Below are 110,896 nucleotides of genomic sequence, written 5' to 3'. Positions count from 1 at the left end.
GCTGTCGGTGAAGATCTCCAGCAGTACCGCGTTCGGCACCCGGCCATCGATGATGTGCGAGCTGTTGACGCCGCCTTGCACCGCTTCCAGGGCACAGCGGATCTTCGGCAGCATGCCGCCGTAGATAGTGCCATCAGCGATCAGTTCGTTGACCTGTTCGGTGGTCAGGCCGGTGAGCACGGTGCCTTGCTTGTCCATCAGGCCGGCGATGTTGGTCAGCAGCATCAGCTTTTCAGCCTTCAGTGCTTCAGCCACCTTGCCTGCCACCAGGTCAGCGTTGATGTTGTACGACTCGCCGTTGGCGCCCACGCCGATTGGCGCGATTACTGGGATGAAGTCACCTTTGACCAGCATGTTGAGCAGGTCGGTGTTAACCCCGACCACTTCGCCGACATGGCCGATGTCGATGATTTCCGGGGTGGTCATTTCTGGTGTCTGGCGGGTGACGGTGAGCTTTTTCGCGCGAATCAGCTCGGCGTCCTTGCCGGTCAGGCCGATGGCGCTGCCGCCGTGACGGTTGATCAGGTTGACGATGTCTTTGTTGACCTGGCCGCCGAGGACCATTTCTACCACGTCCATGGTTTGCGCGTCGGTAACGCGCATACCATCGACGAAGCGGCTTTCGATCGACAGACGCTTGAGCAGGTCACCGATCTGCGGGCCGCCACCGTGCACCACCACCGGGTTGATACCCACGGCTTTCATCAGCACCACATCGCGGGCAAAACCGGTTTTGAGCTCTTCGCTCTCCATCGCGTTGCCGCCGTATTTGATCACCAGGGTCTTGCCGACAAAGCGGCGAATGTAAGGCAGCGCTTCGGACAAAACCTGGGCGACATGGGTGGCGGCATCGCGATCGAGGGTCATGCAGGGCTCCAATTGGAACAGATAGTCGGTCAGAACTTGGGTTGCAGGTCAGGGGCAACGCGCTTCAGCTGGGCGCGGAATACCTCTTGGATACGCTGCAGTTCGGCGTCATTGTCGGCCTCGAAGCGCAATACCAGCACCGGCGTGGTGTTGGAGGCGCGAACCAGGCCCCAGCCGTGGGGGTAGTCGACCCGTACACCATCGATGGTGGTCAGGTTGGCGTTGTCGCCCCAGTCGGCGTCGCGTTGCAGTGCATCAATGATGCTGAATTTACCCTCGTCGGTCACATCAATATTGATTTCCGGCGTGGAAATATCGTTTGGGAACGCAGCAAACAGCTGTTCAGCATCGGTTTTGGCCTTGCTGAGGATCTCCAGCAGGCGCGCAGCGCTGTAGATACCGTCATCAAAACCATACCAGCGTTCCTTGATGAAGATGTGGCCGCTCATCTCTCCGGCGAGCAAGGCGCCGGTCTGCTTCATCTTCTTCTTGATCAACGAATGACCGGTCTTCCACATTAGCGCGCGGCCGCCGTATTGCTCGATCAGCGGGGTCAGGCGGCGGGTGCATTTGACGTCGAAGATGATCTCGGCACCCGGATTGCGCTCCAGCACGTCCTGGGCGAACAGCATCAGCAGGCGGTCGGGGTAAACGATGTTGCCGGTGTTGGTGACCACGCCGACGCGGTCACCATCGCCATCGAAGGCCAGGCCCAGGTCGGCGCCGGTTGCCTTGACCTTGGCGATCAGGTCGACCAGGTTCTCAGGCTTGCCCGGGTCCGGGTGGTGGTTGGGGAAGTTGCCATCGACCTCGCAGAACAGCGGGATCATTTCGCAGCCCAGGGCTTCGATCAGCTGCGGAGCAATCACACCAGCCGCGCCGTTGCCGCAGTCCACCACCACCTTGAGCTTCTTCGCCAGCTTGATATCGCCGGTGATCTGCTTGAAATAGCGCTCGAGGATTTCGACTTTCTCGACGCTGCCTTCGCCGCGGCTCAGGTCGTTGGTTTGCAGGCGGGTCAACAGTGCCTGGATCTGCTCGTTGGCCAGGGTGTCGCCGGCGATGACGATCTTGAAGCCGTTGTAGTTCGGCGGGTTGTGGCTGCCGGTGAGCATCACCCCGGACTTGCCGGCCAGTACGTTGGCGGCGTAGTACAGGGCGGGGGTCGGTACCAGGCCAACGTCACTGACCTTGCAGCCGGCTTCGACCAGGCCCTTGATCAGTTGCTCGACCAGCATTGGCCCTGACAGGCGCCCGTCGCGGCCGACCGAAATGTTCGGCTCGCCTTGGGCGAGGGTCTGTGCGCCAATGGCGCGACCAATCCAGTAGGCGGTTTCGGCAGTGAGGGTTTCGCCGACCACGCCACGGATGTCATAAGCGCGGAAGATACTGGCGGGAAGGTTCGGGGTCACTCGTTCCATGCTGGTCACCTGGGAAACTCCAATCTGAAAGGGTTGCTGAATGCGTCAGCGGCAGCCACTGCGCGAGTCAATATGTCCGCCTTTGACGGCATTTTCGCGACAGAGTTCGCGGATACAGTTTGTTCTGTCTGCATTCAGCTGTTGTTTACCGCTCCATTCTTGGACCGTCTGGCGGTTAACCATAAGCCGCCGACCAGGCCGGTTAACGCCAGAAAGGCGGCGAGCAGCAACCAGGGGTTGAGCCTGAATGCCGAGGCGTTCTCGATCAAGGGGCCGGGCTGAAACCCCAAGGCCCAGGTGGCGTTGGCAGTACCCAGCTGGTGCAGTGCCGGCGCCTGGCTGTGGCCGTGGCTGAAAAGCTCGACGGGTGGGTCGTTGAACACCAATTGTGTCAGTCGCATCTGACCAAGCGTACCCGCATCGCGCTGCAGTGGGTCAGTGAAGCGTGAGAGCGCGAATGTGAGCACCAGAATGGCTTGTACGGGGGCGTCAGCGGACTCACGCAGTGCGGTGACGCTGTAAACCCGTTGCTGTCCAGCCTTAGGATAGGCTTCAAGGGCAGGCGCTACGCCGCGCTCGGCGCGCCGGACCATGTCGAGCACGGGCTCGCTCATGGGTGGGCTCGAGGCGGCCTGTCCAGGTTTGAGCAACTGTGCCGCCACCAGGCCGTCGAGGTGGGCGAATGCGCCGAGCAGCTTTTGTGGGTCAGGTGACTGTACCAATGCCAGTACCATCGGGCTTCTGATCAGGGCGTCCACCTCGCGGGTGACGCCAATGATCGAGGCGTCCAGGTGCGATACGAGTGCACCGGCCTGGGCGTAAGCCAGGTTGTTACGGTGGTCACGCTGGCCAGGCAGCACTGCGGTGAACCAAGTCAGTAATACGCCCGCAAGCAGGCCAGCCAGGGCAATCAGTAGCCCCGGCAGCACCTGCTGGAAGTGCCTCAATGGCTACCGGAATGACCGAAGCCGCCAGCGCCACGCTGGCTTTCGTCGAAGGTTTCGACGATATCGAAGTGCGCCTGTACCACTGGTACCAGCACCAGCTGCGCGATGCGCTCGCCGATGGCGATGGTGAATGGGGTCTGGCCGCGGTTCCAGCACGAGACCATCAGCTCGCCTTGGTAGTCGGAGTCGATCAGGCCGACCAGGTTGCCGAGGACGATGCCATGTTTATGGCCAAGGCCCGAGCGCGGCAGGATCAGTGCCGCCAGGCCCGGATCGCCGATGTACACCGACAGGCCGGTAGGGATCAGCAGGGTCTGGCCTGGCTCGAGGACGGTGTCTTGCTTGAGCATGGCGCGCAGGTCGAGACCGGCCGAGCCTGGGGTGGCGTACTGCGGCAGCGGGAACTCGCTGCCGATGCGTGGATCGAGAATCTTGGCTTGTAGAGCGTGCATGCGAAGTTAAACCTGGTTAAGACGTTCGGCAATGAAGGCTACCAGCTGGCGGGCAATCTTGCCCTTGCTGGTCTGCGCGAAAACTGTTGCGTGAAGTTGACGGTCGATGACGCTGCAGGCGTTCTCCTCGCTGTTGAAGCCGATGCTGGGGTTGGCCACATCGTTGGCGACAATCAGGTCGAGGTTCTTGTCCTTGAGCTTGCGCGCGGCGTAATCGAGCAAGTGTTCGGTCTCGGCGGCAAAGCCGACGCTGAACGGGCGGTCAGGACGGGTGGAGATGCTGGCGAGAATGTCCGGGTTGCGGACCATCTGCAGCAGCAGGCCGTCACCTGTCGTAGGGTCTTTCTTGAGTTTTTGCGGGGCCACCACTTCTGGGCGGTAGTCTGCGACTGCTGCCGAGGCGATGAACACATCGCAGGGGATGGCGGCTTCACAGGCGGCGAGCATGTCGCGGGCGCTGACCACGTCGATGCGGGTGACGCGATCGGGTGTCGGCAGGTTCACCGGGCCGGTCACCAGCGTCACCTTGGCGCCAGCTTCCACGGCGGCTTCAGCCAGGGCAAAGCCCATTTTCCCCGAGCTGTGGTTGGTGATGTAGCGCACCGGGTCGATGTTTTCCTGGGTCGGGCCGGCAGTGATCAGCACGTGTTTGCCGGTCAGCGACTCGCGCTTGAAGGTCTCGGCGGCGCACCAGGCCAGGTCAGTGGCTTCGAGCATGCGGCCCAGGCCCACATCGCCACAGGCCTGGCTGCCGGAGGCCGGGCCGAACACCTGGATATCACGACTTTGCAGCAGCTCAAGGTTGGCCTGGGTGGCCGGGTCGCGCCACATCGCCTGGTTCATCGCCGGGGCCACGGCCACGGTGGCATCGGTAGCCAGCACCAGGGTGGTCAGCAGATCGTCGGCGACACCCTGGGCCAGGCGCGCGAGCAGGTCGGCGGTGGCTGGGGCAATCAGCACCAGGTCGGCCCACTTGGCCAGCTCGATATGGCCCATCGCCGCTTCGGCAGCAGGGTCCAATAGGTCCATGTGCACCGGGTGGCCGGACAGGGCCTGCATGGTCAGCGGGGTGATGAATTCGGCCCCGCCACGGGTCATGACGACGCGCACTTGGGCGCCGTGTTCCAAGAGTCGGCGAACCAGCTCGGCACTCTTGTAGGCGGCGATGCCGCCGCCGACGCCGAGAACGATGCGCTTCCGATACAGCCGCTGCATAGGCTTGCCTTTTGCTCAGTGATTACACGCGGCGACGACGCCTCCCCAGGCCGGTTCGTCGCGTAAAAATGAGCGGCTAATGTAGCACAGGGCTCAAACCGGGAGCAGTAACCGAAAGACAGAGGGAATTGTCATGAGTATCAGGGATTGGCCTGCGGCGGAGCGGCCGCGGGAAAAACTGCTGGAGTCGGGGGCGGGCAACCTGTCGGATGCCGAGCTGCTGGCGATTTTTTTGCGCACCGGAGTGCGTGGGCGTAGCGCGGTCGACCTTGCCAGGCATCTGCTCGGGCGCTTCGGCAGCCTGCGCGGGCTGCTGGAGGCAGACAGCCGCAGCTTCAATGGCGAGCTCGGCCTGGGCCCGGCAAAGTTCGCCCAATTGCAGGCCGTGCTGGAAATGTCCCGGCGCCACCTGGCCGAGGGCCTGCGGCGCGATTCAGCCCTGCAGAGCCCCCAGGCGGTCAAGGACTACCTCAAGGCGCGCCTGCGCCACGAGCCGCATGAGGTTTTCGGTTGCCTGTTTCTCGACAGCAAGCACCGGGTGCTGGCCTTCGAGGCGTTGTTTCAGGGCTCGATCAACAGCGCCAGCGTCTATCCCCGGCAGGTGATCAAGCGCGCCCTGGCACATAACGCCGCGGCGTTGATCCTCTGCCACAACCATCCTTCAGGCGTGAGCGAGCCTAGCGATGCCGACCTGGTCCTGACCCGGCGCCTAACCAAGGCGCTGGACATGATCGAAGTGCGCGTGCTCGACCACTTCGTCATCGGCGACGGCGAGCCGCTGTCGATGGCCGAGCACGGCTGGCTCTAGCGCGAGGTGCTGACCCCGGCGAAGTCCTGGCGACCGAACGGGCTGACCTGGTAACCCTGGACATCCTTGCGCGCCAGCACGGCGGCGGTCGGGTGGGCCAGGGGCAGCCACAAGGCCTGTTGCTGAATCAGCGTCTGCGCCTGTTGGTACAGGCGGCTGCGCACGCTCTGGTCGTTGGTGGTCTTGCCGGCGCTGATCAACTGATCGAGGCGCTGGTCGCAAAAGCGTGCGAAGTTGGTGCCGGACTTGACCGCCGCGCAGGAAAACTGCGGGCTGAGGAAGTTGTCCGGGTCGCCGTTATCCCCGGCCCAGCCCATGAACAGCAAGTCATGCTCACCCGCCTTGGCCCGGCGAATAAGCTCACCCCATTCAATCACGCGGATCTCGGCCTTGATGCCGATCTTGCCCAGGTCCGCCTGCAGCAATTGTGCGCCCAGGCTCGGGTTGGGATTGAGCAGGCTGCCTTGCGGGCGGGTCCAGATGGTGGTGCTGAAGCCGTCCTTGAGGCCGGCCTTGGCCAACAGTGCCCGGGCTTTGTCGAGGTTGGCCGGATAGCCGGGCAGGTCCTTGGCGTAGCTCCAGGTATTGGGCGGGTAGGGGCCATTGGCAGCCACCGCGGTGTCTTCGAACACCGCCTTGAGGTAGCTGGTCTTGTCGAACGCGAGGTTGATGGCCTGGCGTACCTCCGGCTTGTCCAGTGGTGCATGCTGGCTATTGATGGCGACGAACGCGGTCATGAAGGCTTCGGTCTTTTCTACCTTCAGGGTCGGATCCTCGCTGGCCGCGGCGATATCCAGCGGTTTTGGCGACAGGGCGATCTGGCACTCGTTGCGCTTGAGTTTTTGCAGGCGCACGTTGGCGTCGGGGGTGATGGCGAAGATCAACGGGTCGACACCCGGTTTGCCGGCAAAGTAATCAGCGTTTGCCCGGTAGCGGATCACGGCATCCTTCTGAAAGCGATTGAAGACGAACGGCCCGGTGCCGATTGGCTGGCTGTTGAGCTTCTCCGGAGTGCCGGCCTTGAGCAGTTGGTCGGCGTACTCGGCGGAGTAGATCGAAGCAAAGCCCATGCTCAGCGTGGCCAGGAAAGTGGCGTCGGGGTGGTCGAGGGTAAAGCGCACGGTCAGCGGGTCTGGGGCCTCGATCTGCTTGATCAGGCTTGGCAGTTGCAACGATTGGGCGTGCGGGTAACCGTTCTGGGCGATCTTGTGCCAGGAATGGGCGGGGTAGAGCATGCGCTGGAAGCTGAACAGCACGTCGTCGGCGTCCAGCGTGCGATTGGGCTTGAAGTAGCCGGTACTGTGGAATTTCACCCCCGGACGCAGCTTGAACTCGTAGATAAGGCCGTCCGGCGATACCGTCCAGCTTTCGGCCAGGCTCGGCACTACCTGGCCCTGGCGCGCGTCGAACTCGACCAGGCGGTTCATCAGCACGTCGGCCGAGGCATTGGTGGTACTCAGCGAGTTGTACTGGACCACGTCAAAGCCTTCGGGGCTGGCTTCGGTGCACACGCTCAGCGCAGCCGCCTGGGCGAAAGCCGGGCCGAGCAGGGTGGCGAACAACAGGGGTAGAACGGCAGCGCGCATGGGGATTCCTTGGCTGATCGGTGGCCCATCTGCCAGTGCAGTCTGGAAAAGTCCTACCCTAGTGCGCTGGGGCGCAAATGACCATATCCTTTTTTGCCGATCGAGCGACGAGCGGTCGACAGCTTGCCGGGCCAGTGGTTATGCTGCTCCGGCGTGTCGAACAGCAAGTCAAAGCACATCTTCTGTTGTTGTGCTCTGGTCTTTCTGGTATAAAGCAGCGCTCTTTTCTAGGGGCTCGGCTTGTCGCATCTGCTGACCGAGTCGATAAGACCCTGAAGAAACACGGCGCCTGGCGCCAAAGACTGAGAGATTAAGCGGCCAACCCATGCCGGGTTGGGCATGTGGTTTTAGAGGGCTGAGGCATGTCGAGAGTCTGTCAAGTTACCGGTAAGGGTCCGGTAACCGGGAATAACATTTCCCACGCAAACAACAAAACCCGTCGTCGTTTCCTGCCGAACCTGCAGCATCATCGCTTCTGGGTCGAGTCCGAGAAGCGTTTCGTGCGTCTGCGCGTATCTGCCAAAGGCATGCGCATCATCGACAAGCGCGGCATTGATGCCGTTCTGGTCGACATTCGCCGTAACGGCGCTAAGGTCTAAGGGAGAGAATCATGCGTGAATTGATCCGTCTGGTGTCGACCGCTAATACCGGCCACTTCTACACCACCGACAAGAACAAGCGCACCACTCCGGACAAAATCGAAATCAAAAAATTCGATCCGGTTGTTCGCAAGCACGTGATCTACAAGGAAGCCAAGATCAAGTAATTGATCCGGCTGACGAAAAAAGGGCCCGTATCTCTGGATACGGGCCCTTTTTTTATGCTGCTTTTTCTGCACCCGGGCCTAAACCCGGCCGTCGATCAGTTGAAGGCGAACGCTTTAATCCTGCCGTCCGCATCCCCCTCGATCTGAATCCGCTCTGGATCATACTCGCGAGTCGAGCGTTCATCGATGCCGACGACGCGGTCACGACCGGTCAGCTCGCTGACGTAGGCCTTGACGCTGGTCACATAGCGGCTACCGATAAGGTGATCGATCTGTTGCAGGGCTTCTTCATTGGTCATGACGTTGCTTCCTTCGTGATTGAATGCCCGGTTGGGCAACGCCATGCTCTGTTGGGCAAGCCCTGCTCGAGCGGTAGTTATCTATTTTTGCTCGAACATCACATAGATCTTGCGGCACGGCTCCAGCACTTCCCAGGTGCCCTTGAAGCCCGCCGGAATCACGAAGCGGTCGCCAGCGCGCAGGGTTTTCGCCTCGCCCGCCTCATCACGCAGCACCGATACCCCTTGTACGATTTCGCAATACTCGTGTTCGGTGTAATTGACGGTCCACTGCCCGACCGCCCCTTCCCAGACGCCTGCATGAAACTGTGCGCAGGGGCTGGAGTAATGGTTGAAGACCGCCTGCTCGGGGTCGCCCTTGAGTACCTTTTCCGCCGCAGGGCGGTAGCGTTCCGCCTCGGTCAGCACCTGGGCAAAGTCGATGATTTGGTTAATGCTCATGGTCGGGCCCCTTTTGTTGTTTAATAAAATGAACATCAGTAGGTGTTTGATGTGATTATGTCAAATATATTGAAAATTAGGGTGCCGGTGGTTTAGGGTGACAGGTGCCTGTGCGCCTGTGTCGCCCAGCCAGAATTTTCGCCAGTGCCCCCAAGCCCTCGTGCGGCACTGCACCTTAACAAGAGGAGGAGTTTCGTATGACCACCCTGACTCGTGCGGACTGGGAACAGCGTGCCCAGCAATTGAAGATCGAAGGCCGTGCCTTCATCAATGGTGAATACACCGCGGCCGTTTCCGGCGCCACGTTCGAGTGCCTCAGCCCGGTCGACGGACGCCTCCTGGCGCAGATCGCCAGCTGCGACGAGGCCGATGCCAAGCGCGCGGTAGAAAATGCCCGCGCCACGTTTGCCTCTGGCGTCTGGTCGCGCCTGGCTCCGGCCAAACGCAAGGCCACCATGATTCGTTTTGCCGGCCTGCTCAAGAAGAACGTCGAAGAGCTGGCCCTGCTGGAAACCCTGGACATGGGTAAGCCAATCAGCGACTCGCTGAACATCGACGTACCGGGTGCCGCCCAGGCCTTGAGCTGGAACGGTGAAGCGATCGACAAGATCTACGACGAAGTCGCCGCCACCCCGCACAATCAACTGGGTCTGGTGACGCGCGAGCCGGTGGGTGTAGTTGCCGCCATCGTGCCGTGGAACTTCCCGCTGCTGATGGCCTGCTGGAAACTCGGCCCGGCCCTGGCCACCGGTAACTCGGTGGTGCTCAAGCCTTCGGAAAAATCGCCACTGACCGCCATCCGCATCGCCCAGCTGGCGATCGAGGCCGGTATCCCGGCCGGTGTGCTCAACGTGCTGCCAGGTTATGGCCACACCGTCGGCAAGGCCCTGGCCCTGCACATGGATGTCGATACTCTGGTGTTCACCGGTTCGACCAAGATCGCCAAGCAGCTGATGATCTATGCCGGTGAGTCGAACATGAAGCGGGTCTGGCTTGAAGCCGGTGGCAAGAGCCCGAACATCGTCTTCGCCGACGCTCCGGACCTCAACGCCGCCGCCGAAGCTGCCGCCAGCGCCATCGCCTTCAACCAGGGCGAAGTCTGCACCGCAGGTTCGCGCCTGCTGGTCGAGCGCTCGATCAAGGACAAGTTCCTGCCGTTGGTGCTTGAAGCGCTCAAGGCCTGGAAGCCGGGCAACCCACTGGACCCAGCCACCACCGTGGGTGCCCTGGTCGATACCCAGCAGATGAACACTGTGCTGTCCTACATCGAAGCCGGCCACAGCGATGGCGCCAAGCTGCTGGTGGGCGGCAAGCGGATCCTCGAGGAAACCGGTGGCACCTACGTCGAGCCGACGATTTTCGACGGCGTCAGCAACGCCATGAAAATCGCCCAGGAAGAGATCTTCGGCCCGGTACTGTCGGTCATTACCTTCGACAGCGTCGAGGAGGCGATCAACATCGCCAACGACACCCCGTACGGCCTGGCTGCCGGTGTGTGGACCGCTGACATCTCCAAGGCGCACCTGACCGCCAAGGCCCTGCGCGCCGGCAGCGTGTGGGTCAACCAGTACGATGGCGGCGACATGACCGCACCGTTCGGCGGCTTCAAGCAGTCGGGCAACGGCCGCGACAAGTCGCTGCATGCGCTGGACAAGTACACCGAGCTGAAAGCCACCTGGATCAAACTGTAAGTCCTGGGTGCCCTTATCGCGGGACAAGCCCGCTCCCACAGTGTGGGAGCGGGCTTGTCCCGCGATTGTTTCTGGAGGAAGACAGCGTGCGCTGGGGAACCTATTTCGCCGTGCTGGCGGCCGTGCTCAGTGTCGGCCTGGCCTTGGGCGTCAGCATGCCGCTGGTGTCGTTGCGCCTGGAAGGCTGGGGCTACGGCAGTTTTGCCATTGGCGTGATGGCGGCGATGCCGGCCATCGGCGTGCTGGTCGGTGCCAGTCTGTCCAGCCGTCTGGCCGCACGCTTCGGTACGCCGGGGTTGATGCGCTTGTGCCTGTGGGCCGGGGCGTTTTCCATTGGTTTGCTGGCACTGCTGCCCAGCTATCCGTTGTGGCTGGCCCTGCGTTTGCTGATCGGGGTGATCCTCACCATCGTCTTCATCCTTGGTGAAAGCTGGATCAACCAACTGGTGGTCGAGCAGTGGCGCGGACGTCTGGTGGCGCTATACGGCAGCAGCTATGCCTTGAGTCAGCTGGCCGGGCCGTTGTTGCTCGGCGTGGTGGGCTCGGAAGATGACCTGGGTTTCTGGATCGGAGCCGGCCTGCTGATTGCCGCGCCGCTGGTGCTGCTCGGCCGCGATGGTGCACCCAGTGCCGAGTCCTGCAGCGTGACCTTTACTGATCTGTTCGGCTTCTGCCGGCGCCTGCCGGTGATTGCCTGGGCCATCGCGCTGTTTGCTGCCTTCGAGGCCATGATTCTGACCTTGCTGCCGGTCTACTGCCTGCAGCAAGGCTTCACCACGGAAATCGCCCTGTTCATGGTCAGCACCGTCGTGGTCGGTGATGCGCTGCTGCAGCTACCGATTGGCGCGCTGGCCGACCGTATGTCCAGGCGTACGCTGTTCAGCGGCTGTGCGGTGATGCTACTGGGCTCCAGCCTGGCGATACCGTTGCTGCTGCAAACGCCGTTGATCTGGCCGCTGTGGGTGCTGTTCGGCGCCAGTGCCGGTGGCCTGTTCACCTTGTCGCTGGTGCTGATCGGCGAGCGTTACCGCGATGATGCACTGGTACGCGCCAATGCCCACGTTGCGCAGCTGTGGGGCATCGGCTGCCTGATCGGGCCGCTGGCGGCAGGGGCGGGCAGCCAGTGGATCAGTGGCCATGCGCTGCCGCTGTTCATGGCGGCAGGGGCATTCGGTCTGGTGCTGCTGGCAAGGCGCCCCGACGCCTTCGAGCCGGCGCCGGTCTAGAGCATCTTCTCCAGGCCCACGGCCTTGCTGATCCAGGCGTTGAAGCGCCGCCACAGCCCGCCGGGCTCGGTGGTCAGGGTGTGCAGGCGATGATTGTCTTCGGTAACCCAGACCAATTGGCCGTCGATCAGTTGCAGCTGATAGCTGAGGGCCGGGGCCATGCCCTGGGCCGCCAGCTCGCGGGTGTACTCGGCCAGCTCCGGGCTGTCGACCAGCACCCCGACTTCGGTGTTCCACAGCAGCGAGCGGGGATCGAAGTTGAATGAACCGATGAAGGTCTTTTTGCGATCGAAGACGATAGCCTTGCTGTGCAGGCTGGAGTCGGAGCTGCTATGAAAGCGCATGGCCCGACGTGAGCTCGGCTCGCCAGGCTGGCGGCGCAATTCGTACAGATGGACACCGTGCTCGAGCAGCGCCTTGCGATACGGTGCGTAGCCACCATGCACGGCGGGCACATCGGTCGCTTCCAGGGAGTTGGTCAGCAGCTTGACCGAGACGCCGTTGTCGGCGCGGCTGGTCAGGTACAGCAGGCCTGACTCGCGGGGCACGAAGTAGGCCGAGACCAGGATCAACTCATGCTGCACATTGTTCAGGTCAGGCGCCAACTGTTGAGTCATCAGCAGCTGCGGGTCGGGCTCATCGCGGGCCAGGACCTTGCTTGGCGCGTCCCAGAGCGCCTGGTTGTGGGCCCAGATCAGCTCGTTGCGCCAGACATCCAGGCGCGGTCGAGTCTGATAGGCCATCAGCCGCTCGTACTGGGCCTTGCGTTTGATCCGCGCCTCGGCCAGTGAAGCCTCCAGGCGTTGGCGGCTGTCACGTAGGTCGCCAGCGTCGGGATGGCTGAGCAGGAAGTCGCCGATCGGCTTGCTCAGGGCACTGTTCCAGTACTGATCGAAGCTATGCCCCAGCTGTTCGGCCACTGGGCCGACGCCGAGCAGGTCGATGTCGGTGAAGTTCAGGTTGGGTTCGGCATCGAAATACTCATCGCCCAGGTTGCGCCCGCCGACGATGGCCATGCTGTTGTCCACCAGCCACAGCTTGTTGTGCATGCGCCGATGCTGCAACGACAGGTTGAACAGGCGGCCCATGGCCCGGGTTGCGCCAGTGCTGCGGCCCAGGTGCAAGGGGTTGAATACACGTATCTGGATGTTCGGATGTGCAGCCAGGGTGCCCATCAATTCGTCGAGGCCGTCACTGGTGGTGTCATCGAGCAGGATGCGCACCCGTACACCGCGGTCGGCCGCTTGTAGCAACTCATGCACCAGGGCACGCGTGCTGAGGCCGTCATGGACGATGTAGTACTGCAGGTCGATGCTCGATTGGGCGTTGCGGATCAGTTCGGCGCGGGCGCGGAAGGCTTCATTGCTGTTGGGCAGCAGGCGAAACCCGGAGCGCCCGTCGTAGGCCGAGGCCTGGCGCTGTACTGAGCGGCCGAATGCCGAGTCGCTGGCCGGTAGGGCCTGGCTGACTTCCCGTGGCTGGCTGACACTGGCGCAGCCATTCAGGCCGAGCAATAGCGACAGCAGTAGTGGCAGCACTCGCTGGCTTCTCAAGAAAATTCGTCCTGTTACAACTGGGCGTATGGATATGGACCGCGAGCGGCGGTGAAAAGTTACCCGTCACTGTGTTCCTGGGCCAGTAGACGAATGGCGGTCTCGCCAACCTTGCGCACTGCCGCTTCGATCTCGGTGCAGGGGCGTGCGGCAAAGTTCATGCGCAGGCAATTACGGTACTTGCCCGAGGCCGAGAAGATACTGCCGACGGCAATCTGCACTCCCTGCCCAAGTAAAGCCCGGTTCAGGCGCAGCGTGTCGAAACTTTCCGGCAATTCCACCCAGAGCATGAAGCCGCCCTGGGGCCGGCTGGCGCGGGTGCCTGGTGGAAAGTAACGGGCCACCCAGTCGCTCATCTGGTCGCGGCCACGCTGATACTGGCTGCGCATGCGCCGCAGGTGCGGCTGGTAGTGGCCGCCTTCGATGAAGTCGGCGATCGCCAGTTGTGGCTGGGTCGCCGTGCAGCCGGTGCTGATGTACTTCATGTGCAGCACCCGTTCCAGGTAGCGGCCGGGGGCTGCCCAGCCAATGCGCAGGCCCGGAGCGAGTGTCTTGGAGAAGGAGCTGCACAGCAGCACCCGGCCGTCCTCGTCGAAGGACTTGATGGTTCGCGGTCTGGGGTAGGTGTAGGCAAGGTCGCCATACACATCGTCTTCGAGGATCGCTACATCGAAGCGTTGCGCCAGGGTCAGCAACGCCTTCTTGCGCGCCTCGGGCATGATGTAGCCGAGCGGGTTGTTGCAGTTCGGGGTGATCTGGATGAGCTTGATCGGCCATTGTTCCAGGGCCAGTTCCAGGGCTTCGAGGCTGATCCCGGTGAGGGGGTCGGTGGGGATTTCCAGGGCTTTCATGCCCAGACCCTTGAGGGTTTGCATGGCGCCATGAAAGCTGGGCGAATCCACCGCCACGATATCGCCGGGTTGGCACACTGCGCGGATGCTGGTGGATAGCGCCTCATGGCAGCCGGTGGTGACCACGAGGTCGGCCGGGCTGACCGTGCAGCCGGAATCGAGCATCAGCCGGGCGATCTGCTCGCGCAGGGCCAGGGTGCCGCAGATGGTGTCGTAATACAGGCCGGGCATGTCCTGACGACGGCTAAGCTGGGCCAGGCTGCGTAGCAGCGGTTTGAGGGTCGGGCTGGTAATGTCGGGCATGCCACGGCCCAGTTGAACCACGTCCTTGCTCGGTACGCTGCGGATCAGCTCGATGACCTGCTCCCACTGGGAAATGTCCACCGGGCGCTGGGCTGGGCGGCTGACAGCGGGCAGGGCAGGCAGGCTGCGGTTATTGGGGACGAAGTAGCCAGACTTGGGCCGCGGCGCAGCGAGGCCGTTGTCTTCCAGGAGGCGGTAGGCCTGCTGCACGGTGCTCAGGCTGACCCCATGCTCGATGCTCAGGGCGCGCACCGACGGCAAGCGATCGCCGGGGCGGTACAGGCCTTGTTCGATGCGAGCGCCGAGCAGCTCGGCGAGGTTGATGTACAGCGTCATGGCATACTCCGGAAGACGGCTACAGCAAATGACCAATACAGATGAGGAAAAAATACAGCATTCAGTAGGAAATGTGCCAATTCTGTATGGAAGTAATAGTCAGTCTTTGGATCTGTAATGGTCTTGCACTGACGCGCATGCTTGTTCCACGGTTCACACACCCTGGAGGTAACAAGCAATGAGCGGCATGAGCGATGTGCGCCTGAAACTGTATGCCGAAGAACTGAGCCGTGAGCAGCGCGCCCAGCTGTTCAGTGCGCCCACCGGCCTCAGTCGCTGGGGCCTGATGATCCATCGCTGGCATACCCGCAGGGCGCTGCTGGAACTGGACGCAGCGCAACTGCGCGACGTCGGCCTGACCCCGGAGCAGGCGCGCGAAGAAGGTTTGAAACCTTTCTGGCGTGCCTAGACCAGCTCTTTCATGCGGTGCCAGAGCATGCCCAGGGCCAGCAGCGGCGAGCGCAGGTGCTTGCCGCCCGGGAAGGTGATGTGCGGTACCCGGGCGAACAGGTCGAAGCGCCCGCCATGCTGGCCGCTGATGGCTTCACCGAGCAGCCTGCCGGCCAGGTGAGTGGCATTCAAGCCATGACCGGAATAGGCCTGGGCGAAGTACACGTTGGGCTGGTCGGGCAGGCGGCCGATCTGTGGCAAGCGGTTGGCGCCGATGCCGATCATTCCGCCCCATTGATAGTCGATACGCACATCAGCGAGCTGTGGGAATACCTTGAGCATTTTCGGCCGCATGTAGGCGGCGATATCTTTCGGGTCGCGCCCGGAATAATGGCAGGCGCCACCGAACAACAGCCGCCGATCGGCGGACAAGCGGTAGTAGTCCAGGGCCACGCGCTGGTCGCACACGGCCATGTTTTGCGGCAGCAACTGGCTGGCCCGGGCCTCGCTCAGGGGTTCGGTGGCGATGATGTAGCTACCGGCGGGCAGCACCTTGCCGCCAAGCTCGGCATTCAGGTCGTTCAGGTAGGCATTGCAGCCGAGCACCAGGGTGCTGGCGAGCACCGAGCCTTGTGCAGTATGTACGCGTACCTGCGGGCCATAATCGATGCGGGTCACTGCGGATTGCTCGAACAGGCGCACGCCCAGCTTGCTGGCGACGACCGCTTCGCCCAGTGCCAGGTTGAGCGGGTGCAGATGCCCGGAGCCCATATCGATCAGGCCGCCGACGTAGCGGTCCGAGCCGACCACGCTGTGCATCTGCTCAGGCTGCACCAGGCGCAACTCGTGGCGATAGCCGAGACTGCGCAGCGCTTCGGCATCCTCGGCGAACCCCTCCAGGTCGCGGGGTTTGTTGGCCAGGTCGCAGTAACCCCAGGTCAGGTCGCAGTCGATGCTGTGGCGTTCGATTCGCTCGCGGACGATGTCCACGGCTTCCAGGCCCATCAGCTTGAGCTCGCGCACGCCATCACAACCGATGATCGGGGTGAACTGTTCAAGGCCGTGGCCGACGCCACGAATCAGTTGCCCGCCATTGCGCCCGCTGGCGCCCCAGCCGATCTTGCGAGCTTCCAGCAGGATCACGTTGAGGCCGCGCTCGGCCAGTTCGATCGCCGTGTTCAGCCCGGAAAAACCACCGCCCACCACGCAGATGTCACAGCTCAGTTCGCCCTGCAGCTGTGGATAATTCGCCTGTGGGGCGCTGCTGGCAGCGTAGTAGGAAGCGGTGTGCGAGGCGGGCTGCTGAACGCCGGCGTTCATGGCGATGTCCTGGTTCTGAGTGTTTGGAAAATTTTACGCAGGATAAGCTGCACTTTCAGGGGTGGGCAACCGTAGGGCAAAATAGTGCGCCACCCTTCTTTGCCGCAGGCCGCCATGAGTTGCAACAGCCACAAGATCCGCTTCCTGCGCGAGCAGATCCCATCCTTTGAATGCGTGCCGGGCTGTCACGACTGCTGCGGGCCGGTAACCACTTCGTCGGAAGAAATGGCCCGCCTGCCGCGCAAGAGCGCCGCCGAGCAGGAAGCCGCACTGGCGGAACTGAACTGCGTGCACCTGGGCCCCAACGGCTGCACCGTGTACGAAGAGCGGCCGCTGATCTGCCGCTTGTTCGGTACCACTCCCAAGCTGCCATGCCCCAATGGCCGGGCCCCGGCCGAGATGATCGACCCACACGCCGAAAAGCTGGTGCACCAGTACATCGCCAGCACCCGGCAGGTGCTGGTCTGAGCCTCAGTCCGGAATCGGCAGGTTGAGGCTTTCCTTCACCTCTTCCATGACGATGTAGCTCTTCGACTCGCGCACGTGCGGCAGCTTGAGCAGGATGTCGCCAAGCAGCTTGCGGTAGGAAGCCATCTCGGAAATCCGCGCCTTGACCAGGTAATCGAAGTCGCCGGAGACCAGGTGGCACTCGAGCACGTGCGGCAACTTCAGCACGGCACGTCGGAATTCCTCGAAGGTGTCGCCTGACTTGTAGTCGAGGCTGATTTCGACGAACACCAGCAGGCTGCCCTTCAGGTGCTGCGGGTTGAGCCGGGCGTTGTAGCCCATGATGATCCCTTCGCGCTCCAGGCGCCGGACCCGCTCGGTGCAGGGGGTGGTCGACAGGCCGACCTTTTCGCCCAGTTCAGTAAACGAGATGCGCCCATCTGCCTGCAGGATGCGCAGGATATTGCGGTCGATCTTGTCCAGTTCACGTTTGCTTTGGTGCTGGGTTCTCATAGTGGATGCCCCTCCGTAAAAGCCAACCTTGCCGAGAATTCTCGCCAAATATAGGCTTTTATATAGTGAAAAGCACTGGTCATACCTTCCTATACTGCGCGCATCTATGCCATTAACAACAAATGTCAGCGGTACGCTGCGTCGAGGGTATTAAACATGCGAGTTCTGGTGCTTGGTAGCGGTGTGATCGGAACCGCCAGTGCCTACTATCTGGCACGGCAAGGGTTTGAAGTCGTCGTGGTCGACCGCCAACCGGCAGTCGCCATGGAAACCAGCTTTGCCAATGCCGGCCAGGTCTCGCCTGGTTACGCTTCGCCCTGGGCGGCCCCGGGTGTGCCGCTCAAAGCCATCAAGTGGCTGCTGGAGCGTCACGCGCCCCTGGCCATCAAGGCCACCGCCGACATCGACCAGTACCTGTGGATGGCGCAAATGCTGCGCAACTGCACCGCCAGCCGTTATGCGGTGAACAAGGAGCGCATGGTGCGCCTGTCCGAGTACAGCCGTGACTGCCTCGACGAGTTGCGTGCCGAAACCGGCATTGCCTACGAAGGCCGTACCCTCGGTACCACGCAACTGTTCCGCACCCAGGCGCAACTGGACAACGCCGCCAAGGACATTGCCGTCCTCGAGCAGTCCGGCGTGCCGTACGAAGTGCTCGACCGCGAAGGCATCGCCCGCGTCGAACCGGCCCTGGCCAACGTCACCGACATTCTTGCCGGTGCCCTGCGCCTGCCCAACGACCAGACCGGCGACTGCCAGCTGTTCACCACCCGCCTGGCGGAAATGGCGATCAAGCTCGGTGTCGAATTCCGCTTTGGCCAGGACATTCAGCGCCTGGACTACGCCGGAGACCGCATCAACGGCGTGTGGATCGATGGCAAGCTGGAAACCGCCGACCGCTACGTGCTGGCCCTGGGCAGCTACTCGCCGCAGCTGCTCAAACCGCTGGGCATCAAGGCCCCGGTCTACCCGCTCAAGGGCTATTCGCTGACGGTACCGATCACCGACCCGGCGATGGCGCCGACTTCGACCATTCTCGACGAAACCTACAAGGTCGCGATCACCCGTTTCGACAACCGCATCCGCGTTGGCGGCATGGCCGAAATCGCCGGTTTTGACCTGTCGCTGAACCCGCGTCGACGCGAAACCCTGGAGATGATCGTCAACGACCTTTATCCTCATGGCGGCGACCTGAGCCAAGCCAGTTTCTGGACCGGCCTGCGCCCGACCACCCCGGACGGTACGCCGATTGTCGGAGCCACGCCGTTCCGCAACCTGTTCCTCAACACCGGTCACGGTACGTTGGGCTGGACCATGGCCTGCGGTTCCGGTCGCCTGTTGGCCGACCTGATTGCGCGCAAGAAGCCGCAAATCAGTGCCGAAGGCCTCGATATCTCTCGCTACGGAAAACACCAGGAGCCTGCCAAGCATGTCAGTCCAGCGCCAGCTCACCAATGAGCGCATGAGCCAGATCGTTACCCACAACGGCACCGTGTACCTCGCGGGCCAGGTGGGTGACGACATGAACGCCGGGATCGAGCAGCAGACCCGCGAGACCCTGGCCAACATCGAGCGCCTGCTGGACCTGGCCGGCACCGACAAGAGCCGCCTGCTCTCGGTGACCATCTACCTCAAGGACATCGACGCGCACTTTCAGGGCATGAACGCGGTGTGGGACAAGTGGCTGCCAAAAGGCGTCGCCCCGGCCCGTGCCACCGTCGAAGCCAAGCTGTGCGAACCGGAAATCCTCATCGAGCTGTCGGTGGTCGCCGCCCTGCCGTAACACCCGATCCCTCGCCCGGTGCCGCAGGCGGCCGACCAGTTGCCTTTTGAGCACCGGGTTTTTTACTTCTAACCAGACTGCCCAGAAGGCTGCCGTCATGCGTCCTGCCCGTGCCCTGATCGATCTTCAAGCCCTGCGTCACAACTATCAACTTGCCCGCGAACTGACCGGAGCCAAAGCCCTGGCCGTGATCAAGGCCGATGCCTATGGTCACGGTGCCGTGCGTTGCGCCCTGGCCCTGGAGCAGCAGGCCGATGGTTTTGCCGTGGCCTGTATCGAAGAGGCGCTGGAGTTGCGTGCAGCCGGGATCAAGCCGCCGATCTTGCTGCTTGAAGGCTTTTTCGAAGCCAGCGAACTGCAACTGATCGTCCAGCACGACCTGTGGTGCGTGGTGCATTCGCTGTGGCAGCTGGAAGCCATCGAGCAGGCGCACCTGAGCAAGCCGATCACTGTCTGGCTCAAGCTCGACTCGGGCATGCACCGCGTTGGCCTGCATGCCAAGGACTATCAGGCCGCGTACCAGCGCCTGCTGGCCAGCGGCAAGGTTGCGCGCATCGTGCTGATGAGCCACTTCGCCCGTGCCGACGAACTCGACAGCGATGCCAGCAACGAACAGCTGGCGGTGTTCCAGGCTGCGCGCCAGGGCCTGAGCGCCGAGATCAGCCTGCGCAACTCGCCGGCCGTGCTCGGTTGGCCGAACATGCCCAGCGACTGGGTGCGCCCGGGCCTGATGCTGTACGGTGCCACGCCGTTCGACGTACCCCAGGCAGAAGCTGCGCGCCTGCAGCCGGTGATGACCGTGCAATCGCGAGTGATCAGCGTCCGTGAGCTACCGGCCGGTGAGCCTGTAGGTTATGGCGCCAAGTTTGTCAGCCCGCGGCCGACCCGGGTTGGTGTGGTAGCCATGGGTTACGCCGACGGCTATCCGCGCCAGGCGCCAAACGGCACACCAGTGCTGGTGGCCGGCAAGCGCACCCAACTGATCGGTCGGGTGTCGATGGACATGCTCTGCATTGACCTGACCGACGTGCCGGAAGCGGGCCTCGGCAGTCCGGTGGAGCTGTGGGGCAAAAACGTGCTGGCCAGCGAAGTGGCCATGCATGCCGGCAACATTCCCTACCAGATTTTCTGCAACCTCAAGCGCGTACCGCTGGACTACAGCGGCGATTAAAGCGCCAAAGCGGACAGGCTGCGGGTCGAAGTGTTGTAAATACTGAACGCTGTTGCGATGATAACGTTCAATTTCGACCCCACTCGTTCGTTTAGGAGGGCTCCAGCATTGGACGTCGGTGAACGACTGCAAGCCATTCGCAAGCTCAAGGGCCTGTCACAGCGTGAACTCGCCAAACGTGCGGGCGTCACCAACAGCACCATCTCGATGATCGAGAAGAACAGCGTCAGCCCCTCCATCAGCTCGCTGCGCAAGGTGCTGAGCGGTATTCCGATGTCGATGGTCGAGTTCTTTTCCGAAGAGCTGCAACCGGAAAACCCTACCCAGATCGTCTATAAAGCCCACGAGCTGATCGACATTTCGGACGGTGCGGTGACCATGAAACTGGTCGGCAAGGCGCACCCGAGTCGGGCCATTGCCTTTCTCAACGAGGTCTACCCGCCGGGTGCCGATACCGGCGAAGAAATGCTCACCCATGATGGCGAAGAGACCGGCATCCTCCTCGAAGGCCGCCTTGAACTGGTGGTGGGCCTGGAAACTTTCATCCTCGAAGCGGGCGACAGCTACTATTTTGAAAGTACCAAGCCGCACCGTTTCCGCAATCCTTACGATGAGCCGGCCCGGCTTATCAGCGCGGCGACTCCGGCCAACTTCTAGCGGGTACTGCGCGGCGGATTGTCGCGGCTAAGACCCTTTGGACACTAGGGTTGTTTCGGTGAGGCAGGGTTCCCGTTATACTTGCGCCGCCTGCGAAACCGTGGCCGCAGGCGTGACTAGCCACCATGAGGGTGTACGCGTGAATCTAATCAAGAAAATGCTGGCCGTACCAGCTGCCGTATTGGCCCTTTGGGCAGTCAGCGCACAAGCTGCGACCAGCGACGACATCGCCAAGCGACTGGAACCGGTCGGCCAGGTGTGTGTACAGGGTCAGGAATGCAAGGGTATGGAAGTCGCAGCGGCTGCTGGCGGCGGCGGTGCCAAGACCCCGGATGAAATCATCGCCAAGCACTGCAACGCTTGCCACGGCAGTGGCCTGCTTGGCGCGCCGAAAATCGGCGACACCGCTGCCTGGAAAGCGCGCTCCGACCACCAGGGCGGTCTGGACGGCATCCTTGCCAAGGCCATTACCGGTATCAACGCCATGCCGCCGAAAGGCACCTGCGCCGATTGCTCGGATGACGACCTCAAGGGCGCCATCAAGAAGATGTCCGGCCTGTAAGCCCAGCGCTTGCCCAACAAAGCCCGCCACGTGCGGGCTTTGTGCTTTTTAGCGCTGGTCAGCGCAGCAATCTGGCGGCATGCTCGCTCCAACGTGGTCAAGGAATGCCGCAGGAGGCCGAGATGGCGCACCGCTGTTCGATCGACGATGCCGTAGACCAGGTGCTGGCGCGCCTGCCCGCGCACATTCACATGGGCCTGCCGCTGGGGCTGGGCAAGCCCAACCGCTTCGTCAATGCCCTGTATGCGCGCGTTCGCCAGTTGCCCGAGCGGCAACTGACTATCTACACCGCCTTGAGCCTGGGCCGCCCGGACCTGGGCGACGGCTTGCAGCGGCGCTTCCTTGAACCCTTCATCGAGCGGGTGTTCGCCGACTACCTCGAACTGGACTACCTGCACGACCTGCGCCGCGACCAGTTGCCGGCAAACATCCGTGTCGAGCAGTTCTTCCTGCAGCCGGGCAGCTTGCTGCACAGCGCCATGGCCCAGCAGGACTACGTCAGCAGCAACTACAGCCATGCCGCCCGCGATATCAACGCCAAGGGCTTGAACCTGGTGGCGCAACTGGTTGCCGAAGACCCGGCGCATCCCGGGCAATTGAGCTTGAGCTGCAACCCGGACATCACCCTTGACCTGCTGCCGATGATCGCCCGCCGCCGGGCAGCCGGTGAGACCATCCTGTTGCTCGGCCAGGTGCATGCGCAACTGCCGTACATGCCGGGCGCTTCGGAGCTGCCCAGGGACGATTTCGACCTGCTGATCGACAGCCCGGAATGCACCCGGTTGTTTTCCACGCCGAACATGCCGGTCACCACTCAAGACCATTTCATCGGCCTGCATGCCAGCACGTTGGTGCGCGATGGCGGCACCCTGCAGATCGGCATCGGTGCCATGGGTGATGCGCTGACCGCCGGGCTGCTGGCGCGTCAGGCGGACAGTGAGGCTTACCAGGCGTTGCTGGCTGAGCTTGACCTGACGCCTTGGCAAACCCTGGTCGAGCGTGAAGGTGGCATCCAGCCCTTCGCCCGCGGCCTGTATGGCTGTAGCGAAATGTTCGTCAACGGCTTGCTGGCACTGGTCGAAGCCGGGATCATCCGCCGTCCGGTCTACCCTGACGAGGCGCGCCAGCAGGCGGCCAACAACGGCGAGCTGGATGACCAGGGGGTACTGGTGCATGGCGGCTTCTTTCTTGGCCCTCAGGCGTTTTACCAGCGCTTGCGGGAAATGCCGCTAAGCCTGCGCAAACGCTTTGCCATGAGCGCCATCAGCTACATCAACGAGCTGTATGGCCAGGAGTCGCTCAAGCGTCTGCAGCGCCGGGATGCACGCTTTATCAACACGGTGTTCACCATGACCTTGATGGGCGCCGGGGTGGCCGATCAGTTGGAAGATGGCCGGGTACTCAGCGGGGTGGGCGGGCAGTACAACTTTGTCGCCCAGGGCCATGCACTCGAAGGCGCGCGCTCGATCCTGCTGCTGCGCAGCTGGCGCGAGGCGGGCGGCGAGGTTAGCTCCAACCTGGTCTGGGAGTACGGTCACTGCACCATCCCCCGGCACCTGCGCGATATCGTCGTTACCGAGTACGGTATTGCCGATCTGCGTGGGCAGACTGATGCCGAGGTGATTGCCCGGTTGCTGGCGATCACGGACTCACGCTTCCAGCCCGAGCTGATCGAGCGAGCCCAGCAGGCCGGCAAGTTGCCGAAGGATTTCCACCTTGATCAGCGCTTCACCGAGAACACCCCGCAGCGTTTGCAGGCACTGCGCGAAAGGCACCCACGGTTGTTCCCCGAGTATCCGCTGGGCAGTGACTTCACCGCTGAAGAGCGTGATTTATTGCGTGCGCTGAACTGGCTCAAGAGCAAGTTCAAGCTGAGCGAGGTGCTGGAGCTGGGCAAGGCGGCGCTGGATGCACCGGCACCCGAGGCGTTTCCTGCGCAGTTGGCACGGATGGGGTTGGCGCAGCCGCAGGGGCTGAAGGAGGACTTGTATCAGCGCTTGTTGCTGGCGGGGTTGCAGGCAACAGCGTTCCGTTGAGGACGCTATCGCTGGCAAGCCAGCTCCCACAAGGTCCGCGGTATGCAGTACCTGTGGGAGCTGGCTTGCCAGCGATGAGGCCAGCGCAAATTACTCGATGAAAGTAACCACGCCACCTTCCAGCGACTTCACCCGAGCCAGCGATTCAACGCGGTAGCCCTGGCTGTCCAGTTCGGCGCGGCCGCCCTGGAACGACTTCTCGATGACGATACCCAAGCCGGCAACGGTGGCACCGGCTTGCTTGATGATCGAGATCAGCGCCTGGGAGGCTTTGCCGTTGGCCAGGAAGTCGTCGATCACCAGCACGCGGTCGCTGCTGTTGAGGTGGCGCGGGGAGATCGCCACGGTGTTTTCAGTCTGCTTGGTGAAGGAATACACCGAAGCCACCAGCAGGTTTTCGGTCAGGGTCAGCGACTGGTGCTTGCGCGCGAAAATCACCGGAACGCCCAGCTTCAGGCCGGTCATCACCGCCGGGGCAATGCCCGAGGCTTCGATGGTGACGATCTTGGTGATACCCGAATCGGCGAACAGACGGGCGAACTCGTCGCCAATCAGTTGCATCAGCGCAGGGTCGATCTGATGGTTGAGAAACGCATCGACTTTGAGAACCTGATCGGAAAGCACGATGCCTTCTTCGCGAATCTTCTGGTGCAGTGCTTCCACTGTGGTATTTCCTCGATGTAGCAAGAGTGGCCACGGCAATACGCCGCAGCAAAGGTTGATTATCTAACGTTTGAGCATGGCACGGATATCGGCCAGTGCATTGTTGCCGCGAGCGGCCTTCACTTCGGTCGGCGCGTCGTCCAGGCCCTCCCAGGCCAGGTCGTCGTCGGGCAGCTCGTCCAGGAAGCGGCTCGGCGAACAATCGATGATCTCACCGTATTGCTTGCGCTTGGCGGCAAAGGTGAAGGCCAGGGTCTGACGGGCGCGGGTAATCCCGACGTAGGCCAGGCGCCGTTCTTCTTCAATGGTGTCGGCTTCGATACTGGAACGGTGGGGGAGGATTTCCTCCTCCATGCCCATGATGAACACGTAGGGGAATTCCAGGCCCTTGGAGGCGTGCAGGGTCATCATCTGCACACCTTCGGCGCCGTCTTCCTCTTCCTGCTGGCGCTCGAGCATGTCGCGCAGTACCAGCTTGCCGATGGCTTCTTCGATGGTCATGCCACCGTCTTCGTCTTTCTCGAGGGTGTTTTTCAACGCCTCGATCAGGAACCAGACGTTGCTCATGCGAAAATCCGCAGCCTTGTCGCTGGAGCTGTTGGTGCGAATCCAGTTCTCGTAGTCGATGTCCATGATCATGCTGCGCAGGGCAGCGATCGGGTCTTCCAGCGCGACCTGCTCGCGGACCTTGTCCATCCAGCGCTTGAAGCGCTGCAAGCGGTCGGTGTAGCGGCTGTCCAGGTGCTCGCCGAGGCCCAGCTCCTCGCTGGCGGCGTACATCGAGACCTTGCGTTCGGTGGCGTAGTTGCCGAGCTTTTCCAGGGTGGTCGAGCCGATTTCCCGGCGCGGTACGTTGATCACCCGCAGGTAGGCGTTGTCGTCGTCCGGGTTTACCAGCAAGCGGAAGTAGGCCATCAGGTCTTTGACTTCCTGGCGTCCGAAGAAGCTATTGCCGCCTGACAGACGATACGGCACCTGGTGGTGCTGCAGCTTCAGCTCGATCAGCTTGGCCTGGTAGTTGCCCCGGTAAAGAATGGCGAAGTCGCTGTAGGGCCGGTCGGTGCGCAGGTGCAGGCTGAGGATCTCCATGGCCACCCGTTCGGCCTCGGCTTCCTCGTTTTTGCAGCGAATCACGCGGATTTCGTCGCCATGGCCCATCTCGCTCCACAGCTGCTTTTCGAAGGCGTGCGGATTGTTCGAGATCAATACGTTGGCGCAGCGCAGGATACGGCTGGTGGAGCGGTAGTTCTGCTCGAGCATCACCACCTTCAGCGAAGGGTAGTCGTCCTTGAGCAACATCAGGTTCTCGGGCCGCGCGCCGCGCCAGGCGTAGATCGACTGGTCGTCGTCGCCGACCACGGTGAACTGGTTGCGCGTACCGATCAGCATTTTCACCAGCAGGTACTGGCTGGCGTTGGTGTCCTGGTATTCGTCGACCAGCAGGTAACGCACCTTGTTCTGCCACTTCTCCAGGACGTCGGGGTTGTCCTGGAACAGCTTGACCGGCAGCAGGATCAGGTCGTCGAAGTCCACCGCGTTGAACGCCCGCAAGGTGCGCTGGTAATGCGCATAGACCACTGCGGCGGTCTGCTCCTTGGGGTTGCGGGCCTTTTCCAGGGCCTCGGGTGGCAGGATCAGGTCGTTTTTCCAGGCGCCGATCATGTTCTTGATCTCGTCGACGCCGTCGTCGCCCGAGTATTCCTTCTGCATGATGTCGGTCATCAGGGCTTTGACGTCGGTCTCGTCGAAGATCGAGAAGCCCGGTTTGAAGCCCAGCCGTTCATGCTCCTTGCGGATGATGTTCAGGCCCAGGTTGTGGAAGGTCGATACGGTCAGGCCGCGGCCTTCGCCCTTGCGCAGCAGGGTGCCGACCCGCTCTTTCATCTCCCGCGCGGCCTTGTTGGTGAAGGTCATGGCCACGATGTACTGGGCGCGGATGCCGCAGTTCTGGATCAGGTGCGCGATCTTGCGGGTGATCACGCTGGTTTTGCCGGAGCCAGCACCGGCGAGCACCAAAAGAGGGCCGCCGACGTAGTTCACGGCTTCTTGTTGCCGAGGGTTGAGTCGGGACATGACGAAAACCGGGGACGCTAGAAAAATAGCCGGGCATTTTAGCAGGGGTAGAAAGTTTCTGCCGCGACCGTCTGACAGTGTGACGTACCACGCGATCTAAATTTGCCGCATTTGATACTTTCCCGCAGGATGCGTGGCGAAACCTGCGGGATGTCGGCAATGGAATGGCATGACTTTAAGTGAAAATCATTTTCATTAATGGTTTAGGATACGCATTCTCGCTGCCCATCGTCATTTGACTGTGTCTACGTCCTAAGGAGCCAGCTTGTCTACGCCCGTCGAACCCTTGCGTTTGCTCCTGCTGGCCGATGAGCCGGAATGGGCCACTGTCTTGCGCGAGTGTCTGCTGCCGATGGCGGGCCAGGCGGTACTGCTGACCGCTCCGAACTGGGAGGCGGTCGACAGCCTGTTTGCCAATGACCGCAATGCGCTGGTCCTGGCGACTCCGCCACTGCAACCGGCGCCCGGGCGCTGCATATTGCCAATGGTTCTGCTGCTCGAGCACGAGCCGCAGGTGCCGCCGCCGGGGGTCAGTGACTGGCTGATCCGTGACCAACTGACCAGCAATATCCTGCGCCGCAGCCTGCGCCACGTCCGCGAACGCGGCGTGCTGGAAGCGACCCTGCAGCGCCTGGCCGAACAGGACCCGCTGACCGGCATCGCCAACCGCCAGGGCTTCCAGACCCTGCTGGCGGCGCGCCTGGCCGACAATGACGGGCGCGGCGTTGCCCTCGGTCACCTGGACCTCGACAACTTTCGCCATGCCAACGATGCCCTCGGCCACCAGGCCGGCGACCGGCTGATCCTGCAAGTGGTGGGTCGGCTGAAAAGCCAGCTGGAAGCCGGTGACCAGGTCGCACGCCTGGGCAGCGACGAGTTCGCCCTGTTGATCGATACCCGCCGCGAGCCACAACGCGCCGAGTGGATGGCCGAGCGCATTACCGAAGCCCTGGCCGAACCCTACTGGATCGATGGCGAAAGCCTGCTGCTCGGCTGCAGCCTGGGTGTCGCCCACGCCCGCGCCCAGGGCGGCGCCGACCCGCTGATGTGGCATGCGCACATTGCCATGCAGCAGGCCAAGAGTACCCAGGGCTGTACCTTTCACGTCTTTAACGAACGCATCAACCGCAACGCCCGCAGCCTTGCCGACCTGGAAAGCGAACTGCGCCGGGCGCTGCGTCGCGACGAGCTGGAGCTGCACTACCAGCCGCGGCTGAACCTGGCCGACGGGCGCATCGTCGGCCTCGAAGCCCTGGTGCGCTGGCGCCATGCTGAGCGCGGGCTGCTGCCGCCCAGCGAGTTCGTGCCGCTGGCCGAGCAGAGCGGGTTGATCGTGCCCCTGGGCTACTGGGTGATTTCCCGCGCCCTGCGCGACATGCAGGCGCTGCGCGAGCGAGGCCTGGCGCCGCTGCACATGGCGGTGAACCTGTCGTTTCGCCAGTTTCAGGACAGCCAGTTGTTGGCGACCCTGAGCCGGCTGATCATCGAGCATGGTGTCGATGCCCGCTGGCTGGAGTTCGAGCTGACCGAAACCGCGGTGATGCGCCGCAATGACCTGGTCAAGCAGACCATGGATGCCCTCGGGCGCCTGGGTGTGCGCTTTTCCCTGGATGACTTCGGTACCGGCTTTTCGTCGTTCGTGCACCTCAACAGCCTGCCGATCACCTTGCTCAAGGTCGATCGCAGCTTTGTCGGCGGCATGGAGCAGCGCGAAGAGAACCGCAAGCTGGTGCACGCGATGATCAACCTGGCGCACAACCTCAATCTGGAGGTGGTCGCTGAAGGTGTGGAAACCCCTGAGCAAATGGGCCTGTTGCGCAGCTTTGATTGCGACCAGGTGCAGGGGTTTCTGATCAGCCGGCCGTTACCGATCGATGAGTTGATGGCGTATTTGCTGCACGGGCCGGCGCAGCAGTCGGTAGCTCTCTAGAGGCTGGGGCTGCTGTGCAGCCCATCGCTGGCAAGGCCAGCTCCCACAGGGGCCTCAAACCACCGAAGCAGTCGCCTTGTTCACCCCACCCGAACTGCCCAGCAAGCGCTTCACCCGCCATTCGAAGGCCAGGGTCAGGCTCACCGCTGCACACGCCAGGCCCAGCGCCAGCCCCCACCACACGCCCACCGCACCCAGGCCAAGGGTGAACGCCAGCAGCCAGGCGGCCGGCGCACCAATCACCCAGTAGCAGAACAGCCCGACCAGGAAGGTGGTCTTGGCGTCCTTGAGCCCGCGGATCGAACCCATGGCAATGGTTTGCACGCCATCGAACAGCTCGAACCAGGCGGCGACCATCAGCAGGCTTACGGCCAACTGGATGATCGCGGCAAAGGCCGGGTCATCGTGGTCGAGGAACAGCCCCACCAGCGGATCCGGCAGCAGCCAGAAGAGGATGGCGAACATCAGCATCATCGCCGCGCCAAAACCGATCCCGACGCGGCCGGCATGGCGAGCACCGAGAAGGTTATCGGCACCGTAATAGAGCCCTACACGCATGGTCACGGCGTACGACAAGCCTGCCGGGATCATGAATGCGGTAGAGACGATCTGCAGGGCGACCTGGTGTGCGGCCAGTTCGGTGCTGCCGAGTACGCCCATGCACAGCGCGGCGAAGGCGAACAGGCCCACTTCTACGGTGTAGGTGCCGCCAATCGGCAAGCCCAGGCGCCACAACTCGCGCAAGGCCGGCCACGAAGGGCGGCTCAGGCCCTGGCTAATCGGGTAGGGCGCATAGGCCGGGTGCCAGCGGATGTACAGGGCCATGGCCACGGCCATGCAGTTGGCAACGATGGCGGTCACCAGGCCGATGCCCACCAGGCCCAGTTTCGGCAGGCCGAACATGCCCTCGATCAACGCGTAGTTGAGCAGGAAGTTGGCCACTGTGCCGATCAGGCTGATCACCATTACCGGCGTCGAGCGGCCAATGGCGCTGGTAAAACCGCGCAAGGCCATGAAGCTCAGGTAGCCGGGCAGGGCGAAAGGCAGCAACAGCAGGAACTGCGCGGCAGCCTCGACATTGTTCGGGCTCTGGCCCAGCAGTAGCAGCACTGGCTCCAGGTTCCATAGCGCCAGCGCTGTCACCAGGGCCATGACCCAGGCCAGCCACAACCCGGCCTGGGTCAGGCGGGTGGCGCCGACGATATCACCGGCACCCTTGCGAATCGCCACCAGGGTACCGACCGCGGCGATCACGCCCAGGCAAAAGATCGACACGAACGAATAGCTCGCCGCACCCAGGCCGCCGCCGGCCAGTGCCTGCGGGCTGATGCGGGCCATCATCAGGGTGTCGGTGAGTACCATCAGCATGTGCGCCAACTGCGAGGCGATCAGCGGCCCGGCCAGGCGCAGCAAAGCCTTGAGTTCATGGGTAGGCGCAGCCTGCATGGAGTCGTCCTTTTCTTACGCGATAGATTCAAAGCGTGAAAGTCTGAGCCTTTGTACGGTTATCCACAAAAGGATAATAGCGATGGTTGGCATGATTAAAACTCATGGGAGTATGATCCTGACGATTGCTTGTGGATAACCCGGAGCCCGCCGTCATGTCTCGTCGTTTACCGCCTCTATACGCACTGCGGGCTTTCGAAGCGGCGGCCCGGCACAGTTCGTTTACCCGCGCCGCAGATGAGTTATCGATAACCCAGAGTGCGGTCAGCCGCCATATCCGCACGCTTGAGGAGCACTTTGCCTGTCGTTTGTTCGTGCGCAATGGCCGCAGCCTGCAGCTCAGCGAAGCGGCGCGCTTGCTGTTGCCAGGGGTGCGCGAAGGCTTTGCGGCGCTGGAGCGTGCCTGTAGCACCCTGCGCAGCGAAGACGATATTTTGCGCATGAAAGCGCCCTCGACCCTGACCATGCGCTGGCTGCTGGCGCGCCTCAGCCGCTTTCGTCACTTGCAGCCGGGCAACGAAGTGCAACTGACCAGTGCCTGGATGGATGTCGATCATGTCGATTTCAATCACGAGCCTTTCGACTGCGCGGTGTTGCTCAGTGATGGGCACTTTGCGCCGGACTGGGAGGTCAAGCGGCTGTTTTCCGAGCTGCTAATCCCGGTCGGGGCACCGGAACTGCTCAAGGAAGGGCCCTGGGACGAGCGGCGCCTGGCGGGCATCGAGTTGCTTCACCCGACCCCCGACAAGCGCGACTGGCGCAGTTGGCTGGCGCGCATGGACCTCACCGACAAGGTCTCGCTCAAGGGTGGCCAGGTGTTCGACACCTTGGAGCTGGGCATGATCGCCGCCGCCCGGGGCTATGGCGTGTCCATGGGCGACTTGCTGATGGTCGCCGAGGACGTCGCTCAGGGCCGGCTCAGCCTGCCCTGGCCGACGGCGGTTGCCAGCGGGCTGGACTACTACCTGGTCTGGCCGAAAACCCGTCCGGGTGGCGAGCGCTTGCGGCGCTTGAGCGACTTTCTGCAAGGCGAGGCCGATGCCATGGATTTGCCAAAAGTGGAAATTCTGCCGGCAACAGCTGCGATCACCTCGGTATAAAGGGGCTTAAAGCGCAGGAAGCCCCAACGCCTGCGCACACGCCTGCAACGACCGCCGCTGGCTTTCGGCATACAACGCCAACTCATCCTGCACCGGCTTGCCCAGCGCCTGCTCGAAGGCATCGCGGTTGGCATTGCTGCCGTACTCGCTCTGCGCATCATCGCCCAGGTTGGACTGGAAAATCCCAGCCGCACTGACCGGCAGAAAATCCTCGTACACCAGGGCTTCAAAGTGGATATGCCCGGCGTCGATCAAATCTTGCAATGAACTTGGCCGCTGAGTATCCCCGTGCGCCGCCAGGCCACGCTCGGTGGGGAAGTAGCGGAAGTACGCCAGGTCCTGTTCACGCATCTGTGCCAGGTCATCCGGGAAGGCCTTGAAGCTGTCGCTGAGCAAACCCATGTAGTGCGCGGCATTGGCCTCGGCGGGCACGCCACCCAGCGCCGCGCGGGCGCTATCGAGCAGTTGGTCGTACAGCTGGCGACCCTTCGGCGTCAGCGCGGCGCCCCGTTGCTCGATCTCGCCAAAGCGCGCGGTATGGCTGCCGCTGCCTTCACCGTGCTGATCGGTGAAGGCGACCTTTTCCTGCAGCGCCTTGAAACTGGTCTGACGCAGAAGGATCGGGCAGCGACGCGGTGGCGGGCCTTCGATCACGGCTTTGGGCGGAATACCTTTGGCCGGCATGCCCAGCTGGATGGCATCGATGTCCAGGGTGCGCGGGGTCAGGTGGTTGATGTGTGGGCCTTTGAAGGCCACCACATCGGCAATCAGGCGGTGCTGGTCATGCAGTTGCTGGTACTGCTCGGCGGTCACGGTGGCGTCCCGGTGCCAACGGAAGGTGTGCAGGGCTTCGTTGACAAAAACATGGGCATCGTCGGCATTCAAGCCGCCATCACGCTCGAACTGCTCGATCAGCTGTAGGGCGCGCGGGGTGAAGATCTGCCGCCGGGCGAGAATCTCGCCAGACAGTTCACGCAGCGCCGGGTTGTCGATCAGCTCCAGACGCAGCAGCGAGGTGAAGACCCGGAACGGGCTGATGTGCAGCGATTGCTCGTGCACCGCGCGAAAGGCAGTGGAATGCACCGGCACGCCGGCCGAGCTGAGGTCGTAGTAACCCACTGGCTGCATGCCCATCACCGCGAACAGGCGGCCGATGGTTGCCAGCTCTTCAGCCGTGCCGACGCGAATGGCGCCGTGGCGTTCCTGGTCGAGGCGTTCAATCTCGCCGGTCCAGCGCAGGGCCTGGGCAACCTCGGGCTGCTCGGCCATCACTTGCTGATTGATTTCGCTCACCAGCGACAGCAGCGTGCCGTACAGCGGCACCTCTTGCTTGTACATGAGCGACATGGCGGCCGAGAACTGCGCGCGAATGCTGTCCGGGCTGACGAAATCTTGAGCGGGCATCGAAAGCTTCCTGGTAAGTGGGCACCCTTACATGAAAGCGAGGAATGCAGTGCCTGCACAAGCGAAAAAAAGTCGATCTGTCATTCCAAAAATTATCAATCTTGCCCGGCCAGCTCTCCGCGAATCCAGTCAACCAAGGCGCGCACCTTTGGCACCTCTGCCGCATGCTCGGAAAACGCCAGAAAATGCGCACCATTGCTGCGCATGCTGTGCTGCCAGGGTACTACCAGTTTGCCTTCGGCCAGTTCCTGGGCCACCAGGTAACGCGGTACCAGGGCCACGCCGCAGCCGGACTGGGCAGCGCTGAGGCTCATATAGAAGGTGTCGAAGCGCGGCCCGTGATAGCTATGGGCCGAGTGCAGGCCTTGCTCCAGGAACCACTCATGCCAGGCCTCCGGGCGCGAGGTACTTTGCAGCAGCACCAGTTCGGCCAGTTCGCTGGCGTCCTTGAGGGTGCGCCCCTGCAACAGCTCTGGCGCACACACCGGCAGCACTTCCTCACCAAACAGCTCGATGCAGGTTGCGCCTGGCCAGGTGCCCTGGCCAAAGAAGAACACTACGTCGGCGGTCGCCTGCAACAGGGCGAAGGGTTCCATTTCGTTGCGGATGTCGAGGTGGATGTTCGGGTGCTGCTTGCCGAAGCCCTTGAGGTGCGGAATCAGCCAGCGCACGCCAAAGCTCGGCTGAGTGGCTACCTTGAGTACTTCGGTCTGTTCGCCATAGGACATGATGTAGCGGCTGGACATATCGACCTGGGTGAGAATCTTGTTGACCTCGGCCAGGTACAGCGCGCCTGCTGGTGTCAGTTGCAGGCGCCGGCGGATCCGCAGAAACAAATGATGGCGGAGCATCTCTTCAAGCTGAGCCACCTGCTTGCTCACTGCGCTCTGAGTCAGGTGCAGCTCTTCGGCGGCGCGGGTGAAGCTCAGGTGCCGGGCGGCAGCTTCGAAACACTGCAGGGCGGCCATCGATGGCACCAGACGTTTGGACATAGCGGTCTCTAAGCCAGTAGATCATTACCTGGCGGAATGATATGCAGAATAAAGGTCGTTTGTTGCGCCAGAGTGATCGGATTAATACTGATCCCTATCACTTTTTCAACCACTCATCGCATGCAGGAGAAGAAAATGGTTGATGGACTGCTTGACCGCCTCGGTGTCCCGGCTGCTGCCTACACCCACGGTAACCATCCCGTTCACACCCCTATCGATGGCAGCGCGATTGCCTCGGTGCACCTGGAAAGCAAAGTCCAGGTGACCGCCAAGATCGATCAGGCCGAAAAAGCCTTCCAGGCCTGGCGCAACGTCCCGGCCCCGCGCCGCGGTGAGTTGATCCGCCTGTTTGGCGAAGTGCTGCGTAAGTACAAGGCCGAGCTCGGTGAACTGGTGTCGATCGAAGCCGGCAAGATCACCCAGGAAGGCCTGGGCGAAGTGCAGGAAATGATCGATATCTGCGACTTCGCCGTCGGCCTGTCGCGACAGCTTTACGGCCTGACCATCGCCTCCGAGCGCCCGGGCCACCACATGCGTGAGACCTGGCACCCGCTGGGTGTGGTCGGGGTGATCAGCGCTTTCAACTTCCCGGTCGCGGTCTGGGCCTGGAACACCACCCTGGCGCTGGTGTGCGGCAACGCCGTGGTGTGGAAACCGTCGGAGAAAACCCCACTGACCGCGCTGGCCTGTCAGGCGCTGTTCGAAAAAGCCCTGAAGGCGTTCGGCGAGGCGCCAGAAGGCCTGAGCCAACTGGTCATCGGTGATCGCGACGCCGGCGAAGCGCTGGTCGACGACCCGCGCGTGCCGCTGGTCAGCGCCACTGGCAGCACCCGCATGGGCCGCGAGGTCGGCCCGCGGGTGGCCGCGCGTTTCGGCCGCAGCATCCTTGAGCTGGGCGGCAACAACGCGATGATTCTTGCGCCGAGTGCCGACCTCGACCTGGCCGTGCGCGGCATCCTCTTCAGCGCCGTCGGTACCGCCGGCCAACGCTGCACCACCTTGCGCCGGCTGATCGTCCATCGCTCGATCAAGGACGAAGTGGTTGCCCGGGTCAAAGCCGCCTATGCCAAGGTTCGTATCGGCGACCCGCGTAAAGACAACCTGGTCGGTCCGCTGATCGACAAGGCTTCGTTTGAAGGCATGCAGGACGCCCTGGCCCGTGCCCGTGATGAAGGCGGCCAGGTGTTCGGCGGTGAGCGTCAGCTTCAGGAGCAATACCCGAATGCCTATTACGTGGCGCCGGCGATCGTCGAGATGCCAGGCCAGAGCGCGGTGGTGCGTCATGAAACCTTCGCACCGATCCTCTACGTGTTGGCCTACGACGAATTCGACGAAGCCCTGCGCCTGAACAACGAAGTGCCGCAAGGTCTGTCGTCATGCATCTTCACCACCGACCTGCGCGAAGCCGAGCGCTTCCAGAGCGCGGCGGGCAGTGACTGCGGGATTGCCAACGTCAACATCGGCACCAGCGGTGCGGAGATTGGCGGGGCGTTTGGTGGCGAGAAGGAAACCGGCGGTGGCCGAGAGTCGGGTTCGGATTCGTGGAAGGCCTACATGCGTCGGCAGACCAATACCGTGAACTATTCCCGCGAGCTGCCGTTGGCGCAGGGGATTGTGTTCGACTGACGACTGCGTCGGCCCCATCGCCGGCAAGGCCGGCTCCCACAAGGACCGCTGCTCCCTGTGGGAGCTGGCTTGCCAGCGATAAGGGCACCACCGCACAAGAATAAAAGAGGAAGCCGGCCATGCCAGAACTGCGTCAACAATGCCTCTGGGAACACGTCACCCAGCCCGCCGCGCCATCCCGGGTGCTGAACGTCGAGCTCAAGGCCGATGTGTGCATCATCGGCGGCGGTATCACTGGCCTGTCGGCAGCCATCCACCTGCTCGAACAGGGCAAGACGGTGATCCTGCTCGAAGCCTGGAAAATCGGCCACGGTGGTTCCGGGCGCAACGTCGGCCTGGTCAACGCCGGCACCTGGATTCGCCCGGACGACGTTGAAGCGACCCTTGGCCAGAAGCAAGGCAGCCGCCTGAACAAGATATTGGGCGAGGCGCCGAGCGAAGTGTTCGCCACCATCGAACGTCTGGGTATCGACTGCCAGGCCCACAACACCGGCACCCTGCACATGGCCCACAACGCCACCGGCGTTGCCGATCTCGAAGCCCGTCACCAGCAATGGAGCCGGCGTGGCGCCGATGTCGAGCTGCTGACCGGGGCCAAGTGCGAAGAATATTGCGGTACCGACAAGATTTCCGCCGCGCTGCTTGATCGCCGCGCCGGCACCATCAACCCCATGGGTTATACACAGGGCCTGGCCGCTGCGGTCGAGCGTCTGGGTGGGCAGATCTTCCAGCAGTCCGCCGTGCAAGGTCTTGAGCGTGAAGGCAGCAGCTGGCGGGTGAAGACCGCCAAAGGTTCGGTCAGCGCCGACAAGGTAGTGATCTCCACCGGCGCCTACACCGAAGGCGACTGGACCAACCTGCAACGCCAGTTCTTCCGCGGCTACTACTACCAGGTCGCGTCGGTGCCGCTGCAAGGCGCCGCTGCCGACAACGTGCTCAAGCACGGCCAGGGTTCGTGGGATACGCGCACGGTGCTCAGCAGCATCCGTCGCGATGATCAAGGGCGGCTGTTGCTCGGCAGCCTTGGGCGGGTCGACAACAAACCGGCCTGGTTCATCCGCAGCTGGGCCGACCGCATCCAGAACCACTACTTCCCGCAACTGGGCAAGGTCGAGTGGGAAATGCACTGGACCGGCTGCATCGACTTCACCCCGGACCATCTGATGCGCCTGTTCGAGCCTGCGCCGGGTATCGTCGCCGTCACCGGCTATAACGGCCGTGGCAACACCACCGGCACGGTGATCGGCAAAGCCTTTGCCCAGTACCTGCTCTGTGACAACCCGGATGCCTTGCCGATCCCGTTCTCGGCAATGAAACCAGTGTCGGCACCAGCGCTGCGTACCGGCTTCTACGAAACCGGCTTCTCGCTGTATCACGCCGGGCAATGCTTGCGCGTGGTGCTCTGACGGCTACTTGTGCAGCCAGCTGAGAAAACCGCCTTTCTTGATGGCGGCAGGCTTTTGCTCCAGCAGTGACTGGCGGGTTTGCTGGCGGATGCGTTGCAACTTGATCAGTGCGGTCTTGACCTCGGTGCGTTGCTCCAGGCAGCTGCGCACTTCGTCCTTGTCGATGCGGTAGAGAATGCAGCTGGTCAGGGTGCGGAACTCGGCAGTGGAATCTTCCGCTTCCAGCAGGCCTTCCACTCCCAAAACCTCGCCCGGGCCCATGCGCCCGGCTTCGAGCTGCTTGTCGCCATCACGAATGCCGACAGACACCACCCCGGTGCCAATCACCAGCAGGTAATCCGAGCTGTCGCCGACGCCGAGGATCACCTGGTCGGCCAGGTATTCCACGGCGGTCATGCGCTGGCTGAGGTTGTCTTTTTCCTCGTTACTGAGCGAACGGAAGATTCGCACGTCTTCGAGCAGGGCGCGCTGGCGGTTCCACACCTGGCCTTGCTGGGTGTCGCTGTTCCACACCACGCCGGCGGCTTCCAGGTGGCGGTGGGCGAGGTCGAACATATGGTTGCGCACCTCGGTCTTCTGGCTCATGGAGCCGACAAAACCGCTGGCCTCGTACTCCACCGACTCCAGGCTTGAACTCTTGATCGTGGCTTTCGGTGCCGGGCTGGTCAGTAAAGTACGTGTGCCCTGCAGGGTTTTCTCCAGCGCATCGAGCACCCGTCGCGGGCGCACCTTGGCCGGCACCACGACGCTGATGGAGACGCCGTGTACATCGCTGGGCTGGCTGAAATTGAGCAGCTTGGCCTTGGCCGCCACCGAGTTGGGAATCACCGCCATGCTGCCGTTGCCGGTCAACAGGCGGGTGGCGCGCCAGTCGATCTCGATGACCTTGCCTTCGGTGCCGTCAATGCTAATCGAGTCGCCGATCTGGTAGGGGCGGGTGGTGTTCAGCACAATGCCGGAGAACACATCGCTCAGCGTGCTCTGTAGCGCCAGGCCGATGACGATCGCCATCACCCCCGAGGTTGCCAGCAGGCCCTTGACCGGCAGCTGCAGCACGTAGGCCGCTGCGGCGACAATGGCCACCAGGAAAATCACCGCCCCCAGCACATCCTGCAGCAAGCGCCCGGTGTGACCGCTACGGGCCACCAGCACCAAGCCAATCACCACCGTCGCGGTGCGCGCCGCAAACAGCCACCAGGCAATTCCCAGCACCGTAGCGAGCAGATTGCGCGGCACATCCTCGACCCAGGGCGCAGGTTGCAGCGGGCTGACCCCGGCGCTGATCAGCACCCAGGTGAACAGTGAAAACGCCAGCAAGCGCGCACCGATGCGCCAGGGCCGGCGATTGGCGGGTATCAGTTGCCAGAGCGTGAGGTCGAACACGATCAGGGTAATGCCGAGCAACAGCGGGTAACTCTGGACGAATGCGAACATACCGGTCTCGGTGCGGTGGGCTGTTGCCAAGTTAAGAGCAGAATGCGGGCAATTACTACTGGTTGCTGGGGCGATAGTGCAGCGCTTCAGCCAGATGCTCGCGGCCAATGCTTTCCACCTGTTCCAGGTCAGCCAAAGTGCGCGCCACCTTGAGCAGACGGTGGGCGGCGCGCAGCGACAGGGTCAGGCGTTCGCAGGCGCTTTCCAGCCAGGTCTGGTCGGCTGTGGATAACCCGCAGTACTGGCGCAGGCCGGGCAGGTCGAGGAAGGCGTTGGCGCAGCCCTGGCGTTGTTGCTGGATGTCGCGGGCGGCGGCGACTTGCGCGGCAATGGTGGCGCTGCTTTCGCCGTGGCGGCTGTTGGGGGAGAGTGCCGTGGCTTCGCGGGCGACGGTCAGGTGCAGGTCGATGCGGTCGAGCAAGGGGCCGGAGAGTTTGTTGCGGTAGCGCTGGATCTGTTCGCTGCTGCAGCGGCAACGGCCAGTGGGGTCGCCAAGATATCCACAGGGGCAGGGGTTCATGGCGGCGACCAGCTGGAAGCGCGCCGGAAAGCGGATCTTGTCCTTGGCCCGGGCGATGACGATTTCGCCGGATTCCAGGGGTTCGCGCAGCACCTCCAGCACCCGCCGTTCGAACTCCGGTAGCTCATCGAGAAACAACACACCGTGATGGGCCAGGGTGATTTCCCCGGGCTGCGGTCGGCTGCCACCGCTGACCAGCGCAGCACCTGAGGCCGAATGGTGCGGGTGACGAAACGGCCGCTGCGGCCAACTGCTCAGCGGCACGTGGCTGGCCACCGACTGGATCGCCGCCACCTCCAGCGCTTCACGTTCATCCAGTGGCGGCAGCAGGCCGGGCAGGCGGCTGGCGAGCAGGGTCTTGCCGGTGCCGGGTGGGCCGCTGAACAGCAGGTTGTGCGCGCCTGCGGCGGCCACCAGTAGCGCGCGCTTGGCGGCTTGCTGGCCTTGCACTTCGTTGAGGTCGGGGTAGGGGCGGATCTGCAGCAACAAGCCGTTGGCAGCGTAGGGGTTGAGCGGGGTCTGGCCGTTGAAGTGGGCGACCAGTTCCAACAGATGGCTGACTGCGAACACCACCAGCCCCGATGCCAGGCAGGCTTCCTCGGCATTTTCCTGCGGTACCACCAGGGCTCGGCCGGCTTCCCGTGCGGCCAATGCGGCGGGTAATACGCCTTGAACCGAGCGGATCGCTCCGGACAGCGCCAGTTCACCCAGGCACTCCACTTCGCCAAGCGCTGCAATCGGGAATTGGCCGTTGGCGGCGAGAATCCCCAGGGCAATTGCAAGGTCGAAGCGTCCGCCATCCTTGGGCAAGTCGGCTGGCGCGAGGTTGAGAGTAATGCGCCGGGCGGGGAATTCCAGGCCGGAATTGAGGATCGCGCTGCGCACCCGATCCTTGCTTTCCTTCACGGTCGCTTCCGGCAGGCCAACCAGGGTCAGCGCCGGCAAACCATTGGCCAGATGCGCTTCAACACTGACTGCCGGGGCCGAAACACCGACCTGGGCACGGCTGTGGACAAGGGCGAGGGACATGAACGCTCCATGATCTAGACGAGGCCGCGTCCTGCGGCTCTGCAAGCGTAGTGGGGTGGAGCGGATCGGGGCGGGGAAGAGTGAGTCAGGTTTTTACCGGCGTGTTTTTGCGAGCGCTTTGCGCTCGATCGCTGGCAAGGCCAGCTCCCACAGGTCCGGCGTACACAGCCCCCTTGTGGGAGCGGCGGTGCGACGACTCGACTTGACCCGCGATGAGGCCAGCTCAGCCAGCCACGCCATGAGCTCAGGCGCGCACGTAAACCCAGGCCGTCAGGCCAGAGGCCAGGGTCACGGCGACCCGCTTGTAGTCGGCCACTTCATAGGCATCCGCCGCCGCAAGTTCCGCCTCGCTGATCTGCAAGACCATGCCGGCCACGCTGTCCTCGGCATTGCTGCTGGGGGTGACGATCGGGTGGTGGGTCTTGCCGCTGGTGGCCAGGACTTGCGGGTCGGTGATTTCCACCCAGGCCTGGCTGTAACCGAGCATCTGATCAGCCTGGCCGACCAGTTCGCGGCCGAAGTTGGCCAGTTGCACAGCTTTGTCCTGCAGGGTGCCGTAGGAGAACAACAGCACCGGGTACTCGGCAGATGGTGTCATCGCAGGCTCACTCCGCAGCAGGCGGGTTCAGGCGTGCTTCCATTTCCGCGACCTTGGCTTCGAGCGCTTCAAGGCGGGCGCGGGTGCGGGCCAGGACGACCATCTGGCTGTCGAATTCTTCCCGGCTGACCAGTTCCAGTTTGCTGAAGCCGCTTTGCAGCAGGGCTTTGAACTGGCTTTCGATTTCGCCGCGAGGCTGCGAGGTATCACCGCTGAACAGGCGCGAGGCCTGGTCGCTCAGGGCATCAAGAAAGGCTTTGGGCGCGAGCATGTTCGGCTGTCCACAGTATGCAATGGGGCGCCAGTGTAACACGCAGTATTCGCGCCCCAATGCTGCACGCTTTTCGCGCATGGCGGCGAAACGCCGCGCACCGTTGTTGTGCATCAAAACGGTGCTGGCGACTGGCCAAGTCGGGCCGGGTAACGTAAGCCCCTGTAATTCCGGGCTTTAACCAATCTGGCAAGCTTTCTGCTAAGACCTTCATGACCCATGCACTGATGCAGTCACCATGACGACGCGTTACAAAGCCAGGCACTGCGCTTAGACTTGAGTCGGGTTTGTTTTCCTGGGGCAAGTCCACCAATTCGGGAGAGAGTTTCATGAAGCTAGTCACTGCCATCATCAAGCCGTTCAAGTTGGACGACGTGCGCGAGTCGTTGTCCGAAATCGGCGTGCAGGGCATCACTGTCACTGAAGTCAAAGGTTTCGGCCGGCAGAAAGGTCACACCGAGCTGTATCGCGGCGCTGAATATGTGGTCGATTTCCTGCCCAAGGTGAAGATCGACGTTGCTATCGACGACAAGGATCTGGACCGGGTCATCGAGGCGATCACCAAGGCGGCCAACACCGGCAAGATCGGTGACGGCAAGATTTTCGTGGTCAATCTGGAGCAGGCGATTCGCATCCGTACCGGCGAAACCGATACCGACGCGATCTAACAAAAAAGCCTCACCAAACCCCAACGCCCCAGGAGATAACAATATGACTCTGCGTCAGTTCGCAGGGCTAGGAGCCCTTTTGTCCCTCGTAATGCCCGGCCTGGCCATGGCAGAGGAGGCAGCCCCCGTGCTCAACTCCGGCGACACCGCCTGGATGTTGACCGCCACAGCCCTGGTGCTGTTCATGACCATCCCTGGTCTGGCCCTGTTCTACGGCGGTATGGTGCGTTCCAAGAACGTGCTGTCGGTGATGATGCAGTGCTTTGCGATCACCGGCCTGATCAGCGTTCTGTGGGTGGTTTACGGCTATAGCCTGGCGTTCGATACCACGGGTATGGAGCAAGGCGTAGTCAACTTCAATTCCTTCGTTGGTGGTCTGTCCAAGGCGTTCCTTGCCGGCGTGACTCCGGCGAGCCTGACCTCTTCGGCGGCGCTGTTCCCTGAAGCGGTATTCATCACCTTCCAGATGACCTTCGCGATCATCACCCCGGCGCTGATCGTCGGAGCCTTTGCCGAGCGCATGAAGTTCTCGGCGATGCTGATCTTCATGGCCATCTGGTTCACCCTGGTCTATGCGCCGATCGCCCACATGGTCTGGAGCGGTAACGGCGGCCTGATGTGGGACTGGGGCGTGCTCGACTTTGCCGGCGGCACCGTGGTGCACATCAACGCCGGTATCGCCGGCCTGGTGGCCTGCCTGGTGCTGGGCAAGCGCAAGGGCTTCCCGACCACGCCGATGGCCCCGCACAACCTCGGTTACACGCTGATGGGCGCAGCCATGCTGTGGATCGGCTGGTTCGGCTTCAACGCAGGCTCCGCCGCCGCCGCCAACGGCACCGCCGGCATGGCCATGCTGGTCACCCAGATCGCTACCGCGGCAGCGGCACTGGGCTGGATGTTCGCCGAGTGGCTGACCCACGGTAAGCCCAGCGCACTGGGTATCGCCTCGGGCGTGGTAGCCGGTCTCGTGGCCATCACCCCGGCTGCCGGCACCGTCGGGCCGATGGGCGCCCTGGTGATCGGCCTGGTGGCGGGCGTGATCTGCTACTTCTGCGCCACCAGCCTCAAGCGCAAGCTCGGCTATGACGACTCGCTGGACGCCTTCGGCGTGCACGGCATCGGCGGTATCGTCGGTGCAATCCTCACCGGCGTGTTCGCAGCCCCGGCACTGGGCGGCTTCGGCACCGTCGAAGACATCGGCGCGCAAGTCTGGATTCAGGCCAAGGGCGTCGGCTTTACCGTGATCTACACCGCGATCGTCACGTACGTGATTCTCAAGGTGCTGGATCTGGTCATGGGCCTGCGGGTCAACGAAGAAGAAGAGTCGGTCGGTCTCGACCTGGCGCAACACAACGAGCGCGGCTACAACCTGTAACGTCCTCGAAAAAATCTTGCCCGGCTTGCCGGGCATTTTTTTGCCCGGATTTTGCCCGTTCGTTCAAGCGCAAACGGTTTCTTGCCGAGCTTTGATGGCTGCATGTGGCGTGGGTAGAAAACTTACAGCGTTCAGTGAAATTTAGGCACTTTGCTTTTTCTCTGAGCACGCTAGAATGCGCGCCGAAGGGTGCTGACGAGCTGTCCGCAAACTTCCATACCCTTTGCTAGGCTTGCCAATAAGCGAGTCGATCACGCCAGGGTATGTCGGCGCATTAACGCCGCCCGCTCTTTATTTGTACAGGCCTCGCCCGTGACGTGGGGTTTGCCCGGTTCTCGCCATTCGTTGTGGCGCAACCACGGCCTGCGGCCAGTCCGCGGACCTTGAATTTTTTCTGGCAGCTGTCGATTTTCGACGTTGCTGGTCTATAACTAATCTGCTTTTCGCAAGTCATGAGGTAGAACATGAGCGACGACGATCTGGAAACTGACGACCTCGAAGTAGGCGACGAAGACGAAGGTGATGAAGGCCTCGAAGCGGCAGCTGATGATGTGGCTGACGACAGCGGCGACGACAGCCCGGCACCTGTAGCCAAGGGCAAGAAGTCGGCGGCGGTCTCGGTCGACGAGATGCCGAGCATGGAAGCCAAGCAGAAGGAGCGTGATGCTCTGGCCAAGGCCATGGAAGAGTTTCTCTCCCGTGGTGGCAAGGTGCAGGAAGTGGAGGCCAACGTGGTCGCCGATCCGCCCAAGAAGCCGGACAACAAGTACGGTAGCCGCCCTATCTGAGTGGTTCCGTCAGCAAGAAAGCCCGCCGTCGCTGCGGGCTTTTTTGTGTCTGCTGTTCAGCGCCAGCTGTTGAGCAGTTCCGGCAACTGCGACAGCCGCTGGATTTCCGCATCAGGGCGGTTCTCGGCTGCCCAGGCCTTGCCCTGGGGGTTGAACCAGATCGCCCGCAGGCCGGCGCGCTGGGCCCCGGCAATGTCATCGCCGGGGTGATCGCCGATGTGTACCGCCGCATCAGCGTCGACTTCGCCCTGGCGCAGGGCCTCGAGGAAGGGTTGCGGGTCGGGCTTGCCTATCCCTAGGTCTTCGGCGCACAGGGCAAACTTGAAGTAATCGGCCAGGCCCAGGCGGCGCACATCGGCGTTGCCGTTGGTGACCACGCCCAGCGTGTAGCTGTGACGCAGGATCTCCAGCACCGGCTGCACCTCGGGGAAGATGTCGATCTGGTGGCGGGCGTGGAGGAACACTTCGAAGCCTTCGTTGGCCAGCTCACGGGCCTTGTTCTCGCTGTAGCCGACCTCTTCCAGGGCGCGGAACAGCACGCGCCGGCGCAAGGCGCTGATGCGGTGCTTGAGCCCAGGCTCAGCCTGCACCAGGCGCTCACGGATGGCGTACAGGTGCTCCACGGGTACTGCGCCAAGGTCCGGCGCATTGGCGGCCAGCCAGTCGCGCAGGATAGCCTCGGCGCTGACGATCACCGGCGCGGTGTCCCACAGGGTGTCGTCGAGGTCGAAGGTGATCAGCTTGATGCTCATGAGTCACTGCCCTTACTGCGTTTGGCCCGGGGGTGGGCGCTGTCATACACGGCGGCCAGGTGCTGGAAGTCCAGGTGAGTGTAGATCTGCGTGGTGGCGATGTCGGCATGGCCGAGCATCTCTTGTACGGCGCGCAGGTCCTGGGACGATTCCAGCAGATGGCTGGCGAAGGAGTGTCGCAACATGTGCGGGTGCAGGTTCTGGCCCAGCTCGCGGGCGCCAGCGGCCTGTACTCGCAGCTGAATGGCCCGTGGGCCGAGGCGCCGGCCCTGCTGGCTGACGAACACCGCGCCGTCCTGCGGGCCGCTGCCGGCGCGCAGGGGCAGCCATTGCTCCAGTGCCTCGCGGGCCTTGCGGCCGACCGGCAGCACGCGGGTCTTGCTGCCCTTGCCATGCACCTGTACCAGGCCGTCTGGCAGGTCAAGCTGATCGAGATTGAGGTTGGTCAGCTCCGACAGGCGCAGGCCGGAGGAGTAGAACAGCTCGAGCATGGCCTGGTCGCGGCGGGCGAGAAATTCATCTTCGACCGCGCCTTCCAGCAGTTGCAGGGCACGGTCGGTGTCGAGGGTCTTGGGCAGGCGCCGCTCGCCCTTGGGCGCCGACAGGCCGTTGGCCGGATCGTGGCTGCAATGGCCTTCGCGGTTGAGGTAGCGGTAGAAACCACGCACTGCCGAAAGCAGGCGGGCAAGGCTACGTGAAGACTGGCCCTGGTGATGCTGGCGGGCGATCAGTTGGCGCAGATGCTGGATCTGTAGCGCGTTCCAGCTGTCGATACCGCTCTTGGCGCAGAACGCCAGGACACTCTCCAGGTCGCGTCGGTAGGCCAGCTGGGTGTGTTCGGACACTTGGCGCTCGTTGCGCAAGTGCGCGCAGAAGGCCTCCAGCTGGCGCTCCACTAGCGCACCGGACGCAGGGTCTGGGTATGGCGCGGCACTACTCGGCCGAGCACTTCGGCGATGTAGCTGAGGAACAGGGTGCCGACCGTGCTCTTGTAATGCTGCGGGTCGCGGCTACCGATCGCCAGTACGCCGTGCAGGCCCTGATGATTGAGGGTGGCGACGGCGCTGGAGCCGACTTCCTTGCGCTGCTCTTCGCCGAACAGGAAGTCCAGCTCATGATCGCGCAGGTTACCGCTGACCGTCTTACCGGCACACAACAGGCCGCCAATGGCTTGCTGGGCGTCGGCGCTGTTGACCCAGCGACCGACCGGCGCGGCGGTTTCACCGAACAGGATCAGGCTGACGAAGGGCACCTTGAACTCCTGGCGCAGGCTGTCTTCGACGGCCATGACCACGTTTTCCAGGCTGTCGGCATCGAGCAGGTCGAGGATCAGCCGGCGGGTCTTGTCGAACAGCCGGTCGTTGTCGCGGGCCACGTCCATCAGTTGCGAAAGGCGGTGACGCATCTCGATATTGCGGTCGCGCAGCAGCTTGAGCTGGCGCTCGACCAGCGACACGCTATCGCCACGCTGATGGGGGATGTGCAGCTCGCTGAGCAGCTCGTCGTGCTCGGCAAAGAACGTCGGGTTGTCGCGCAGGTAGGCAACCACGGCCTCAGCCCCGAGGGTGGGCGTCGAGCCCTCGGCACTAAGGTCGCAGGGCTGTTCGGCGGGAGCCTGGGGCTGATCGGTCATGGCTGGTACTCACTCATAGACGAACCTGTCCTTCAAACACGCGTACGGCGGGGCCGGTCATCAGCACCGGTGTGCCCGGGCCTGCCCATTCGATGGACAGGCGCCCACCCGGCAGGTCGATCAACAGCGGTGAGTCCATCCAGCCCTGGCTGATCGCCGCCACGGCTGCGGCGCAGGCGCCGGTTCCGCAGGCCTGGGTTTCGCCAGCGCCACGTTCCCACACCCGCAGTTGCGCGCGGTGGCGGTCGATGACCTGGATGAAGCCGACATTGACCCGCTGCGGGAAGCGCGGGTGATGTTCGATCTGCGGGCCCAGCTCGTGCACCGGGGCGGCGTTGATGTCGTCGACCCGCAGTACCGCATGGGGGTTGCCCATCGATACGGCGAAGAGTTCCACGTTGCGCCCGGCGACCTCGAGCGGGTAACTCAGGGCCTGGGCCGGCGCCTCGAACGGGATCTCGGCCGGCACCAGCCGCGGTGGGCCCATGTCGACGCTGATCTGCCCGTCGTTGCGCACGTCGAGCTCGATGATGCCGCCCTTGGTTTCGACGCGGATGCGTTTTTTCGCGGTCAGGCGCTTGTCCAGCACGAAGCGCGCAAAGCAGCGCGCACCGTTGCCGCACTGTTCGACCTCGGAGCCGTCGGCGTTGAAGATCCGGTAGCGAAAATCCACTTCCGGATTGCTTGGCGCCTCGACGATCAGCAGCTGGTCGAAGCCGATGCCGGTGTGGCGGTCGCCCCATTGCTTGGCGTGCTTGGGCAAAATGTGCGCATGCTGGCTGACCAGGTCGAGGACCATGAAGTCGTTGCCCAGCCCATGCATCTTGGTAAAACGCAGCAGCATGGGGTTACTCCGGCAGCAGGCTTTCGCCGGCGAACAACTCGGCCACGGTTTCGCGACGACGCACTTCGAAGGCCTGGTCACCATCGACCAGCACTTCGGCACAACGACCACGGGTGTTGTAGTTCGAGCTCATGACGAAACCATAGGCGCCCGCCGAGTGCACCGCCAGCAAATCGCCTTCGGCCAGGTTCAGTTCGCGCTCTTTGGCGAGGAAGTCGCCGGTTTCGCAGATCGGCCCGACGATGTCGTAGGTACGGCCTTCACCGGCACGCGGCTGCACGGCGGTGACGTTCATCCAGGCCTGGTACAGGGCTGGGCGGATCAGGTCGTTCATCGCCGCATCGACGATGGCGAAATCCTTGTGCTCGGTGTGCTTGAGGTACTCGACCTGGGTCAGCAGCACGCCGGCGTTGGCAACGATGTAGCGGCCCGGCTCGAACACCAGGGCCAGGTCGCGATCACCGACCCGCTCGCGGATGGCCTTGATGTAGTCGCCGGCCAGTGGCGGCTCTTCGTCGCGATAGCGCACGCCGACGCCGCCACCCAGGTCCAGGTGGCGCAGGAGGATGCCGCAGTCGCCGAGGCGGTCGATCAGCGCCAGCAGGCGGTCGAGGGCATCGAGGAAGGGTTCCAGGGTGGTCAGCTGCGAGCCGATATGGCAGTCGACGCCGACCACTTCCAGGTTTGGCAACTGCGCGGCGCGGATGTACACCTCTTCGGCATCGGCGATGGCGATACCGAACTTGTTTTCTTTCAGGCCCGTGGAGATGTACGGGTGGGTGCCGGCATCGACGTCCGGGTTGACCCGCAACGAAACCGGCGCGCGTACGCCCATTTCGGCAGCCACGACCTGCAGGCGTTCGAGCTCGTCGGTGGATTCGACGTTGAAGCAGTGCACGCCGACTTCCAGGGCGCGGCGCATGTCTTCACGGGTCTTGCCGACGCCGGAGAACACCACGCGATCGGCCCGACCGCCAGCGGCCAGGACACGCTCCAGCTCACCGCCGGAAACGATGTCGAAACCTGCACCCAGGCGGGCCAGCAGGTTCAGCACGCCGAGGTTGGAGTTGGCCTTGACGGCGAAGCACACCAGGTGCGAAACACCCTCCAGGGCATCGGCGTAGCTACGGTACTGGGCCTCGATGTGGGCGCGCGAGTAGACGTAGGTCGGCGTGCCGAAACGTTCGGCGATGGCCGACAGGGCCACGCCTTCCGCGAACAGTTCACCGTCGCGGTAGTTGAAAGCGTCCATGGGTTACCCTTACTGGTGCTTGTGCGATTGCGACTTTTGACCGTCTTTGCTGTCGTCTGGCAGGTACAGCGGGCCCTTCTGGCCGCAGGCGGAGACGAGGCAGGCAACCGCGACGAGCGCCGCGAGGGTGGAGATCAGGCGCTTCATGGCGTAATCCTTTGTAATAAGCAGTATTGCGCCCGAGTATACCGAGCGCCCGGCCCCTTGCCTATGCAGGCAGCCCGCCGTCGGGCGGGGTGGTGGCTGCGCTGCCTGGCGCAGGTCGGTATCCTTTGCATTCGGCGCGCCGCGCTCGTATCTTGCCCGGCTTGCGTGTGTGCAGACATTTTTGAGGTTCTTGCAATGAGTTTGACCGAAGCGCGTTTTCACGACCTGGTCGACGCGACCCAACAGGCGCTGGAAGACCTGTTCGACGAGACGGACCTGGATCTGGACATGGAGAACTCGGCAGGGGTCCTGACCATCAAGTTCGACAACGGCAGCCAACTGATCTTCAGCCGCCAGGAGCCGCTGCGCCAGCTGTGGCTGGCGGACAAATCCGGTGGTTTCCACTTCGACTACGATGAGTCGAGCGGCAAGTGGACCTGCGAAAAGACCGAAGAGCTGCTCGGTGAGATGCTTGAGCGCATCGTCTGGGAGCGGATCGGTGAAAAGCTCGATTTCGACGAAATCTGATGAGCAGCGCGCCCAAGCCGGCCAAGCCGCTCTACAGCAATGTCAGCCCGGCGGTGCCGTCGCCGTGCATCAGCACCTGCCGGCTGGATGAGCACAAGGTCTGCATCGGCTGCTTTCGCCATGTCGAGGACATTCGCCAGTGGCGTGCGGCCGACGATGAGCAGCGCCGGCAGATCTGCCGCGAGGCGCTGGCGCGTCGACAGCTGGCCGGGTCGGCATAGACCCTGCGGGTATTGTGTATTTACTTGGCTGTGGTAGTGTCGAACCTGTTTCGGCTGTGCCGAATTCCTGCAAACCCCGCCCTTGGGCGGGGTTTTGCTTTATATCGCCCAGAAAAAGGAGTCTGACCGGATCATGAGCACCAAGCCTTCCATTATCGTCACCCGATTGGACGTACAGCGTCTCGAGCGTCTTATCGAAAGCCTCGATGAGAAGACGCAGGAGTCGCCGGGTGTGCTCGCCTTGCAGGACGAGCTGGACCGCGCCGAACAGGTCGGTCACGAGGAAGTTCCGGCCGGTGTCGTGACCATGAACTCCCGGGTTCATTGCCGCGAAGAAGCCAGCGGCAAGGACTACCACCTGACTTTGGTCTATCCGAAAGACGCCAATGCCGACGAAGGCAAGATCTCCATCCTCGCCCCGATCGGCAGCGCGCTGCTGGGCTTGTCGGTAGGTGAGCAGATCGACTGGCCGGCCCCGGGCGGCAAGACCCTCAAGCTGAAACTGCTCGAAGTCGAGTACCAGCCAGAAGCCGCTGGCAACTTCGACCTCTGAGCCTCAAGCCTGCGCCAGGGCCTCGTTGAGCGCCCGCTCCAGTTCACCCTTGTAGCGCAGGTAGAGGATGCTTGAGCCCAGGCCGTCGGCCAGCAGGCCCGACAGGTCCAGGTCGGTGATATAGCAGCGGTAGCGCTCGGCCTCGCGGCGCTGATCGATGATCTCGCGGGCGACCACCGCATACAGTTGGTCGCCATGCTCGAGCTGGGAAAACTCCCGCTGATTGCAGTACAGCGTTACTTGTACGTCGTCGCTGGCGCCGGCTTGTAAAATTGCCTGCACTTCGTAGTACGGCCGGTCGATGGCCTTGACCTCGACCTGGCGCGCTTCCACCTGGCGGACCTTGCCAGGGCCTGACGGCAACAATTGGTAATAAAGAATATCCAGTGAGCCTTGGGCCTGCAGGCTGTCCAGGGGCAGCCGTGCTTCGCGGCGAAACACGATCGATTGCAAAAAGCGCTGCAGGGGCAGCAACAGGCTGTTTTCATCGTGGAACGGCAGGCGTTGCTGCCACAGGGCATTGTGCTCATCGAGCACGTAGACATCGGCGAAGGCCTCTTGCACCCGATAGAACAGCTGGATGCATTGCGGTTGGCCCAAGGGTAGTACCTGCGCCAGGTCCAGCTCCTGCAGGGCGTTGGCGTCCAGGTGCAGGGGGCTGTAATCGCTGCGTTCTTCGCCGAGGTAGCGCAGTACTGCGTCCTGATCGTCGAGGGTCACCAGGTTCACGGCGCCAGGGTGCAGCTCCAGCACATGGGTGTGCTGCTCAACCTGCAACAGGTAGCGATGGTTGAGGTTCTGCGCCAGCAGCCCCTGGGTGGTGGCGAATACGTCTTCGACCCGCAGGGCAATGGCCTGGGCACGGTTGTGGCAGAAGCAGCGCACCCGCAGCCGAGGGATGTGCTCGCTGCCCAGACCATTGAGGTAATCACGCAGGCAGCGCAACAGCGCATGTCCGCCGTCGTAGCGGTGCACCTGCACTTCGTTCCAGCTGTTGAGCGTGACCTGGTCGAGGGTCAGCACCAGGTTTTCGCGCACCCCGGCATAGCTCAGCGAGTCGGTGCGTTCGGTGGTCATCAGGATGTTCAGGTCGCGGTGGTGTTGCAGCGGGTCGACGCCGACGTTGACCAACAGCAGGATCTCGTCGGCCACACTGGGCTGCAGCAGGCGCTGTTCGCTGACCAGCGACAACGGCAGGGCGACGCTCTGTTGCAGGCTGCCGAGCAGGTTGAACAGCTCGTACTCGCTCAGGTCGCTGCTGCCCGGGTGCAGGGCCAGGCGCGTGCTGCTGTCGATCACGCCGTTGCGGTGGGCCCAGGTCAGCAGCTCAAGCAGCTCGCGGCAACGCTTGATCGGAGCAAAATGCTCCCACTCGTGTACGCCCAGGTTGCCGTTGTACAGGCCCCAGTGGTGTTGCCCGGGCTCCTTGCGGTTGGGTGACTGGACCAGGGTCAGGGTATCTTCGGCCAAGTCCGGGGCGATTCCCGGGTTGATGAACTCGACCTTGCCGGCGCGCCGTTCGAAAGCGGCATACAGGCGCCGGCCGAGCACGCTGAGGTCGCGCTGGTCGATGCGGCTGATGGCGTTCTGGCTGCGGGCAAACTGGCAGAGGAAGCGGTAGCTGTAGTTCAGCTCGGCCACCAGCTCGCGGCGCTCGAGCGCCACCTGGCGGACTTTCCACTGGCTGCGGCTGTCGAGCAGCGTCAGTTGACGCTCGTCCCAGCCCCATTCCCGGCTCAGCCGTTGCAGCAGCTCGCGCTGCCAACTGGTGCTGCGCGAGCGGGCCAGGCCGCTGAGCTTCTTGTTGACCTTCAGGTACAGGCTGCGCCGCACCAGCTCCAGCCGCTCACGTTCGCCCCGGCCTTGCAGGTACTGCTCGATGCGCCGGTAGACCATCATGTAGGGGTCGAGCTCGTCGAGGTCGAGGTGATTGCTGAACACCGCCTGCTTGAACTGCAGGCTCAGGCACTGCACCTGTGGGTGTTCACTGGCATAGACCTCGGTCAGCAGCAGCTTGAGCACCGACTTGTAGGGCGACTCAATGCCCTTGAACAGCTGCCAGAGACCGGCGCCGACGAACTCGCCTGGCGGGATGTGCGCCAGGTGGCCGAGGTCGAGGTTGTCTTCGGCACGCACGAAGCGTTTGCACAGCAGGGTCTCGATGTATTGCCGGTAGCGTGTTTCTTCGTAGACCGGTACCAGCCACCACAAGGGCGTGCGCCCGGCGAGCCAGATGGCGGTGCGGTAGAACTCGTCGAGCAGCAGGTAATGCTGGGTGGTGCCGCAGTCGTCGGAGCTGAGCTGGCCGTCGCGTTCGCCCTGGACGAAGCTCTGCGGCTCGATCAAGAACAGGTGGGCCTCGGCGCCCTGGCTGGCCGCCCAGATTTCCAGCAACAGGCACTTCTTGCGCAGCTCTGCCAGCTCGCTTTCGCTGAGGTCGGCGGCGTGGCAGACCCAGACGTCCATGTCGCTTTGCTCGGCCTGGGCCAGGGTGCCCAGGCTGCCCATCAGGTACAGCCCGTGAATCGGCTGGGGCGGGTTGCCGCGCCGGGCCTTGTACGAGAACGAGCGGGTCAGGCGCTGGGCTTCGGCCAGCAGTGGGGCATCAGGCTCGAAATTGGCGACGCCCGCCGGTGTGTTGCCGGATACATAACCGGGCAGCAGCGGGTGATTGACGTGCAAGAACAGCGGCAGCAGGGTCAGCACCTGCTGTTGCCGGCTCGACAGCCCGTCCATGGCCCGCCCCAGGCGCCCCTGGTTGAGCGTCAGGAAACGTTGGCGCAGCTGGCTGAGCACCTTGCGGTCAATGCCCTGATCGAGGTCGGGGCGAATTTCGTGGGGGTGGTTCATGGCGAGCTGAAACCGGCCGTCTAGGGAGCAATGGCGAGTTTAAGCTATTTTAATTTTGACGCCATTTTATTAGCGATGGTGTGGAGACGACCGATAGCAAGGCCAGCCCCCACTGTGGGAGCCGGCGTTGCCGGCGATGGACTGCAAGGCAGTCCCGATCAGGCAGGTTCGGCGACTTTCAGAATGTTCAGCAACACCTGCACGTTCTCGGCAGCATCGTGACCAAGGCTGGTCAGGTAACCGCCATCGGGCTGGTCAGTGAGCTTTTTCTCGTACAGACGACGCGCTGCAGCGATTACCTCCTTGGAGGCAGTGTTATGAACCTTGATACCTTCCTGGCTGCTATCCAGGTTGAACAAGGCAAGGACTTCCAGCTCGGCAATCAGTTCGGGGGTAAACGACATAGAGACTCCGACTTCCAGACAAGGAGGGCAGCACCGTCGCCGGTGCCTGGTTTTGCAGTGTAGTCAGGGAAATCCTGCTTTGCTTCAGACCTTTTCCGGCGGCAGCTCGGGCAGGGCGCGCAAGGCGGTTTCGTACCATTCGGTGTTGAACGCGCGGTCGTCTTCGAGCATCGCGTCAATCTCGTAGGCCAGCACATGGGCCATGAGGTTGAGGATGTCGTCACGCTCGTAACCCACCAGGGTCAACTTGTTGAACGTGGCTTTGGCCGCTGGCGGGTTGTCGCTTTCGATCTGGTTCTCGATCGCTTCGATCAGGGTCGACTCGGCGAACTCTTCTTCGTCGTTGTCGATATCGGTTGGTTCGCTCATGGGCGCTTTCCTCTTTTGGGGTGCCCAGTTTGCCACGAGCCGGGCACCGATGCCTTGCTATCGACAGACTCCATGATGCTGGTCAGTACCCGGCACTTGGGTCTATAACAACCCGGCCAACCCCTTTACGGCCTGGAGGCTGTTTCATGCTCAAGCTTCATGGATTTTCGGTCAGCAACTACTACAACATGGCCAAACTGGCGCTGCTGGAAAAGGGCGTGCCGTTTGAAGAAGTGCTGTTTTTCGGCGGCCAGAGCCCCGAAGCGCTGAAGCTCAGCCCGCGCGGCAAGGTGCCGGTGCTGGAGACCGAAGAGGGCTTTATCAGCGAAACCAACCTGATCCTCGACTACATCGAGCGGACCCAGCCGGGCAAGGCGCTATTGCCTGAAGGGGTTTTTGCCCAGGCCAAGGTGCACGAGCTGGCCAAGGAGATCGAGCTGTACATCGAGCTGCCTGCCCGCGCCTGCTACCCCGAAGCATTTTTCGGCGCACGGGTCGATGACGCCATCAAGGCCAAGGCCAAGGCCGAATTGCTGGCCGGTATCGCCACCCTCAAGCGCAATGGCAAGTTCAGCCCATTTGTGGCCGGCGACAGCCTGACCCTCGCCGACATACTGTTCTGCTTTAGCGTCGACCTGGCCTATGCCGTGGGCAAGAAGGTCTTCGCCATCGACGTGCTGGAAGACTTTCCGCAAGCGCGTGAGCTGTTGGAGCGCTTCAAGCACAACCCGAACGTGCAGAGAATTGCCGCCGACAAGGAAGCGCAGATGCCTGCTTTTCTGGAGATGGTGCGCTCAAGCAAGCCTTGAAGGCCAAGTGCTGCCACCCAGTCAGAACTGGCCGGGCAGCAGCACGCGACAGGGCTTAGCGCGCGGCGAGCAGCGCCTTGCCGCGGGCTACGGCAGCGCGTACTTGCGCAGGCGCAGTACCGCCGATGTGGTCACGGGCGTTGACTGACCCTTCGAGGGTCAGGACGGCGAACACGTCCTGTTCGATCTGGTCGCTGAACTGGCGCAGCTCGTCCAGGCTCATTTCGGCCAGGTCCTTGCCGGTATCGACACCGTATTTCACCGCGTGGCCGACGATTTCGTGGCAGTCACGGAACGGCAGGCCACGGCGTACCAGGTAGTCGGCCAGGTCGGTGGCGGTGCTGAAGCCGCGCAGGGCTGCTTCACGCATGGTGGCGTGACGCGGCTTGATCGCCGGGATCATGTCGGCAAAGGCGCGCAGCGAGTCGCGCAAGGTGTCGGCGGCGTCGAACAGCGGCTCCTTGTCTTCCTGGTTGTCCTTGTTGTAGGCCAGTGGCTGGCCTTTCATCAGGGTCAGCAGGCCGGTGAGGGCGCCGAACACGCGGCCGGTCTTGCCGCGCACCAGCTCCGGCACGTCCGGGTTCTTTTTCTGCGGCATGATCGAACTGCCGGTGCAGAAGCGATCAGGCAGGTCGATGAACTGGAACTGGGCGCTGGTCCACAGCACCAACTCTTCGGAGAAGCGCGACAGGTGCATCATCGCCACGCTGGCGGCCGCGCAGAATTCAATGGCGAAGTCGCGATCAGAGACACCGTCGAGCGAGTTGCCGGCTACTGCTTCGAAGCCCAGCAGCTGGCAGGTCAGTTCGCGGTCGATCGGGTAGGTGGTGCCGGCCAGTGCGGCGCTGCCCAGGGGCATGCGGTTGGTGCGCTTGCGGCAGTCGACCAGGCGCTCGTAGTCGCGGCTGAGCATTTCGAACCAGGCCAGCAGGTGGTGGCCGAAGGTCACCGGCTGGGCGGTCTGCAGGTGGGTGAAGCCGGGCATGACGGTTTCGGCTTCGCGCTCGGCCTGCTCCAGCAGGCCCTGCTGCAGGCGGGTGATCTCGGCCAGGATCAGGTCGATTTCGTCACGCAGCCACAGGCGGATATCGGTTGCGACCTGATCGTTGCGGCTGCGGCCGGTGTGCAGCTTTTTACCGGTGATGCCGATGCGGTCGGTCAGGCGTGCCTCGATGTTCATGTGCACGTCTTCAAGGTCGACGCGCCAATCGAAGTTGCCGGCCTCGATGTCGCCCTGGATGGTCTTCAGGCCGTCGATGATGGTGTCGCGCTCGGCGTCGGTGAGGACGCCGACCTTCGCCAGCATGGTGGCGTGGGCGATCGAACCCATGATGTCGTGGCGGTACAGGCGCTGGTCGAAATTGACGGAGGCGGTGAAGCGGGCGACGAAGGCGTCGACGGGCTCACTGAAGCGGCCGCCCCAGGACTGATTGGTCTTGTCGGTGCTCATGGATTCACTCGTTGAAGGCGTGAACGGAAAAAGTGCTGCCGATCATAGCAGGATTGGCGGCCCTGCCGGAGTGCGGCGGTCGGCGTAAATGCGGGTTTATGTCGCAGCACAGGCCCGCGACAGCGCGCTTGCAACAGGATATTTATCGATTGAACGGCAGTGTTGCGGCAACCGTCTACAGTTGGACAGAGGCTCGGCATGTTTCCTGCCGGGCCAGTGAATCTTTAGCCATCGTGCGAGTCTGAGCGTGGATCGCCGTGACGGTCGTCACCTCACCTGTCTACGCTATCCTTGTGCGAGACTCACGCAGGAATCCAGCGCAATATGAATGTCCTGATCGTTGATGACGAACCCCAAGCCCGGGAACGCCTGAGCCGACTGCTCGGCGAACTGGAGGGCTATACTGTGCTGGAGCCCAGCGCCACCAATGGCGAAGAGGCTCTGGCCCTGATTGACAGCCTCAAGCCCGAGGTCGTCCTGCTCGACATCCGCATGCCGGGGCTCGATGGCCTGCAGGTCGCTGCGCGGCTGTGCGAGCGCGAAGCACCGCCTGCAGTGGTGTTTTGTACCGGTGACCATGAGTTCACCGTCGAATCGTTCAAGGACAGCACCTTGGGCTATGTGCTCAAGCCGGTGCAGCCCGATAGCCTGCGTGACGCCTTGAAAAGGGCCGAACGCCCCAACCGCGTGCAGTTGGCGGCGCTGACCCGGCCGGCGGCCGAGAGTGGCAGCGGGCCGCGCAGCCATATCAGTGCCCGCACGCGCAAAGGCATTGAATTGATCCCCCTCGACCAGGTGATCTATTTCATCGCCGATCATAAATACGTGACCCTGCGGCACGAATCTGGCGAAGTGCTGCTCGACGAGCCACTCAAGGCTCTGGAAGACGAGTTCGGCGAGCGTTTTGTCCGTATTCACCGTAACGCGCTGGTCGCCCGTAACCGCATCGAGCGCTTGCAACGCACGCCGCTTGGGCATTTCCAGCTGTTTCTCAAGGGCCTCAATGGCGATGCCCTGATCGTCAGCCGCCGGCATGTGGCCGGTGTACGCAAGATGATGCAGCAACTGTAAGGGCGAGGACTATCGAGCAGTCGAGGGCCAGGGATGGTCGGCACCTAGCATGATTTAGATCTGCTAGCGGTCTGGACTGAGCTGTTATCATCGGGCGAATCTATCTCGTACGGATCGTTCCATGTCCACTCGCGAAATCCGCATTGCCACCCGCAAAAGTGCCCTGGCCCTGTGGCAGGCCGAATATGTCAAAGCCCGTCTGGAGCAGGCCCATCCTGGCCTGGTCGTGACCCTGGTGCCGATGGTCAGCCGTGGCGACAAGTTGCTCGACTCGCCGCTGTCGAAAATCGGCGGCAAGGGCCTGTTCGTCAAGGAACTGGAAACCGCGCTGCTGGAGAACCAGGCCGACATCGCCGTGCATTCGATGAAAGACGTGCCGATGGACTTCCCGGCAGGCCTGGGCCTGTTCTGCATCTGTGAACGCGAAGATCCGCGCGATGCCTTTGTTTCCAACACCTTTGACAGCCTCGAGGCGCTGCCGGCCGGCAGTATCGTCGGTACCTCCAGCCTGCGCCGCCAGGCCCAGTTGCTGAGCCGTCGCCCCGACCTCGAAATCCGCTTCTTGCGTGGCAACGTCAACACCCGCCTGGCCAAGCTCGATGCCGGTGAGTACGACGCCATCATCCTCGCCGCCGCCGGCCTGATCCGTCTGGGGTTTGAAGATCGCATCACCTCCAGTATCAGCGTTGACGACAGCCTGCCCGCAGGCGGCCAGGGCGCAGTGGGCATCGAGTGCCGCAGCGCCGACAGCGAAATCCATGCGCTGCTGGCTCCGTTGCATCACGTCGACACCGCTGACCGGGTTACTGCCGAGCGCGCCCTGAACAAGCACCTCAACGGTGGCTGCCAAGTACCGATTGCCTGTTATGCGGTGCTGGAAGGCGATCAGCTCTGGTTGCGCGGGCTGGTGGGCGAGCCCGCCGGTGGCAAGTTGCTCACCGCCCAGGCCCGCGCGCCGCGCAAGGATGCCGAAGCGCTTGGCATCAAGGTCGCCGAAGACCTGCTCGGGCAAGGTGCCGAGGAAATTCTCAAGGCGGTCTACGGCGAGGCCGGGCATCCGTGAGCCGCTGGCGCCTGCTGCTGACCCGGCCGGCAGAAGAATGCACGGCGCTGGCCCAGACGCTTGCCGAACAGGGGGTGTTCAGCAGCAGCCTGCCGTTGCTGGAAATCGAGCCGCTGGCGCTGACGCCAGCGCAGCTTGGCCAGGTGCAAACGCTCGATCAGTACTGCGCGGTGATTGTCGTCAGCAAGCCAGCTGCGCGCTTGGCTATAGAACAGCTGAATGTGCACTGGCCGCAGCCCCCCGCGCAGGCCTGGTTTACCGTCGGCGCAGCCACTGCGCAGATTCTTGACGACCATGGCCTCAATGTCAGTTATCCAGCCCAAGGCGACGACAGCGAAGCATTGCTGCAGCTGCCGGCGTTGAGCGAAGCGATCAGGCGCTCACAGCCACGGGTGTTGATCATCCGCGGCGAGGGGGGGCGTGAATTGCTCGCTGAGCGCTTGGCCGCATTGGGTGCCCGTGTCGATTACCTTGAGTTGTATCGCCGCTACTTGCCGCATTACCCTGAGGCCACCCTGGCCCGGCGTATTGCCGGGGAACGCCTGAATGGCCTGGTGGTCAGCAGTGGGCAGGGTTTTGAACACTTGCGCGAGCTGGCAGGTGCAGACTGGCCGCAGTTGGTGCAACTACCGTTGTTCGTGCCCAGCCCGCGGGTAGCGGAACTCGCCCGCGCCAGTGGCGCACAGAATGTAGTGGATTGCCGTGGTGCAAGCGCCGCGGCTTTGCTGGCAACATTGCAGGAAACTCCTGCACCAGCCCCCTAAGGCGCTAAGCTGATTGGCGACGTGCCGTAATGCAAAGGATGGATACGTGAGCGAAACTGTCTTGCCCAACGATGAACTGAAGGCCCCAGAGGCTCCTGCACAAACCCCCGTCGAACCGGCCAAGCGGTCCGGCAATGGTCTGGCAATCCTGGCCTTGCTGCTGGGCGCGGCAGGTGTCGCAGTTGGCGGGTGGGGCGTATGGCAGGTTCGCCAGCTCCAGAGCGCCGAGCAGGGCCAGGCACAGAACCTGCAGTCCCTGAGCGAGCAAACCCAGGCCCTGCAGCAGCGTGAACAGCAACTTTCTGCGCAGTTGGCCGTTCTGCCGCCCGCATCCGAACTGGAAGACCGTCGGCGTCTGGTCGCTCAACTGCAGGGTGACCAGCAACGCTTGAGCCAGCGCCTGGAGACCATCCTTGGCGCCAGCCGCAAGGACTGGCGCCTGGCCGAAGCCGAGCATCTGCTGCGCCTGGCCAGCCTGCGCTTGTCCGCCTTGCAGGACATCGTCAGCGCGCGTGAACTGGTCAAGGGCGCTGATGACATCCTCCGTGAACAGAGCGACCCGGGCTCCTTTGCCGCCCGTGAGCAACTGGCCAAGAGCCTGGCTACGCTCAACAGCGTCCAGCAGCCCGATCGCACCGGCTTGTTCCTGAAGCTCGCGGCCCAGCGTGAGCAAGTGCTGCAGCTCAGTGCCCAGACACCGGAATTCAACAGCGATGCCAATGCGCTGGGTGCCTTGACCGCCGATGGCGATGGCGCCAGTCGCTGGTCACAATGGTGGGCGGAGCTGTCCAAGTACTTCCAGATCGAATTTGACGCCGACGAAAACATCCGGCCATTGCTGGCGGGGCAGTCGCTCAACCAGTTGCGCCTGGCCCTGAGCCTGACCATCGAGCAAGCCCAGTGGGCCGCACTCAATGGCGAAGCCAAGGTGTACACCCAGGCCCTGGATGACGCCCGCAGTGTGCTGCTGGCCAACTTCAACGCCGACAACCCACAGAGCAAGGCCATGCTCGATAGCCTCAACGCGCTGGCTGAACAGCCGGTCGCGGTGGTGGTGCCGGACCTGGCGGACAGTATCAGTGCCGTTCAGGCCTACCTGGAACGCCGGCACTTGCCGGTCGAGGAGGCCAAGCCATGAGGCGCGTTTACCTGCTGGCGGTGGTGGCGATTATCGTTGCTGCCGGGCTCGGGATCGCGATTGCCAAGCACAGCGGCTATGTGCAGATCGCCTACGGCAGCTTTCGCTATCAATCGGGCCTGTGGGCAGCGCTGGCGGCCCTGACCGCGATTATCCTGGCCGTGCTGCTGGTGCGCTACCTGGTCGGCCTGGTGCTGACATCCGGCGGGGTGGTCAACCCCTGGTCGCGGCGTAATCGCAGCCGTCGCACCCAACTGGCCATCGAGCAGGGCCAACTGGACCTCGCCGAGGGCCGCTGGGCCAGTGCCCAGCGTCACCTGCACCGGGCTGCCGAAGCCGAGCGTCAACCCTTGCTGTATTACCTCGGTGCCGCGCGTGCAGCCAACGAACTGGGCCGAACCGAAGACAGCGACAACTTGCTCGAGCGCGCCCTGGAGCGTCAGCCCGAGGCGGAGCTGGCCATCGCCCTGAGTCACGCCCAGTTGCAGATGGACCGTGGTGACAGCGATGCGGCCCTGATTACCCTGCAGGCCATGCAAGAGCGCCATCCGCATAACGTTCAGGTACTGCGCCTGTTGCAGCGCCTGTATCGCGAGCGTGGCGACTGGTCGGCGCTGATTCGCCTGCTGCCGGAGCTACGCAAGGACAAGGTGCTGCCGGTGAGTGAACTGGCCGAGTTGGAGCGCCGAGCCTGGGGTGAGAACCTGAGCCTGGCCGCCAGCCGTGAAGGCGATGAACAGACAGCTCGTCAATCCCTTGAGCGCGCCTGGCAGCAGCTTACCGCTGCGCAGCGCCAGGAGCCGCAGTTGGTGCTGGCCTATGCCGAGCAACTGCGCCAGCTGGGTGCAGAGAGCGAAGCCGAACAGGCCCTGCGCACGGCGCTCAAGCGCCAGTACGAAAGCCATCTGGCTCGGCTTTATGGGCTGGTGCGCGGTGGCGACCTGGCACGGCAGCTGCAAACCGCAGAAGGCTGGCTCAAGGAACATCCCGACGATCCCAGTCTGCTCCTGACCCTGGGCCGGCTAAGCCTGCAGAATCGCCTTTGGGGCAAAGCGCGGGATTATCTGGAAAGCAGCCTGCGGGTGCAGCGCAATCCCGAAGCCTGTGCCGAACTTGCCCGGTTGTTGGCCAGCTTGGGTGATGCCGAACGCAGCAATCAGCTATTCCAGGAAGGCCTGGGTATGCTTGATCAGCGGTTGCTGGCGTTGCCACTGCCTGAGGCTGTTCGAGCTTGATGTACCCATGGGCGCACCGCAAATCGCGCGCTCATGGGCTTGAGTCATCTTTCTGCGCCTTGCTGGTAAATTTTCCTGCAAATTGCTAAGCATTTTTCTTGCGGCACTCGGGATGCTTCCCTTGTCGATCAGCGACTTGTCCCGACTGTCTTGCCTTGATACAAGCCGCGCCTTTCCTCTACCGTTATTGCCTGTCTATCCCGCTTCTGGACTCGCCATGCTGTTGGCCCGCTTGCGTACATTGTTCTTTCCGGCGTTGCTGGCATCGGTGCTGGTCCAGGCGGCCGCTTTCTATCTGGAGTTCGGCTTGGGCCTGGTACCATGCCCGTTGTGCTACAGCCAGCGCTTGTTTTTGGGGGCTTTTGCCTTGGTCTGCCTGTGTGCGTTGGTGCATTCGCCGGGGCGTCTCGGCACCCGCGTCTATGCTGCCCTGGCGCTGTTCTGTGCGACAGGCGGGGCATTGCTGGCGGCCCGGCATGTCTGGCTGCAGGGCAATCCGGCGTTGTCGAGCATCGAGTGCCAGCCGGCTTTCGATTACGTGATCGAGAGCATGCCCATGGTCCAGGTGATCAAGGTGATGGTGATCGGCAGTGCTGACTGCGTGCCAATCAACTGGAGCTTCCTGGACCTTACCCTGCCCGAGTGGAGCCTGTTGTCCTTCGTGTTGCTGGCGACTTTGCCGATCGTTCGCCTGCTCGGTCGCGGCTGCCCGCTGTTCAGTCGGGCAGGTAAAAGCTGAGGCGGTTTTTTAACGGTGCAAGCGACCGACGGCAAAGAATGGTCGGATTAAACGCTTGTATGAACATTGTCGTCTGCGTACCTTGAAGGCAAGGGCGCACGGGAATAATCTCCCTGCACGCATACCGAAAACACAGCTGCTCGATGCCGCTCTGCTGACTTCACCTTTGCTCTGCACATTTGCGGCGCGGGGGCAGGGGCATTACCCAGAAGGGAAGAGATCGCCATGCTAGATAGTTGTCAGAATGCTCAGGAACGCTGGGGTGGGGTTCATAAGCTCATTGACCGCTGGTTGGACGAGCGTGCAGAGCTGGTGAAGGCTTTCCGCGAGCTGCGTGATGCCAAGCCGGCCTTTGCCGACAAGGACAAGAGCCGGGACTTCTGTGCGGTGCTGATCGACTACGTGTCAGCCTGGCATTTTGAAGTGAGCGAGCAACTGGTCAGCGAAGCCAAGGCGTTTGGTGACACTCGCGGGCTGGAGCTGGCCAAGCAGATCAGCCCTCGCATCGACGCCATCACCGAAATCGCTTCGGCGTTCAACGATCATTGCGACAAGGGCAACTGTAACGACCCTGAACGTTTCGCGGAAAAGCTAGGCAAGCTCGGCAGCTTGTTGCACGAGCGTTTCGAGCTCGAAGACTGCCTGATCGAAGTGCTGCACACCGCGCACAGCGAAGAAGGCGCGGTCCAGGCCTGACGGTGCTGCCGACCCTCAGTCGGCAACCCCGAGCAACTCGATTTCGAACACCAGTGGCGTATAGGGCGCAATCAGGTCGCCCGCGCCTTCGGCGCCGTAAGCCTGCGCCGAAGGGATCACCAATCGCCACTTAGATCCTGTCGCCATCTGCGGCAATGCGACTTGCCATCCCTCGATCACACTGTCCAGATTGAACCATTGCGCTTGCTGGTTCTGATCGAACACTGTGCCATCCGGCAACTTGCCAACATAGCGAACCTGGACTTTGCCACCCGCTTTTGGCTTGCTTCCAGTCCCGGCCTGCAACTCGCTGACGAGTATGCCTTCGGCCAGTTCGCGCACTCCGGCTTTAGCCCGTTCAGTGGCCAAGAACCGTTTTTCCGCTGTCAGCAATTGCTCGGTCTGTGCTTGAACCGCAGCGTCGTTGGCCTGGGCATCATGTTCGCCGAGTATTGTCGTCATGCGCTCTTTGCTCAGTGCCAATGGCTTGTTCTGATAAGCCTGGCGCAACCCTTCAATCAAGGCGTCGAGTTGCAGGCCGGGCACTTCCGTACGCAGACGCTCACCCAGGCTGGCGCCCAGGCTGTACGCCAGGTCATGGTCGCTGGCAGGTTTAGTTTCAGGCGCTGCAATTAACGAGGTCGGCAATAGCAACAGGGTAAGGATTAGATAGCGCGGCACAGGCTCGCTCCTGCTTCAGAGGAAATAAAGTATGCCAGCCTTCGCTCGTCACTTCGTGTAAATATCAGCAACACTTTGTGCAGCATCTACACTTGTTTCCAGCTGCAGCGATAACAACTTTGCCCAGGCATGCAACGCGGCGCATTTAATACTGTCAACATGCCCTAGCGGCGGTAGCAGCAGAAGCATAGTATGAGCCGCAATCTCGTCAGCCAGGAGGTAAACCATGTCGGCCAATAAGAAGCCAGTAAGTACGCCGTTGCACCTGCTCCAGCAACTCTCGGGCAGCCTGCTCGATCATTTGGAAAATGCCTGCTCGCAAGCGCTGGCTGATGCTGAAAAACTGCTCGCCAAGTTGGAAAAACAACGGGGCAAGGCGCAGGAAAAACTGCACAAGTCCCGGCTGAAACTGCAGGACGCGGCCAAGGCTGGCAAAGCCAAGGCACAGAACAAGGCCAAGTCGGCTGTGGGCGAACTGGAAAAGTTGCTCGACGAGTTGAAAGACCGTCAATCGCAAACGCGCACCTACATCCTGCAACTCAAGCGTGATGCCCAGGAAAGCCTGAAGCTGGCCCAGGGCGTTGGCAAGGTCAAGGAAGCTGCCGCCAAGGCGCTGACCCTGCGTTCGGCCAAACCTGCCGCCGCCGCTGCGGCCAAGCCCGCCGCCAAACCAGCGGCCAAGGCGCCGGCCAAAGCAGCGAGCAAACCTGCTGCCAAGCCAGCGGCCAAGCCCGCTGCTAAAGCTGCCGCTAAACCTGTGGCCAAGCCTGCGGTTAAAGCTGCCGCCAAACCAGCTGCCAAAGCACCCGCCCGTACCGCTGCCGCCAAACCTGCTGCCGCCAAGCCTGTGGCCAAGCCTGCTGCCAAAGCACCTGCCAAGCCTGCTGCCAAAGCGCCTGCCAAACCAGCCGCTAAAACTGCAGCGGCAAAACCTGCAGCCAAGCCTGCGGCCAAACCGGCAGCAGCGAAAGCGCCAGCCAAACCAGCGGCCAAACCTGCCGCGGCAAAACCCGCTGCCAAGCCACCGGCCAAGCCTGCTGCTGCGAAAGCGCCGGCCAAACCTGCTGCAAAACCTGCAGCCAAGCCAGCCGCTGCCAAACCAGCGCAGCCAGCCGCCGCCAAGCCTGCGACTCCAGCAGCACCGGCAGCACCAGCCGCTGCCCCGTCGCCTGCACCAGCAGCTTCGGCAGCACCGGCTACTCAGACCCCGTCTTCGGCGTCCTGAGTCGTCAGCATCACGACGCGCAGCGCGTGCAGCGCGTCGTGATGCGCACCGGCGCCTTTGGGTGCCAGCCAGCTTATCCAGTCCAATCCCGTTTCGGGCGTCGCTGCCCAGTCCTTGCAAATACCCTCGAGACGCTCCAGCAGGACGCGTTCAGCCGCTAACTCCAAGCCTTTGACCTGCTCACGCAGACCCGCCAATTGCGCGTCTTGGGAAGCCTTGTCGCGCCAGGCCTGGCGCAGCGTGCGTAACGGTTTCACTACATCGGTTTGCCAGGCATCGGCCAATTCAGCGAGCTGTCGTGCCCGCTGTTCGTTCGGGGCTATGCCGCGCGCACTGAGCCACATGCCGCACAGCAGCAGGCAGACGTCGCCACCCAGGTCCTGCCATTGCAGGCAGGCAGCCTCCACGCCTGGTCGGGCGTAAAGTTGCAGGGCAAAATTCCACAGGTCGGTGTGCATGGTCCCACTCGCGCCAGTTGCCGACGAAGCTGGTAGACTCCGCGGCCATTATGATCAGACTATCGAACCTCACTTTACAGCGTGGTCCGCAGCGCCTGCTAGAAGGCGCCGAGATGACCCTGCACGCCGGTCAGAAAGCCGGCCTCATCGGTGCCAACGGTGCCGGTAAATCCAGCCTGTTTGCCTTGCTGCGTGGCGAGTTGACGCCCGACTCCGGCGACTGTCAGCTGCCGGCGGACTGGCGCATTGCGCACATGCGCCAGGAGGTCGACACCCTCGAGCGCCTGGCGGTTGATTATGTGCTCGACGGTGATGCCCGCTTGCGCAAGGTCCAGGCCGACCTGGCCGCTGCCGAAGCCGCCCACGACGGCACCGCACTGGCACGCCTGCACATCGAACTCGACAGCGCCGACGGTTATACCGCCGACGCTCGGGCGCGCAAGTTGCTGGCGGGCCTGGGCTTTACCAACGAGCAGATGGACCGCCGGGTAGGCGACTTCTCCGGTGGCTGGCGGATGCGCCTTAACCTGGCCCAGGCACTGATGTGCCCGTCCGACCTGCTGTTGCTCGACGAGCCGACCAACCACCTGGATCTGGACGCCATTCTCTGGCTGGAAGACTGGCTCAAGGGCTACCCGGGCACGCTGCTGCTGATTTCCCACGACCGGGACTTTCTCGACGCGGTGGTCGATCATGTCGCCCACGTCGAGCAGTGCAAGCTGACCCTCTACCGCGGCGGCTACACCGCCTTCGAGCGCACTCGCGCCGAGCGCCTGGCGCAGCAGCAACAGGCCTACGAGAAGCAGCAGGCCCAGCGCGCGCACATGGAAAAATACATCGCCCGGTTCAAGGCCCAGGCCACCAAGGCCCGTCAGGCGCAGAGCCGGATCAAGGCCCTGGAGCGCATGGAAGAGCTGTCGGCGGCCCATGTCGATTCACCGTTCGACTTCGTCTTCCGCGAGTCGGAGAAAATCTCCAGCCCGCTGCTCGATCTGTCCGACGGCCGTTTGGGCTATGGCGACAAGACCATCCTCGAGAAGGTCAAGCTGCAGCTCACCCCCGGTGCGCGGATCGGCCTGCTTGGCCCCAACGGTGCCGGCAAGTCGACCCTGATCAAGAACCTCGCCGGTGAACTGGAGCCGCTGAGCGGGCGCCTGGTGCGCGGCGAGAACCTGTCGGTGGGCTACTTCGCCCAGCACCAGCTCGACTCGCTGGACAACAAGGCCAGCCCGTTGCTGCATCTGCAACGCCTGGCACCGACCGAGCGCGAGCAGACCCTGCGTGACTTCCTCGGTGGTTTCGACTTCCGTGGCGGGCGCATCGACGAGCCGGTGGTGAATTTCTCCGGTGGCGAAAAAGCCCGTCTGGCCCTGGCCCTGATTGCCTGGGAGCGGCCGAACCTGTTGCTGCTCGACGAACCGACCAACCACCTGGACCTGGAAATGCGCCTGGCGCTGACCATGGCCCTGCAGGAGTTCAGCGGTGCGGTGCTAGTGGTCTCCCACGACCGGCACCTGCTCAAGAGCACCACCGATGATTTCCTCCTGGTAGCCGACGGCAAAGTCGAAACCTTCGACGGCGATCTGGACGATTACACCCGCTGGCTGGTCGAATACCGTCAGCGCAACGCACCGGTCAGCAGCGCCCCGGTCAATGCCGACAAGACCGACAAGAAGGCCCAGCGCCAGGCGGCGGCAGCCCTGCGCCAGCAGTTGGCACCGCACAAGCGCGAAGCCGACAAGCTTGAACGCGAGTTGGGCAGCGTGCATGAGCAACTGGCCAAGGTCGATACCAGCCTGGGTGACAGTGCCCTTTATGAGGCGGCGCGCAAGGACGAATTGCGTGACTTGCTGGCCCAGCAGGCCAAGCTCAAGGTCCGTGAAGGGGAGCTGGAAGAAGCCTGGATGGTCGCCCTGGAGACGCTCGAGAGCATGCAGGCGGAGCTGGAGGCGATGTCCTGATGGAATCCTTGCAATGGCCATTGCCGGTGGAATGGATCGCACCGTTCTGGCTGGGTTTGCAGATCCTGCTGATCCTCTCGGCGGCCTTCATCCTGCAGCGCGTGGTTGCGCGCTGCCTCAAGCGCCTGGGCGAGCGCTACCCGTTGCCACCCGAGTTGCTGATGCCGCTGCGTGGTGGCTTGCGCTGGCTGATCATGGGCAGCGCGCTGATCTTCGTGCTCGAGCGCCTGGGTGTTTCTGCCACAGTGCTGTGGACCGCCTTGTCCGGTTTCGTCGCCGTGGCGGCGGTGGCCTTCTTTGCCATGTGGAGCGTGCTGTCGAACCTGCTCTGCGCGGTACTGATCTTTACCGTCGGACCGTTTCGCATCGGTGATGTGGTCGAGTTGGTCGAAACTATCGACAAGCCGGGCGTGAAGGGCCGTGTGGTGGCGATCAACCTGTTGTTCACCACCCTGATCGAGCTGCCGGAAACGGGTGGCGCGCTGGTGCAGGTGCCCAACAGCCAGTTCTTCCAGAAGTCGGTACGACGCTGGCGTGGCGCCGAAGTGCTGCCGCTGGTGAGTGAGAGCAAAACCCCGGGCAATTGATCGGTCGCAGAAAAAAATCGTGGTGATTTTTTCGCCAGGGCACTAGCTTAGAGGTTTGTAACAAGTCAGTGCCGAGGTGCGCGATGTCATTGGAAACGTGGTTGGCATTTTTTGCCGCTTGCTGGGTGATCAGTCTGTCGCCGGGTGCCGGGGCCATTGCCTCGATGTCCTGTGGCCTGCAATACGGTTTCTGGCGCGGCTACTGGAACGCGCTAGGCCTGCAGCTGGGCCTGGTGCTGCAGATTGCGATCATTGCCGCCGGCGTGGGTGCCATCCTCGCGGCTTCGGCCACTGCCTTCCAGGTCATCAAGTGGTTTGGTGTGGCTTACCTGGTCTACCTGGCGGTTAAGCAGTGGCGTGCGCTGCCGGCTGACATCACCGACGATTCCGCCGTACGACCGATCGGCAAGCCGCTGAGCCTGGTGTTCCGTGGCTTTCTGGTCAACGTCAGCAACCCCAAGGCGCTGATCTTCATGCTCGCGGTGCTGCCGCAGTTCATCAACCCGCATGCCGCGCTGCTGCCGCAGTACCTGATCATTACGCTGACCATGGTCACGGTCGACCTGATGGTCATGGCCGGGTATACCGGGCTCGCTGCCAAGGTGTTGCGCTTGTTGCGTACGCCCAAGCAACAGCGGCGGATGAACCGGACCTTTGCTGGGTTGTTCCTGGGCGCGGCTACGTTGCTGGCGAGTATTCGCCGGGCACCGGTGTAGGAACCTATCGCAGACAAAAAAGGCGACCCGAAGGTCGCCTTTTTTGTGTCTCAACGCAGGATCTGCGCCGGCTCATCAGGCGGCAGGTTGTTGCGCGCTGGCGCACGTTCGTGCCCCGGTACGCTACCACCCAGTTGCTCGGCCATCTGCCGGGCAACGTCCATCCCCAGTTCCTTCGACACCTCACGCACCACCCGTGGGCGGTTCAGGGTCACGCGCACATCCTGGCTGTTGACCAGCTTGGTGTCCTGGCCTTCGCCCATGGCGGTGAACGCCGAGGTGATCTCGTAGGTCTTGGTGTTGATCAGGCTGAAATCGGCCACCAGGCTCAGGCCAAGGATGGCCGAATAGCTATTGGTGTTGTCCAGCGAGGTAATGTCGCGCTGGAAGTCGATATCCGACAAAGTGCCGAACAGCACATAGTCGGCGCCCTTGAAGTTGCCGTTCTTGATGCGCCGGATCACGTCATACACGTCGCCTTTGGCATCGGCGGTGTAGGGCGTGCCCTGAACCAGCTGGAACATCCCGGACTTGAGAATCTCGCCCTTGATGTCGCCAGTGAACTTGCGCAGTTCAGTCTGCTCGATGTAGCTGTCGCGGCTCTCGTACTCGCTGTAGCTCGACGAGCCACTGGCGTGGTACATGCTCGCCTGGCCACTGCTTTGCGCCGAGACCGTGTGGATGTACTGCTCCACACGCTCCTGGTAGGCGAGGTCGGTCACCGCGACCTTGGGGGCCGCTTGCACGCTGAACGCGCAAGCCAGGCCCAGGATGCTCATCCATGCACGCATTGCTTAGCGCTCCGTGGTCTTGCGGATTTCTTTCTCGTCCATCCACTCGGCCAGGCCGCTTTCAACATCGATCAGCTGCAGGCTGAACTTGTAGAACACGTCCTTGTAGTCGCTGCTGCGCTTGACGATCGAGCTGATCGAGCCTTCCAGGCGGTACTTGGCGGCGATCATGTTGCCGGTCTTGGCCACGGTGTTCTTCTTGTACAGGCCGCTCTGGTTCTGCAGCTTGAGCTGGTCGACCTGGCTCTGCATCTGGGTGTTGTCGCTAGCGAAGCGGGCGGTGCCGGACTTCATCAGCTGGGTCTTGATCGAGGTGGTGATCTCGCGGGTATCGATGTACTCGCTGGTCTTGTTCTTCACGTCATAGACCTGCACCACCGGGCGGCCCTGAAGGATGCCGGACTGGGCCAGCGAGCGGGTCATGGATTCGGCGATCATCTGCAGGTCGGTCGAACCGAACTCGTTGGTGACCAGCTCCACGGCCTTGCTGTCGCCATAGCCGATGTTCTTGCCGCCCAGGACCGGCGACGGGGTGCTGCAGCCGCTGACCAGTGCAATGGCGAGGGCGGCGAGGGAGATGCGTGCAATCATGGAAAGGTGCTCCTGCAAAAATGATTACTGAGACTGAACTTCAAGGCGGAAATCGGTGGCCTGCGGCACGGGCGCGATCGCCGGCAACACGCTGGACTGTTTGCCGTACAGGGTCACGGTCTTCCAGCTCTCTTCATCGGCAACCGGGAAACCGTCGTTACCCAGCCAGGCGAAACGGTAGAACAGGGTCTTGTTGCTGGCGCTGGTGTTGTTCAACGACACCTTGACGGTCAGGAAACCGTTCTCGCGCGCAACGCGCATCGGGCCGGTTTCGATGTTCTTCAGGTTGCCCATCTTCACCACCTTGCTGGCGGCGCTGCCAGGCGCTGGTGGTGGCGGGGTTGCGCAACCGGCCAGCAGGGCAGTGACGAGAACGGCGAGCAGTTTGATTCGCATGACGCTTCCTTAAGGTTGTTTGAGGCTGGCGACGGCCTGGGCAGTGGCTTTGGGCTCCACATGCAGGGCAGGGCCGCCGGCGAAGACCTGGTTGCCGACCACGCGCAGGGTGACGACCTGGAACGGCCGGTCGATCTTCACGCTGACCTGACTGCCGCCCAGGCTCGATGGCAGGCTCAGCTGGTGCTCGCCCTGGCGCAGGCGCACACGGGCAACCTGGGTTTCATCGGGCAGGGTGCGCCAGGTGCGGGTGTCGGCGCCTTCGGTGACAGTCGAAGCAATACCCACGGCGAGGCCCGCCAGCGGGTTGACGTCGTTCAGCTGCTTCTGCGCCACGCCACGGGAGATGGCCCGTACGCTGGTACGCAGGATGATCCCCGGCATGTCGTCACGCAGGGCGCGGCGGGACATGGCGGTGGTGCTGTTGAGGGCGGTCAGCTTCAGCTCGCGGTCGTTCAGGTAGATCTCGCTGAAGTGCGCGGTGGAAGTGTCTTCCTTGATTACCGGGAACGACAGCGGAGTGATCACCAGGTTGCCGCTGATAGGCAACGGCAGCGGAATGCGCACGGAGTCGCGGGCCGGGGCCAGGCCACTCTGGATCACGATCAGCACGTCGCTGTCGGTGGTTTTCGCCGCTGGCTTGTCCAGCTCGAGCAGGGCCTGCTCCAGCAGCGGGGTGTTCGGGCGCAGCTCGGCGGCCTTGCGGTAACCCGGTGCAGCCAGACCTTTTTCGCCCAGGGCTTCATACACATAACCGGACAGGTAGTGGCTGAACGCACTCTGGTAGCTGTTCTTCAAACCGACCACTTCCGGGGCGTCGAGGGCGGCCACGGGGTAGCCCTGAAGGTCCTTGTACTCGGTCTTGACCCCTTCTTTCTCGGCTTCTTCCTCGCGCTTGAGGTATTCCTTGTCGCGCAGCTCGGCGATGACCGCTTCGCGCTCGTGGGTCTTCTTGATCTCGGTACGGGCGCCGTCGAAGTCGTTCTGGGCCAGCAGGTTGAGGGCCATCTGCGTGGTCAGCATGACTTTTTCGTAGTCATAGCCTTCGTAGCGACGCACCTTGTCGTTGACCAGGTAGCTGCCGAACTGGCTCAGGTACTTGTCGGTGTCGAGTTTGACCGACTCTTCCCATTTGAACACCACGTCATCGGCACTGCGCCAGGCCAGCTGGCTGCCGGCCAGGTCGCCCTTGGAGCGCAGCAGTTCGCCTTTCTCGAAGTAGTAGAGAAGGTCTTTGTCCTCACCCTTGTTGTTTTTTTCCAGCAGTTGCAGGGCAGCATCGACGTTGCCGCTGCTCAGGTGCTGGTTGGTTTCCTGAAGCTCGCTGTCGTAACTGCGAAAGGCCGAGCAACCAGCCAGTTGGACGGCCGCGACCAGGGTCGCGACGGTGAGGACACGGGATGCCATCTGAATTCTTCTTCCCTGAATTGATGAGAGGCCTGGGGGCGAGACGGCGAGTATCCCTTTGGCATATATCGCCAAATCCTATTAAAACAGGAGCCTAAATTCTTAACCGCTATATAACGGCGCGGCATTATAAACGCATTTGCTGGCTAATTAATGGCGTTTTGCTTTTGGATTTTGTCGTTGTGCCAGCATTCACGTATCGGCCGACGAACGGTTTAGCTTTAATCGGCGGGATGCCCAGGATATTTGTCACAAAATTTTTCAACGATTACGCCGGCAAACCTTGAGCGAACCTCAGTGGAAGTGAACAATGCTTTACCTCGTATTTTCATTTGAGAGTCGCTCATGATTCCCCGTTCCCGCTTACTTGCCTGGCTGCTCTGGCCGGTGCTGGCGCTGAGCAGTGCCACACTGCTGGCCGGCAGCGTCGATGGCGCCGCCAAGGCCCTGCACTTGCTCGATTACATCGGTGCCGACTACCCGGCTACCGTCGAGGCGGGCAAGGTCATCGACGAGGGGGAATACCGCGAGCAGCTCGAGTTCATCGATGTGCTGCAGGGCCTGATCATCGCCTTGCCAGCCCGCCAGGAGCGCCAGGCCCTGGAGCAGGGCGTGGTCAACTTGCGCCAGGCGATCAGCCAGCGTCAGGACGGCCCTGGCGTCGCCCGTCAGGCCCGTCTGCTCGGCGCACAACTGGCGGTGGCCTATGAAGTCAGCCAGGCGCCGATCATTACCCCGGACCCGAGCCGCGGCGCGCCGCTGTACGCCCAGCATTGTTCGGTGTGCCATGGCGATAGCGGTGCCGGTGATGGCCCGGCAGGCCTGGGCCTGAGCCCGCCGCCGGCGAATCTGCGCAGCGCCGAACGGCTCGACCGCTTGAGCTTGTTCGACCTGTACAACACCCTTGGCCTGGGCATCGAAGGCACTGACATGCCGTCGTTCGCCGACCAGCTCGATGAGCGCCAGCGCTGGGACCTGGCGACCTATGTCGCCAGCTTCACCGCCGATCCGGCCAAGGCCAAGGGCGACAAGACCTACAACCTGGCCGACCTGGCCCGCCGGACGCCCGCCGAAGTCGAAGCCGGTGAAGGGCCTGAAGCGCTTGCCCAATTCCGCGCCCAGCGAGCGCAGCCGCCGCAGGTCCAGCGTGGTCCGGGGCAACTGCTGGACTACACCGCCAGCACTCTGGACAAGAGCCTGGCGGCTTACCAGGCAGGCGATCATGAGCAAGCCTATGACCTGTCGGTAGCGGCCTACCTGGAAGGCTTCGAGCTGGTCGAAAGCTCGCTGGACAACGTCGATGCCAATGTCCGCAAAGACACCGAAAAGTCGTTGATGGCGTACCGTCAGTCATTGCAGGACGGCTTGCCGCTTGAGCACGTGCAGCAGCGCCTGAGTGCGGCCAAGGCCAAGCTCAAGGATGCCGCCGAACTGCTCGGCGGCGATGGCCTGAGCTGGTCGCTGAGCTACATCTCCGGTTTGTTGATCCTGCTGCGCGAGGGCCTGGAGGCAATCCTGGTATTGGCGGCGATTCTGGCCTTCCTGCGCAATACCGGCCAGCAGTCGGCGGTGCGCAGTGTCAACGTCGGCTGGGGCCTGGCGCTGCTCGCCGGGCTCGCCACCTGGGCGATGGCGGCGTATGTCATCGACGTCAGCGGCGCCCAGCGCGAATTGCTTGAAGGTTGCACGGCGCTGTTTGCCAGCGTCATGGTGCTCTGGCTCGGCGTGTGGATGCACGATCGCCGTCATGCGGCGGCCTGGCAGGACTACATCAAGAGCAGCCTGGTCGGTGGCGGCGGGCGCTTCGGTTTTGCCGTACTGGCGTTTTTCTCGGTATACCGCGAGCTGTTCGAAGTGATCCTGTTCTATGAAACCCTTTGGCTGCAGGCCGGCCCAGCTGGCCACAACGCGGTGCTGGCTGGTGGCGCCACGGCGCTGGTGCTGCTGGTGGGGCTGGCCTGGGTGATCCTGCGCGGCTCGGCCAAGCTGCCGCTGGCCCTGTTCTTCAGCATCAACGCGGCGCTGCTGTGCGCCTTGTCGGTGGTGTTTGCCGGGCACGGGGTCAAGGCGCTGCAGGAGGCCGGGGTGTTCGGTACGCGGCCGGTGGCGTTCTTCGACTTCGATTGGCTGGGTATTCACGCCGACGCCTATTCACTGGCCGCGCAAGTAGTGGCCTTGCTGGCCATTGCCATCCTTTACGGGCGCAGCCGCCTGGCCGAGCAGCGTCGCCAACCGGCGGGCTGATTTGAAGCAAAACGGGCGAGCAGGGATACTGTTTGCCCGTTTTTGTTGGAAATCTGTGCCATGCGTGTGTGGATCGATGCCGACGCCTGCCCCAAGGCGGCCAAGGATCAACTGGTCAAGTTTGCCCTCAAGCGTCAGCTGGAAGTGGTGCTGGTGGCTGGCCAGAGCCAGATCAAACCGGCCTTTGCCTGCGTCAGGCTGATCGTCGTGCCCAGTGGGCCGGATGCCGCCGACGACTACCTGGTCGAGCACGCGGTACCGGGCGAGCTGGTGATCTGCAGCGACGTGCCACTGGCCGATCGCCTGGTCAAGAAGGGCGTTGCCTGCCTCGACCCGCGCGGCAAGGAATTTGACGAGCGCAACATGGGTGAACGCCTGGCGGTGCGCAACCTGTTCACCGACCTGCGCGAGCAGGGGCAGGTCGGTGGTGGCCAGGCGCCTTATGGCGACCGCGAGAAGCAGGCGTTTGCCAACGCCCTGGACCGGATCCTGACCCGCCTGGCGCGCCAGGTGCCATAGTCACTGGCTTGGCCGGCTCCCACAGTGGATCTGTGCCTCACTCCAGTGTTCAATCATTCTCGTGGGTCAGTTCCAGCACCCGGTCGATCAGCTTGTAGATGCCGCCAGCGGCTTCGCTGATGCTTTTTGCCAGCATGTAGGCCGGGGTGCTGACCAGCTTGCGCTGGGTGTCTTCGACGATGTCATGAACATCGCATTCCTCGTGGGTGCCGCCCATCTTGACGATGGCTGCGCTGGTACCGGCATCGGAGCCGATGGTGCAGACCACGCCGGGCCCGTAGATCTTTGCCGCCAGGGCGGGTGAGATGCAGATCAGGCCGACCGGCTTGCCGGCTTCGGCGAAGGCTTCGGCCAGGGCCAGTACGTCCGGGTGCAGGCTGCAGCCCGCGCCTTCAACGGCAAAGTTCGAGAGATTTTTCGCCGCGCCGAAGCCGCCCGGCACGATCAGCGCGTCGAAGTCCTTGGCGTCGGCCTCGCGCAGGTCCTTGACCTCGCCGCGGGCGATCCGAGCCGATTCCACCAGCACGTTGCGAGTCTCGGGCATTACTTCGCCGGTCAAGTGATTGATCACATGCATCTGGGCAATGTTGGGCGCAAAACACTGCACTTTTGCGCCGCGCTGATCCAGGCGCAGCAGGGTGATCACGCTTTCGTGGATTTCGGCGCCGTCGTACACGCCACAGCCGGAAAGAATCACAGCAATTTTTTTCTGGGTCATGCTCACTACTCCCGATTCGAGGCGCTAAATGTCCTCTAGTTTGGCAGATGTCGCCATAGGGTTTGCGCCATTCCCGGCCTAATCTTGCTGGATAGCCTGGAGATGGATGATCCATGGACCTGATCCTGTTGGCGGTACCGTTTTTCTTCGTTCTGATTGTGGTCGAACTGCTCGCGGATTACTTGCGGGGCATGCGTACCTATCGTCTGGCCGATGCGATCAACAGCCTCAGCGCCGGCGTGTTGTCGACCACCACCGGCCTGCTGACCAAGGGGGTGGGCCTGGTTACCTATGCCCTGGCCTGGGAGCACCTGGCGTTGTTCAAGTTGCCGGGCGAGGCGCTGTGGGTATGGGTGCTGGCGTTTGTTTTCTATGACTTCTGCTATTACTGGCTGCACCGTATGGGCCACGAGCGCAACATCCTCTGGGCCGCCCACTCAGTGCATCACCAGAGCGAGGATTACAACCTGTCCACAGCCCTGCGCCAGACCAGCAGCGGCTTCCTGCTGTCGTGGATCTTCTACTTGCCGATGGCTGTGCTGGGCGTGCCACCGCTGGTGTTCATCACTGTCGCGGCGTTGAACCTTTTGTACCAGTTCTGGGTGCACACCCGGCACATTCCGAAGCTGGGCTGGTTCGAATGGCTGTTCATTACTCCGTCCAATCATCGCGTCCACCATGCGCAGAACCCGCTGTACTTGGATCGCAACTACGGCGGGGTGTTCATTGTCTGGGATCGTCTATTCGGCACCTTCCAGGAAGAGGACGATAACGAGCCGGTGATTTTTGGCGTGACCACGCCGCTGGCCAGCTGGAACCCGCTGTGGGCCAATCTGCAGTTCTATGCCCAGTTGTGGAGTGATGCGCGACGGGCCGAACGCTGGTGGGACAAGCTGCGCATCTGGTTCATGCCCACCGGCTGGCGCCCTGATGACGTGGCCCGGCGGTACCCGCAGGCCAAGCAGGACCTGAGCCGTTTCGAGAAGTTCGAGGTCCCCCTGGCCTGGCCGCAGCAGCTCTACGTCGCGTTGCAGTTCGCGGTGTATGTGGGATTGGGCAGTTACTTGATGGAGCGCGCCGAACAGCTGCCGGTCGCGGCCTTGCTGTTGGGCTGGGGCTTGATGGCTTGGGGCTTGTTCGTGCTGGGTGCGGCGCTGGAGAACCGGCCCTGGGCCTTGAGGCTGGAGTTGCTGCGCCTGGCGGTGAATATCCCGGCCATGGTGCTGGCCGGGTTTACTGGCTTATGGCCGGTCACTGCCCTGGGTTGGATCTTGCTGCTTGGCTATGGTTTGCTCAGCCTGTTCGGCCTCTATGGCAGCCGCTTCCTTGCGCGCAACGCGCGCGGCCTTGAAGCGCCGACGCAGCCACAGGCAACCGCCGAGCATCAGCAGGCCGCCGAGCACCCATAGCTCGTACTTCTTCACGTTGCCCAGCAGGCCTTCAAGAATGGCGCCGAAGTGATAGGCGGCGGCGCCCAGGGCCAGGGCCCAGATGGCCGCGCCAATGCCGTTGAGCAGCAGGTAACGGCGTGGCGGATAGCCGGACAGGCCAATGGCCACCGGCATGACCGTGCGCAGGCCGTAAACGAAGCGGAAACTCAGGACCCAGATGTCCGGGTGGCGACGAATGTGCTCCAGCGCACGGTCGCCCATCATCTGCCAGCGCGGTTTGCGCGCCAGCAGCTTGCGCCCGTGGCGGCGCCCCATGAAGTACCACAGTTGGTCGCCGGCGTAGCTGCCGAAGAAGGCCACCACGACCACCAGGTTGATATCCATATATCCGCGGAACGCAAGGAAGCCTGCGAGAACCAGGATGGTCTCACCTTCGAAAAACGTACCGAGAAAAAGGGCAAAGTAGCCGAAATCCTGCAGGAATTGTTGGAGCATTTTCTGGGTGCTGGCGAAATGAACGCGCAGCCTAACCCTTCGTGGCCTTTGGGGAAAGTGTCCAAATGTGTCTCGACGTGAACATTTCCTACAAGGACAATGGCTGCGTCCTCAAGTCGCAGGGTTGCCCTTGGCTGTCATACAGGCGTCATAATGGCCGCTTATAACTGTCGCGCTCGCCCGCCTGCGCGGGCTCAGGAGTCTGCCGTGAGCTTTACCCCCGCTAACCGTTTGTTTCCTGCCACCCGTCTGCGTCGCAACCGTCGTGACGACTTTACCCGTCGTCTGGTTCGCGAAAATGTTCTGACTGTCGATGACCTGATCCTCCCGGTATTTGTCCTCGATGGCGTAAACCGCCGCGAAGAGGTCGCCTCGATGCCGGGCGTCGAGCGTTTGTCCATCGACCTGTTGCTGGAAGCTGCGCAAGAGTGGGTAAACCTCGGGATTCCGGCCCTGGCCCTGTTCCCGGTGACCCCGGTAGAGAAGAAGTCCCTGGACGGCGCCGAAGCCTGGAACCCCGACGGTATCGCCCAGCGTGCCACCCGTGCTCTGCGTGAGCGGTTCCCGGAACTGGGGGTGATCACCGACGTTGCCCTGGACCCGTTCACCACCCATGGCCAGGACGGCATTCTCGACGAAGAAGGCTACGTACAGAACGACATCACCGTCGATGCCCTGGTGCGCCAAGCGCTGTCCCATGCCGACGCCGGTGCCCAGGTGGTTGCGCCGTCGGACATGATGGACGGTCGCATCCAGGCCATCCGTGAAGCCCTGGAGCTGGCCGGTCACGTCAACGTGCGGATCATGGCCTACTCGGCCAAATACGCCAGTGCCTACTACGGCCCGTTCCGCGATGCCGTCGGCTCGGCGCTGAACCTGGGCAAGGCCAACAAGGCCTCGTACCAGATGGACCCGGCCAACAGTAACGAAGCCCTGCACGAAGTGGCCGCCGATCTGTCGGAAGGTGCCGATATGGTCATGGTCAAACCGGGTATGCCGTACCTGGATATCCTGCACCGGGTCAAAGACCAGTTCAAAGTGCCGACCTTTGTTTACCAGGTCAGTGGCGAGTACGCCATGCACATGGCGGCGATTCAGAACGGCTGGCTCAGTGAAGGGGTTATCCTTGAGTCCCTCACCGCTTTCAAACGGGCGGGCGCCGATGGCATCCTCACCTATTTCGCTGTTCGCGCTGCTCAATTGATGAGAGGGCAGTAACGCCCTTCAGGAACGCTAGATGAATAACGAAGCACTTACCGACGTTGCAGTGAAAGACGCCCAGCCTGTGCCCGAGCAGATGATCGAGACCCCGCCGCAGCCGGCTGCGGTTGCGGAGCCGGTGGTCGAGGCCCCGGCACCGGCGCCGGTTGTTGCGCCTGCGATAGTCATTCCCGGTCTGGACGACAGCAGCCTGTACATTCACCGCGAATTGTCCCAGCTGCAGTTCAACATCCGCGTGCTGGAACAGGCACTGGATGAGTCCTATCCGCTGCTGGAGCGGCTGAAGTTCCTGCTGATCTTCTCCAGCAACCTGGATGAGTTCTTCGAAATTCGTGTGGCGGGCCTGAAGAAGCAGATCACCTTCGCCCGTGAACAGGCCGGCGCCGACGGCTTGCAGCCGCACCAGGCGCTGGCGCGGATCAGCGAGCTGGTGCACGGCGAAGTCGATCGCCAGTACGCGATCCTCAACGACGTGCTGCTGCCGGAGCTGGAAAAACACCAGATCCGTTTCATCCGCCGGCGTCACTGGAACACCAAGCTCAAGACCTGGGTGCGGCGGTTCTTCCGTGACGAGATTGCCCCGATCATCACCCCGATCGGCCTTGACCCGACCCACCCGTTCCCGTTGCTGGTGAACAAGAGCCTGAACTTCATCGTCGAGCTTGAGGGTGTCGATGCCTTCGGCCGCGATTCGGGCCTGGCGATCATCCCGGCGCCGCGCTTGCTGCCGCGGGTGATCAAGGTGCCGGAAGAGGTCGGTGGGCCTGGCGACAACTATGTGTTCCTGTCGTCGATGATCCACGCCCATGCCGATGACCTGTTCCAGGGCATGAAGGTCAAGGGCTGCTACCAGTTCCGCCTGACCCGTAACGCCGACCTGGCGCTGGACTCCGAAGATGTCGAGGACCTGGCCCGGGCCTTGCGCGGCGAGCTGTTCTCGCGCCGGTATGGTGATGCAGTGCGCCTGGAAGTGGCCGACACCTGCCCCAAGCACCTCTCCGACTACCTGCTCAAGCAGTTCAGCCTGAGCGAGAGCGAGCTGTACCAGGTCAACGGCCCGGTCAACCTGACCCGGCTGTTCAGCATCACCAGCCTGGACAGCCATCCGGAGCTGCAATACACGCCGTTCACCCCGGCGATCCCCAAGCTGTTGCAGAACAGCGAGAACATTTTCAGCGTGGTCAGCAAGCAGGACATCCTGCTGATGCACCCCTTCGAGTCGTTCACCCCGGTGGTCGACCTGCTGCGCCAGGCCGCCAAGGACCCGCACGTTCTGGCTGTGCGCCAGACCCTGTACCGCAGCGGGGCCAACTCGGAGATCGTCGACGCGCTGGTCGACGCCGCGCGTAACGGCAAAGAGGTCACTGCGGTGATCGAGTTGCGTGCGCGTTTCGACGAAGAGTCCAACCTGCAGATGGCCAGCCGCCTGCAGGCCGCCGGTGCGGTGGTGATCTACGGCGTGGTCGGCTTCAAGACCCACGCCAAGATGATGCTGATCCTGCGCCGCGAAGCCGGCGAGATCGTCCGCTATGCGCACCTGGGGACCGGTAACTACCACGCCGGTAATGCCCGCCTGTACACCGACTACAGCCTGCTGACCTCTGACGACGCCCTGTGTGAGGACGTCGGCAAGCTGTTCAGCCAGCTGATCGGCATGGGCAAGACCTTGCGCATGAAGAAGCTGCTGCACGCGCCGTTCACCCTGAAAAAGGGCATGCTCGACATGATCGCGCGCGAAACCCAGTTCGCCCTCGACGGCAAACCTGCGCACATCATCGCCAAGTTCAACTCGCTGACCGATCCGAAGATCATCCGCGCGCTGTACAAGGCCAGCCAGTCAGGGGTGCGTATCGACCTGGTGGTGCGCGGCATGTGCTGCCTGCGCCCGGGCATTGCCGGGGTGTCGCACAACATTCAGGTGCGTTCGATCATCGGCCGCTTCCTCGAGCACACGCGGGTGTTCTACTTCCTCAATGGCGGCGAAGAGCAGATGTTCCTCTCCAGCGCCGACTGGATGGAGCGCAACCTCGACAAGCGCGTCGAGACCTGCTTCCCGGTCGAGGGCAAGAAACTGATCCTGCGGGTGAAAAAGGAACTGGAAGGGTATCTGACCGACAACACCCACGCCTGGATCCTGCAGCCGGATGGCCGCTACGTACGCAGCACGCCAACCGGCAACCAGAACCCGCGCAGTGCCCAGGCCACTCTGCTCGAGCGCCTGAGCAACCCGGTGCTTATCGTACGCTGAGGACGAAGCCGACCCGGGCCAGCCATTCTGCCTCCAGGCCGAAGTCGGCCTGGGTCAGCTGGTTTTCGTCCAGCCAGCCGGCAGGGAACTCGACGTCCAGACTGTCGCCCTTGGCATGCAGGGTCACCGTGGGCATCTGCTGGGTGCCGCGGATGTGGTGGAACAGGATCGCAAAGCGCAGCAAGACGCACAGGCGGATCAGCTTGACGGCATCGTCGCCAAACTCGGCGAACTTGTCCTTGGGAATGTTGCGTCGATGGCCGCGCACCAGCAGCGCCAGCATCAGTTGGTCTTCACGGGAGAAGCCGGCAAGGTCGGAGTGCTCGATCAGGTAGGCGCCGTGCTTGTGGTAATGATAGTGAGCGATGTCCAGGCCCACTTCATGCACCTTGGCCGCCCAGCCCAGCAGTTCGCGCCAGATGCCATCTTCCAGGTCCCAGGCCTTGGCCACCTGGTCGAAGGCATGTAGGGCCTTGCGCTCGACCCGTGCCGCTTGCCCCTGGTCAACGTGGTAGCGCTCCATCAGCGAGGTCAGGGTGCGTTCACGCACGTCTTCGTGGTGGTGGCGGCCGAGCAGGTCGTAGAGCACGCCTTCGCGCAGGGCGCCGTCGCAGTGGTCCATGCGCTGCAGTTCAAGGGCGTCGAAAATCGCTTCGAGAATCGCCAGGCCCGCCGGGAAGATCGCCCGGCGGTCGGGTTTGACCCCGTCGAAGTCGATCTTGTCGGTTTCCCCCAGCTTGAACAGCTTGCGCTTGAGCCAGGCCAGGCCTTCGGCATTGACCTCGCCGCTGCCCATGCCACCGGACTTGAGCGCCAGGCCGATGGCACGAATGGTCCCCGAGGAGCCGATGGCTTCGTCCCAGGTCAGGCGGTGCAGGGCGTTCTCGATGCTCATCAGTTCAAGGCGCGCGGCGGTGTAGGCCTGGGCGTAGCGCGCCGGGGTGATCTTGCCATCGCGGAAATAGCGCTGGGTGTAGCTGACGCAACCCATTTGCAGGCTTTCGCGCAGCAGCGGCTCGAAACGTTGGCCAATGATGAATTCGGTACTGCCGCCGCCAATGTCGGCGACCAGGCGCTTGCCCGGGGTGTCAGCCAGGGTGTGCGAGACACCGAGGTAGATCAGGCGGGCTTCTTCACGGCCAGAGATGACCTCCACCGGATGGCCGAGAATGGCCTCGGCGCGGCGGATGAATTCGCCGCGGTTGCGCGCCTCGCGCAGGGCGTTGGTGCCGACGATGCGCACGGCGCCATCGGGCAGGCCGTTGATCAGCTGGGCAAAGCGCTTGAGGCAGTCCAGGCCGCGTTGCATGGACTCTTCACTGAGCAGGCGCTCTTCGTTGATGCCGGCGGCCAGCTGAACCTTTTCGCCGAGCCGCTCTAGGATGCGGATCTCGCTATGGTGGGCCTTGGCGACTACCATGTGAAAACTGTTGGAGCCCAGGTCTATGGCAGCGATCAAGGACAGATTCTTGGCTGTGGTTTGCGGCATGGTCATGGGTTCTCGGTCGATAACCCGGCAATCCTGCCACGATCCGGCGCTGGCGCCAACGCGCAGCGTATCAAGGCTTGATATGGGGCAGGTTGTGCGGGAAATATGACTTTCCCGTGACAGCAGCGATATGCGCGGTCATGCACAACTATAGCTACACTCAATCGTTCCCGGCTTCCTGTAGTGAGCCGGTGCGGCTATGATGGGCCACGTTTTTTTGCTTACGACCTTGGAGACTTCCATGAGCAGCGATCTTATCAAACACGTCACCGACGCCACCTTCGAAGCCGAAGTCCTGAAGGCTGAAGGCCCGGTGCTGGTCGACTACTGGGCTGAATGGTGCGGCCCTTGCAAAATGATCGCGCCGGTTCTGGACGACATCGCCGCTACCTACCAGGGTAAACTGATCGTCGCCAAGCTGAACATCGACGACAACCAGGAAACCCCGGCCAAGCATGGCGTACGTGGCATCCCGACGCTGATGCTGTTCAAGAACGGCAACGTCGAGGCCACCAAGGTCGGTGCACTGTCGAAATCTCAGCTGGCAGCCTTCCTGGACGCCAATATCTGAGTCAAAAAAGCCCCGCATTCGTCGGGGCTTTTCTTTATCTGGTGACTAGACGCCAGAAAAAGCAGGTGTTACATTCGGCCTCGCACTGTTTCTTCGGTGCCCTCTGCACGCCGTCGCCGACGCATCCCTAATTCGAATCAGTACGCGATCCTGTCGCCTTCTTTGCGGCGCGGCTTCATTAAGCCAGAAGCTTAATTCCCCCTTCTTACATGATTACGTCACTCCCCTTATGAACCTGACTGAACTCAAGCAAAAGCCGATTACCGATCTGCTCGAAATGGCCGAACAGATGGGCATAGAAAATATGGCCCGTTCGCGCAAGCAAGATGTGATTTTCTCCCTGTTGAAAAAGCATGCGAAAAGCGGCGAGGAAATCTCCGGTGACGGCGTGCTGGAGATTCTCCAGGACGGCTTCGGCTTCCTGCGCTCGGCCGATGCCTCGTACCTGGCCGGCCCGGACGACATCTACGTGTCGCCAAGCCAGATCCGTCGCTTCAACTTGCGTACCGGCGACACCATCGTCGGCAAGATCCGCCCGCCAAAAGAAGGCGAGCGTTACTTCGCCCTGCTGAAAGTCGACACCATCAACTTCGACCGGCCGGAAAACGCGAAGAACAAGATCCTGTTCGAAAACCTGACGCCGCTGTTCCCCAACGAGCGCCTGAAGATGGAAGCCGGCAACGGCTCCACCGAAGACCTCACCGGCCGGGTTATCGATCTCTGCGCCCCGATCGGCAAAGGCCAGCGCGGCCTGATCGTCGCTCCGCCAAAAGCGGGCAAGACCATCATGCTGCAGAACATCGCGGCGAACATCACTCGCAACAACCCCGAGTGCCACCTGATCGTCCTGCTGATCGACGAGCGCCCGGAAGAAGTGACCGAAATGCAGCGCACCGTGCGCGGCGAAGTGGTTGCCTCGACCTTCGACGAGCCGCCAACCCGCCACGTGCAGGTTGCCGAAATGGTCATCGAGAAGGCCAAGCGCCTGGTTGAACACAAGAAAGACGTGGTCATCCTGCTCGACTCCATCACCCGTCTGGCCCGTGCCTACAACACCGTGATCCCGAGCTCCGGCAAGGTCCTCACCGGTGGTGTCGATGCCCACGCCCTGGAGAAGCCGAAGCGTTTCTTCGGTGCCGCGCGTAACATCGAAGAAGGCGGCTCGCTGACCATCATCGCCACCGCGCTGGTTGAAACCGGCTCGAAGATGGACGAAGTGATCTACGAAGAGTTCAAGGGCACCGGCAACATGGAGCTGCCACTGGACCGCAAGATCGCCGAGAAGCGCGTCTTCCCGGCCATCAACATCAACCGTTCGGGTACCCGTCGCGAAGAGCTGCTGACCGCCGACGACGAGCTGCAGCGCATGTGGATCCTGCGCAAGCTGCTGCACCCGATGGATGAAGTGGCTGCCATCGAGTTCCTGGTCGACAAGCTCAAGCAGACCAAGACCAACGACGAGTTCTTCCTGTCGATGAAGCGCAAGTAAACTGTTGCGCTGGGCAAGAGCCGGGGCGACCCGGCTTTTTGCTATCTGTACTTTGGCTATTCTGAGCAGCCGAGTTCGGCGCTACACTCTGCAGCCCGACCGCTACGGCAGCCAATACGAGGCTTTTGCATGCAGTATCGCGATTTGCGCGACTTTATCCGTGGCCTGGAACAGCGCGGCGAACTCAAGCGCATCCAGGTGCCGATCTCTCCAGTCTTGGAAATGACCGAAGTCTGTGACCGCACCCTGCGCGCCAAAGGCCCGGCCCTGCTGTTCGAAAAGCCAACCGGCTTCGACATTCCAGTGCTTGGCAACTTGTTCGGCACCCCGGAACGGGTGGCCATGGGCATGGGCGCCGAGTCGGTCAGCGAACTGCGTGAAATCGGCAAGCTGCTGGCCTTCCTCAAGGAGCCCGAGCCGCCGAAAGGCCTCAAGGACGCCTGGTCGAAGCTGCCGATCTTCAAGAAGGTGGTGTCCATGGCGCCCAAGGTGGTCAAGGATGCGCCATGCCATGAAGTGGTCATCGAAGGCGACGATGTCGACCTCGGCCTGCTGCCGGTGCAGCACTGCTGGCCGGGCGATGTTGCGCCGCTGATCACCTGGGGCCTGACGGTTACCCGCGGGCCTAACAAGGACCGCCAGAACCTGGGCATCTATCGTCAGCAGGTGATCGGCCGTAACAAGGTCATCATGCGCTGGTTGAGCCACCGCGGCGGTGCCCTGGACTATCGCGAATGGTGTGAAAAGCACCCTGGCCAACCCTTCCCGGTGGCCGTGGCCCTGGGCGCGGACCCGGCGACCATCCTCGGCGCCGTGACGCCGGTGCCTGACACCCTCTCCGAGTACGCCTTTGCCGGCCTGCTGCGCGGTAACCGTACCGAGCTGGTCAAGTGCCGTGGCAGCGACCTGCAGGTGCCGGCCACTGCCGAAATCATCCTCGAAGGCGTAATCCATCCGGGCGAAATGGCCCCGGAAGGTCCATACGGCGACCATACGGGTTACTACAACGAAGTCGACAGCTTCCCGGTGTTCACTGTCGAGCGCATCACTCACCGCAGCAAGCCGATCTACCACAGCACCTACACCGGCCGTCCGCCGGATGAGCCAGCGATTCTCGGCGTTGCCTTGAACGAAGTGTTCGTGCCGATCCTGCAGAAGCAGTTCCCGGAGATCACCGACTTCTACCTGCCGCCTGAGGGGTGTTCGTACCGCATGGCGGTGGTGACCATGAAAAAGCAGTATCCAGGCCACGCCAAGCGCGTGATGCTGGGTGTCTGGTCGTTTTTGCGACAGTTCATGTACACCAAGTTCGTTATCGTTACCGACGACGATATCAATGCACGGGACTGGAACGATGTGATCTGGGCGATCACCACGCGCATGGACCCCAAGCGCGATACGGTGATGATCGACAACACACCGATCGATTACCTGGATTTCGCCTCGCCCGTGTCCGGGCTGGGTTCGAAAATGGGCCTGGACGCCACCCACAAGTGGCCGGGTGAAACCACGCGCGAGTGGGGACGGGTCATCGTCAAGGATGAAGCCGTCACCCGGCGGATCGATGAGCTGTGGCATCAGTTGGGAATAGACTAAATGCAGGTAACCTTGCAGCCGTCCGGGGCCGTACTGGCGCTACAACCCGGGGAAAGGATTCTCGATGCGGCGCGGCGCCTGGGCTACGACTGCCCGCAGAGCTGCCGCAACGGTAACTGCCATGTCTGTGCCGCGCTGCTGGTTGAAGGCCGGGTGCGCCAGGATGGCGTCGAACGTGATCATGGCGAACTGTTCACCTGTATCGCCGAGCCCCTGGAGGACTGTGTCTTGTTGTGGGATGGCGTGCTGGCCCTGGGCGAGCTGCCGGTACGGACACTGGCCTGCCAGCTCAGCGAATGTGTTGAAGTCGGCGGCGATGTCTGGCGCGTACGGCTGCGTGCGCCAGCCGGCAAGCCTCCGCGCTACCACGCTGGCCAGTACCTGATGATCGAGCGTGACAGCGGCGACAAGGCCGCTTTCTCGCTGGCCTCGGCGCCGCACAGTGGCCGCGACCTCGAGCTGCATGTGCTGGCCCGTGAGAACAGCGCCCTGGAGCTGATTGCCCAGTTGCAGCGCACACGCATGGCGCGAATCGAAATGCCCTTTGGTGACACCCACCTGGCGCAATTGCCTGACGGCCCGCTGGTGCTGATCGCTGCCGGTACCGGCATGGCGCAGATGCACAGCCTGATCGAGCACTGCCGCGCCAGTGGTTTCAAGCACCCGGTGCACTTGTACTGGGGCGTACGTCTGCCGGATGACTTCTACCAGATCGAACACTGGGCCGAATGGCAGCACCTGCCCAACTTGTTCCTGCACAAGGTGGTCAGTGACCTGTGTGGCTGGGAGGGGCGTTGCGGTCTGCTGCACGAGGCCGTCTGTGAGGACATCAGCGACCTGGCGAGTGTGCATGTCTATGCCAGCGGCTCGCCGAACATGATCTATGCCACCCTCGATGCCCTGGTCGATGCCGGCATGGATGCGCATCAAATGCGCGCCGATGTATTTGCTTATGCGCCGCGCAATTGAATGAAGGAATAAGGCACGCTGCAACAGCGTGCCGGTTTAAATAACTGTCGGCACGGCCGTCGGTTATAAGCCACTTATTATTGCCAACACCGAAAATAACTTTCGCTACACTTGAAACAGTGCACCTGTTATCGCACCTGTCCGGCCATTATTGCCGCCGCAGGGCACCGGGGGCTTGTATTCCGGCGCTTATCTGCCGTACGGTAACTCTGTGCACAGTGCTTTGCCTTTATAGTGCGGAGCGTTGTTAATTCATGGGGAAGTGTGGCGACAGCTATGTCGGCGATCGAAACGGTATCTTTGAATGTGACCTATCCGCCGTTGCTTGATTTCGGCGAGCAATTAACCCGCGAGCAACTTGTACATTCGGTCCAGCACACCATGTCCCGGCATCAGGGTGGCCCGGTGTGGTTGTTTGCCTACGGTTCGTTGATCTGGCGTCCGGAGTGCAATGCCGTTGAGCGGCGGCGGGCACGGGTGCACGGTTATCATCGCGGGTTGTATTTGTGGTCCCATGAACATCGCGGCACGCCGGAGTGCCCGGGCCTGGTGTTCGGCCTGGATCGCGGCGGTTCGTGCAGCGGTTTCGCCTACCGCTTGCCGGACGACTGCCTGGAAGAATCGCTGCTGGCCTTGTGGCAACGGGAGATGCCTTACCCGGCCTATCGTCCGCACTGGCTCAATTGTCGTCTTGAGGATGGCAGCAAGGTCCAGGCCCTGGGCTTCGTACTCGAACGCCACTTGCCGTGCTACGCCGGCAACTTGCCGGACACCTTGCTCAGTCAGATCTTTGCCAGTGCCAAGGGCCGTTATGGCACTACCCGCGACTATGTCGAGCAGACCCTCGATGCCCTGCGCAGCCACGCCATGCCCGATCGCAATCTCGAGGCGCGGTTCCGGCGCTGTCATTCACTTCGGGAGGTCTGAGGCGGCAAGACCGGCTCCCACAGTGTCCAGTGTCTACCTTGAAGCGGTGGGCCTGACAAAGTCCCTTGTGGGAGCTGGCTTGCCAGCGATCGAGCGCGAAGCGGTCGCAATCCGCGGCCTTTAGGCCATGGTTACCACCAGCTTGCCCACCGCCTTGCGCTGCCCCAGCATCTCGATAGCCGCACCGGCTTTAGCCAGCGGGAAGGTCTGCGATACCAGCGGCTTGAGTTTGCCCTCGGCGTACCAGGCAAACAGCTGCTGGAAGTTCGCCGCATTGTCAGCCGGCTGGCGCTGGGCAAAGGCGCCCCAGAACACCCCGAGCACCGCTGCGCCCTTGAGCAGCGCCAGGTTTACCGGCAGCTCTGGAATACGCCCGCTGGCAAACCCGACTACCAGCAAGCGACCATTCCAGGCGATCCCGCGCACCGCTTGATCAAACAAGTCACCACCCACCGGGTCGTAGATCACATCAACGCCGTTACCGCCCGTCAGGCGCTTGATCTCGTCCTTGAGGCTGGCTTGGCCGTAGTTGATCAGCTCGTCGGCGCCGGCGGCCTTGGCTACGGCCAGCTTCTCGGCGCTGCTGGCAGCGGCGATCACCCGCGCGCCCATGGCCTTGCCGATTTCTACCGCCGCCAGGCCCACGCCGCCGGAGGCACCCAGTACCAGCAGGGTTTCCCCGGCCTTGAGCTGGCCGCGCTGGCTCAGTGCATGCATCGACGTGCCGTAGGTCATGCCGAAGGCCGCGGCGGTGGTGAAGTCCATCTGCGCCGGGATCGGCAGCACGTTATAGGCCGGCACCGCTACCTGTTCGGCAAAGCTGCCCCAGCCGGTCAGGGCCATGACCCGATCGCCAACCTTCAGGTTGCCGGCCTTTTCACCCACGGCACTGACCACGCCGGCTGCTTCGCCTCCGGGCGAGAACGGCAGCGGTGGCTGGAACTGGTACTTGCCTTCGATGATCAGGGTGTCGGGAAAATTGACCCCGGCGGCCTGCACGTCGAGCAGGATCTCATTCTTCTTCGGCACGGGGCTGGCGACCTCTTCCAGAACCAGGTTTTGCGCCGGACCAAGGGCTTTGCACAACACTGCTTTCATCGGGACTATTCCTTTGCGCGTAGTGGCCGATAAGTGTAGGTGGGCGAGGTGCCGGGTCAACGAGCATGGCCCGCCCTGATAGGCCGGCATAAGCCCGGGCTTGGGTTTGACCGGTGCGCTGGGTATGCTGGCGCCAACTGTATGAGGAGCGAATTCGTGAAAGCGTGGATCTTGATGGTACTGGCGCTGATGCTGCCGATGGCGGCCCAGGCCGAGGAAGCCAAGGAAGGGGAGCCGAAGGTCTCCTACATTTCCCTTACCCCGCCTTTTGTCGGCAACTACGCCCTGGATGGCGGGCCGAAACTGCGCGTGTACAAGGCCGACGTGGCCCTGCGGGTCAACAGCGATGCCGCCGCCGCAGCGGTGCGTCATCACGAGCCGCTGATCCGCAATCAGCTGGTGGCCCTGTTCACCCAGCAGAACCTCGAGAGCATGAGCAATGTCGAGGCCAAGGAAAAACTGCGTCAGGAAGCCCTGAAGCAAGTCCAGCAGGTGCTCGAAAACGAAGAAGGCAAGCCGACCGTCGACGACTTGCTGTTCAACAACCTGATCGTTCAGTAATCAGGACGTCAGGCTGCGGCGAAAGCGCGCCAGGGCAATCGCGAAGAAGGCCAGGCCGATCGCGGCAAGTGCCGCAAGGTCCGGCCAGACCACGGGCAACCCGGCGTCGCGGAACAGGATGGCCGCACTGAGGCTGACGAAGTGGGTCGAGGGCGAGCCCTGCATCACCCACTGCAGCCATTGCGGCATGCTATCCAGCGGCGTGCTGCCACCCGAGAGCAACAGCATCGGGATGATCACCGGGATCGCCAGCAGGCCGAACTGCGGGGTCGAGCGCGCCAGCGTGGCGAGGAAGATCCCCAGTGCCGTGCTGGCGAACAGGTAGAGTGCGGTCACCGCCAAAAACAGCCCCAGTGATCCTGCCAGCGGCACCCCCAGCGCCCCTTTGACGATCACTTCCAGCGACACCCAGGTGCACAGCACCACCACCAGGGCGTTGCTGCCGATCTTCGCCAGCATGATTTCCAGGGCGGTCAGCGGCAGCACCAAGAGGTGATCGAGGGTGCCGTGTTCGCGCTCGCGCAGCAGTGCCGTGCCGGTCAGGACGATGGCCAGGATAGTGATGTTGTTGACGATCTGGATCACCGCCAGGAACCAGCCACCCTCAAGGTTGGGGTTGAACAGCGCCCGGGCGCTGAGCAGGGCTGGGCTGCCGGCAGTCGCCGAGCCCTGGTTGGCGTAGTCGAGCAGTTCGCGCTCGACGATCCTGCCGATGTAGCCGGCACCCATGAACGCCTGGCTCATGGCCGTGGCGTCGACGTTGACCTGCAGCTCTGGTGAGCGCCCGGCCAGCAGGTCGGTCTGGAAGTTCACCGGCACGTTGATCACGAAGGTGTACTGGCCGCTGTCCATGGCTTGGTCGAGCTGGTTGTAGGCCAGTGGCACGGCGCGCTGGAACTCCGGCGGTTGCAGGGCTTCGGTGAGCTTGCGCGATACCAGGCTATGGTCTTCGTCGATCACCGCGACGCTGGCGTTGTGCACGCCGATCACCGAACCCGCTGCCGGCATGTAGATCGCCACGCTGAAGGCGTACAGCAAAAACAGCAGCAATACGCTGTCATGGCGCAAGCTGGTCAGCTCCTTCAAACCCAGGCGCAGGGTGTGTGCCAGACGATGCATCAGACCTCCTGCTTCTTCAGCATGGCCAGGCTCAGGCCGGTGAAACCAATAAAGAACCCCAGCAGCGCCAGGCACTGAGGCCAGAGTTCGCGCAGGTCCAGGGCCTTGGTGAAGGTGCCGACGGCGATATCGAGAAAATACCCGGCCGGGAACAACTGGCCCATCAAGGCCGCAGCACCCTCGAGCGAAGAGCGCGGCACGATCAGCCCGGAGAACTGGATGGTCGGCAGGCTGGTGATGATCATGGTGCCGAGGATCGCGGCGATCTGGGTGCGGGTGAACGCCGAGATCAGCAGGCCCAGGCTGGTGGTCGCCAGCAGGTACAGCAAGCCGCCGCAGGCCAGGGCCAGGGCGCTGCCTTTGAATGGCACGCCGAACAGCCAGCGGTTCATCGCCACCAGCAGCGCCAGGTTGATCAGGCTCACCGCCAGGTATGGCGCCTGCTTGCCGAGCAGGAACTCCAGGCGCGTCAGCGGCGTGGCGTAGAAGTTGGTGATCGAGCCCAGTTCCTTCTCGCGCACGATACCCAGAGCGGTGAGCATCGCCGGAATGAAGGCAAGTATCAGCGCCATTACCCCGGGGCCGATGGCATTCACGCTGACCACATCCTGGTTGTAGCGAAAGCGGGTTTCCAGGCGCACCGGGCTTTGCCCTGGCTGAGCCTTGCTGCTCAGCGCCGCCAATTGCTCAAGGTTGGCCTGGTGCACGGCCTCGACATAGTTGCGGCTGGTTTCGGCGCGAAACGGCATGCCGCCATCCAGCCAGGCCGCCACCACTGGCTGGCGCCCGGCGTGCAGGTCGCGGCCGAAGCCTGGCGGAATCTCCAGGGCCAGTTTGATTTCCGAGCGCTGCAGGCGTTTGTGCAACTGCGCGGCATCGTCGATCGGCGTCTGCTCGGCGAAGTAGCGCGAGCCGCGAAAGGCCTCCAGATAGGCGCGGCTTTGCGGGCTCTGGTCCTGGTCATACACGGCGAAGGCGAGGTTCTCCACGTCCAGGGAAATGCCATAGCCGAAGATCACCATCATGAACAGGGCGCCGAGCAGGGCAAACGCCAGGCGCACTTTGTCTCGCAGCAGTTCCTTGCCCTCACGGGTGGCGACGGCGAACAGGCGCTTGAGGCTGAAACCTCGGCGCATGTGCAACGGCGTCGCCTGGGCTGGCGTGTCGAGCTGAGCGCTGGCAGTTGGCGCTTCGCCCGCGCCCTGCGCCTGTTCCAGGCAGGTGACGAAGGCGTCTTCCAGGGTCTGGCCGGCAAATTGCTGTTGCAGCGCCGCCGGGGTGTCGCAGGCCAGGACCTTGCCGGCATGCATCAGGGAGATCCGGTCGCAGCGCAGGGCTTCGTTCATGAAGTGGGTGGAGAGGAAAATCGTCACCCCCTGATCCCGCGACAGCTCGATCAGCAGGCGCCAGAAGTCGTCGCGGGCGGCTGGGTCGACGCCTGAGGTGGGTTCGTCGAGGATCAGCACTTCCGGGCGGTGCAACACCGCCACTGCCAATGACAGGCGCTGGCGCAGGCCCAGGGGCAGGGCGCCGGACTGCTGGTCGGCGATGGCGCCAAGATCGAAGCGCTCGATCAACTCGGCGATACGCGGACTGCTCTCGGCCTTGGGCAGGTCGAACAACCGTGCGTGCAGTTCCAGGTTCTGCCGCACGCTGAGTTCGCCATACAAGGAGAAACTCTGCGACATGAAGCCGACCCGCTTGCGCGTCGCCAGGTCCTTGGCGTTCACTGGGCGGCCGAGTAGCGTGGCGCTGCCTTCGCTGGCCGGCATCAGGCCGGTGAGCACCTTCATGGTGGTGGTCTTGCCGCAGCCGTTGGAGCCGAGAAAACCGAAGATTTCGCCTCGGCCGATGGCGAAGCTGACCTTGTTCACGGCGGTGAAATCACCGAAGCGCAGGGTCAGTTCGTGGGCTTCGATGGCGATCTCGGCATCGCCGTTATCATGGGGTGGTATCACCAAGGGTTGTTGGCTGCGCTGGCGGTTGCCCTGGAAGTGGGTGAAGGCGTCATCGAGCTTGTGACTGGCGGTGGCGGCGGCCAGCTCTTCGCTCAAGCCCGCAGCGATCAGTTGGCCGCGATCGAGCATCAGGCAGTGCTCGAACTGTTCGGCCTCTTCCATGTAGGCGGTCGCCACCAGCAAGGTCAGTTGCGGGCGCTCCTGGCGCACCTGTTCGACCAGCTCCCAGAAGCGTCGACGCGACAGCGGGTCGACGCCGGTAGTGGGTTCGTCGAGGATCAGCAAGTCCGGTTCGTGGATCAGCGCGCAACACAGCCCGAGCTTCTGCTTCATGCCGCCAGACAACTTGCCCGCCGGGCGTTCGGCAAAACGCAGCAGGTCGGTGGCCAGCAGCAGGTTGTGCATGCGCTGCTCGCACTCCCTGGCGCCAAGGCCGAACAGGGTGGCGAAGAAGCGGATGTTCTCGCTGATCGACAGCTCGGGGTACAAGTTATTGCCCAGCCCTTGAGGCATGAAGGCGATGCGCGGGTACAGGCTGTTACGGTGGCGGCGCTGGCGGATCGAGCCGCCGAGCACCTGCAGCTCGCCGCTCTGCAGCTTCTTGACCCCGGCGATCAGCCCGAGCAGGCTCGACTTGCCGGCGCCATCCGGGCCGATCAGGCCGCAACGGGTGCCCGCCGGCAGGCTGAAAGCGATGTCTTGCAGGGCACTCAGCCCAGCGTAGCGGTGGCTGATGCCCTCGGCCTGCAGCGCCAGCGCGCTCATTGCAGGTTGGCCGGCCAGTCCACTTTAGCGGTGCGCACATAGCCTGCGCCCGGCATGCCGGGTTTGGCCTGGGGCACAGCGCTCGGTTCGGTCAGGCGCAGCTTGACCCGGAACACCAGCTTCTGGCGCTCGTCACGGGTTTCCACCTGTTTGGGGGTGAACTGCGCCTTGGCTGCGACGAAGGCAATCTTCGCAGGCATTGCCTGGTCGGGCAGGGCGTCGAGCACGATGCGCGCCTGGTCGCCAACGGTCAGGCGGCCGGTGGTGGAGGCGGGCAGGTAGAGGTTCATGTACTGATCGCTGGGGTCGATCAGCATCAGTACACGACCGCCGGCGCCGAGCACTTCACCCGGTTCGGCCAGGCGTAGCTGGATCACGCCGTTGATCGGCGCGCGCAGGCTGCTGTCGTCGATCTCGCTGGTCAGTTGCGCGACCTGGGCTTCGGCGGCGCCGATGGCGGCCTTGATCGCGGCCAGTTGTGCACGGGCGGCGACGACTGCGGAGTTGCTGGTGTCGTAACGGGCCTGTTGCTGGTCGAGCAGTTGCTGGCTGGCGTATTTGCGCTGGAAGATTTCGCGCACGCGCTTGAGCTCCTGGCTGGCCAGCAGTTGCTCGCTCTGGCGCAGTTGCACGGTGGCCTGGGCGGCGGAGTAGTTTTCCCGGGCGCGCAGCACTTCGGCTTCGGCCTGGCTGCGTTGGGCTTCGAGGGTGCGGGTGTCGATGCGGGCAAGCAACTGGCCCTGTTCGACCGTGTCGCCTTCGTCGACCAGCACTTCGGCCAGGCGCCCGGGGATCTTGCTGGCGATTTGCACTTCGGTGGCTTCGAGCCGGCCATTGCCCATGCTCAAGCCTTCGGGCAGGCGGTCATGCAGGGATTTCCAGTAGCCCAGGCCGCCAGCGGCCAGGAGCAGGGCGATCAAGGCGCCGGCGAAGAGTTTGGGCGTGTGTTGGCTCATCGACATGGTTGGGCATCCTGCTGCATTAACGTCAAATTGTGACGTCGCACCGGTCCTGGTGCGTTGATGTTCGTCAAATGAGCGGCAATCCTACCCTCTTTAACGCAGTGCGAGTACCGCTGCCCATTGTTCGGCGGTTACCGGCATCACCGACAAGCGGCTGCCTTTCTGTACCAGCGGCAGTTCGGCCAGGGCGGTTTGTTGCTTGAGGTAACCCAGTTGCAGGACCTTGCCGAAGGTTTCGACGTGGGCGACGTCCACGGCGCTCCAGGGGTTTTTCTCGTCGTTGGCCTTGGCGTCGAAGTAATGGCTTTGCGGGTCAAGCGCGGTAGGGTCCGGGTAGGCCGCGGCGCTGATCCGGGCGATGCCGGCAATGCCCGGTTCCGGGCAGCTGGAATGGTAGAAAAAGAACTGGTCACCGACCGCCATGGTGCGCAAGAAGTTACGCGCCTGGTAATTGCGCACGCCATCCCAGCGGGCTTCGCCCAGCCGCGCGAGGTCCTTGATCGAGAGTTCGTCGGGCTCGGATTTCATCAGCCAGTAGGCCATGGGTGGTGCTCCAGACAATGTTTGAAATAACCTGTTTCAGGAAACCGACGGTCGGTTGGCGTCAACGTTTGCGTGTCGCCTCAGGTTGTCGGAGAATGCGCGCATTTTAAGCTTGACGCTGCTGCAACAACAAAATCGTTGCTGACAACGTGATCAGTTTGCCTGAGGGGGGCAATCGATGAATCGCAAACCGGATTTGCTCTGGATTCTGGTGTTTCTGTTCGGTTTGGGTGTTGTCACTACCGGCTATGCGCAAAGCCTTTGGGAACGCAAACTCGACGCCCCCTACGAAGTACCGGTCAATCCGCAACAGCGTTGATTGCTTTGCTGGCGCCCATCACGCGGGTGCCAGGTACCAGCCACGGTCCGAGACCGTCCCCTGCAGCGGCACATCCCAACTGGCTTGCGCCAGTCGCTCAACCTTCTGGCATTCATGCGCCAGGCCCAGCAGCAAGGGCTTCTTCCAGGCTTTGCGGCGAGCCTGATAGGCCAGGCTGCGGTCATAGAAGCCGCCGCCCATGCCCAGCCGGCCACCCACTTCGTCAAACCCCACCAGCGGCAGCAGGATCAGGTCCAGCGCCCAGATCGGCCGTTGCCGGGCCAGGCTGATGTGCGGCTCGGGGATGCGGAAACGGTTGGGCCGCAGCTTCTCGCCGGCGTCGATGCGCTGAAAGACCATCTTGGTTTTTGGCCAGGCGTGCAGCACCGGTAGATAGGTGTGCTTGCCGCGGCGCTGAGCTTCGCGCATCAACAGGCCTGGGTCGATCTCGCAATCGTTGGGCAGGTACAGGGCAAGATGTCTGGCCCGGCGAAACAGCGGGTGCTGCGCGAGCTGGCGGTACAGGCCACGGGCTGCCTGACGTTGCTCGGCCGGCGTCAAGGCGCGGCGGGCGTCACGTAGCAGGCGGCGAAGTTGGGGGCGGGTAAGCGGCGCGGTGTCGGTCATGGCACGGGCGGTCCCAGAGAGGGCTGCCACCTGTGGGTGACAGCTCGATTGCCCGCGCAGAAGGGCGGGCAAAGAATTCAGGCTCCCCGACGAACCGCTGTCGGTGTAGCCCTTGAACCCGAAAGTTCAAGGTGGAGATTGCAGGAGGCGTTAAGGCTTTCCGTCAAGCGGACATGCACACCGGCCCCACGTGCAACCCCCGTGGTTGTGCGTATCGGCTCAGGGACATGACCGACTGGCAAGCACTCCAGGGAGTGGCGCAAGTATACCGACACTCAACCCTTTTTTGAATCTTGATCGTCGGCCAATGCCTGATCGACCCGCTCGAGCAGGTCGCGCACCTGTTCACGGGTGGCGCCGCCCGCCGGCACATCCGGACGTTCCTGGTTGTGCAGCAGGTCGTGGGTGATGTTCAGCGCGGCCATCACGGCAATCCGGTCGGCGCCGATGACTTTGCCGCTGCTGCGGATCTCGCGCATCTTGCCGTCCAGGTAGCGCGCGGCGCTGACCAGGTTGCTGCGTTCTTCCGGCGGACAGATGATCGAATACTCTTTGTCGAGGATCTGAACGGTGACGCTATTGCTTGAGCTCATGAGTCTTGCTCCAGGGCCTTGAGTCGCAAAATCATCGATTCGACCTTACGCCGGGCGATTTCATTTTTTTCGATGAGGTGGGCGCGCTCTTCGCGCCAGGATTTTTCCTGAGCTAATAAGAGTGCGTTTTGCCGTTTTAGTTGCTCGACCCGCTCAATCAGCAGTTCGAATCGGCCCATCAGCGCTTGCAGATCGTTCTCTTGCATTGGTTGCCACTCGATTCGGTCGTGCGGGTGGTTGCCCGGTTTATGCCCTGGCCGGCTCGGAGTTGGCCGCGTCGATGGTCTTGGCGCGCCTGCCGGTGCTAGGATACAAGGTCTTCATTCTAGTCATTGCGCCGTCTGGCGCCTAGTTGCCCATGCCCAATACCAATTCGCCGTACACCGCTTTCGCCACCTTGCTCAGCAGCAACGGGCATCCTGTTTCCCCTGCCGAACTGCACGGGCTGTTGCTCGGGCGCAGTTGCGCCGGTGCCGGCTTCGATGCCGAGGCATGGTTGGCCGATGCTGCGCACCTGCTGGAAAACGATCCGGCAGACAACGTTCGTAACGCTTTGATCGGCCTGCAGGAGATGGTCAAGGGCGAACTCGCCGGTGACGATATCACTGTCGTGTTGCTGCTGCCCGGTGATGAAGCGCCATTGGCCGAGCGGGCTGCTGCTCTGGGCGAGTGGTGCAAGGGCTTCCTGTATGGCTTCGGCTTGAACTCGGCTGGCCTGACCCTGAGCGGTGAAGCCAAGGAAGTCCTGCAGGACCTGGATGCGATCTCCCAGGTTCAGGACGCCCTGGAAGAATCCGAAGACGGCGAAAACGACTATATGGAAGTCATGGAATACCTGCGCGTCGCCCCGCTGCTGCTTTACACAGAACAGGCAAAACAGCCGGTCGAGCCTGCGGCCAAACCTTCGCTGCACTGATCAACCAGGACTGCCACTGCCCATGAGCCACATCCCCAAGTCGGAATACGCCCGTCGACGCAAGGCGCTGATGGCGCAGATGGAACCCAACAGCATCGCCATCCTGCCCGCCGCCGCGGTTGCCATCCGCAACCGCGACGTCGAGCATGTGTACCGCCAGGAAAGCGACTTCCAGTACCTGAGCGGCTTCCCCGAGCCCGAGGCGGTGATCGCCCTGATCCCCGGGCGCGAGCACGGTGAATACGTGTTGTTCTGCCGCGAGCGCAATCCCGAGCGCGAGCTCTGGGATGGTCTGCGCGCCGGCCAGGAAGGGGCGATCCGCGACTTCGGCGCTGATGATGCCTTCCCTATCACCGATATCGACGACATCCTCCCCGGCCTGATCGAAGGCCGTGACCGGGTGTATTCGGCCATGGGCAGCAACCCCGAGTTCGACCGTCACCTGATGGAGTGGATCAACGTGATCCGTTCCAAGGCGCGCCTCGGCGCCCAGCCGCCGAACGAATTCGTTGCCCTGGATCATCTGCTACACGACATGCGCCTGTATAAATCGGCGGCGGAAGTGAAGGTGATGCGCGAGGCCGCGGCGATTTCCGCGCGTGCCCATGTCCGGGCGATGCAGGCTTGCCGCGCCGGTTTGCGCGAGTACAGCCTGGAAGCCGAGCTGGACTACGAGTTCCGCAAGGGCGGAGCGAAGATGCCCGCCTACGGCTCGATCGTCGCCGCCGGGCGCAACAGCTGCATTCTGCATTACCAGGAGAACGACGCGCCGCTCAAGGACGGTGACCTGGTGTTGATCGACGCCGGTTGCGAGATCGACTGCTACGCCAGTGACATCACCCGTACCTTCCCGGTCAGCGGGCGTTTTTCGCCGGAGCAGAAGGCGATCTACGAGCTGGTGTTGAAAGCCCAGGAAGCGGCCTTTGCGGTCATCGCCCCGGGCAAGCACTGGAACCACGCCCACGAAGCCACGGTACAAGTGATCACCGAAGGCCTGGTGGAGTTGGGCCTGCTCAAGGGGCAGGTGCAGGAACTGATTGAAAGCGAAGCCTACCGGGCCTTCTACATGCACCGTGCCGGGCACTGGCTGGGTATGGATGTGCACGATGTCGGCGAGTACAAGGTCGGCGGCCAGTGGCGGGTGCTCGAGCCGGGCATGGCCTTGACCGTGGAACCGGGCATCTATATCGGTGCCGATAACCAGAGTGTCGCGAAAAAATGGCGCGGCATCGGTGTGCGAATCGAGGATGACGTAGTGGTAACCAAGCAGGGCTGTGAAATCCTGACCTCAGGCGTACCCAAGACGGTCGCCGAAATCGAAGCCTTGATGGCTGCCGCGCGCAGTGCAGCGGCATGAGCCGGGTCAATCTGGCAATCATTGGCGGCGGCCTGGTCGGCGCCAGCCTGGCCCTGGCCCTGCAGGCCGGGGCCAAGGCGCGTGGCTGGAAGATCCTGCTGATCGAACCCTTTGCTCCCGGTGATAGTTTTCAGCCGAGCTATGACGCACGTTCTTCGGCGTTGTCCTTCGGTACCCGACAAATCTATGAACGTTTAGGGTTGTGGCAACCGATCAGCCGTCGCGCCGAGCCGATCCGCCAGATCCAGGTCTCCGACCGTGGCCGTTTTGGCGCAACGCGCCTGGATGCGTTGGAAGAAGGCGTGCCAGCGCTCGGCTATGTGGTCGAGAACGCCTGGCTCGGTCAGTGCCTGTGGCAGGGCCTGGACGCCGAAGTGGTGAGCTGGCGCTGCCCGGCGGAAGTCACCGCCATGCAGGCGCTGGAGGATGGCTATCGACTGGCGCTCAACGACGACACCACGCTCGAATGCGACCTCGCGGTACTGGCCGATGGTGGCCGTTCCGGCCTGCGCGAGCAACTGGGCATTCATGTCAGCCAGCGGCCGTACAACCAGAGCGCACTGATCGCCAACATCACCCCGAGCGAAGCCCATTGCGGCCAGGCCTTCGAGCGCTTCACCGACGAAGGGCCGATGGCCTTGCTGCCGCTGCCGGAAAACCGCTGCGCGCTGGTCTGGACCCGCGCCGGGATGGACGCCAAGCGCCTGGCCGAGCTGGACGAGCGTAGCTTTCTCAGCGAACTGCAGGACGTGTTTGGCTACCGCCTGGGCACCTTGCGCCAAGTCGGTGCCCGGCACCTCTATCCGTTGTCGCTGATCGAGGCCCAGGAGCAGGTGCGCCCGCACCTGGTGGTACTCGGTAACGCCGCTCACAGCCTGCACCCGATTGCCGGGCAGGGTTTCAACCTGTCACTGCGCGATGTGCAGTCGCTGGCCGAAGGCTTGCTGGCCAATCCCAGCTTGCCAGGTGACTTTGCCACCCTGCAGGCCTACCGCGAGCGCCAGCGCCTGGATCAGGACCTGACCGTGGGCTTCTCCGATCGCGTAACCCGCCTGTTCGGCAGTGCCCAACCGCTGGTGGCGACCGGCCGCAACCTGGGCCTGCTTGGCCTCGACTTGCTGCCCCCGGCCAAACGCTGGTTCGCCCGCCAGGCCATGGGCCTGGGCACCCGTCCGGACCCGCGGAACTGAACATGAGCGACCCGCGCAAACTGGCCCGGCGAGCGCGCAGGCTGCGCTGGCTGCTGAACCTCTACCCGCCGTACCTGGGCGCGGGCATCCGCGTGCTCAGCGTCAGCCCCGACCTGCGCCACATTCGCGTGCGCATGGGCCTGCGCTGGTTCAACCGCAACTACGTCGGCACCCAGTTCGGCGGCAGCCTGTATTCGATGGTCGACCCGTTCTACATGCTCATGCTGATGGAACTGCTCGGGCGTGAGTACATCGTCTGGGACAAGGCCGCCAGCATCGATTTCGTGTCCCCGGGCAAGGGCCCGGTGTTCGCCGAACTGCGCATCGACGATGCCCTGCTTGATGACATCCGCCAGCACACCGCCGGCGGCAAAAAGTACCTGCCACGACTTCAGGTCGATATCCGCGACGCTGCCGGTGAGCTGGTGGCGCGGGTCGACAAAACCCTTTACGTGCGGCTCAAGCCGCAAGCGAGACAGGCTTAAGGCATGGAAATGCGCGCAGATCTGTTGATTGTCGGTGCCGGTATGGTCGGCAGCGCTCTGGCCCTGGCGTTGCAGCACAGCGGCCTGGAAATCCTCTTGCTCGATGGCAGCCCGTTGTCGATCAAGCCCTTTGACCAGCAGTCGGCATTCGAGCCGCGGGTCAGCGCCTTGTCGGCGGCCAGCCAGCGCATCCTCGAGCGCCTGGGCGCCTGGCAGGGGATCGGCGAACGGCGCTTGAGCCCCTACTCGGACATGCGTGTGTGGGACGGCAGCGGCACTGGCCAGATCCATTTCTCGGCCGCCAGCGTGCATGCCGAGGTACTCGGTCATATTGTCGAGAACCGGGTGGTGCAGGATGGCCTGCTGGAGCGCCTGCACGACAGCGAAGTCGGCCTGCTGGCCAATGCCCGCCTGGAGCAGATGCGCCGCTCCGGCGACGACTGGCTGCTGACCCTGGCCGACGGTCGCACCTTGCGTGCGCCGTTGGTGATCGCCGCCGACGGTGCCAACTCGGCGGTGCGCCGCCTGACCGGCTGTGAGACGCGCGAGTGGGATTACCTGCACCACGCCATCGTCACCAGCGTGCGTTGCGCCCAGCCCCATCAAGCGACTGCCTGGCAGCGCTTTACCGACGAGGGGCCGCTGGCGTTCCTGCCATTGCTGCGCGATGGTCAACAGGATTGGTGCTCAATCGTCTGGTCGACCACGCCGGAGCAGGCCGAACACCTGATGGCCTTGAGCGACGAAGCGTTCTGCGCCGAGCTTGAGCGCGCCTTCGAAGGGCGCTTGGGCGGCGTGCTGCAGGCCGACCCACGGGTTTGTGTACCGCTGCGCCAGCGTCACGCCAAACGCTACGTGGCCGAAGGCCTGGCGTTGATCGGCGATGCTGCACACACCATTCACCCGTTGGCCGGGCAAGGCGTCAACCTTGGCTTTCTCGATGCCGCGGTACTGGCCGAGGAGCTGCAGCACGCCTACGAGCGGGGCGAGCGCCTGGCCGATGTTCGTGTGCTAAGCCGCTTCGAGCGTCGGCGCATGCCGCACAACCTGGCGCTGATGGCGGCGATGGAAGGGTTCGAGCGCCTGTTCCAGGCTGATCCGCTGCCGCTGCGCTGGCTACGCAACAGCGGCCTGAAATGGGTCGAGCAACTGCCTGAAGCCAAAGCCTTGTTCGTGCGCCAAGCCCTGGGCTTGAGCGGTGATCTGCCGGAACTGGCGCGGGCCTGAGGTTTCGCAACATCTGGTAACTCCTCCCTTGTGAGTTCAGTTGAGAAGGCAAATGGGATTAACTACCATTTGCGCCTCTCTTGAACTCCGAGGACCGCACCATGTTGCCACGCAAGCACGTACTGGCCGCTCTGGCTCTGACCCTGTTCGGCACAGCCGCCCAGGCGGCGGACGAGGTGGTGGTGTATTCCTCGCGCATCGACGAGTTGATCAAGCCGGTGTTCGACGCCTACACCAAAGAGACCGGGGTGAAGATCAAGTTCATCACCGACAAGGAAGCGCCGCTGATGCAGCGCATCAAGGCCGAGGGCAAGAACGCCACCGCCGACCTGCTGCTCACCGTCGATGCCGGCAACCTCTGGCAAGCCGAGCAGATGGGCATTCTGCAGCCGATCAAGTCAGACATCATCGACAAGAACATCCCGGCCCAATACCGCGCCTCGTCCCATGACTGGACCGGCCTGAGCCTGCGCGCGCGGACCATCGCCTACTCCACCGACCGGGTCAAGCCCGAAGAGCTGAGCACCTACGAGGCGTTGGCCGACAAGAACTGGGAAGGGCGCCTGTGCCTGCGCACGGCGAAGAAAGTCTATAACCAGTCGCTGACCGCCACCCTGATCGAAACCCACGGCGAGCAGAAGACCGAAGAGATCATCAAGGGCTGGGTCAACAACCTGTCCACTGATGTGTTCTCCGATGACACCGCCTTGCTGCAGGCAATCAACGCCGGCCAGTGCGACGTCGGTATCGTCAACACCTACTACTACGGCCGCCTGCACAAGGAAAACCCCAAGCTGGCAGTCAAGCTGTTCTGGCCTAACCAGGCCGACCGTGGCGTGCACGTTAACCTTTCGGGTATCGGCCTGACCAAATACGCGCCGCATCCTGATGCGGCGAAGAAGCTGGTCGAATGGATGACCGGTGAACACGCACAGAAGATCTTTGCCGGCGTGAACCAGGAGTTCCCGGCCAACCCGGCAGTGGCACCTTCCGAAGAAGTGGCCGCCTGGGGCACGTTCAAAGCTGACACCATCCCTGTGGAAGTGGCCGGCAAACGCCAGGCCGAAGCCATCCGCCTGATGGATCGGGCTGGCTGGAACTAAGCACAAGGCTATATCCTTTCGGGGCCCTATCGGGCCCCAATCGCTGGCAAGCCAGCTCCCACAGGGATAGCGGTGCTCTCTTTTCACTGTGGGAGCTGGCTTGCCAGCGATCGACCGCAACGCGGTCGCAATCATTCCCATAGAGATTTCACTTTTGGCCCACCCCGCCCAACGCCGTTGGTACCCACTGGTCTTCGCCATCGCCGCCCTGGTGCTGCTGCCGCTGAGCGTGCTGCTGTTGTCCTGGCAGGCGGTCGACATGCAGATCTGGTCGCATCTGCTCGACACCCAGATGAGCCGGCTGCTGGGTAACACCCTGACGTTGATCCTCGGTGTGGGCGTCGGCGTGTCGGTGCTGGGGGTGAGCCTGGCCTGGCTTACCAGCCTGTGCGAGTTCCCCGGGCGGCGCTGGCTCGACTGGGCCCTGATGCTGCCCTTCGCGATTCCGGCCTATGTGCTGGCGTTCGTGTTCGTTGGCCTGCTGGATTTCGCCGGTCCGGTGCAAACCCTGCTGCGCGAGTGGTTCGGGCCCATGCGCTTGCCACGGGTGCGCTCCACCGGCGGGGTGATCACCGTGCTGGTGCTGGTGTTTTACCCGTATGTCTATCTGCTGGCGCGTAACGCCTTCCTGGCTCAGGGCAAAGGCCTGATGGAAGCGGCAAGGGTGCTGGGGCTTTCACCCTTGCAGGCATTCTGGCGGGTCGCCATGCCCATGGCACGGCCGGCCATCGGCGCCGGGGTGGCGCTGGCGTTGATGGAGACCCTGGCGGATTTTGGCGCAGTGTCGGTGTTCAACTTCGACACCTTCACCACCGCCATCTACAAGACCTGGTACGGCTTCTTCAGCCTCTCCAGTGCTGGCCAGCTGGCCAGCCTGCTGTTGTTGGCGGTGATGCTGGTGCTGTACGGCGAGCGTCGTGCCCGTGGCGCCGTGCGCAGTAGCAACGAACGGCCGCGGGGCAAAGCGCTGTATCACTTGCATGGCATCAAGGCGCTGGCCGCCAGCAGTTGGTGCCTGCTGGTATTCGCCTGTGCCTTCGTGGTGCCGATGCTGCAGTTGTTGGTGTGGTTCTGGCAGCGCGGGCGTTTCGATCTCGACGAGCGCTATGCTGGCCTGATCCTGCATACCCTCTATCTGGGCGGCATGGCGGCGCTGATTACCGTCTGTGTTGCCCTGGTGCTGGCGTTTGCCCGGCGACAGGCGCCGACCTCGGGAATTCGTGCAGGCGTTGGCCTGGCCAACCTGGGCTATGCCTTGCCTGGCTCGGTGTTGGCGGTGTCGATCATGCTGGCTTTCAGTTACCTCGATAATCAGGTGGTGGTGCCGTTGTCCAGCTGGCTGGGTGGCGCGGGCAAGCCGCTGCTGCTCGGTAGCCTGTCGGCTTTGCTGCTGGCCTATCTGGTGCGTTTTATCGCTGTGGCCTACGGCCCACTGGAAAACAGTCTGGGGCGGATTCGTCCATCTTTGCCGGAAGCGTCCCGTAGTCTCGGCGTGAGTGGCCCAAGATTGTTTTTCAAGGTGTATCTGCCCTTGCTGGTACCCGGTGCATTGAGCGCGGCGCTGCTGGTGTTCGTCGACGTGCTCAAGGAAATGCCGGCCACTCTGCTGATGCGCCCGTTTGGCTGGGACACGCTGGCGGTACGGGTGTTCGAGATGACCAGTGAGGGCGAGTGGTCGCGGGCTTCGCTGCCGGCGCTGACCCTGGTGCTGGTCGGCCTGTTGCCGGTCATCGGCCTGATTCGACGCTCGGCGCAGCACCCGGGTCAAACGCGCTGAGGGTGTAAGCCTGCGAGCTTGCGGCTACAATGCGCGGCATTCGCTGCGGCCGGTCCTACAGACCGGGTAGCTGCAACGCTGCCAGCCGCCGTAGCCTCGCCACGCCCGGAAGGAGAAACCCATGGGACAGCGTACGCCTCTTTATGACCTGCACTTGGCCCTTGGCGCCAAGATGGTCGATTTTGGCGGTTGGGATATGCCCCTGCATTATGGTTCGCAAGTCGAGGAGCACCATCAGGTGCGCCAGGCCTGCGGCGTATTCGATGTATCCCATATGACCGTGATCGATGTTCGCGGTGCCCAGGCCGGCGTCTGGCTGCAGCATGTGTTGGCCAACGATGTCGATCGTCTGAATGCCACCGGCAAGGCCCTGTACAGCACCATGCTCAACGAGCAGGGCGGGGTTATCGATGACATGATCGTCTACCGCTGCGACGACGGTTACCGGCTGGTGGTCAACGCCTCGACCCGCGACAAGGACCTGGCCTGGCTGCAGGCACGGATGATCGGTTTCGAGGTCGAGCTGAGCGAGCGCCCGGAGCTGGCCATCCTGGCCATCCAGGGCCCGCAAGCACGGGAAAAGGTCGCTGAACTGGTGACCGCCGCTCGCGCCGCGCTGATCCGTGAACTCAAGCCCTTCGAAGGCCTGGCCGACGGTGACTGGTTCATCGCCCGCACCGGTTACACCGGTGAGGATGGCCTGGAAATCATCTTCCCGGCGCTACAGGCCCCGGCGTTCTTCAACGACCTGGTCGGCGCCGGCATCGCCCCGAGCGGTCTCGGCGCGCGCGACACCCTGCGCCTGGAAGCGGGGATGAACCTGTATGGCCAAGACATCGACGAAGCCCACACGCCGCTGACCTCGAACCTGGGCTGGAGCATCGCCTGGGAGCCGGCTGAGCGTGATTTCATTGGTCGCAAAGGTTTGCTGAAAGAAATCGAGCATGGCGTCGAGCAGAAACTGGTCGGCCTGGTGCTCGAAGAACGCGGGGTTTTACGCGCGCACCAGGTGGTCCGCGTCGCCGGGATTGGCGAAGGGGAGATCACCAGTGGTAGTTTCTCTCCTACGCTGAGCAAATCCATTGCCCTGGCGCGGGTGCCGATGGCGACCGCCGATCGTGCCGAGGTAGAAATTCGTGGCAAGTGGTACCCGGTGCGGGTGGTCAAGCCGACCTTCGTGCGCCATGGCAAGATCCTGATCTGAACCTATTCTGGCGGGCCAACCGCTGACCCAATCGAGGACAACAATGATGAGCAATATCCCCGCCGACCTGCGTTTTGCCGAAAGCCACGAGTGGGCCCGGCTGGAAGCCGATGGCACCGTGACTGTCGGGATCAGCGACCATGCCCAGGAAGCCCTGGGTGACGTGGTGTTCGTCGAGCTGGCGGAAATTGGCAAGGTCTTCGCTGCCGGCGATGCGGCGGGCGTGGTCGAGTCGGTCAAGGCCGCTTCGGACATCTACGCACCGGTCAGCGGTGAAGTGATCGCAGTCAACGAGGCGCTGGCCGACAGCCCCGAGTCGCTCAACTCCGCGCCCTATGACAGCTGGATCTTCAAGCTCAAGCCAAGCGACAAGGCCGAGCTGGACAAACTGCTCGACGCCGCCGGTTACAAAGCCGCCATCGGCGAATAGTTTCACGCAAGCGGCAATCTCTTCCTAGACTCAATATGCCTCCAGCGCCCGAGGCTTGGTCGAGGAAGAGAGAGCCGCTATGTCCCAGTCGCCGTCCCTGAGCCAACTGCAAGACCGCAATCCTTTCCTGCGTCGCCACCTGGGGCCCGATGCCTCGGAGCAGCAGGCCATGCTCGCCACCCTCGGGGTTGGCAGCCGCCGCGAGCTGATCGAACAGACCGTGCCGCCGGGCATCCGTCTGAACCGGCCGCTGGAGCTTCCTGATGCCCTCGATGAGCAGGCCGCCCTGGCCAGGCTCAAGGGGTATGCCGAGCAGAACCAGGTGTGGACCAGCCTGATCGGCATGGGCTACCACGGTACCGTCACCCCCACTGTCATTTTGCGTAACGTCCTGGAAAACCCGGGCTGGTACACCGCCTATACCCCGTATCAACCGGAAATTGCCCAGGGCCGCCTGGAAGCCTTGCTCAATTTCCAGCAGATGATCATCGACCTCACCGGCCTGGACCTGGCCAACGCCTCGTTACTCGACGAAGCCACCGCTGCGGCGGAAGCCATGGCCCTGGCCAAGCGCGTGGCCAAGTCGAGAAGCAATGTGTTCTTCGCTGATGAACACTGCCACCCGCAAACCCTCTCGGTGCTGCAGACCCGTGCCGAGGGCTTCGGTTTTGAGCTGGTCATCGACGCTGTGGATAACCTCGCCAAGTACCAGGTATTCGGGGCTCTGCTGCAGTACCCCGACACCCATGGCGAAGTGCGCGACCTGCGCCCGCTGGTGACGCAGTTGCATGCCCAGCAGGCGCTGGCTTGCGTAGCGGCCGACCTGCTCAGCCTGGTGATGCTGATGCCGCCGGGCGAGCAGGGCGCCGACGTGGTGCTCGGCTCGTCCCAGCGTTTTGGCGTGCCCATGGGCTTTGGTGGCCCGCATGCGGCGTATTTTGCCTGTCGGGACGAGTTCAAGCGGGCCATGCCCGGGCGCATCATTGGCGTGTCCAAGGATGCCCGCGGCAACACTGCGCTGCGCATGGCCTTGCAGACCCGTGAGCAACACATTCGCCGCGAGAAGGCCAACTCCAACATCTGTACCGCCCAGGTACTGCTGGCCAACATCGCCGCGTTCTATGCGGTGTACCACGGCCCGGAAGGCTTGCAACGCATTGCCCAGCGCGTGCATGCGCTGACCTTCGTCCTCGCTGCGGGCCTGGAGAGCAAGGGCATCAAGCGGCTCAACGAACACTTCTTCGACACCCTGACCCTGGACGTCGGCGGTAGCCAGACGGCAATCATCGAAAGCGCCGAGGCGGCGCAGATCAACCTGCGGATTCTCGGCCGTGGGCAACTGGGCGTGAGCCTCGACGAGACCTGCGATGAAAGCACAGTCATGCGCCTGTTCGATATCTTCCTCGGTGCCGACCATGGCCTGGATATCGCCGCACTGGATGCCCTGGCGCAGCCTGAAGGCATTCCGCCGGCGCTGGTGCGGCGCTCGGCCTTTCTCAGCCACCCGGTATTCAACCTGCACCACAGCGAAACCGAGATGCTGCGTTACCTCAAGCAGCTGGAGAACAAGGACCTGGCGCTGAACCAGTCGATGATCCCGCTGGGTTCGTGCACCATGAAACTTAATGCCAGCAGCGAGATGATTCCGATCACCTGGCCCGGTTTTGCCCTGCTGCACCCCTTTGCGCCGGCTGCACAGGTACAGGGTTACAAGGCGATGATCGACGAACTGGAAAGCTGGTTGTGTGCGATCACCGGCTTCGATGCCATCTGCATGCAGCCCAACTCTGGCGCCCAGGGCGAGTACGCCGGGCTGATGGCAATCGCCAAGTATCACCGCAGCCGTCACCAGCCCCAGCGCGATATCTGCCTGATCCCGGCCTCGGCCCACGGCACCAACCCGGCCTCCGCACAGATGGCTGGCATGCAGGTGGTGATCGTCGAGTGCGACCAGGCCGGCAACGTCGACCTGGCCGACCTCAAGGCCAAGGCGCAAGCAGCCGGCGAGAAGCTGTCGTGCCTGATGGCCACCTATCCATCGACACACGGCGTGTACGAAGAGGGCATCAGCGAGATCTGCGAAGTTATCCACAAGCACGGCGGCCAGGTGTACATGGACGGTGCCAACCTCAATGCCCAGGTCGGCTTGGCGCGGCCAGCGGATATTGGTGCCGACGTGTCGCACATGAACCTGCACAAGACGTTCTGTATTCCCCATGGCGGCGGTGGCCCGGGCATGGGCCCGATTGGTCTGCGGGCGCACCTGGCGCCTTTTGTGGCCAGCCATCCGGTGGTCCCGCTGCCCGGCCCGGACCCGCAAAACACGGCGGTCAGCGCTGCGCCCTGGGGCAGCGCGAGCATCTTGCCGATCAGCTGGATGTACATCGCCATGATGGGCCCGCAACTGGCCGATGCCAGTGAGGTGGCGATGCTGTCGGCCAACTACCTGGCCGAGCAGTTGGGCGGTGCCTTCCCGGTGCTTTATCGCGGCCGAAACGAGCGGGTGGCACATGAGTGCATTCTTGACCTGCGTCCGCTGAAAGCCCTGACCGGCATTTCCGAAGAGGATGTGGCCAAGCGTTTGATGGACTACGGCTTCCATGCACCGACCATGTCATTCCCGGTGCCGGGCACTTTGATGGTCGAACCGACCGAGAGCGAATCCAAGGCCGAACTGGATCGCTTTGTAGAGGCAATGCTGAGCATTCGTGCCGAGATCCGCGAAGTTCAGGAAGGTAACTGGCCGGCAGAAGATAATCCGCTCAAGCATGCGCCGCATACGCTTGAGGATGTGCTGGGCATGTGGGAGCGGCCCTACAGCATTGCCCAGGGCGTGGCGCCCAGTGCCCATGCGCGGATGCACAAGTACTGGCCGGCGGTGAACCGGGTCGACAACGTGTATGGCGACCGGAATCTGTTCTGTGCCTGTGTGCCGGTGGATGATTACCGCTGAGGCTTTGGTAGGAGGTGGGAGCGGATTCATCCGCTCCCACAGTTTACTCGCTGGCTACCGCGTTCTTGGCCAGGATCGCATTGGCCAGTTCCATGTCACTGACTTTCAGGCCCGGGTTGTCGGCGCGGACTTTCTGCATCGCCGCTTCCAGGTACGGGCCGCGAATCGCGCCTTCGCTGGCGACAAAGCTGCCGGCATCATCCTGGGCAGCCACGACCAGCTTGTGGTCCTTGGAGGTCAGGTAAGAGGACGCGGTGGTGGCGCCGGAAGAGATGACGTTGCGCCAGAAGGTATCGGCCATGGCAGATCCAACCGGCAGGGAGAGCAGGGCAAGGGTTGCGACTGCAAACTTGAAACGCATTAAGGTGACTCCAACTGAGGTGAACTGGGGCCTTTGATTGGGTTTATGTGGATCTAGTTCCCTGGCCAGATAAAGGTTTGGCACCTGCTTCAAGCGATGACGCGAAGCACTTCGGCCTCGGTTGTCTGCCCTGCGGCAACCTTCTCGGCGCCGCTGTGCTTGAGGCTGAGCATGCCCTCATCAAGCGCCAGTCGGCGCAAGGCGAGCAGATCGAGGTCGGGCTCGATTCGAGCTTTGAGTGCATCACTGATGCCCAGCAGTTCGAAGATCGCACTGCGACCGTGATACCCGGTCTGCCGGCATTCACCACAGCCCACCGCTTGATGGCTGTGCATCGGCGCTGTTGGCGCGGCCTTGCAATGGTCACACAGGGTGCGTACCAGGCGCTGGGCCATGACCCCGATCAGGCTGGCTTTAAGCAGATAGGGCGCAATGCCCAGTTCCAGCAAGCGGGTGATAGCGCTGCAGGCATCGTTGGTGTGCAGGGTCGAGAGCACCAGGTGCCCGGTCAGGGCGGCCTGGATCGCCACTTCAGCGGTTTCCAGGTCGCGTATCTCGCCGATCATGATGACATCCGGATCCTGGCGCAGCAGCGCCCGGGTACCGGCGGCAAAGTCCAGGTTGATGGCCGGTTGTACTTGTAGTTGGTTGAACGCGGGTTCAACCATTTCGATCGGGTCTTCGACGGTACACAGGTTGATCTGCGGGGTGGCCAGGTGCTTGAGGCTGGCGTAAAGGGTGCTGGTCTTGCCCGAGCCGGTGGGCCCGGTGACCAGGATGATGCCGTGGCGCTGGCCGAGCATGGCCAGCCAGCGCTTGAGGTCGGCTGCGCCGAGGCCCAGTTGGGCAAAGTTCTGGTGCAGCAGCTGCGGGTCGAAGACTCTCAACACCAGCTTTTCGCCAAACGTGGTGGGCAGGGTCGACAGCCGTAGCTCGACCTCCTCGCCATCGGGCAGGCGGGTTTTGATCCGGCCATCCTGGGGGCGGCGTTTTTCCGCGACATTCATGCGCCCCAGGCTTTTCAGGCGGCTGACCACCGCCAGGGTCACCGGCGCCGGGAACTGGTAGACCGGGTGCAGCACGCCGTCGATGCGAAAACGCAACTGGCCTTGTTCACGTCGCGGTTCGAGGTGGATATCGCTGGCGCGCTGTTCGAAGGCGTACTGCAACAGCCAGTCAACGATGCTGACGATATGCGCATCGTTGGCTTGAACCTCGTTGGCGCGGCTGCCGACTTCAAGCAATTGTTCAAGATTGCCCGCCGCGATCGGTACCGACTGTTGCTGACTGGCGCCGCTGACCGATTGGGCGACCTGGAAGAACGTCTGGCTGAGCTGGCGGATCTGCACGGGGCTGGCCAGCACCCGCTTGATCGGCCGTTGCAGCGCCTGGGCCAGGTCCGCCTCCCAGGCGCGGACATAGGGCTGCGCGCTGGCCACGGTGACACCGCTGGCATCGGCGGCCACCGCGAGGATGCCGTGACGCCTGGCGAAGGCCGCGGACATCAGGCCGGTGAGCCGGGCAAGGTCGGTCTCCAGGGGATCGATACGCAGGTAAGGCTGGCCAGCCTGCTTTGCCTGCCACTGGCACAAGGCGTCCAGGTCCAGGCATTGGCCGGGATTGCGCAGGTCGGCAAGCTGCTGGCTGGCGATCCATTCGAGCGGGTGCTGGTCGTGCTGCAGCGGTGTGCAGTTGCTGCGATCGACCGCGCTGATGCGTTGTTCGGCGAGCAACTCGGCAAGCAAGGTGTCGAGGTCAAGCCAGCGATCTTCATTGGGGTTGGTCATGCGGGCTTCCTTGCCGCGCCGCCGACAGTGGTGGCCTGAGCAAGGTTAGCCGCTGAGCTGAGCCTTTCGCGAGAACAAGGGTTACCAGGCTTTACCGGGCTGGCTCAACTGCACCTCGGTTACGCAGATCAGGTTGCGCATTTTTTGTGCAATCAGCTCGGCGCGGTGCCAGCTCAGGCCGCTGATGCCGATCTCGACACTGAGCAGGTCATCCTGTTGCTCGACATTCAGCCGATGCGGCACCAGGAACTGCAGGGCAAACAGGTTGAGCACCCGGCACAGGCTGTCGGGCTCGGCCTCTACCTGCAGTTGGTAGCAGACATCACTGTGCGCGTTGCTGGCGGCCCAGACATCGGTGCGTAAGGGTGTGAGGGGGCTGTCCAGCCGTTCGAGAGCGCTCATGGGATTCTCCGAAGAAAGTGGAGAAATTTTTACATGCAGGTCAGGGTATTTCTTCTCTATGATCGTGCAATATTGCCACTTATTGAATAATTCAATTCGTAGCTATCCATTTTGGAGAAATAATCATGCATAGCGAGTTGGACGCCTATGACCGGCGCATCCTGGCCTTGTTGCAGGACGACGCCTCGCTCTCCAGTGCGCAGATCGCCGAGCGCGTGGGCTTGTCGCAATCGCCTTGCTGGCGGCGCATCCAGCGCTTGAAAGAGGAGGGGGTGATTCGCGCCCAGGTGACCCTGCTGGATCGCAAGAAGATCGGCTTGAACACGCAGATTTTCGCCGAGGTCAAACTCAACGCCCACGGGCGCTCCAACTTCACCGAGTTCACCGAGGCGATCCGCGGCTTTCCGGAAGTGCTGGAGTGTTATGTACTGATGGGCGCAGTGGACTTTTTGCTGCGTATTGTCACCCCGGACATCGAAGCCTACGAACGGTTCTTCTTCGAAAAGCTGTCGATGGTGCCGGGGATCCAGGAGGTCAACTCGACCGTGGCCTTGTCCGAAATCAAGTCCACGACGAGTCTGCCGGTACTGCCTTGAGCCTTACTTGCGCAGCAGGTGCTTCCAGCCACGGCTCTGGAACACGGCCATGGCCTGGTGGACGCGGGCTTCGAGCACTTCGTCGCTGATTGGCAGGTTGGCCAGTTCGTGCAGCTTGTTCAGCTCGCCGAACAGGCGGTCCAGATCCGGGCTCTCCAGCACCTGGCGGGCGTGGTGCAGCCATGCCAGCAGGCGTTCGATGCGCGGCAGCTGCTCGGCCAGGTCTTCCGGCTGGCGATGGTACAGCGGCAGGTTCAGGGCCTTGGCTTCTTCGGCCAGCAGCACGTTCAGCCAGTTGGCCAGTTGTGCGGCGCCCTGGCGGTCGCCGCGCTTGTTGCGCTCGACGGTCCAGGCGCGGGCCAGCAGCCAGCGCGAGGTCTCCAGGGAGAAC

At 62.8% G+C, this 110,896-nt stretch carries 108 protein-coding genes, 1 other RNA gene and 3 pseudogenes (2 of these 112 running past the window's edge); 59 read left to right on the top strand and 53 right to left on the bottom strand.

The genetic code is table 11. The features are described 5' to 3' along the window. The 5 genes and pseudogenes from argB to coaBC form a co-directional block, all read right to left on the bottom strand. Positions 1–867: the 5' portion of an acetylglutamate kinase gene (gene argB / locus KHO53_RS09975; RefSeq protein WP_010225876.1), read on the bottom strand. The gene continues 39 nt to the left of window position 1, outside the view; 867 of the gene's 906 nt are visible here — the first part of the coding sequence; the start codon lies at positions 865–867; the stop codon falls past the left edge of the window. Between the two features lie 29 nt (positions 868–896). After that, positions 897–2,273 (bottom strand): annotated as a pseudogene (locus tag KHO53_RS09970) (phosphomannomutase/phosphoglucomutase); the annotation flags it as partial. Positions 2,274–2,422: 149 nt separating this feature from the next. Continuing rightward, positions 2,423–3,235: a hypothetical protein gene (locus KHO53_RS09965; protein ID WP_213570261.1), complete on the bottom strand. Its 813-nt coding sequence runs from the start codon at positions 3,233–3,235 to the stop codon at positions 2,423–2,425. Next, positions 3,232–3,687: a dUTP diphosphatase gene (gene dut, locus KHO53_RS09960; RefSeq protein ID WP_010225872.1), complete on the bottom strand. Its 456-nt coding sequence runs from the start codon at positions 3,685–3,687 to the stop codon at positions 3,232–3,234. Before dut ends, KHO53_RS09965 begins: the two co-directional genes overlap by 4 nt. Before the next feature lie 6 nt (positions 3,688–3,693). Then, a complete protein-coding gene (gene coaBC, locus KHO53_RS09955; protein WP_010225871.1) occupies positions 3,694–4,902 on the bottom strand; it encodes a bifunctional phosphopantothenoylcysteine decarboxylase/phosphopantothenate--cysteine ligase CoaBC in 1,209 nt (402 codons plus the stop codon). A 133-nt stretch (positions 4,903–5,035) separates the two neighbouring features. Here coaBC and radC point away from each other — a divergent pair, with 133 nt between their 5' ends. Next, entirely contained in the window at positions 5,036–5,710 is a 675-nt protein-coding gene (gene radC / locus KHO53_RS09950; protein ID WP_010225870.1) for a RadC family protein, read from the top strand. On the opposite strand, the gene KHO53_RS09945 is transcribed toward radC, so the two are convergent. Further along, positions 5,707–7,296, bottom strand: a complete 1,590-nt coding sequence (locus KHO53_RS09945) for an ABC transporter substrate-binding protein (RefSeq protein WP_036995232.1) — start codon at positions 7,294–7,296, stop codon at positions 5,707–5,709. The genes radC and KHO53_RS09945 overlap by 4 nt on opposite strands. A gap of 362 nt (positions 7,297–7,658) precedes the next feature. On the opposite strand from KHO53_RS09945, the gene rpmB reads away from it, so the two are divergent. Both rpmB and rpmG read left to right on the top strand, forming a co-directional pair. Continuing rightward, the gene (rpmB, locus tag KHO53_RS09940; RefSeq protein WP_010225868.1) at positions 7,659–7,895 is read left to right on the top strand and encodes a 50S ribosomal protein L28; all 237 of its coding nucleotides are present in this window, start codon (positions 7,659–7,661) and stop codon (positions 7,893–7,895) included. An 11-nt stretch (positions 7,896–7,906) separates the two neighbouring features. Beyond that, a complete protein-coding gene (gene rpmG / locus KHO53_RS09935; protein WP_010225867.1) occupies positions 7,907–8,062 on the top strand; it encodes a 50S ribosomal protein L33 in 156 nt (51 codons plus the stop codon). 95 nt (positions 8,063–8,157) lie between these two features. Here the strand turns inward: rpmG and KHO53_RS09930 are convergent, their stop codons facing one another. Then, positions 8,158–8,361 carry a hypothetical protein gene (locus tag KHO53_RS09930; RefSeq protein ID WP_036995231.1) on the bottom strand — a complete coding sequence of 68 codons (204 nt, stop codon included), beginning with the start codon at positions 8,359–8,361 and terminating at the stop codon, positions 8,158–8,160. An 81-nt stretch (positions 8,362–8,442) separates the two neighbouring features. Further along, on the bottom strand, positions 8,443–8,802 hold the full coding sequence (locus KHO53_RS09925) for a cupin domain-containing protein (protein WP_010225865.1): 360 nt from the start codon (positions 8,800–8,802) through the stop codon (positions 8,443–8,445). A gap of 197 nt (positions 8,803–8,999) precedes the next feature. Between KHO53_RS09925 and KHO53_RS09920 the strand changes: the two genes are divergently transcribed. Then, positions 9,000–10,493 (top strand): aldehyde dehydrogenase, encoded by a 1,494-nt coding sequence (locus KHO53_RS09920; protein WP_010225864.1) that lies wholly within the window; start codon positions 9,000–9,002, stop codon positions 10,491–10,493. Positions 10,494–10,579: 86 nt separating this feature from the next. Continuing rightward, on the top strand, positions 10,580–11,719 hold the full coding sequence (locus KHO53_RS09915) for an MFS transporter (RefSeq protein WP_036995228.1): 1,140 nt from the start codon (positions 10,580–10,582) through the stop codon (positions 11,717–11,719). Here KHO53_RS09915 and KHO53_RS09910 read toward each other — a convergent pair. Next, complete coding sequence (locus tag KHO53_RS09910; RefSeq protein WP_026001470.1) at positions 11,716–13,272, bottom strand: phospholipase D family protein; 1,557 nt, start codon at positions 13,270–13,272, stop codon at positions 11,716–11,718. The two genes, KHO53_RS09915 and KHO53_RS09910, sit on opposite strands and share 4 nt — an antisense overlap. Before the next feature lie 59 nt (positions 13,273–13,331). Next, entirely contained in the window at positions 13,332–14,762 is a 1,431-nt protein-coding gene (locus KHO53_RS09905; protein WP_036995226.1) for an aminotransferase-like domain-containing protein, read from the bottom strand. Between the two features lie 178 nt (positions 14,763–14,940). On the opposite strand from KHO53_RS09905, the gene KHO53_RS09900 reads away from it, so the two are divergent. Continuing rightward, positions 14,941–15,171 (top strand): DUF1127 domain-containing protein, encoded by a 231-nt coding sequence (locus KHO53_RS09900; protein WP_010225855.1) that lies wholly within the window; start codon positions 14,941–14,943, stop codon positions 15,169–15,171. Here KHO53_RS09900 and KHO53_RS09895 read toward each other — a convergent pair. Then, positions 15,168–16,472: an NAD(P)/FAD-dependent oxidoreductase gene (locus KHO53_RS09895; protein ID WP_159389327.1), complete on the bottom strand. Its 1,305-nt coding sequence runs from the start codon at positions 16,470–16,472 to the stop codon at positions 15,168–15,170. The genes KHO53_RS09900 and KHO53_RS09895 overlap by 4 nt on opposite strands. 114 nt (positions 16,473–16,586) lie before the next feature. Here KHO53_RS09895 and KHO53_RS09890 point away from each other — a divergent pair, with 114 nt between their 5' ends. Next, on the top strand, positions 16,587–16,940 hold the full coding sequence (locus KHO53_RS09890; RefSeq protein ID WP_010225850.1) for a YkgJ family cysteine cluster protein: 354 nt from the start codon (positions 16,587–16,589) through the stop codon (positions 16,938–16,940). 3 nt (positions 16,941–16,943) lie between these two features. Here KHO53_RS09890 and dadR read toward each other — a convergent pair whose 3' ends face one another. Beyond that, entirely contained in the window at positions 16,944–17,432 is a 489-nt protein-coding gene (gene dadR / locus KHO53_RS09885; RefSeq protein WP_008366790.1) for a transcriptional regulator DadR, read from the bottom strand. A gap of 156 nt (positions 17,433–17,588) precedes the next feature. Between dadR and dadA the strand changes: the two genes are divergently transcribed. The 6 genes from dadA to KHO53_RS09855 all read left to right on the top strand — a co-directional run bounded on the left by dadA (position 17,589) and on the right by KHO53_RS09855 (position 23,641). After that, a complete protein-coding gene (gene dadA, locus KHO53_RS09880; RefSeq protein ID WP_010225845.1) occupies positions 17,589–18,890 on the top strand; it encodes a D-amino acid dehydrogenase in 1,302 nt (433 codons plus the stop codon). Further along, positions 18,862–19,215, top strand: coding sequence for a RidA family protein (locus KHO53_RS09875; RefSeq protein WP_010225843.1), 354 nt, complete (start codon positions 18,862–18,864; stop codon positions 19,213–19,215). Before dadA ends, KHO53_RS09875 begins: the two co-directional genes overlap by 29 nt. Before the next feature lie 97 nt (positions 19,216–19,312). Then, positions 19,313–20,386, top strand: a complete 1,074-nt coding sequence (gene alr / locus KHO53_RS09870) for an alanine racemase (protein WP_213570260.1) — start codon at positions 19,313–19,315, stop codon at positions 20,384–20,386. A gap of 108 nt (positions 20,387–20,494) precedes the next feature. Continuing rightward, positions 20,495–21,043 (top strand): cupin domain-containing protein, encoded by a 549-nt coding sequence (locus KHO53_RS09865; protein ID WP_010225839.1) that lies wholly within the window; start codon positions 20,495–20,497, stop codon positions 21,041–21,043. A 139-nt stretch (positions 21,044–21,182) separates the two neighbouring features. Next, on the top strand, positions 21,183–21,605 hold the full coding sequence (locus tag KHO53_RS09860; RefSeq protein WP_349628488.1) for a c-type cytochrome: 423 nt from the start codon (positions 21,183–21,185) through the stop codon (positions 21,603–21,605). A gap of 122 nt (positions 21,606–21,727) precedes the next feature. Continuing rightward, the gene (locus KHO53_RS09855; RefSeq protein WP_010225836.1) at positions 21,728–23,641 is read left to right on the top strand and encodes an acetyl-CoA hydrolase/transferase C-terminal domain-containing protein; all 1,914 of its coding nucleotides are present in this window, start codon (positions 21,728–21,730) and stop codon (positions 23,639–23,641) included. A gap of 90 nt (positions 23,642–23,731) precedes the next feature. Here the strand turns inward: KHO53_RS09855 and KHO53_RS09850 are convergent, their stop codons facing one another. Next, complete coding sequence (locus KHO53_RS09850) at positions 23,732–24,304, bottom strand: xanthine phosphoribosyltransferase (RefSeq protein WP_010225834.1); 573 nt, start codon at positions 24,302–24,304, stop codon at positions 23,732–23,734. Positions 24,305–24,367: 63 nt separating this feature from the next. Continuing rightward, positions 24,368–26,377 carry a DNA helicase Rep gene (gene rep, locus KHO53_RS09845; RefSeq protein WP_010225832.1) on the bottom strand — a complete coding sequence of 670 codons (2,010 nt, stop codon included), beginning with the start codon at positions 26,375–26,377 and terminating at the stop codon, positions 24,368–24,370. A 265-nt stretch (positions 26,378–26,642) separates the two neighbouring features. Here rep and KHO53_RS09840 point away from each other — a divergent pair, with 265 nt between their 5' ends. After that, the gene (locus KHO53_RS09840) at positions 26,643–28,307 is read left to right on the top strand and encodes a putative bifunctional diguanylate cyclase/phosphodiesterase (RefSeq protein WP_010225830.1); all 1,665 of its coding nucleotides are present in this window, start codon (positions 26,643–26,645) and stop codon (positions 28,305–28,307) included. Positions 28,308–28,361: 54 nt separating this feature from the next. Here KHO53_RS09840 and KHO53_RS09835 read toward each other — a convergent pair whose 3' ends face one another. Further along, positions 28,362–29,753, bottom strand: coding sequence for a NorM family multidrug efflux MATE transporter (locus KHO53_RS09835; protein ID WP_213570259.1), 1,392 nt, complete (start codon positions 29,751–29,753; stop codon positions 28,362–28,364). 155 nt (positions 29,754–29,908) lie between these two features. Between KHO53_RS09835 and KHO53_RS09830 the strand changes: the two genes are divergently transcribed. Then, positions 29,909–30,853 (top strand): LysR substrate-binding domain-containing protein, encoded by a 945-nt coding sequence (locus tag KHO53_RS09830; RefSeq protein ID WP_026001469.1) that lies wholly within the window; start codon positions 29,909–29,911, stop codon positions 30,851–30,853. A gap of 6 nt (positions 30,854–30,859) precedes the next feature. Here KHO53_RS09830 and hglS read toward each other — a convergent pair whose 3' ends face one another. Together hglS and KHO53_RS09820 are read right to left on the bottom strand one after the other, a co-directional pair. Then, positions 30,860–32,257: a 2-oxoadipate dioxygenase/decarboxylase HglS gene (gene hglS, locus KHO53_RS09825; protein WP_213570258.1), complete on the bottom strand. Its 1,398-nt coding sequence runs from the start codon at positions 32,255–32,257 to the stop codon at positions 30,860–30,862. A 95-nt stretch (positions 32,258–32,352) separates the two neighbouring features. After that, positions 32,353–33,249 (bottom strand): LysR family transcriptional regulator, encoded by an 897-nt coding sequence (locus KHO53_RS09820; protein WP_213570257.1) that lies wholly within the window; start codon positions 33,247–33,249, stop codon positions 32,353–32,355. A gap of 135 nt (positions 33,250–33,384) precedes the next feature. Here KHO53_RS09820 and amaB point away from each other — a divergent pair, with 135 nt between their 5' ends. Both amaB and amaA read left to right on the top strand, forming a co-directional pair. Beyond that, positions 33,385–34,875: an L-piperidine-6-carboxylate dehydrogenase gene (gene amaB / locus KHO53_RS09815; RefSeq protein ID WP_213570256.1), complete on the top strand. Its 1,491-nt coding sequence runs from the start codon at positions 33,385–33,387 to the stop codon at positions 34,873–34,875. Between the two features lie 119 nt (positions 34,876–34,994). Then, entirely contained in the window at positions 34,995–36,281 is a 1,287-nt protein-coding gene (gene amaA, locus KHO53_RS09810; RefSeq protein WP_036994855.1) for an L-pipecolate oxidase, read from the top strand. Between the two features lie 3 nt (positions 36,282–36,284). Here the strand turns inward: amaA and KHO53_RS09805 are convergent, their stop codons facing one another. The 4 genes from KHO53_RS09805 to KHO53_RS09790 form a co-directional block, all read right to left on the bottom strand. Next, complete coding sequence (locus KHO53_RS09805; RefSeq protein ID WP_036994857.1) at positions 36,285–37,715, bottom strand: mechanosensitive ion channel family protein; 1,431 nt, start codon at positions 37,713–37,715, stop codon at positions 36,285–36,287. 55 nt (positions 37,716–37,770) lie between these two features. Next, a complete protein-coding gene (locus KHO53_RS09800) occupies positions 37,771–39,264 on the bottom strand; it encodes a YifB family Mg chelatase-like AAA ATPase (RefSeq protein ID WP_213570255.1) in 1,494 nt (497 codons plus the stop codon). Positions 39,265–39,508: 244 nt separating this feature from the next. Beyond that, on the bottom strand, positions 39,509–39,862 hold the full coding sequence (locus KHO53_RS09795; RefSeq protein WP_010221116.1) for a gamma-glutamylcyclotransferase family protein: 354 nt from the start codon (positions 39,860–39,862) through the stop codon (positions 39,509–39,511). Between the two features lie 7 nt (positions 39,863–39,869). Continuing rightward, complete coding sequence (locus tag KHO53_RS09790; protein ID WP_213570254.1) at positions 39,870–40,133, bottom strand: accessory factor UbiK family protein; 264 nt, start codon at positions 40,131–40,133, stop codon at positions 39,870–39,872. Positions 40,134–40,462: 329 nt separating this feature from the next. Between KHO53_RS09790 and glnK the strand changes: the two genes are divergently transcribed. The 3 genes from glnK (at position 40,463) to sutA (ending at position 42,964) form a co-directional block, all read left to right on the top strand. After that, positions 40,463–40,801, top strand: a complete 339-nt coding sequence (gene glnK / locus KHO53_RS09785) for a P-II family nitrogen regulator (RefSeq protein ID WP_002555808.1) — start codon at positions 40,463–40,465, stop codon at positions 40,799–40,801. A gap of 43 nt (positions 40,802–40,844) precedes the next feature. Further along, positions 40,845–42,176 (top strand): ammonium transporter, encoded by a 1,332-nt coding sequence (locus KHO53_RS09780; protein WP_036994872.1) that lies wholly within the window; start codon positions 40,845–40,847, stop codon positions 42,174–42,176. Positions 42,177–42,640: 464 nt separating this feature from the next. Beyond that, positions 42,641–42,964, top strand: a complete 324-nt coding sequence (sutA, locus tag KHO53_RS09775) for a dormancy-specific transcriptional regulator SutA (protein ID WP_115084719.1) — start codon at positions 42,641–42,643, stop codon at positions 42,962–42,964. Positions 42,965–43,020: 56 nt separating this feature from the next. Here sutA and KHO53_RS09770 read toward each other — a convergent pair whose 3' ends face one another. The 6 genes from KHO53_RS09770 to lptM are packed head-to-tail and all read right to left on the bottom strand — an operon-like array spanning position 43,021 to position 47,592. Then, the gene (locus KHO53_RS09770; protein ID WP_036994874.1) at positions 43,021–43,716 is read right to left on the bottom strand and encodes an HAD family hydrolase; all 696 of its coding nucleotides are present in this window, start codon (positions 43,714–43,716) and stop codon (positions 43,021–43,023) included. Then, positions 43,713–44,612, bottom strand: a complete 900-nt coding sequence (xerC, locus tag KHO53_RS09765; protein WP_010221121.1) for a tyrosine recombinase XerC — start codon at positions 44,610–44,612, stop codon at positions 43,713–43,715. The genes KHO53_RS09770 and xerC overlap by 4 nt, the downstream gene beginning before the upstream one ends. Continuing rightward, positions 44,612–45,349, bottom strand: coding sequence for a DUF484 family protein (locus KHO53_RS09760; RefSeq protein WP_010221122.1), 738 nt, complete (start codon positions 45,347–45,349; stop codon positions 44,612–44,614). The genes xerC and KHO53_RS09760 overlap by 1 nt, the downstream gene beginning before the upstream one ends. Before the next feature lie 13 nt (positions 45,350–45,362). Continuing rightward, on the bottom strand, positions 45,363–46,193 hold the full coding sequence (gene dapF, locus KHO53_RS09755) for a diaminopimelate epimerase (RefSeq protein WP_010221123.1): 831 nt from the start codon (positions 46,191–46,193) through the stop codon (positions 45,363–45,365). A 4-nt stretch (positions 46,194–46,197) separates the two neighbouring features. Beyond that, entirely contained in the window at positions 46,198–47,445 is a 1,248-nt protein-coding gene (lysA, locus tag KHO53_RS09750; protein ID WP_010221124.1) for a diaminopimelate decarboxylase, read from the bottom strand. Between the two features lie 9 nt (positions 47,446–47,454). After that, positions 47,455–47,592, bottom strand: a complete 138-nt coding sequence (gene lptM, locus KHO53_RS09745) for an LPS translocon maturation chaperone LptM (RefSeq protein WP_010221125.1) — start codon at positions 47,590–47,592, stop codon at positions 47,455–47,457. Positions 47,593–47,787: 195 nt separating this feature from the next. Between lptM and cyaY the strand changes: the two genes are divergently transcribed. From cyaY to rnk, 3 genes are all read left to right on the top strand, one after another. Further along, complete coding sequence (gene cyaY / locus KHO53_RS09740; RefSeq protein ID WP_159389322.1) at positions 47,788–48,120, top strand: iron donor protein CyaY; 333 nt, start codon at positions 47,788–47,790, stop codon at positions 48,118–48,120. After that, the gene (locus tag KHO53_RS09735; protein WP_036994880.1) at positions 48,120–48,341 is read left to right on the top strand and encodes a DUF1289 domain-containing protein; all 222 of its coding nucleotides are present in this window, start codon (positions 48,120–48,122) and stop codon (positions 48,339–48,341) included. Before cyaY ends, KHO53_RS09735 begins: the two co-directional genes overlap by 1 nt. 133 nt (positions 48,342–48,474) lie before the next feature. Continuing rightward, entirely contained in the window at positions 48,475–48,894 is a 420-nt protein-coding gene (gene rnk, locus KHO53_RS09730; protein ID WP_213570253.1) for a nucleoside diphosphate kinase regulator, read from the top strand. Positions 48,895–48,897: 3 nt separating this feature from the next. Here the strand turns inward: rnk and KHO53_RS09725 are convergent, their stop codons facing one another. From KHO53_RS09725 to KHO53_RS09715, 3 genes are all read right to left on the bottom strand, one after another. Further along, positions 48,898–51,744, bottom strand: coding sequence for a class I adenylate cyclase (locus KHO53_RS09725; RefSeq protein WP_010221129.1), 2,847 nt, complete (start codon positions 51,742–51,744; stop codon positions 48,898–48,900). 158 nt (positions 51,745–51,902) lie between these two features. Continuing rightward, entirely contained in the window at positions 51,903–52,148 is a 246-nt protein-coding gene (locus KHO53_RS09720; RefSeq protein WP_213570252.1) for a TIGR02647 family protein, read from the bottom strand. A gap of 84 nt (positions 52,149–52,232) precedes the next feature. Beyond that, entirely contained in the window at positions 52,233–52,517 is a 285-nt protein-coding gene (locus KHO53_RS09715) for a hypothetical protein (RefSeq protein ID WP_213570251.1), read from the bottom strand. 146 nt (positions 52,518–52,663) lie between these two features. On the opposite strand from KHO53_RS09715, the gene KHO53_RS09710 reads away from it, so the two are divergent. Next, entirely contained in the window at positions 52,664–53,326 is a 663-nt protein-coding gene (locus KHO53_RS09710) for a glutathione S-transferase family protein (protein ID WP_010221132.1), read from the top strand. Positions 53,327–53,381: 55 nt separating this feature from the next. Here KHO53_RS09710 and argH read toward each other — a convergent pair whose 3' ends face one another. Next, positions 53,382–54,776: an argininosuccinate lyase gene (argH, locus tag KHO53_RS09705; protein ID WP_213570250.1), complete on the bottom strand. Its 1,395-nt coding sequence runs from the start codon at positions 54,774–54,776 to the stop codon at positions 53,382–53,384. A 220-nt stretch (positions 54,777–54,996) separates the two neighbouring features. Between argH and KHO53_RS09700 the strand changes: the two are divergent. From KHO53_RS09700 to KHO53_RS09665, 8 genes and pseudogenes are all read left to right on the top strand, one after another. After that, positions 54,997–55,104 (top strand): annotated as a pseudogene (locus KHO53_RS09700) (sensor histidine kinase); the annotation flags it as partial. Further along, complete coding sequence (locus KHO53_RS09695; protein WP_010221134.1) at positions 55,101–55,847, top strand: LytR/AlgR family response regulator transcription factor; 747 nt, start codon at positions 55,101–55,103, stop codon at positions 55,845–55,847. The pseudogene KHO53_RS09700 and the gene KHO53_RS09695, both read left to right, overlap by 4 nt. A 121-nt stretch (positions 55,848–55,968) precedes the next feature. After that, positions 55,969–56,910, top strand: coding sequence for a hydroxymethylbilane synthase (hemC, locus tag KHO53_RS09690; protein ID WP_010221135.1), 942 nt, complete (start codon positions 55,969–55,971; stop codon positions 56,908–56,910). After that, positions 56,907–57,674: a uroporphyrinogen-III synthase gene (locus KHO53_RS09685; protein WP_010221136.1), complete on the top strand. Its 768-nt coding sequence runs from the start codon at positions 56,907–56,909 to the stop codon at positions 57,672–57,674. Before hemC ends, KHO53_RS09685 begins: the two co-directional genes overlap by 4 nt. A 46-nt stretch (positions 57,675–57,720) precedes the next feature. Beyond that, entirely contained in the window at positions 57,721–58,812 is a 1,092-nt protein-coding gene (locus KHO53_RS09680) for a uroporphyrinogen-III C-methyltransferase (RefSeq protein WP_010221137.1), read from the top strand. Further along, positions 58,809–60,047, top strand: coding sequence for a heme biosynthesis protein HemY (locus KHO53_RS09675; RefSeq protein ID WP_010221138.1), 1,239 nt, complete (start codon positions 58,809–58,811; stop codon positions 60,045–60,047). Before KHO53_RS09680 ends, KHO53_RS09675 begins: the two co-directional genes overlap by 4 nt. 217 nt (positions 60,048–60,264) lie before the next feature. Then, positions 60,265–60,786: a disulfide bond formation protein B gene (locus KHO53_RS09670; RefSeq protein WP_010221139.1), complete on the top strand. Its 522-nt coding sequence runs from the start codon at positions 60,265–60,267 to the stop codon at positions 60,784–60,786. A 225-nt stretch (positions 60,787–61,011) separates the two neighbouring features. Further along, positions 61,012–61,482 (top strand): Rsd/AlgQ family anti-sigma factor, encoded by a 471-nt coding sequence (locus KHO53_RS09665; RefSeq protein ID WP_010221140.1) that lies wholly within the window; start codon positions 61,012–61,014, stop codon positions 61,480–61,482. A 15-nt stretch (positions 61,483–61,497) separates the two neighbouring features. On the opposite strand, the gene KHO53_RS09660 is transcribed toward KHO53_RS09665, so the two are convergent. Continuing rightward, a complete protein-coding gene (locus KHO53_RS09660; protein WP_100781847.1) occupies positions 61,498–62,163 on the bottom strand; it encodes an FKBP-type peptidyl-prolyl cis-trans isomerase in 666 nt (221 codons plus the stop codon). 226 nt (positions 62,164–62,389) lie between these two features. Here KHO53_RS09660 and KHO53_RS09655 point away from each other — a divergent pair, with 226 nt between their 5' ends. Then, the gene (locus KHO53_RS09655) at positions 62,390–63,388 is read left to right on the top strand and encodes an AlgP family protein (protein WP_213570249.1); all 999 of its coding nucleotides are present in this window, start codon (positions 62,390–62,392) and stop codon (positions 63,386–63,388) included. Here the strand turns inward: KHO53_RS09655 and KHO53_RS09650 are convergent. Continuing rightward, positions 63,364–63,846 (bottom strand): TIGR02444 family protein, encoded by a 483-nt coding sequence (locus tag KHO53_RS09650; RefSeq protein WP_036994884.1) that lies wholly within the window; start codon positions 63,844–63,846, stop codon positions 63,364–63,366. The genes KHO53_RS09655 and KHO53_RS09650 overlap by 25 nt on opposite strands. Positions 63,847–63,896: 50 nt before the next feature. On the opposite strand from KHO53_RS09650, the gene KHO53_RS09645 reads away from it, so the two are divergent. The 3 genes from KHO53_RS09645 (at position 63,897) to KHO53_RS09635 (ending at position 67,110) form a co-directional block, all read left to right on the top strand. Continuing rightward, positions 63,897–65,807 carry an ATP-binding cassette domain-containing protein gene (locus KHO53_RS09645; protein WP_213570248.1) on the top strand — a complete coding sequence of 637 codons (1,911 nt, stop codon included), beginning with the start codon at positions 63,897–63,899 and terminating at the stop codon, positions 65,805–65,807. Then, positions 65,807–66,394, top strand: coding sequence for a mechanosensitive ion channel family protein (locus KHO53_RS09640; protein WP_010221144.1), 588 nt, complete (start codon positions 65,807–65,809; stop codon positions 66,392–66,394). Before KHO53_RS09645 ends, KHO53_RS09640 begins: the two co-directional genes overlap by 1 nt. Before the next feature lie 83 nt (positions 66,395–66,477). After that, the gene (locus KHO53_RS09635) at positions 66,478–67,110 is read left to right on the top strand and encodes a LysE family transporter (protein ID WP_010221145.1); all 633 of its coding nucleotides are present in this window, start codon (positions 66,478–66,480) and stop codon (positions 67,108–67,110) included. 50 nt (positions 67,111–67,160) lie between these two features. Here the strand turns inward: KHO53_RS09635 and KHO53_RS09630 are convergent, their stop codons facing one another. The 4 genes from KHO53_RS09630 to KHO53_RS09615 are packed head-to-tail and all read right to left on the bottom strand — an operon-like array spanning position 67,161 to position 70,295. Further along, positions 67,161–67,901: a hypothetical protein gene (locus KHO53_RS09630; RefSeq protein WP_010221146.1), complete on the bottom strand. Its 741-nt coding sequence runs from the start codon at positions 67,899–67,901 to the stop codon at positions 67,161–67,163. Positions 67,902–67,904: 3 nt separating this feature from the next. Further along, complete coding sequence (lpoB, locus tag KHO53_RS09625) at positions 67,905–68,492, bottom strand: penicillin-binding protein activator LpoB (protein ID WP_010221147.1); 588 nt, start codon at positions 68,490–68,492, stop codon at positions 67,905–67,907. Positions 68,493–68,516: 24 nt separating this feature from the next. Beyond that, on the bottom strand, positions 68,517–68,888 hold the full coding sequence (locus KHO53_RS09620; RefSeq protein ID WP_010221148.1) for a YcfL family putative periplasmic lipoprotein: 372 nt from the start codon (positions 68,886–68,888) through the stop codon (positions 68,517–68,519). 9 nt (positions 68,889–68,897) lie between these two features. Next, positions 68,898–70,295 (bottom strand): COG3014 family protein, encoded by a 1,398-nt coding sequence (locus tag KHO53_RS09615; protein ID WP_010221149.1) that lies wholly within the window; start codon positions 70,293–70,295, stop codon positions 68,898–68,900. A 345-nt stretch (positions 70,296–70,640) separates the two neighbouring features. Here KHO53_RS09615 and KHO53_RS09610 point away from each other — a divergent pair, with 345 nt between their 5' ends. Both KHO53_RS09610 and KHO53_RS09605 read left to right on the top strand, forming a co-directional pair. Then, the gene (locus KHO53_RS09610; RefSeq protein ID WP_036994885.1) at positions 70,641–72,539 is read left to right on the top strand and encodes a cytochrome c/FTR1 family iron permease; all 1,899 of its coding nucleotides are present in this window, start codon (positions 70,641–70,643) and stop codon (positions 72,537–72,539) included. A gap of 60 nt (positions 72,540–72,599) precedes the next feature. After that, positions 72,600–73,058 (top strand): YaiI/YqxD family protein, encoded by a 459-nt coding sequence (locus KHO53_RS09605; protein WP_010221151.1) that lies wholly within the window; start codon positions 72,600–72,602, stop codon positions 73,056–73,058. 49 nt (positions 73,059–73,107) lie between these two features. Here the strand turns inward: KHO53_RS09605 and elbB are convergent, their stop codons facing one another. Further along, on the bottom strand, positions 73,108–73,776 hold the full coding sequence (gene elbB, locus KHO53_RS09600; RefSeq protein ID WP_010221152.1) for an isoprenoid biosynthesis glyoxalase ElbB: 669 nt from the start codon (positions 73,774–73,776) through the stop codon (positions 73,108–73,110). 113 nt (positions 73,777–73,889) lie between these two features. Between elbB and KHO53_RS25775 the strand changes: the two are divergent. Continuing rightward, positions 73,890–74,516 (top strand): annotated as a pseudogene (locus tag KHO53_RS25775) (sterol desaturase family protein); the annotation flags it as partial. 501 nt (positions 74,517–75,017) lie between these two features. Here KHO53_RS25775 and KHO53_RS09590 read toward each other — a convergent pair. Next, positions 75,018–75,662 carry a DedA family protein gene (locus tag KHO53_RS09590; protein WP_010221154.1) on the bottom strand — a complete coding sequence of 215 codons (645 nt, stop codon included), beginning with the start codon at positions 75,660–75,662 and terminating at the stop codon, positions 75,018–75,020. Between the two features lie 207 nt (positions 75,663–75,869). Between KHO53_RS09590 and hemB the strand changes: the two genes are divergently transcribed. Next, positions 75,870–76,880: a porphobilinogen synthase gene (gene hemB / locus KHO53_RS09585; protein ID WP_010221155.1), complete on the top strand. Its 1,011-nt coding sequence runs from the start codon at positions 75,870–75,872 to the stop codon at positions 76,878–76,880. Positions 76,881–76,899: 19 nt separating this feature from the next. Next, positions 76,900–79,131 carry a polyphosphate kinase 1 gene (gene ppk1 / locus KHO53_RS09580; RefSeq protein ID WP_010221156.1) on the top strand — a complete coding sequence of 744 codons (2,232 nt, stop codon included), beginning with the start codon at positions 76,900–76,902 and terminating at the stop codon, positions 79,129–79,131. Here ppk1 and ppx read toward each other — a convergent pair. Next, the gene (gene ppx / locus KHO53_RS09575; RefSeq protein ID WP_010221157.1) at positions 79,118–80,620 is read right to left on the bottom strand and encodes an exopolyphosphatase; all 1,503 of its coding nucleotides are present in this window, start codon (positions 80,618–80,620) and stop codon (positions 79,118–79,120) included. The genes ppk1 and ppx overlap by 14 nt on opposite strands. Before the next feature lie 241 nt (positions 80,621–80,861). Between ppx and trxA the strand changes: the two genes are divergently transcribed. The 5 genes from trxA to KHO53_RS09550 all read left to right on the top strand — a co-directional run bounded on the left by trxA (position 80,862) and on the right by KHO53_RS09550 (position 86,172). Then, a complete protein-coding gene (gene trxA / locus KHO53_RS09570; RefSeq protein WP_010221158.1) occupies positions 80,862–81,191 on the top strand; it encodes a thioredoxin TrxA in 330 nt (109 codons plus the stop codon). 229 nt (positions 81,192–81,420) lie between these two features. Beyond that, the gene (gene rho / locus KHO53_RS09565) at positions 81,421–82,680 is read left to right on the top strand and encodes a transcription termination factor Rho (protein WP_010221159.1); all 1,260 of its coding nucleotides are present in this window, start codon (positions 81,421–81,423) and stop codon (positions 82,678–82,680) included. A gap of 129 nt (positions 82,681–82,809) precedes the next feature. Then, positions 82,810–84,276 carry a 4-hydroxy-3-polyprenylbenzoate decarboxylase gene (gene ubiD, locus KHO53_RS09560; protein ID WP_010221160.1) on the top strand — a complete coding sequence of 489 codons (1,467 nt, stop codon included), beginning with the start codon at positions 82,810–82,812 and terminating at the stop codon, positions 84,274–84,276. Continuing rightward, positions 84,277–85,245, top strand: coding sequence for a CDP-6-deoxy-delta-3,4-glucoseen reductase (locus KHO53_RS09555; RefSeq protein WP_010221161.1), 969 nt, complete (start codon positions 84,277–84,279; stop codon positions 85,243–85,245). A 276-nt stretch (positions 85,246–85,521) separates the two neighbouring features. Then, a complete protein-coding gene (locus KHO53_RS09550) occupies positions 85,522–86,172 on the top strand; it encodes a gamma-glutamylcyclotransferase (protein WP_010221162.1) in 651 nt (216 codons plus the stop codon). Positions 86,173–86,292: 120 nt separating this feature from the next. On the opposite strand, the gene KHO53_RS09545 is transcribed toward KHO53_RS09550, so the two are convergent. After that, the gene (locus KHO53_RS09545) at positions 86,293–87,270 is read right to left on the bottom strand and encodes an NADPH:quinone oxidoreductase family protein (RefSeq protein ID WP_010221163.1); all 978 of its coding nucleotides are present in this window, start codon (positions 87,268–87,270) and stop codon (positions 86,293–86,295) included. A gap of 156 nt (positions 87,271–87,426) precedes the next feature. Here KHO53_RS09545 and KHO53_RS09540 point away from each other — a divergent pair, with 156 nt between their 5' ends. Beyond that, on the top strand, positions 87,427–87,831 hold the full coding sequence (locus KHO53_RS09540) for a flagellar basal body-associated protein FliL (protein ID WP_010221164.1): 405 nt from the start codon (positions 87,427–87,429) through the stop codon (positions 87,829–87,831). On the opposite strand, the gene KHO53_RS09535 is transcribed toward KHO53_RS09540, so the two are convergent. From KHO53_RS09535 to KHO53_RS09520, 4 genes are all read right to left on the bottom strand, one after another. Next, positions 87,832–88,950 (bottom strand): ABC transporter permease, encoded by a 1,119-nt coding sequence (locus tag KHO53_RS09535; protein ID WP_010221165.1) that lies wholly within the window; start codon positions 88,948–88,950, stop codon positions 87,832–87,834. Further along, the gene (gene rbbA / locus KHO53_RS09530; protein ID WP_213570247.1) at positions 88,950–91,673 is read right to left on the bottom strand and encodes a ribosome-associated ATPase/putative transporter RbbA; all 2,724 of its coding nucleotides are present in this window, start codon (positions 91,671–91,673) and stop codon (positions 88,950–88,952) included. Before rbbA ends, KHO53_RS09535 begins: the two co-directional genes overlap by 1 nt. Then, positions 91,670–92,635, bottom strand: a complete 966-nt coding sequence (locus KHO53_RS09525; protein WP_036994894.1) for an HlyD family secretion protein — start codon at positions 92,633–92,635, stop codon at positions 91,670–91,672. Before KHO53_RS09525 ends, rbbA begins: the two co-directional genes overlap by 4 nt. 93 nt (positions 92,636–92,728) lie before the next feature. Then, positions 92,729–93,178, bottom strand: coding sequence for an EVE domain-containing protein (locus KHO53_RS09520; RefSeq protein WP_010221168.1), 450 nt, complete (start codon positions 93,176–93,178; stop codon positions 92,729–92,731). A gap of 178 nt (positions 93,179–93,356) precedes the next feature. Here KHO53_RS09520 and KHO53_RS09515 point away from each other — a divergent pair, with 178 nt between their 5' ends. Then, positions 93,357–93,497 carry a hypothetical protein gene (locus tag KHO53_RS09515; RefSeq protein ID WP_010221169.1) on the top strand — a complete coding sequence of 47 codons (141 nt, stop codon included), beginning with the start codon at positions 93,357–93,359 and terminating at the stop codon, positions 93,495–93,497. Between the two features lie 18 nt (positions 93,498–93,515). On the opposite strand, the gene KHO53_RS09510 is transcribed toward KHO53_RS09515, so the two are convergent. The 4 genes from KHO53_RS09510 to KHO53_RS09495 form a co-directional block, all read right to left on the bottom strand. Beyond that, entirely contained in the window at positions 93,516–94,124 is a 609-nt protein-coding gene (locus tag KHO53_RS09510) for a 5-formyltetrahydrofolate cyclo-ligase (protein WP_213570246.1), read from the bottom strand. A gap of 79 nt (positions 94,125–94,203) precedes the next feature. Beyond that, positions 94,204–94,381: non-coding RNA, 6S RNA (gene ssrS / locus KHO53_RS09505), on the bottom strand. An 18-nt stretch (positions 94,382–94,399) separates the two neighbouring features. Next, positions 94,400–94,717 (bottom strand): cell division protein ZapA, encoded by a 318-nt coding sequence (locus KHO53_RS09500; RefSeq protein ID WP_010221171.1) that lies wholly within the window; start codon positions 94,715–94,717, stop codon positions 94,400–94,402. Next, positions 94,714–94,923, bottom strand: a complete 210-nt coding sequence (locus KHO53_RS09495) for a TIGR02449 family protein (protein ID WP_010221172.1) — start codon at positions 94,921–94,923, stop codon at positions 94,714–94,716. The genes KHO53_RS09500 and KHO53_RS09495 overlap by 4 nt, the downstream gene beginning before the upstream one ends. 152 nt (positions 94,924–95,075) lie before the next feature. Between KHO53_RS09495 and KHO53_RS09490 the strand changes: the two genes are divergently transcribed. From KHO53_RS09490 to gcvP, 10 genes are all read left to right on the top strand, one after another. Next, positions 95,076–95,633, top strand: a complete 558-nt coding sequence (locus KHO53_RS09490) for a YecA/YgfB family protein (RefSeq protein WP_100781840.1) — start codon at positions 95,076–95,078, stop codon at positions 95,631–95,633. Between the two features lie 22 nt (positions 95,634–95,655). After that, positions 95,656–96,990 (top strand): Xaa-Pro aminopeptidase, encoded by a 1,335-nt coding sequence (gene pepP, locus KHO53_RS09485; RefSeq protein ID WP_213570245.1) that lies wholly within the window; start codon positions 95,656–95,658, stop codon positions 96,988–96,990. Continuing rightward, a complete protein-coding gene (gene ubiH / locus KHO53_RS09480; RefSeq protein WP_159389314.1) occupies positions 96,987–98,180 on the top strand; it encodes a 2-octaprenyl-6-methoxyphenyl hydroxylase in 1,194 nt (397 codons plus the stop codon). The genes pepP and ubiH overlap by 4 nt, the downstream gene beginning before the upstream one ends. A gap of 2 nt (positions 98,181–98,182) precedes the next feature. After that, on the top strand, positions 98,183–98,665 hold the full coding sequence (locus KHO53_RS09475) for a DUF4442 domain-containing protein (RefSeq protein ID WP_010221176.1): 483 nt from the start codon (positions 98,183–98,185) through the stop codon (positions 98,663–98,665). Positions 98,666–98,674: 9 nt separating this feature from the next. After that, positions 98,675–99,892 (top strand): 2-octaprenyl-3-methyl-6-methoxy-1,4-benzoquinol hydroxylase, encoded by a 1,218-nt coding sequence (locus KHO53_RS09470; protein WP_213570620.1) that lies wholly within the window; start codon positions 98,675–98,677, stop codon positions 99,890–99,892. Between the two features lie 101 nt (positions 99,893–99,993). Next, positions 99,994–100,995 (top strand): extracellular solute-binding protein, encoded by a 1,002-nt coding sequence (locus KHO53_RS09465; RefSeq protein ID WP_213570244.1) that lies wholly within the window; start codon positions 99,994–99,996, stop codon positions 100,993–100,995. 154 nt (positions 100,996–101,149) lie between these two features. After that, positions 101,150–102,772, top strand: coding sequence for an ABC transporter permease (locus KHO53_RS09460; RefSeq protein ID WP_213570243.1), 1,623 nt, complete (start codon positions 101,150–101,152; stop codon positions 102,770–102,772). A gap of 121 nt (positions 102,773–102,893) precedes the next feature. Then, positions 102,894–103,976 (top strand): glycine cleavage system aminomethyltransferase GcvT, encoded by a 1,083-nt coding sequence (gene gcvT / locus KHO53_RS09455; protein WP_010221180.1) that lies wholly within the window; start codon positions 102,894–102,896, stop codon positions 103,974–103,976. A 46-nt stretch (positions 103,977–104,022) separates the two neighbouring features. Further along, entirely contained in the window at positions 104,023–104,406 is a 384-nt protein-coding gene (gene gcvH / locus KHO53_RS09450; protein WP_010221181.1) for a glycine cleavage system protein GcvH, read from the top strand. Between the two features lie 79 nt (positions 104,407–104,485). Beyond that, the gene (gcvP, locus tag KHO53_RS09445) at positions 104,486–107,359 is read left to right on the top strand and encodes an aminomethyl-transferring glycine dehydrogenase (RefSeq protein WP_213570242.1); all 2,874 of its coding nucleotides are present in this window, start codon (positions 104,486–104,488) and stop codon (positions 107,357–107,359) included. Between the two features lie 43 nt (positions 107,360–107,402). Here the strand turns inward: gcvP and KHO53_RS09440 are convergent, their stop codons facing one another. The 3 genes from KHO53_RS09440 to KHO53_RS09430 form a co-directional block, all read right to left on the bottom strand. Continuing rightward, positions 107,403–107,720, bottom strand: coding sequence for a DUF2388 domain-containing protein (locus KHO53_RS09440; protein WP_036994901.1), 318 nt, complete (start codon positions 107,718–107,720; stop codon positions 107,403–107,405). Between the two features lie 89 nt (positions 107,721–107,809). Continuing rightward, complete coding sequence (locus KHO53_RS09435) at positions 107,810–109,507, bottom strand: GspE/PulE family protein (RefSeq protein ID WP_213570241.1); 1,698 nt, start codon at positions 109,505–109,507, stop codon at positions 107,810–107,812. 81 nt (positions 109,508–109,588) lie between these two features. Next, positions 109,589–109,909 carry an ACT-like domain-containing protein gene (locus KHO53_RS09430; RefSeq protein ID WP_051636746.1) on the bottom strand — a complete coding sequence of 107 codons (321 nt, stop codon included), beginning with the start codon at positions 109,907–109,909 and terminating at the stop codon, positions 109,589–109,591. Positions 109,910–110,034: 125 nt separating this feature from the next. Here KHO53_RS09430 and KHO53_RS09425 point away from each other — a divergent pair, with 125 nt between their 5' ends. Then, positions 110,035–110,505, top strand: a complete 471-nt coding sequence (locus KHO53_RS09425; RefSeq protein WP_010221186.1) for an Lrp/AsnC family transcriptional regulator — start codon at positions 110,035–110,037, stop codon at positions 110,503–110,505. 3 nt (positions 110,506–110,508) lie between these two features. Here KHO53_RS09425 and KHO53_RS09420 read toward each other — a convergent pair whose 3' ends face one another. After that, positions 110,509–110,896 carry the 3' end of a CYTH domain-containing protein gene (locus KHO53_RS09420; RefSeq protein ID WP_010221187.1) on the bottom strand. The gene runs 980 nt beyond the window's last position, so 388 of the gene's 1,368 nt are visible here — the last part of the coding sequence; its start codon lies beyond the right edge, outside the window — the gene reads right to left on this strand; it ends in the stop codon at positions 110,509–110,511.

It is taken from the genome of Pseudomonas sp. RC2C2, from assembly GCF_018390435.1.
Lineage (GTDB): Bacteria > Pseudomonadota > Gammaproteobacteria > Pseudomonadales > Pseudomonadaceae > Aquipseudomonas > Aquipseudomonas donghuensis.
This window is presented reverse-complemented; position numbering and strand designations above follow the sequence as displayed.

Bases quoted from the DNA above. Each gene is read 5' to 3' on its own strand.
- dut (WP_010225872.1), bottom strand. From the start codon at position 3,687: ATGCACGCTCTACAAGCCAAGATTCTCGATCCACGCATCGGCAGCGAG.
- coaBC (WP_010225871.1), bottom strand. From the start codon at position 4,902: ATGCAGCGGCTGTATCGGAAGCGCATCGTTCTCGGCGTCGGCGGCGGC.
- radC (WP_010225870.1), top strand. From the start codon at position 5,036: ATGAGTATCAGGGATTGGCCTGCGGCGGAGCGGCCGCGGGAAAAACTG.
- KHO53_RS09945 (WP_036995232.1), bottom strand. From the start codon at position 7,296: ATGCGCGCTGCCGTTCTACCCCTGTTGTTCGCCACCCTGCTCGGCCCG.
- rpmB (WP_010225868.1), top strand. From the start codon at position 7,659: ATGTCGAGAGTCTGTCAAGTTACCGGTAAGGGTCCGGTAACCGGGAAT.
- rpmG (WP_010225867.1), top strand. From the start codon at position 7,907: ATGCGTGAATTGATCCGTCTGGTGTCGACCGCTAATACCGGCCACTTC.
- KHO53_RS09930 (WP_036995231.1), bottom strand. From the start codon at position 8,361: ATGACCAATGAAGAAGCCCTGCAACAGATCGATCACCTTATCGGTAGC.
- KHO53_RS09925 (WP_010225865.1), bottom strand. From the start codon at position 8,802: ATGAGCATTAACCAAATCATCGACTTTGCCCAGGTGCTGACCGAGGCG.
- KHO53_RS09920 (WP_010225864.1), top strand. From the start codon at position 9,000: ATGACCACCCTGACTCGTGCGGACTGGGAACAGCGTGCCCAGCAATTG.
- KHO53_RS09905 (WP_036995226.1), bottom strand. From the start codon at position 14,762: ATGACGCTGTACATCAACCTCGCCGAGCTGCTCGGCGCTCGCATCGAA.
- KHO53_RS09900 (WP_010225855.1), top strand. From the start codon at position 14,941: ATGAGCGGCATGAGCGATGTGCGCCTGAAACTGTATGCCGAAGAACTG.
- KHO53_RS09895 (WP_159389327.1), bottom strand. From the start codon at position 16,472: ATGAACGCCGGCGTTCAGCAGCCCGCCTCGCACACCGCTTCCTACTAC.
- KHO53_RS09890 (WP_010225850.1), top strand. From the start codon at position 16,587: ATGAGTTGCAACAGCCACAAGATCCGCTTCCTGCGCGAGCAGATCCCA.
- dadR (WP_008366790.1), bottom strand. From the start codon at position 17,432: ATGAGAACCCAGCACCAAAGCAAACGTGAACTGGACAAGATCGACCGC.
- dadA (WP_010225845.1), top strand. From the start codon at position 17,589: ATGCGAGTTCTGGTGCTTGGTAGCGGTGTGATCGGAACCGCCAGTGCC.
- KHO53_RS09875 (WP_010225843.1), top strand. From the start codon at position 18,862: ATGTCAGTCCAGCGCCAGCTCACCAATGAGCGCATGAGCCAGATCGTT.
- alr (WP_213570260.1), top strand. From the start codon at position 19,313: ATGCGTCCTGCCCGTGCCCTGATCGATCTTCAAGCCCTGCGTCACAAC.
- KHO53_RS09855 (WP_010225836.1), top strand. From the start codon at position 21,728: ATGGCGCACCGCTGTTCGATCGACGATGCCGTAGACCAGGTGCTGGCG.
- rep (WP_010225832.1), bottom strand. From the start codon at position 26,377: ATGTCCCGACTCAACCCTCGGCAACAAGAAGCCGTGAACTACGTCGGC.
- KHO53_RS09835 (WP_213570259.1), bottom strand. From the start codon at position 29,753: ATGCAGGCTGCGCCTACCCATGAACTCAAGGCTTTGCTGCGCCTGGCC.
- KHO53_RS09830 (WP_026001469.1), top strand. From the start codon at position 29,909: ATGTCTCGTCGTTTACCGCCTCTATACGCACTGCGGGCTTTCGAAGCG.
- hglS (WP_213570258.1), bottom strand. From the start codon at position 32,257: ATGCCCGCTCAAGATTTCGTCAGCCCGGACAGCATTCGCGCGCAGTTC.
- KHO53_RS09820 (WP_213570257.1), bottom strand. From the start codon at position 33,249: ATGTCCAAACGTCTGGTGCCATCGATGGCCGCCCTGCAGTGTTTCGAA.
- amaB (WP_213570256.1), top strand. From the start codon at position 33,385: ATGGTTGATGGACTGCTTGACCGCCTCGGTGTCCCGGCTGCTGCCTAC.
- amaA (WP_036994855.1), top strand. From the start codon at position 34,995: ATGCCAGAACTGCGTCAACAATGCCTCTGGGAACACGTCACCCAGCCC.
- KHO53_RS09805 (WP_036994857.1), bottom strand. From the start codon at position 37,715: ATGTTCGCATTCGTCCAGAGTTACCCGCTGTTGCTCGGCATTACCCTG.
- KHO53_RS09800 (WP_213570255.1), bottom strand. From the start codon at position 39,264: ATGTCCCTCGCCCTTGTCCACAGCCGTGCCCAGGTCGGTGTTTCGGCC.
- KHO53_RS09795 (WP_010221116.1), bottom strand. From the start codon at position 39,862: ATGACACCATCTGCCGAGTACCCGGTGCTGTTGTTCTCCTACGGCACC.
- KHO53_RS09790 (WP_213570254.1), bottom strand. From the start codon at position 40,133: ATGCTCGCGCCCAAAGCCTTTCTTGATGCCCTGAGCGACCAGGCCTCG.
- glnK (WP_002555808.1), top strand. From the start codon at position 40,463: ATGAAGCTAGTCACTGCCATCATCAAGCCGTTCAAGTTGGACGACGTG.
- KHO53_RS09780 (WP_036994872.1), top strand. From the start codon at position 40,845: ATGACTCTGCGTCAGTTCGCAGGGCTAGGAGCCCTTTTGTCCCTCGTA.
- sutA (WP_115084719.1), top strand. From the start codon at position 42,641: ATGAGCGACGACGATCTGGAAACTGACGACCTCGAAGTAGGCGACGAA.
- KHO53_RS09770 (WP_036994874.1), bottom strand. From the start codon at position 43,716: ATGAGCATCAAGCTGATCACCTTCGACCTCGACGACACCCTGTGGGAC.
- KHO53_RS09760 (WP_010221122.1), bottom strand. From the start codon at position 45,349: ATGACCGATCAGCCCCAGGCTCCCGCCGAACAGCCCTGCGACCTTAGT.
- dapF (WP_010221123.1), bottom strand. From the start codon at position 46,193: ATGCTGCTGCGTTTTACCAAGATGCATGGGCTGGGCAACGACTTCATG.
- lysA (WP_010221124.1), bottom strand. From the start codon at position 47,445: ATGGACGCTTTCAACTACCGCGACGGTGAACTGTTCGCGGAAGGCGTG.
- lptM (WP_010221125.1), bottom strand. From the start codon at position 47,592: ATGAAGCGCCTGATCTCCACCCTCGCGGCGCTCGTCGCGGTTGCCTGC.
- cyaY (WP_159389322.1), top strand. From the start codon at position 47,788: ATGAGTTTGACCGAAGCGCGTTTTCACGACCTGGTCGACGCGACCCAA.
- KHO53_RS09735 (WP_036994880.1), top strand. From the start codon at position 48,120: ATGAGCAGCGCGCCCAAGCCGGCCAAGCCGCTCTACAGCAATGTCAGC.
- rnk (WP_213570253.1), top strand. From the start codon at position 48,475: ATGAGCACCAAGCCTTCCATTATCGTCACCCGATTGGACGTACAGCGT.
- KHO53_RS09725 (WP_010221129.1), bottom strand. From the start codon at position 51,744: ATGAACCACCCCCACGAAATTCGCCCCGACCTCGATCAGGGCATTGAC.
- KHO53_RS09720 (WP_213570252.1), bottom strand. From the start codon at position 52,148: ATGTCGTTTACCCCCGAACTGATTGCCGAGCTGGAAGTCCTTGCCTTG.
- KHO53_RS09715 (WP_213570251.1), bottom strand. From the start codon at position 52,517: ATGAGCGAACCAACCGATATCGACAACGACGAAGAAGAGTTCGCCGAG.
- KHO53_RS09710 (WP_010221132.1), top strand. From the start codon at position 52,664: ATGCTCAAGCTTCATGGATTTTCGGTCAGCAACTACTACAACATGGCC.
- argH (WP_213570250.1), bottom strand. From the start codon at position 54,776: ATGAGCACCGACAAGACCAATCAGTCCTGGGGCGGCCGCTTCAGTGAG.
- KHO53_RS09695 (WP_010221134.1), top strand. From the start codon at position 55,101: ATGAATGTCCTGATCGTTGATGACGAACCCCAAGCCCGGGAACGCCTG.
- hemC (WP_010221135.1), top strand. From the start codon at position 55,969: ATGTCCACTCGCGAAATCCGCATTGCCACCCGCAAAAGTGCCCTGGCC.
- KHO53_RS09675 (WP_010221138.1), top strand. From the start codon at position 58,809: ATGAGGCGCGTTTACCTGCTGGCGGTGGTGGCGATTATCGTTGCTGCC.
- KHO53_RS09670 (WP_010221139.1), top strand. From the start codon at position 60,265: ATGCTGTTGGCCCGCTTGCGTACATTGTTCTTTCCGGCGTTGCTGGCA.
- KHO53_RS09665 (WP_010221140.1), top strand. From the start codon at position 61,012: ATGCTAGATAGTTGTCAGAATGCTCAGGAACGCTGGGGTGGGGTTCAT.
- KHO53_RS09655 (WP_213570249.1), top strand. From the start codon at position 62,390: ATGTCGGCCAATAAGAAGCCAGTAAGTACGCCGTTGCACCTGCTCCAG.
- KHO53_RS09650 (WP_036994884.1), bottom strand. From the start codon at position 63,846: ATGCACACCGACCTGTGGAATTTTGCCCTGCAACTTTACGCCCGACCA.
- KHO53_RS09645 (WP_213570248.1), top strand. From the start codon at position 63,897: ATGATCAGACTATCGAACCTCACTTTACAGCGTGGTCCGCAGCGCCTG.
- KHO53_RS09640 (WP_010221144.1), top strand. From the start codon at position 65,807: ATGGAATCCTTGCAATGGCCATTGCCGGTGGAATGGATCGCACCGTTC.
- KHO53_RS09635 (WP_010221145.1), top strand. From the start codon at position 66,478: ATGTCATTGGAAACGTGGTTGGCATTTTTTGCCGCTTGCTGGGTGATC.
- KHO53_RS09630 (WP_010221146.1), bottom strand. From the start codon at position 67,901: ATGCGTGCATGGATGAGCATCCTGGGCCTGGCTTGCGCGTTCAGCGTG.
- lpoB (WP_010221147.1), bottom strand. From the start codon at position 68,492: ATGATTGCACGCATCTCCCTCGCCGCCCTCGCCATTGCACTGGTCAGC.
- KHO53_RS09620 (WP_010221148.1), bottom strand. From the start codon at position 68,888: ATGCGAATCAAACTGCTCGCCGTTCTCGTCACTGCCCTGCTGGCCGGT.
- KHO53_RS09615 (WP_010221149.1), bottom strand. From the start codon at position 70,295: ATGGCATCCCGTGTCCTCACCGTCGCGACCCTGGTCGCGGCCGTCCAA.
- KHO53_RS09610 (WP_036994885.1), top strand. From the start codon at position 70,641: ATGATTCCCCGTTCCCGCTTACTTGCCTGGCTGCTCTGGCCGGTGCTG.
- KHO53_RS09605 (WP_010221151.1), top strand. From the start codon at position 72,600: ATGCGTGTGTGGATCGATGCCGACGCCTGCCCCAAGGCGGCCAAGGAT.
- elbB (WP_010221152.1), bottom strand. From the start codon at position 73,776: ATGACCCAGAAAAAAATTGCTGTGATTCTTTCCGGCTGTGGCGTGTAC.
- KHO53_RS09590 (WP_010221154.1), bottom strand. From the start codon at position 75,662: ATGCTCCAACAATTCCTGCAGGATTTCGGCTACTTTGCCCTTTTTCTC.
- ppk1 (WP_010221156.1), top strand. From the start codon at position 76,900: ATGAATAACGAAGCACTTACCGACGTTGCAGTGAAAGACGCCCAGCCT.
- ppx (WP_010221157.1), bottom strand. From the start codon at position 80,620: ATGCCGCAAACCACAGCCAAGAATCTGTCCTTGATCGCTGCCATAGAC.
- trxA (WP_010221158.1), top strand. From the start codon at position 80,862: ATGAGCAGCGATCTTATCAAACACGTCACCGACGCCACCTTCGAAGCC.
- rho (WP_010221159.1), top strand. From the start codon at position 81,421: ATGAACCTGACTGAACTCAAGCAAAAGCCGATTACCGATCTGCTCGAA.
- ubiD (WP_010221160.1), top strand. From the start codon at position 82,810: ATGCAGTATCGCGATTTGCGCGACTTTATCCGTGGCCTGGAACAGCGC.
- KHO53_RS09555 (WP_010221161.1), top strand. From the start codon at position 84,277: ATGCAGGTAACCTTGCAGCCGTCCGGGGCCGTACTGGCGCTACAACCC.
- KHO53_RS09550 (WP_010221162.1), top strand. From the start codon at position 85,522: ATGTCGGCGATCGAAACGGTATCTTTGAATGTGACCTATCCGCCGTTG.
- KHO53_RS09545 (WP_010221163.1), bottom strand. From the start codon at position 87,270: ATGAAAGCAGTGTTGTGCAAAGCCCTTGGTCCGGCGCAAAACCTGGTT.
- KHO53_RS09535 (WP_010221165.1), bottom strand. From the start codon at position 88,950: ATGCATCGTCTGGCACACACCCTGCGCCTGGGTTTGAAGGAGCTGACC.
- rbbA (WP_213570247.1), bottom strand. From the start codon at position 91,673: ATGAGCGCGCTGGCGCTGCAGGCCGAGGGCATCAGCCACCGCTACGCT.
- KHO53_RS09525 (WP_036994894.1), bottom strand. From the start codon at position 92,635: ATGTCGATGAGCCAACACACGCCCAAACTCTTCGCCGGCGCCTTGATC.
- KHO53_RS09520 (WP_010221168.1), bottom strand. From the start codon at position 93,178: ATGGCCTACTGGCTGATGAAATCCGAGCCCGACGAACTCTCGATCAAG.
- KHO53_RS09515 (WP_010221169.1), top strand. From the start codon at position 93,357: ATGAATCGCAAACCGGATTTGCTCTGGATTCTGGTGTTTCTGTTCGGT.
- KHO53_RS09510 (WP_213570246.1), bottom strand. From the start codon at position 94,124: ATGACCGACACCGCGCCGCTTACCCGCCCCCAACTTCGCCGCCTGCTA.
- KHO53_RS09500 (WP_010221171.1), bottom strand. From the start codon at position 94,717: ATGAGCTCAAGCAATAGCGTCACCGTTCAGATCCTCGACAAAGAGTAT.
- KHO53_RS09495 (WP_010221172.1), bottom strand. From the start codon at position 94,923: ATGCAAGAGAACGATCTGCAAGCGCTGATGGGCCGATTCGAACTGCTG.
- KHO53_RS09490 (WP_100781840.1), top strand. From the start codon at position 95,076: ATGCCCAATACCAATTCGCCGTACACCGCTTTCGCCACCTTGCTCAGC.
- pepP (WP_213570245.1), top strand. From the start codon at position 95,656: ATGAGCCACATCCCCAAGTCGGAATACGCCCGTCGACGCAAGGCGCTG.
- ubiH (WP_159389314.1), top strand. From the start codon at position 96,987: ATGAGCCGGGTCAATCTGGCAATCATTGGCGGCGGCCTGGTCGGCGCC.
- KHO53_RS09475 (WP_010221176.1), top strand. From the start codon at position 98,183: ATGAGCGACCCGCGCAAACTGGCCCGGCGAGCGCGCAGGCTGCGCTGG.
- KHO53_RS09470 (WP_213570620.1), top strand. From the start codon at position 98,675: ATGCGCGCAGATCTGTTGATTGTCGGTGCCGGTATGGTCGGCAGCGCT.
- KHO53_RS09465 (WP_213570244.1), top strand. From the start codon at position 99,994: ATGTTGCCACGCAAGCACGTACTGGCCGCTCTGGCTCTGACCCTGTTC.
- gcvT (WP_010221180.1), top strand. From the start codon at position 102,894: ATGGGACAGCGTACGCCTCTTTATGACCTGCACTTGGCCCTTGGCGCC.
- gcvH (WP_010221181.1), top strand. From the start codon at position 104,023: ATGAGCAATATCCCCGCCGACCTGCGTTTTGCCGAAAGCCACGAGTGG.
- gcvP (WP_213570242.1), top strand. From the start codon at position 104,486: ATGTCCCAGTCGCCGTCCCTGAGCCAACTGCAAGACCGCAATCCTTTC.
- KHO53_RS09440 (WP_036994901.1), bottom strand. From the start codon at position 107,720: ATGCGTTTCAAGTTTGCAGTCGCAACCCTTGCCCTGCTCTCCCTGCCG.
- KHO53_RS09435 (WP_213570241.1), bottom strand. From the start codon at position 109,507: ATGACCAACCCCAATGAAGATCGCTGGCTTGACCTCGACACCTTGCTT.
- KHO53_RS09430 (WP_051636746.1), bottom strand. From the start codon at position 109,909: ATGAGCGCTCTCGAACGGCTGGACAGCCCCCTCACACCCTTACGCACC.
- KHO53_RS09425 (WP_010221186.1), top strand. From the start codon at position 110,035: ATGCATAGCGAGTTGGACGCCTATGACCGGCGCATCCTGGCCTTGTTG.